This window comes from Hymenobacter montanus (assembly GCF_014699115.1).
In the GTDB taxonomy this organism is placed as follows: Bacteria; Bacteroidota; Bacteroidia; order Cytophagales; family Hymenobacteraceae; genus Hymenobacter; species Hymenobacter montanus.
Genome location: NZ_JACXAD010000025.1, coordinates 1 through 87,241 on the forward strand (window position 1 = coordinate 1; position 87,241 = coordinate 87,241).

Consider the following 87,241-nt stretch of genomic DNA (forward strand, 5'->3'; position numbering starts at 1 on the left):
CCAACGCCGCCCATGCCCGGTCACTGATTTCATCCAGATTGCTCACGAACCCAAAGATAATTGTCCGTACAGCCTAGTCTATCGGTGAAATCGCGAGAAATAATTCAACCACGCAGTGCTGGTAAGGTTTGGCCTTCTGCTAAGCCCATTATCCACCTGAAGGAGTGGCAAACGTCAAAACTGCTTAAAACTGCCGCCAACGCTCGGGGGCTTGTTGTGGAATATAACAGCTCATTAGCACATAGCCATTGACCGTGAACGTCGAGCTCAGCCCGCGGCCTGAGCTGTGACTGGTGCCGTCGGGTACAAGACTGCCCGGTTAGTGGCGGGCCGCGCCGGCTTCTGGGCTTGGAAGTACGTAGGTTTGTGGCTTTACAAACAGCCTGTTTCATTGCCAATGACTCCCATTTTGCGGGTGGCCCGGCCCACCGATAACCTGCCAGCGTTGCTGAAATTTTACTGTGATGGGTTGGGCCTACAGCAACTGGCCTCATTTAGCAATCACAATGAGTTTGATGGCGTCATGCTGGGCCACCCCCGCGCGCCTTATCACTTGGAGTTCACCCGCCATGCCCGTCACGTTGCCGGGCGGGCACCGACAACCGATAACCTCCTGGTTTTTTACCTGCCTGATGCCGACGAGTGGCAGATGGCCGTAGAGCGTATGCAGGCAGCGGGCTTCGCGCCAGTGGTGTCCTACAACCCTTACTGGGACCAGCAGGGCCGTACTTTTGAGGACCCCGACGGCTACCGCGTGGTGCTGCAACAGGCCGCGTGGTCCTGGTAGTATATCAGCTTTCCCCACCCCGGATGCTTGACGGCAAGCCACCCGTTGTTGCGCGCCTCGCGCCCACGCCCAGCGGCTACCTGCACCTGGGCAATGCCGTGAACTTCGTGCTCACCTGGCTGCTCACGCGCCAGGCTGGGGGCACGCTGCATTTGCGCATCGACGACCTGGACCGCGCCCGCCTGCGGCCGGCCTACCTCGACAACATCTTCCGCGTGATTGATTGGCTGGGGATCGACTACGACCGTGGGCCCAGCGGCCCCGATGATTTTCTGCGCCACCACTCGCAGCTCCTGCACTTACCCGCTTATAATGCGGTGCTGCGCCGCCTGGCCCAGCGGCCGGGGCTCGTGTACGCCAGCCACCGCACCCGCACCGGAGGCCCCGAGGTGGCAGTACCGCTCGACACGCCCGGCCCGGCCTGGCGCGCCCGGGTGCCGGCTAGCACCACGGTGGTGTTCACAGACGGCTGGCAGGGCGAAACTACCGTGCCGCTCGGAAAAGGGATGCCCGATTTCGTCCTGCGCAAAAAGGACGCCGTAGCCGCCTACCAGGTAGCCTCGGTGGTAGATGATTTGCGCCTGGGCACCACCCTGATTGTGCGCGGCCTGGACCTACAGCCCAGCACGGCCGCGCAACTGTGGCTGGCCAGCCAACTGTCCGAAACGAGCCCCTTCAACGGCTCCCGCATCAGCTTTTATCATCACTCGTTGCTGATTGATGTCGCCGGACACAAGTTGTCGAAATCTCAGCAGCGGCCCCTGGATACTGGCGTGCTGGGCCAGGCACCAGGCAAGCAAGCCGTGTTCCAGGCCGTCGCTGAGCTGCTGAAACTGCCTGCCGAAGCAGCCGAGAGTTTGGCAGCGCTGAGGGATCTTTTGAATTAAAAATGAAGAATTAAAAATTAAAAATGACCCGAGAAAAAGTGCTCATGGCCCCGTTGTCAATTTTTAATTTTTAATTCATTTTAATCCTCCATTCAGCGCACGTCCTTTTTGAACTGCTCGGCCCAATGGTCGGCCAGTCGGGTGGGCTCGGGTAGCTTGTAGCCGCGCAAGCAAGCCAGGGTTAGTCGCGTGGCGGTGGCTTGGTCGCAGCGGTGGCCAGGGCTCACGAACAGGGGCAGCACCTTGTCTTTGCTGCGAACGACCTGGCCAATCAGCTCGCCGGTTTTGGCGTCGGTCAGGGGACTGATGCTGCCGCGCTCCGGGCCGGGCTCGGCGAACGTGCCCGTCAGCTTTTGCTTGGCTACGCCGAACGTGGGCCGGTCGAGCAACACGCCCAGGTGCGCGGCAATGCCCATGCGGCGCGGGTGCGCGATGCCGTGGCCGTCGACCATGATGACGTCGGGCTTGTTTTCGAGCTTGGCGAAGGTGTGAATGACGTTGGGCGCCTCGCGGAAGGAGAGAAAGCCCGGCACGTAGGGCATATCCACGGGCCCGTAGTTATAAACCTTCTCCACCAGCTCCAGGGAGGGGAATTTCAACACCACAAACACCGACAGAATGGTGTCGGGCGTTGGGAAAGAGGAGTCACAGCCGGCAATCAGGCGGGGCTCCTGCGGCAGCGGCTCGGCGCGTACCCGTTGGCGCATTTCCTGCTGCTGCTGGGTAAGCGTTTGCACCAAAACGGGGTCGGGTGGGGGACCGGGCGGGCGGTAGTAAGCCATGAGGAATTAAAAATTAAAAATGAGGAATTAAAAATATGTTACTGCTGAACTGCTAAGCAGGCATCACCTAAGGGAAGTGTATAGCGTATACGCGGAAAAGGATTTAAACCAGCGAATTTTTAATTTTTAATTCTTCATTTTTAATTCCCAAATGGCTAATCCTAACCATTCCGAACAGCCTGCTGCCACTGGTTCCGGTCCGTGGCTGGAACGCCGCTACTTTATTGACGTGGCCCGGCCGCGCCTCTCGTCAGCCCAGCTCATGGCCGAGGTACAGGCCGACGTAGCGCGCTTCGCCCCGGAGCTGCTGGCGGACTTTAAGAAGAAATCTGGGACGAATGACGGGCTGCGGGTGGGCGAGGAGTTTGAAATCAGTATTCTGGGGCCCTGGAATGGCTGCGTGCGGGTAACGGCGGTTGCCGACACCTTCTTCGAGTTCATCACCCTCGAAGGCCACCCCGAGGCGGGCCGCATTCATTTCGAAGCGCATTACCTCGATGAGCGCCCCGATGTGCTCCGGTTTGAGATTCGTTCGTGGGCCCGCTCGCGCGACGGGCTGGTGGCCTTCGCCTACGGCACGCTCGGCGTGGGCAAGCGCGTGCAGGAAGCCACCTGGACTGAGTTCTGCCGACGGGTGGCGGCGGCCAGCGGCGGCCAGGCCCTGAGCGACGTAGTGGTAGAAACCCTTACCCAAACCGAAACCGGCTCCAATGACCATGAGCGCCACGCCTGAACGGCCCGCGGCCCGCCGCTTAGCAGATACCGCCTTGCCGGGTACGACCCTGCCGGGTACGACCCCGCGCGCTGCCAGTCCACCCCTCTGGGAACAGTACCGCGCCCGGCTCGACGCTTACGCCAACGCGAAAGTCAACTACGACTTCAGCCGCCAGAACGAATACACCAGCGCCACCGGCTGGCGCCTCGATGACTACGAAACCGACTTGCCCACCGAACCCCCCGGGCCGCCTGCCGCGGCGGGGGCTTTCGCCGCTGCCCAGGAAGTGCTGCGCCGTTACGCCTTTCCCCCGCCCGACCTTATTACTGGCATCTTCGTGCCGGACTCGCCCCTGGAAAACCGCATCATGGTGCTGCGGGCGCAGTTTTTGTGCTTCAGGTTTTACTTCGGCGTGCGGGTGAGCGGGCTGACCGACGAGGCCGCTCGCGCCACCCCCGGGGGGCCGGAGCGGGTGTGGGGCTACGGCTACCGCACCCTCGAAGGGCACTTTGAACGCGGCCAGATTGATTTTACCATTCACAAAAACCTGGAGTCGGGCGCGGTGCAGTTTCGCATTCACGCCGTGTCGCAGCTGGGGCAGATCCGCAATCCATTCTACTGGCTCGGGTTTAAGCTGTTCGGCCGGATGTTGCAGCGCCGGTTTGCCCGCGAATCGTTGCGGCGCATGCGCGAATTGGTGGGGGCCACGCTGGCCCCGGGAGCGTTGCCGACCCCTGGGGTTTCCCCAAGCGAGGGGGCGCTACCGCAGTAGCGAGGGGCGGGGCTCCCGGGGCCTTTCCTGCCCCGCGGGCCGGCTCGGAGCGAACGATTTCGGGGCTGGTTCCGCCAATGGGAGCATTAGTCAACGTGTCGGATTTCGCCGGCCCCGTAATGGCGCACGTCGAGCAGCCGGGCGGTGCCGGCGTAGTGCACAAATCCTTGTCCCAGGTGCTGGAGGTGAATGGTTTCCTGCGCCCGCACCCGCACGTTGCCGGCGCCCAGGTTGCGCAGCCGCAGGTGCTGCGCGGTCAGCGCGTCGCAGTCCAGGTCGCCTTCCGCCAGGTTGGTGAGCTTGACTTCGCGGGCTGTACCGGCTACTTCCACGCGGCCCTCGCAGGCGCTGTGCAGGTTCAGAACGTCGGCCTGAACTTGGAGCTGGGTATTGCCGACCGACCGAATCTTGATTTCCAGCGGCTCTACGGCCACTAGGGGTGCGCCGCAGGTTACGTGGCCTTCGCTGGCAATGTCGAGGTGCTGAAGCTGGCGCAGGTACACCGTAACGTGAAGCTGCGAGTAGGCCGGACGCCGCAGCTTGTCTTCGGTCGTGATGAAGAGGGTGCGGCCCGCGTTGGTTACCCCGACGTGGTCGAGCAGGTTATCATCGGCCTCGATTATCACTTTTTCTTCGGTGCTTTGGCGGAGCTCCACGGTGCCGTGCACGCTCAGGTGCAGGCGGGTAAACGAGCTGACAGATTGGATGCGCGCCGCGAGGGTGCCGCTGCCTTGGACTTGCATAAGTTGACGGAGTTGTTTGAAAGAAAACATGAGAGTTGAGAATGCAGATCAGTCGGGGAGAGGGGTGCAGGCGTAGCCCCGGGCGTGGAGCAGCGCCGCTACCGCGGGGCTGTCGGGCGGGCCGGTGGGGTTTTCCACCCGCAGCACCCGGTCGCAATCGCTTAGGTCGAAGGTGATGCGCCAGGTGGGGAAGCACGCCTGCAGGCAGCGCCGTAGCGCGGCAGCGGAGCGGTGATCGGGCACGTTGGTTCGAAAAACTTCTACTTCGGGCATAGTGGAGCGGCCTGGCAGCGCAGTGTGCCTAAGCCGTTGCAAAAGTCCCAAACCTTGTGGGGCGAGCCGTTATAGCTGCCGGAGTCAGATGTATAAAAGGCGGAGCCGACCCGGCGCTTAGGTAAAAAAATCCGGCAGGTGTAAGTAGAAGTCCGTTTTGTATAAAGACCCCGGCGGCTCAGGGCCAGACCTTTGCCTCATCACCTAGTAGATTCTCTTGCCAATGATTGAGCCTGCCCAGCATGCCCGCCAGCAAATTCAGCGCTTACTCGACCAGCTGAACGCCGCCTGGAAACTTGGTAATGGCGAACAGTACGCCGCTAGCTTCACTGAAGATGCCGATTACGTGGTCTTCGACGGAACTCATCTTCGGGGCCGGGCCGCCATCGGGCGGGCTCATCAGGAGTTATTTGATGGGGTGCTGCGCGGTTCCGAGCTGGTGAGCGGCGATATTACCGATTTCCGGCTCCTGGCTCCCACCGTAGCGGTGTTGCATACCACCGGAGCCGTAAAATTGCGCTGGCAAAAAAAAGCTCCTCCAGGTCGAAGCTCCATTCAAGCCCTGGTAGCCGTCGAGGAAAGCGGCACTTGGCAATTCGCTGCTTTTCAGAACACCCGGATTGCGCCGCCCGGTATTTTCACGAAGCTGCTCCGGCGGCTGATGAAATAATGTGTCCTAAATTTCCCCGGCCATGCCTCTTCAAGTGCGCCACCAGGGCGACCAGTCCCTTATTCACCGCAACGACTACGTGGCGGACGACTTCCACACCCCCGACCTCGTGGAGCAGGCGCGCGAGCTCGACCTGCCAGTTGGCAAGGGCTACATGGCCCACTGGTATTTCGAGGGCATTCGCATGGCCTACTCGCGCTGGCACTACCGCGAGCCTTTCACGGCCGAGTGGCGCGCCGACCTCGAAGTAGTGCACCTGCACTTTAACCTGCGCGGCCGGGTACTAATCGAGAACCGCCGGGCCAATACCGTGGTCCACCTGGCCGGCTACCGGCATAACCTGTTCTACTACCCGGGTTTCGAGGGTACGATGCGCAATGAAGAGCTGGAGTCGGAAACCTTCATTCTGCAATTCACCAAGCCGGCTTTCCTGGCCCTGGCCCAGCAAGCCAACGAGCCCTTACGCCGCTTTTGCGCCGCCGTGCTCGAGGGCGAGCAGCTGCAGCTAAGCGCGCCGAGCCTACACCTCAACCTGGCGCTGCACACGGCTATTCGCGAGGTGTTGAACTGCCGCTTCGCGGGCCCGCTGAAAAAGCTTTTTCTGTATTCCAAGGCCTTGGAAATACTCGTGCTGCAGGCCGATGCTTTTGAGCAGGCCCAGGCCCCGCGCCGCTACGCCCGCACCGACTACGACCAGGAGCGCCTGCTTTTTGCCCGCGACTACCTCATTCAGCACCTCGCCCTGCCGCCCAGCCTGCCCGAGCTGGCGCGGGTAGCCGGCCTCAACGAGTTCAAGCTAAAAAAAGGCTTCAAGGAGCTGTTCGGCCAAACCGTGTTCGGCTATCTCAGCGACTACCGCCTGGCCGATGCCAAAGCCCAACTCCAGAACCGTCAGAAAACGGCCAGCGAGCTGGCCTTCGAGCTGGGCTACTCGTCGGTACAGCATTTTAGCGCGGCGTTTAAAAAGAAATTTGGCCTGAGCCCAACCAGCCTGAGGCAGTAGTTGTCGGCTTGGAGTAGTCCGGGGCAGTGGCTTTTTTGGTGGGCTAGCCCAACCATCCCCCCGCCAACGGAGTTTAACACCCGGCCCTGACCATCCATCTTCACTCGTTTTAAACTTACTCATGCTTCCTACCAAAGCCTACGCGGCTCCGGCCGCGAATGTGCCCTTGGCACCTTTTAACTTCGAACGCCGCGAAGTCGGCCCCCACGATGTCCTGATTGACATTCACTTCTGTGGCGTATGCCACTCGGACTTGCACCAGGTGCGCGACGAGTGGGGCGGGTCCATCTTCCCGATGGTGCCGGGCCACGAAATCGTGGGGCGCGTGAGCAGCGTGGGTGCCCAGGTACAGAACTTCAAAGTCGGCGACTTGGCCGGGGTGGGCTGCATGGTCGACTCCTGCCGCACCTGCTCTAGCTGCCAGGACGGCCTGGAGCAGTACTGCGAAACCACCGGCATGGTGGGTACCTACAACGGCCGCGAAATTGGCAGCGGCGCGCCCACCTACGGCGGCTATTCCAGCCGGATTGTGGTGGACGAGAAGTACACGCTGAAAGTATCGGATAAGCTCGAGCTGGCCCGGGTGGCCCCGCTGCTTTGCGCCGGCATCACCACCTACTCGCCCTTACGGCAGTGGCAGGTGGGCCCCGGCCACCGGGTGGGCGTAATGGGCCTCGGCGGCCTGGGCCACATGGCGGTGAAGCTGGCCGCCGCCATGGGCGCTGAGGTAACCGTGCTCAGCACCTCGCCCAACAAGGAGGCCGACGCCAAAGAGCTGGGCGCCCACAAATTTGTGGTTACCAAAGACAAAGAGCAGCTAAAAAGCGTCAGCAACTACTTCGACTTCATCCTCAATACCGTGTCGGCCCCGCTCGACCTGGCCGCTTACCTGAACCTGCTGCGGCGCGACGGGACCATGATTCTACTCGGCGTGCCACCCGAAGCGCCCCAGGTGCACGCCTTCAACCTCATCGGCAAGCGTCGCCGCATTGCCGGCTCGCTCATCGGCGGCATTGCCGAAACCCAGGAGATGCTGGACTTCTGCGCCGAGCACAACATCGTGTCCGACATCGAACTCATCAACATCGCCGACATCAACGAGGCTTACGAGCGCATGCTGAAAGGCGACGTGAAGTACCGCTTCGTAATCGATTTGGCAACCTTGGGATAGGCTATCAGGCCCGTAAGCTAGGTTTATAGTCCCAAGCTGCCGCCGAGCCGCAACGCGGTCGTACCCGGTAGGGCGACAGATTGGTAGAATATAGCGTCATCACCTGAACAAAGCCGCGTAGCGGCGAGAGGTTGGTAGCAATATCGTCACCATCATCTGCATCAGAGCCGCGTAGCGGCGACAGGTTGGTAGGAATAGCGTCACCATCATCTGAACCAAAGCCGCGTAGCGGTGACAGAAGCCCTGGCGCCTCTGTCACCGCTACGCGGCTTTGCTGTTCTTGCTCACCTGGAGTACTACCAACCTGTCGCCGCTACGCGGCTCGGCGGCAGCTGGGGCTAGTCGGCGAAAGCAGGTTAGGCCAAGCGGGGTACTGCGCTCGGCATTACCGGGGCGGGAGCGCTTGCTGAGCTGGTATGGGGACAAGCTACGCATCACGCACATGGTCGTCGAACCAAGGGGTTGCTTGGATGCCCCTTTGTTTAGGGCAGGCTACGCCATTACGCGCATGGTAGGTACGGCCGGCCACGGTGTGTGGGTGACTTGTACTTCCGGCCAGAGGGCTTTCTGGCCGGTGTAGTGCAGGAAAATGCGCGCCGTGGTGATGACGTCCTTCTCGCAGTAGGTAACAATGCGCCGGAGGTTGCGCTCGGCCCAGTAGGTATGAGCTACCTGGGAGCCATCGATGTCGTCTTTGGGACTGGGAATACCAAAAATACCGGCCAGCAGGGGCAGCGAGATGTATCCTTTGTTGTCGCCGAACCGCCACAGGTCCATGGTGTCGAGCAGGTGGGGGAGGTCCCAGGGCTTGTGGCCGGCAATGTCGAGCATGGGCGGAATTGGCTGGCCGCAGATGAGCATGCGCCGCCCCAGGTAGCCGTAGTCGAACTCGCGGCCATTATGGGCGCACAGGTAGTAGCCGTCCTTGCTGGCCGATTCGAGCTTAGGGCGGTATTCGTAGCTGCACGGGGGGTGGCGAGCCAGCAGGCTGGCGAAGCCCCGGAGGACTTCGCACTCATCGTCGTCGGCAAATGACTTGATGCGGAACTCCAGCGTCTCGTCTTTCAGGGGGCGGAAAAACCCCACCGAGATGCACACGACCTTGCCGAATTCGGCGTAGAGCCCCGCTTTTTCATATAGCTCGGGGTGGGTGCGGCCATCGGCCACTTCTTTGGCGTGGCGCTTGGTGCTGAATCTTTCCCACAGCGGCCGGTGGGTTTCGGGCAAGTCATCGTGGCTACCATGGGCCGGTACCGTTTCGATGTCAACGAAAAAAACTTTGGTGAGGTCGACGTGGCGAAGAATGTGCATGGCAGACGGCAAAATGAGCGGGCGCGCTACGGCGTACTACTAAGGTAGCGGTTGCTAGGGCATCAGCGCACCGTTAATCCAGGAATTTGCGCCCTCAATGACTGATTTTCTAATTATTACTACCTGCCTGTAACGAATCGAGCCAACGCTAGTACTCTCGGGGTTGATGGTGGGAGCCGGCCCAAATCATGATATGGGACGGTCCACATCATGCATTGGGGCGCCCTGCGTGCCGCCGGCCCGGACCTTTGGGCCATTCTTTTCTCCTCAACTCAGCAAACGCATGCCTTTACGTTTTTCCGCCCTTAACCTTAGAGGTAGTTACTTATTCAAGGCAACCGCAACCAACCGGGTCCGTCCCGCATCCTTGGGGCCCCGTCCTACATACGCTTATGCTCTGATGCAACATTACCGTTTGCTGGGGTTCCTGCTGGCCCTGGGCACTGGGTGGAGCCCGGTTGTTCACGCCCAAACGGCGGCTGGGCCGGCTAGCGGCCCAGGCTCACTCACGGGCCTGGTGGTCGACTCGCTGAAAAACGAGCCCGTGCCTTACGCCACCGTGGTGCTGCTGCCGCCCGCCCAGCCGGGGACGCCGCCCAACGACCGGCCGATAACCGGCGTGGCCGCCGACGACCAGGGCCGTTTCTCCCTTACCAAGCTGGCCCCCGGCCCGGCCCGCCTGCGCGTGAGCTACGTGGGCTACGGCTCCCAGACCCGCGCCGTGACTATCTCGGCTGGAGCAACCAATGCGGGCACGTTCCGGCTACCCCCGGCCGGCACGGCGCTGGCCGAAGCCGTCGTGGTCGGCACGAAGCCGGTGGTGGAAGTGCGCCCCGACCGCCTCGTGTACAACGCCGACCAGGACGTGACCAATGCCGGCGGCACCGCCGCCGACGTGCTGCGCAAAGCCCCGCTGCTGGCCGTGGACGGCGACGGCAACGTGCAGATGCGCGGCTCCAGCAACTTCAAGGTGCTGGTGAACAACAAGCCTTCGCCCACCCTGGCCCAGAACCTGGCCGAGGCCCTGAAAGGCATTCCGGCCGAGCAGATCAAATCGGTCGAGGTCATCACCACGCCGCCCGCCAAATACGATGGCGAAGGCACGGCCGGCATTATCAACATCGTACTGAAAAAGGGCGTAAATCAGGGCCTGAACGGCCGGGTGGGGGCCTCGGCGGGCAACCGCAACTCCAACGTCACGGCCGCGCTTAACTTCAAGCAGAACAAGCTGGGGTTTACGTCGTCGGGTGGCACGGGTGGCTGGTACGGGCCGAGTGAGTTTGAGCTCACCCGCGTTGGCCAGCGCGACAATTCGACGCTGACGCAGCGCGGGGCCGGCAGCTACGGGGGCCGCTGGTACTACGGCACGGTGGGCCTCGACTACGATCTGAGCGAGCACCAGAGCCTGTCGCTGACGGGCTCGCTTAACCACTACAACGGCCACAACTACAGCAACTTGCTCAATAACTTCGTGGGGGCCAGCAACCAGCTCTTTACCCGTACCACCAACACCCTATTCAGCGGCCTCAACGGGGAGCTTACGGGGACCTACACGAAGACCTTCGCGCAGGCCCGTCGCGAGTGGAGCGTGCTCGGCCAGTACGCCCGCAACGACGGCACGTTCGGCTACGATTTCGACGAGTACCGCAACTCCTACGTCAACCTCGAAACCAGCCGGGCTGACTACCGCGAGCGCAGCCGGGGCCGGACGCCCGGCGACGAAATCACCTTCCAAACCGACCTGGTGCAGCCCTTCGGCGAAAAACAAACCTTGGAAGTGGGCCTGAAATCCATCTGGCGCCACACCGGCTCGGTGGCCGATGTCGACGGCTTACCCCTGGGCCAGGCCAACTTCGAGCGCCTGCCCGACCGGGCCACCAACTTCAGCTACGACCAGAACGTGCAGGCCGCTTACGCCACCTACTCCTTTGCGGCCAGCAAGCAGCTCAAGTTTAGCTTAGGCAGCCGCCTGGAGCGCACCACCCTCACGGCCGACTTCCGCGCTACCGAAACCGGGTTCAGCCGCCACTACCTGTCGCTGCTGCCCAATGGCAACGCCCAATACACCCTCAGCGAAGCCAACAGCCTGCGCCTAGCCTACAGCCGCCGCATCACCCGGCCCTCCATCGATTACCTGAACCCCTTCGTGAATCGCGGCGACCCCCAGAGTATCACCTACGGCAACCCCGGCCTCGACCCTGAGCTAACCGATGCGTATGAGTTGAGCTTTAATACGAACGGCAAGGCTGGCTCGCTCAACATTTCGGGCTCGGTGCGGCGCACGGGCAACGCCATTGAGGCGATTCGCCTGCCCACCAGTACCGCGAACGTGACCGAGCAGACCTACGCCAACGTGGCTTCCAACACCTTTTATCAGCTCAACTTCTACGGCTCGGCCAAGCCCGCCAAGGGCTGGGATATCAGCGGCGGGCCGGATGTGCAGTATATCGTACGCCGCAACCCGACGCTGGGGATTGAGCGGCGCGGTTTCACCGCCGGGCTCAATTTTAATACTTCCTACAAGCTGCCGAAGAAGTTTACGGTGCAGGCGTTCCTGTACAGCTCACTGCCCTCGCCGGAGCTGCAGGGCTGGGGCGCGGCCAATCTCTATTATCAGATGGGAGCGAAAAAGACCCTTCTCAACGACAAGGCCGACCTCGTCCTGAACTTTGGCTCGCCCTTTAACAATTACTGGCCCTACCGCAGTACCACGGCCACGCCCGATTTCAGCGAAACCAGCGAATACCGGGCCTTCCAACGGTCTTTCCGCTTGAGCTTCACGTACCGCTTTGGCCAGGAGCAGCAGGGCAAGCAGCGGAAGTCCATTTCGAACGACGACAAAAAAGGCGGCGGCAACAAGCAGGGTGGACAGTAAGACTGGTTTGGTCGGTTGCTTGTTCGACGGCAGGCCATCACCCAAAGCGGGTTAACTGATGAGATGAGCAGCTAATGATTTGCGGAATAGCAGCGGGTCGGCAACCGAACGCCGAGGGGCCGAAGCTCCTGCTGTTGCGGACTCATAAGCTCAGTAACTCCTTGAATCGCACGGCCTGCCGGGTCGAAACGTCGACGCGGCGGCCCCCGCGCACTTCCAGCAGCAGGCCCCCTTTGTAGTAGGCGTGTACCTTTTCGATGGTGGTCAGGTTGAGAATCTGCTGGCGGTTGACCCGGAAGAACAAGTCGGGGGGCAGCTTTTCCTCTAGCTGCTGTAACGACCGGTGGTGCAGCGGGGCGTGCGCGCCGAAGTATACCCGCACGTAGTTACCCACGGCCTCGAACAAGTCGATGTCGGCCAGGCGTACGAAGTAGCATTGCTCGCCGTCCTTCAGGAATACCTGGCTTTGAGGCGTCAGGCGCGCGCCCGGGTAAGGGATGCTGGTGGTCTCAGCCCGAGCGGGGGCCGCCGCGCCCAGGGCCAGGCGCACGCGGGCCAGGGCCTGGGCCAGGCGCTCGGGGTGTACGGGCTTGAGCACGTAGTCGAGGGCCGATACCTGGAAGGCGCGGGTGGCATACTGGTCGTAAGCGGTGATGAACACCACCAAGGGTACCTCATCCAGGCTTTCGAGCAGCTCGAAGCCGGTTTCGCCGGGCAGGGAGATATCGAGCAGCAGCAGGTCGGGGCGCAGCTCGGCAATGAGCCGCCGGGCGGTGTCGGCGTCGGCCGCTTCGCCCACGATGTCGACTTCGGGATGAGCTTCCCGCAGCAGGTAGTGCAGCTCCTGGCGGGCCAGGTATTCGTCCTCGATGAGCAGGGCCCGGGTACGCGGGAGGAGGGGAGCGGTCGTCATGGGAGGGGATTGGCGGGTACGTCGAGGCGAGCTATAACGGTGCCAATGGGGTTTTCCTGGAGTGTGAGACTGGCGGCATCGCCGTAGAGGGAGCGCAGGCGTTGGCGGGTGTTGAGCAGGCCCAGGCCGCCGCGCTGGCCCGCCGGGCGGGCCAGCGGCGTCAGGGGCAAGTGGCCGGGTTGGCTTACTTCCAGGCTCAGGTATGCGGCCGCCCCGGTCTCCGTGGGCATGGGCTGGGCCACGAGGCGCAGCACCCCGCCGTTCGGCGTGGCACTGATGCCGTGCTTCACCGCGTTCTCAACCAGCGTGAGCAGCGTGGCGGGCGGCACGGGCCAGCTCAGCAGCTCCGAAGGTACGGCGACGTCGAGGCGCAGGCGCTCGGGCCCGAAGCGGGTTTGCTCCAGGGCCAGGTAGTCGTGTACAGCCGTCAGCTCTTCCCGCAATGAGATAAGCTGGTGCTGTTCGTAATTGAGCGTATAGCGCAGCAGGTCGGCGAGCTGCGTTACGGCAGTGCGGGCGCGGTGCGGGTCGGAGAGCGTGAGCGCCCGTACCGAGTTGAGGGCGTTAAACAGAAAGTGCGGGTTGATCTGGGAGCGCAGCAGGTCGAGCTCAGCCTGGCGGCGGGCCGCGGCCGCGTGCAACTCGCGCACCTGAACCTGGGCCAGCCGCTCGCCCACCACGAAGAAGTGGTAAGCCAACACCCACACGATCAAGTAGCGGCCCATGCCTATCACGCCAAAGGTAAATGTGGCCCACCCCCCTGAGTAAGGCCATTTCCACTTACCGAGCAGCGCCATGTATAGCAGCGGGCTCAGCAGGTGCATGCTCACCGATAAGCCCAGCAGGCCCAATACGGCGACGCCCGCCTGCCAGGGCAAAGGCATGCGTAGCACCTGGCGGCGGAGCAGCAGCGCCCGGTAGCAGTGGGTGAGCAGCAGGCCCAGCATGGCGGCCACCGTAAGCCAGACCAAGGTGTCCGGGTCATACCGATCGAGCATGAAGTTGGCCTGCACTTGGGTGGCCCAAAACCCGCCCCAGCCCAACAGCTGAAAAATCCAGTACCAGCGCTTTGCGTGTAAATACTGCCGCATCGAAATAATAGAGGAAGATTATAGCGTCAAAGTACGTAGCCCCCGCCTGGCCGAGACCACCGCCCGGATCCTCCGGAACGGACTATAATGGTCTGCTAGGCCAAGGCAGAATCACCTTTGGCAAAAGATTATTTTAAATAAAGCCAAGCCCGCCGCGCGACCTTATCGGTTGCTGGCAACTAATGTCGAAAGTATCAAGCACTATCATAGCGCCCGTGTTTTTTTCCGGCAACGCGGAAAGAGTGGGGCCCAACGCGGGCGTCCCTGTAGTTGCGGCGGGGCAGGCATGAAAAGACGCTGACTTCAGGCTCTCGTTTCACTATCGTCCATCTGCCGAAGCTTCCTGGCCGCTTAGTAGCTCCACGACGGCAACCCACGGGGCTTCCGGGCCCACTACGAAAGCATGCCGGTCCTGTTGTTTATCAGCCATAGGTGCAGCAGCTTGCCCCTTTCTATCAAGAGCTCACCGGCAGCCGGTAGCTGTCAACGAGCCGCCTCCTGCCTGGCTGCCCGCTACTCCGACCTATCTTACCTAAGCCGCAACTGGCGTAGTACTTCCTGCCGGTACGTGCTGCCCACCGGTACCTCCCGAACTCCCACCAGCAATACGTTCCCGCTGAGCCGCTCCACGCTGGCCAGGTTGACCAGATACGACTTATGGGTGCGCATAAACTGGCTGGGCGGGAGCTGGCTTTCCATCTGCTTCATGGTTTCGGCCGTAAGCAGCACCCGGCCCGATGCCAGGTGGCACTTGACGAAGTTGCCGTAACCCTCCACGAACAACAGCTCCGTAAAGCGCACCCGCTCGGTGCCGGCGTCGGTTTTGAGGAAGATGGAATCGACTACTGCCGTCCGCGGGTTCACCGGCGGCGCCGCGGGCACAACGGAAGGGGCGTGCGGGGCCGCCGGCTTGTGCAAGCGGCTGATGGTTTTAACGAACCGCTCAAAGCGAATCGGCTTCAAGAGGTAGTCGACTACTCCCAGGTCGAAGGCATCGAGGGCATGAGCCGCGTGGGCCGTGCACAAAACGACTGCCGGCGGCTGGGGCAAGGCGCGCAGCAACTCCAGGCCGGTGAGCCCGGGCATGTCTACGTCCAGAAACAGCACGTCGACCGGCGTGGTGCGCAAAAAGGTAAGGGCCTCTACGGCGCCGTAGCAGCTGCCGGCCCAGGCGGCGAGGCCGGGCAGGCGGTCCAGGTAAGCGCGCATTACGGTGTGGGCCAGCGGCTCATCATCGACCAGCAAACAGCGCAGCGGGGCAGGAGTGGAATCAGGTATCAAAGCATGAGCTGGAGAGTGGCGGCGTAATGGGTGGCCGTGGCTTCGACGGCGAACTGGTGGCGCCCCCCGGGGTAAAGCTGGGCCAGCCGGGCGCGCAAGTTAGGCAGGCCCAAGCCCGAAGGCGTGGGGTGGAAGTGCGGCGGAATGCTGTTGTCGGTGCGCAGGGTCAGGCCTGCGTCGGTTTGGCACAGGCTAATGCGAATGGTGTTGGGGCCGCCCGAGCCGACCGCGTGCTTGAAGCAGTTTTCGACCAGCGGCAGCAGGAGCAGCGGGGCCACTGGCTGCTCCGGGTGCGGCAGATCGGCCAGGAACTCCACTTGCGTGTTGTGGTGCAGACGCAGCTTTTCCAGGCCGATGTAGTTGGCCAGGTATTCGGCCTCGGTACCCACCGTAACCACGCTTTGGCGCGAGCTGTCGAGCTGATACCGCATCAGGCCGGCTAGTTGTAGCAGGGCTTCGGGCATCTGGTCGGGAGCGGCCAGGCTCAGGCCGTACAGGTTGTTGAGGGTGTTGAACAGAAAGTGCTGGTTGACCTGCGCTTTCAGCAGGCTGAGCTCGGTTTCCAACTGTCGGGCCCGCAGCTCCTGGATCTGAAATTGCGCGACGATGCCCCGGCTGAAATACGGCACGGCCGCGCTAATAATGAGGATAAAGGTGATGTTACTGATGCTTTGCCAAAACGACGTTGGGCTCCCCAACAGCGGAAATACATAGCAGGACAGGCTCGCGGCGGTGAGGATCAGGCTCACGGTAAGCAGGCCGTATATCCCGTAGCGCCGATGCTCAAAAAAATGCCGCAACAGCCAGTTATGCACGTACCCACTGCCAACAAAGAGGCTGGTAATAGCAGCTGCGAGCTTCAGCGCCCGCTCTATCGGCAGCGGGGAAACTCCCTGGTACCTCATCACCAGGAACAGGAAGCTCAGCAGGCCGCTCCACACGACCAGATACCGCATGCCCCGCCGTCGCCAAAAGATGGATAATATCATGGGGCAAAATTACGCGACGCGGCCAGGTTATTCACCGGAACATGACAAATAGGGATAGCCCAGCTTTTGTATGCGTTCATCATGGCCGGCAGGCAGTTGGTCACAAAAAAGAGAGGAACCAGCCTCGACCGGGGGAGCTTTGGGACATGCTTTCCCTCAACCATATGGTTCCCTTTTTTATGATGACGTTTCGCTTGCTTTTGCTCACGGGGTATGGGGCGCTCGCCCTGTTCGCCCGGCCCGCCCTTGCTCAGGATACCACGCGGTTTTCGAAGGCGCCTGGCACCGCGGGGTGTCCGCCGAAATATAATTATACCTTTCTCTGGGGGCTGTGGAGCAACCAGGCTAAACGGGGGACCGGCCCCCAGATCCTCAAACCATCGACCAACGTGAATTTTGCCGCCGGTAGCCAGCAGTTCCGGCCGGCGGCGAAAGCTGATTCTGCCTACCAAACCCACCGCATTTTGGGTGGGGCCGTGCAGTGGACCGAAAAACGCTCAACTCTCACCCGCTAACCGCTGCCACTATGCGCGCTTCCTGGCAAAAAACGCACTTGTACCTGTTTACCTTCAGCCGGTACTTCCTGGCCACCATCATCCTGATGTATGCGTTCGGAAAAATCGTGGGTACGCAGTTCTCCTCGCAACCAAGCGTGTATGACCGCCCCGTGAGCAGCTTGTCGGGCTTTGAGCTGACGTGGTTTTACTACGGCTACTCCTACTGGTACGGCATGTTTCTGGCGGGCTCCCAGATTACGGCCGCCCTGCTGCTGTTCTTCCGGCGCACCACCCGTCTGGGAGTGATGCTGTACCTGGCCATCATCGGCAACATTGTGGTGCTCGACTTCGCGTATGACATCGAAGGGGCCAAGGGCATGGCGGTGCTGCTGACGGTACTGGCGCTGTTCGTATTCCTGTCCGAATGGCGGGTGTTTTATCAGTACTTCCTCGCCGAGCCGGCCGCGTTCGAGGGCATGGAGCAGCCCATCTGGTTCAACCGCACCCGCCGGGTGAAGCTAGTGTACATCGCGGCCGTGTTCTTGGGGTTTTGGGCGTTGACGACGACCTTGAAAACCAAGTATATGGCGCAGAATCAATTCTATGGTACCTGGCAGGTGCAGGGCCGCGAGCCCGCGTGGAACCGGCTGCATTTTGAGGCGGCCAACACATTTAGCCTGTACGAGCCCGGCCAGGCCAAGCCCAGCCGCCAAGGCTTCTACCGGTTCAACGACGCCCGCCACGAACTCACGTTGCAAGTGGAGCCGCCGTCCTCGCGTCCGCAGCGAGAATCCAACGAGGTGCTTTATCCCGATTCGACTCAGCTCGAAACGTTCTTCACTGGTCGGTACGAACTGAAGCCGCGGCAACTGCGCCTGCGCGGGGCCAACGGGCAGTTCCTGACTTTTACTCGCATCCGTTGACCGTAAAAAACAGCGGAACGACCGCATAGCGCCAGATAAACACCGAACTAAACACGGCCCATAGGCTCCTAGCGGCAAGCTACCACTCTTTTTTTGACAGCCCGACTCGCTTGCGCAGGTTGGCGCCATCCCCTCTTTTCCTTTTTATCTGCATGAATAAGCTTCTCATTGCCCTAGGATTTAGCCTCTTGGCAACGCCGTTATTAGCTCAGTCGGGGCCCGGCTACCGCGTACATCTGGACCTAACCCAGCCCACCAACGACCAAGTGCGCGTAGTAGTAAACACACCCAAGGTGAAGGAAAGCCAGGCCACTTACGTGGTTCCGGCGATGGCGCCGGGCACCTACGACCGCCAGAACTTTGGCCGCTTCGTGCGGGATTTTCGCGCTTTCGACCGCAAAGGCAAGCCGCTGGCTACCCGTCGGGATGGCACCAACCTGTTTGTTATTGAGCAAGCCCAGAAGCTGGCTCGGCTGGAGTACTTGGTCGACGATACTTGGGATGTCACGCAGGACAGCATGTTTATCTTTCAGCCCGGTGGCACCAACTTCGAGGCCGGCCGCAGCTTCGTCCTCAATCAGTTCGGTCTCTACGGCTACCTCGAGGGCTATAAGATGCTGCGCTACGAGGTGACGGTGGATAAACCCACTGATCTGCACGGCGCCACGGCCTTGCCCGTGCGCCGGGTTTCGCCCACCCAGGACGTGTTCACGGCCCCCGACTACGTGACCATTGCCGACGGCCCAGTGCTTTACAGTAAGCCCGACACCATAAGCTACCGTGCGGGCGGGGCCCGCATTCAGTTTGCGGTGTTTTCGGAAACGGGCAAAATAAAGGCCCGGCAAGTGGCGGCTACTCTGCGGCCGACGGCGGATGCGCTGGCAGGCTTTTTCGGCCAGATGCCCGTGCCTCGGTACCAGTTTCTGCTATATTTCGTGGCTGAGAAGTCGCCGCTAGTGCCCAAAGACGGTCGGTTTGGTGCCCTGGAACATTCCTATTCCTCGCTCTACTTCTTACCCGAGGCCGACTCTGCTGTGCTGCGCAACCTGCTGCTGGACGCGGCGCCGCACGAATTTCTGCACATGCTGGCCCCGCTCAACGTGCACAGCCGCGAAATTGGCGATTTCGATTTCCGGGACCCTAAAATGTCGCAGCACCTGTGGTTTTACGAAGGCGTGACCGAGTACTTCTCGCAACTGATAGCCGCCCAGAGCGGTCAAGTTTCGCCCGACGACTTCCGGCGGAAGATGCGGGAAAAGATTGTGGGCGCCGGGCGGTACCCAGCGGTTTCCTTCACCAAAATGAGCAGCGAGGTGCTCGACCCTCCGTACAAAGACATGTACCCGAACGTGTACGAGAAAGGAGCACTCATTGGCCTGCTGCTCGATATTCGCATCCGGGAGCTTAGCCAGGGGCGCCAAACCCTGCGCGACGTGGTGCTGAAGCTGCGGGAGAAGTACGGCCCGACGCGCTCTTTCGAAGATGCTCGGTTTATTCCCGAAATTGTGGCCCTCACGCACCCCGACGTGCAGCAGTTTTTCGACCAGTACGTGGTGGGCAGCCAGCCGCTGCCGTACGCGGAATATTTCAGCAAAATAGGGTGGCGTTACCTGGCCGCCGAAACCGAAGTGAAGCGGGGCTTCGGCAAGCTGGGAATTCAGTATAATCCCGAAAAAGAACAATTTATTTCAATGGGCACCAAGCCAGAACTTAACGCTTTTGGTCTGCAAAGCGGCGACGCCATTTTAGCTGTTAATGGTACGGCACTAGACCTGAGCAATGCCCGCAAGCTGCTCGGCCCGCTCTCGAACGCCCCCACCGGCGCCCTGACGCTGCGGGTGCAGCCAGCTGGGGCAACTACACCCCAGGAACGCAAAGCCGTACCCCGCGACTTTCGCATTGAGTCGAAGCACGTGGTGCGGCCCATCGAAAATCCTACGCCTGCCCAGCGGTCTTTGCAAGATCAACTGCTTCGCCCCCAGGGTTGATGGTTGGATTGCCCGCCCGACGCCAAAGAGTATACTTGCCGGGTAGTTAACCTGACGATTTTTCGGAAGGAAACAGGATACGTGATTACCTCGGGCCCCGGTCCGGTGGGCGAGCTTGCCCATTGGACCGGGGGGTATCGGGGCCACGCCCTGCTCCTTGCCAAGGGCGAAATTATTCGTTTTGGCAGTGGCAGCGCGATTTTCTGACTGGGGCCAGAGCTGGCAGACCAGCACCGTGGACCACCACCTCAACTAACATTTGGCTGCCTCCCGGGCCAGACAACCTTTTCCAATGAGACGCCATCTGGCTTGCTGAACCCGGCCGCAGCGGCTACTAATCTTTTTTACCATCCCATGAAAAACCTCTTGTTCGCGTGCCGCTTTGGGCGGCGCCTGGCCACGCTTTGCCTACTGAGCAGCCTCAGTAATACGGTTTACGCCCAGTCGGAATCCATTGCCGGGCAAGCCCTCAACCAGAGCACGCAGGCACCCTTGCCGTACGCCAGTGTGGGCGTGCTGGGCCGCCCGGTGGGCACCGTCGCCGATGAGCAGGGTCGTTTCAGCCTGCGCATCCCCCCCGAATACGATGCCGACTCCCTGCGCATCTCACTCGTGGGCTACCGCCCCCTGACCATGACGGTCCGCGCCTTCCGGCAGCGGACCTGCCCGGCCGGTCCGCCCTGCCCGGTACTGCTGGTAGCCGCGGCGCAAACGGCCCTGAGCGAGGTAGTGGTGCGCCCCAAAGGCCGGGCGGTACGCCGCGTACTCGGCAATTCGAGCAACTCCAAGTATGCCTCAATGACGTTCGACAACAATGACTTAGGTAATCAGGTAGGGCAGCTGATCCGCATCAAGCGCCCCACCATGCTGGAGCAGGTGTCGTTTCATATCAATAAGTGTACCTACGACAGCCTGTTTTATCGCGTCAATGTGTACCGGCTCGGACCGAATGGGATGCCCGACGAACGGCGCAATATCCTGCCCGAAGCGGTGTACGTGCGCCTGGCCAAAGCCCAGACCGCCGACCGTATCCGGCTGGATCTGAGCCGCTACCAACTGTGGCTGGAACCGGACGAACACGTGGCCGTGTGCCTGGAGCTGGTGCGCGACCTTGGGCCGGGCAAGCTGCACCTCACTGCCACGATCCTGGGCGGCCCGGTGTTCGTAAAAGAGGGCGGAGTAGGCGAGGGCTGGCAGAAAGTGGGAGCTTTCGGTATGGGTATTGATGCTACCGTGACCGAGATTCGGTAAAAACCCTGGCTTTTAGCAAGCTGTGCTGTAAGCGCCTGACTTAATCAGGGAGGTAACGAGTTCTTAGCTGCGGGCCTGCTTTGCCTTAATCACTTTTACTCGGGTAAGAAGAGGAGTTGTGGTCCGTCGTAATCAATAGGCGACGCGCTACTGAATTGAGCGTTTTTGCACTATAGCAACCAATAAATTATCCGTATCGCCTACTCACCCGCACTGCTCAAAACGCAGCATCTGCGCGCATAAAAGCCTATAGGACCCGGAATCTAAAAAAGCTGAATCGGATAAATAACAGTCTTTTAAATAGCTGCTCGTAAACAATTAGAGGGCATAAAATAAAAAAAGTTAGGGTAGGTGGATCATAATCCACCCACCCTAACTAACAATACAGCTTAGCTAAATACTAAAACCGCTGTGCTATTTCTCTTAGCGGCTGCTGACTTTCGGCATCCGCCGTAGCTTTGTCGTTGCTGAGCTTTACGATAACGATGTTCTTACTAGGCGAAATATAGATGAACTGACCTAAGGAACCATCCGCAGTAAAGTCTGTCGTGGGATCATCGGCTGCTGTTTTAGGGAACCACCACTGGTAATTATAGAGAAAAGAGTAAGGGTAAGTATTGGCGGGATCAGGCCTACTGGAGGCCGCCACCCAACTGGCCGGTACAATCTGCTGGCCTTGCCAGCTGCCCCGGTGCAAAAACAGCCGGCCAAACTTGGCATAATCCCGCGCCCGGGCATTGAGGCAGCACATCGCCTTTTCCATGCCACCGACCCGGTCTAGGCTCCAGGAGGCATCAAACTCCATTCCTAGGGGCGTCCATATTTTATCCTGCAGGTACTGCGTTACGGAGGTCTGCGTAGCCCGAGTCAGAATAATGCCGAGTAGTTGCGTGTTGATACTCTGGTAATTCAGCTGCTGCCCCGGCGCGGTTTCAACATCCAACCCCCTGACGAAGGCCAGGATATCGGAGGTAGTGTACAGACGGCCCAGATCGGAAGTGATGTTAAACGTCTCGTCAAACCGTATTCCGGAAGTCATGTTAAGCAAATGCTTGATTGTGATTAGTTCAAACCCTTTGCCGTTGCGTAACTCGGGGAGGTAATTCGTGATGGGCTCATCTACGCTTTTGATTTTCCCCTCTCCAATGGCAATGCCGATCAAGGCCGAAACCCAGGATTTAGCCACGGAAAAGGAGGTGCCAACGGAACTGGCCTCGTAGTTGTTTCCTTCATTCGGATAGTATTTCTCCACAATGATCTTGTCATTCTTGATAACCAGGAAAGCAATGGTAGCCGTCGAGCGCAGATAATCTTCGACTCGAACGTTGGCTCCGTTTACTGGAATCTGAGTGTTCAATAAGTTATCCTGATTATCCGTGTTCCGGGAAAAGACAAAAGGAGTAGGTGCTGCTTTGAGGTTCCTCAACGGAAACTGCTTGTAGTTGGTCAGATCTGGCCCGATAACAGGAGTATTAATCTGCGGGGGCGTATCCTGAACCTTTACCGAAGCGATATCTATCGTGTCTGGATCCTTATCCTTGCTGCACGAAGCCAAAGCCACGGCGGCAAAAAGAGCTGGTGCGAAGAACCATTTGTTCGTTTTAGCCAGAAATGCTTTTTCTGAAGTTACCGATTTGGTTATTGTTCGTGACTGTTGGTACATCTTTTCGGGATTAAAAGGTTGAGGGTTTCGGCAGGTACGCCTGACCGAAACCCCCAATTTTTAGGCTAAAACCGCTGCGCTATTTCTCTCAATGGAATCTGACTATCGTCATTTCGTTTGTTGTTACTGAGCTTTACAATGACGATGTTTTTGCTGGGCGAAACGTAAATAAACTGGCCCAGGATACCATCCGCAGTAAAGTCTGTCGTGGGGTCATTGGCCGACATTTTAGGGAACCACCACTGGTAATTATAAAGAAAAGCGTAAGGGTAGGTATTGGTGGGGTCGGGCGCACTGGAAGCGGCTACCCAACTGGCGGGTACAATCTGCTGACCTTGCCAGCTCCCGTGGTGCAAAAACAGCCGGCCAAACTTGGCGTAATCCCGCGCCCGGGCATTAAGGCAGCAAAAAGACTTTTCAATGCCGCCGACCCGGTCCAGGCTCCAGGAAGCATCGAACTCCATGCCCAGGGGAGTCCATATTTTATCCTGCAGGTACTGGGTCACGGATGTCTGCGTGGCCCGGGCCAGAATGATGCCCAGCAACTGCGTATTAATGCTCTGGTAGTTCAACTGCTGCCCCGGCGCGGATTCAACCTCCAACGCCCTGACGAAGGCCAGGATATCGGAGGCAGTGTACAGACGGCCCAGATCGGAGTCCACGTCATCTCGCTCCTGAAATCTTATTCCGGAGGTCATGTTAAGCAAATGCTTGATCGTGATTCTTTCAAACCCTTTGCCGTTGCGTAGTTCGGGAAGATAGTTGGTGATGGGCTCGTCGACGCTCCTGATTTTTCCTTCGCCGATGGCAATGCCAATCAATGCCGAAATCCAGGATTTACCCACGGACCACGACGTTGCGATGGAGCTGGCTTCGTAATTATTTCCTTCATTAGGATAATATTTCTCTACGATGATTCTGTCATTCTTGATAACCAGGAAGGCGACGGTAGCCGTAGAACGCAGGTAATCCTCGACTCTAACGCTGGCATCGCCCACCGGAATCTGAATATTTAATAAGTTATCCTGATCCGCCGTATTTCGGGAAAAGACGAAAGGAGTAGGCGACGATTTGAGGTTTCGTAAGGCAAACTGCTTATAGTTGGTGAGATCCGGCCCAGCAACAGGCGCGTTAATCTGCGGGGGCGTGTCCTGTACCTTGGTCGAAGTAGTCTCTGGCTTAGTAGTATCTGGCTTGTCGCTATCCTTGCTGCAAGAGCCCAAGGCCACGGCGGCGAAAAGGGCTGGAGCGAGGAGCCATTTAGGTGTTCTGGTCAGAAATCCTTGGCCATGACTTACCGTGTTGGTTCTTGTCTTTGACTGGTACATCTTTTCGGAAATAATAAAGTTGAGGCTTGTTTTCGGGTGGTGATTCACATCATCTGTAGGGCTTCAGGCATATCGCAGAGGAGTCTTCCGGCTGGTACAGCCCATGGTTGCCGCGCTCTATACCAAGTTCTGGCTAGCCGCTACCTGCTAGTTTGTCCGGCATATTCATGGGTCCAGGTCTGACAAAAATTTGCTTATTCTAAGCGGCAACGAAATTTTGCCTCCTGTTTTTTACCTTTATTCATGGGATAATGAAATATTATCCGGATTAAACGAATACTCGGCCTGAGGGTTACGGCCTATTTTGAAATAGTAATCCCGCAGTTAGCCCCGCGATGGGTTGAGTAGAGGACTAAAGAAGAGAGGGTGGAGTAGGGGCTGGAGAAGGTAAGTCCTTGGGCCAGGGCCGAGGCCCTGATCAGGGAGATTTGCTAGAAGCCTTGGCTTTTTGCGCATTGCGCAGTAATAACCTGACTGAGCCAGCGATATAGCTCGTGTTCTTCCACGGAGCTGGCCCGCGCTCAGCCCATCTTTTACCGCACTCGTGTAAAAATCAGGAAATCCATGACTACCCGGCCCCTAGGTTTAGGCTGCCTAAGCCTAGGCTCATTTCCTTTCTTCCTCAAACAATTCCTTATGATAATGCAGCAGGTATACTGTCGGCTCGTAGCCGCGTTTCTCTTAGTTATGATTGGGCTACCGGGCTCGCTCCGGGCCCAGCAGTGGCAGGCCCTGGCCGGGGCCCCACAGAATGGGCAGAAACAGGATGACGTATTTTTCCTGAACCCAAGTCTGGGCTGGGCCGTGAATGGCTCGGGGCAGATCCACAAGACCACCAACGGCGGCCTCAACTGGGAACGTCAACTCACCCAGCCGGGTACTTATTTTCGCTGCATCGGCTTCACCGATGCGCTCAATGGCTTCGCGGGCAACATCGGGCCCGACTATTTTCCGGGGGTGACCGATGCCGTGCCGCTCTACCGTACCCAGAACGGCGGTACTACCTGGACCCCCGTTACGCAAATCAGCGGCCCGGCCCCTAAGGGGCTATGCGCTATTGAGGTAGTGTCGGCGCAAGTAATTTACGCGGCCGGGCGGGTAGGGGGGCCCTGCCACCTGCTTAAGTCCACCGATGGCGGCCAGAACTGGACGTCGATTGCCCTCGACCCTAATCAGGTGCAGATGGTAACCGACGTGCATTTCGTTTCGGCTACCGAAGGCTACATCTTTGGCGGTACCAATGCCAACGCCCAGCTATCAAAAGCCGTGGTGCTGCGCACCACCGATGGCGGGCAATCGTTTCGGCCGGTATACGAGTCGGCGCGGCCGTTTGAGCTGTGCTGGAAAGCCTCGTTCCCAACCCGGCAGGTGGGCTACCTCACCGTTTTAAGCTACGCGCCCGCCGACCCGGCCCGCTACGTGGCCAAAACCATCGATGGCGGCCTTACCTGGCAGGAGTTGCCATTCGTTAACAACGGCTGCAAAGAGTTTGGTGTCGGCTTCCTGGACGCCTCTACGGGCTGGGTGGGCACCGACTTCGGTACGGGCTACGAGACCCGCGATGGGGGCCAGAGCTGGCAGCCCAGCAACGTGGGCCGGTACATCAACAAGATTCGGCTGCTGCGCGGCCCCAGCAATGAAGTTACAGGCTACGCCATTGGCCTGAATCTGACCAAGCTGCAGTCCACCGTAACCGCTCTGACGCCGGCCACTGAAGCATTTGCCTTCGCGGCTTTCCCCAACCCCACCAGCCGGCAGGTGACGCTCCGCTACAACCTGCCGGCCCGGCAGCAGGTACGGTTGGTGCTCACGGATATGCTGGGGCGCCAGGTAGCCACCGTTTTCGACGAAACCCAGGCCGCGGGCCCGCACGAGCGGGTGTACACGCTGCCGGGGGGCTTCAGCAACAACCTGGTGCGGTTTACGCTGTCGGCGGCTAAAGAACAAACCACCTTGCCCGTGAGCGTGCAGCCCTAGGTGTTTTGCTTTTTCGGTCCGGGTTCTGGAATTCCACTCTTAGCCCATCCCGCCGGATGCATAAGGGAGCAGCGGATACAGCAGCGGAGGCAACCTTTTCCAGCAGGACGTCATCTGGCCCCCAAACTTGGCTGCTACGGTGGCAGCTAAACCTTTTTATCATGAAAATTTCCAGCTTTGGACTCCGCAGTAAGTACTTCCACCTGAAGATGCCGAAATTGAAAACCATTTGCCTGGCTGTTGGTCTGGCTCTTGTACCGGCACTGAGTATGGCCCAGGCTCCAACTCTGCTCCGTGGTACCGTGGTAGATGCCCGCACCAGGGCGGCGCTACCGTATGCGTCGTTGGGCCTGCGCCACACCGGCATCGGGACGGTGTCTAACGCCGAGGGGACGTTCCGGCTGCAAGTGCCCGCCGGGCACGCCTCCGACACGGTAGAAGTGCAGTGCCTGGGCTATGCTCCGTTGCGCCTGCGCCTGCAGCCCGCGCTGCTCGCGGCGGCCCAAACGCTGGCGCTCACGCCGCAGGAGTACCAGCTGAATGAGGTGCGGGTGACGGCGTATACGCCCACCAGCCTGCTAGCCAAAGCCGTGCGTACGACTAGGGCCCGCATGGCCAGCCCGGTGGTGCTTAACTGCTACTATCGCGAGTTTGCCCGCCTCAATGGGCGTTACAACAAGTTTGCTGATGGCCTGGTCGACTACTATATTAAAGCCAATCCGCGCCGCCCGCAAGCGCCCGAAGTGCAGGTGCGCGTGCGGGAGTCGCGGGTGGGCGAGCTGCCCACGGCCCCCGACGACGCCAACAAGGCCATCCCTTCGCCTATCGACGTGGAGAAGGCCGGCAGCTATTACGACGTCACGGAACGCGCCCGTTTTCTGGACAGCACGTCATTCCGCTTCTATAGCTATGAAGTGCGCGAAGCCGTAAGCCCGAACGGCGCCGAAGATCCCTTCTACGTGGTCACCTGCACGCCCATCACGCAAGAATACCCATATCTGCAGCAGGCCACGGTGCGGATCGACCGCCGGAGCTTCACCATTCGCAGCGTAGAAAGTGAGGTGCCCGGAGCGCTGCAACAGTATATGAAAGGAATCAACCTGCTGATTATAAAAGCCAAAGTTAATTCTAGTCGCAAGCGCATCGAGTACCACGAACTGAACGGACAGGTTTATCCCAGTTTCGTCCGCCTGGACGTAGGTATGGAAATTACTACGGGCAATAAACCCCCGCTACAGTATGTATTTTCCAGCGGAATGCTGGTGCGCGATGTAGCCCTCGGCGCCCAGGTGGCTCCTTTTCCGAAGGCGGAGCGGCACAGTGGCTCGCTGTATAAAAAAGGCACCAGCTATCAGCATCCGTACTGGCTCGAGGGCAACGTGGTACCCGCCACGGCCGAAGAGGAAGCGGTGATCAAAGAGCTGGAGAAAGCTACTGCTTCCGCGGCGAAGCCTAGTCGATAGGCGCTATAGTTAGTCGGCCGTGGCTGCTGAGCAAGGTTATGCTCTATTACCAGTCTACTACCAAGTGATTCGCCATCCGAACGAAGCAACGATGACATTCATTCCTGGTCCTTAGTCGGCAAGCTCGGTTAGGCCGGTTGCTTGCCGCTGCTCCCAGGCTTGACGGGAAGTGTTCATTCGCCATGTGAGCCTCCGGGATGTTTGGCACTTTTTGATTAAATTTTTTCTAATAGTACCTTGCTTTGCAAGGTACCTTTTAATATCTTTGTCGCGTTCGTAGCTTGTAAGCCACCTCAATCGGCGAAGAGGAGTAAGCCCGAATCGGCGGCGAGAAATTTTTAGATCAACAAAAACGACCGGGTGCTTAGCGCACTCCCTCACCTCATGAGAAACCTCTTTTATTCCTTTTTGCTGCTCCTGCCGCTGTTCAGCCACGCCCAGACTTGGCAGAAGCAATCCACTGACCCTTACCGCGGCAAGCAGGACGACATCTGCTTCATCACGCCTAACCAGGGCTGGTACGTGAACGGCGCGGGCAAAATATACGGCACCCGCGACGGGGGGCAGCATTGGCAAAAGCTCTTCGAAAAGCCGGGTACATTCTTCCGTTGCGTGGCTTTCATCGACAGCCTGCGTGGTTTTGCCGGCAACATCGGCACCCAGTATTTCCCGGGCGTCACGGATACCATTCCGCTTTATGGCACCCGCGACGGGGGCCGCAGCTGGCAGCCGGTTAAGTACAGCGGCCCCACCGTAACCGGCCTCTGCGCCCTCGACGTGGTGAAGGAGCAGTTCATCAACGCCGGCAACATCGATTACCGCTACCACATTTTTGGGGGGGGCCGGGTAGGCGGGCCGGGCTTCTTGCTGCACTCGCCCGACAACGGCACCACCTGGACTTCGCGCGACCTGCGCCCTTTTGGAGCCCAATACATCTTGGATATCAAGATGTTCAGCGCCCGCGAAGGGTTTATCTGCGCCAGCTCCAGCCCGGAAGTAGAGAAGTCGAACGCGCTGATTCTTTCTACCAAAGACGGCGGCCAGACCTGGCAGAAGCGCTACCAAAGCAACCGGCCCTTCGAAATTACCTGGAAGCAAAGCTGGCCCAGCCGCAAAGTGGGCTACGTTACCGTCCAGAGCTACAACCCCGATACGCTGGTAGCCCAGCGCTACGTGGCCAAAACGACCAATGGCGGCAAAACCTGGAAGGAGATTCCACTCGTCAAAAATGCTAAGGTGCGCGAGTTTGGGGTGGGCTTCGCCGACGAAAAAACCGGGTGGGTTGGAGCCGCGCCCCACGGCTTCGGTACCCGCGACGGCGGCAAAACCTGGGAAAAGGTCGACTTCGGCAACGCGGTGAATAAAATCCGCCTCGTAAAAACGCCCGATGGTGGCTACGTGGCTTATGCCATCGGGGTCGGGGTGTACAAGCTGATTGCACGCACCCCCAAGTAAGCGCCAGGGTCGCCGGCAAGCACGTTTTTACCTAACCCCATCTACTGCCAGATACCAGGCGACTGCCTCACTAATCCCGGCAGCGAGGCCACTAATAACCAGATACCACACTTTTTTAATCGCCCGACGCCCTTGCGCCACTGGGCTTTTTCCCTCTTTTCTGTATGAATAAGCTGCTGACCATCCTGCTTTTTGGCCTCTTGGCAACGCCACCAGTATTCGCTCAGTCGGGCGACGGCTACCGCGTGCACCTGGACCTGACCCAACCGACCAACGACCAAGTGCGCATAGTAGTCAACACGCCCAAAGTGAAGGAAAGCCAAGCCACCTACGTGGTTCCGGCGATGGCGCCGGGCACCTACGCCTACCAGAACTTCGGCCGCTTCGTGCACGATTTTCGCGCCTTCGACCGTAAAGGCAAGCCGTTGGCTACCCGTCGGGATGGCACCAACCTGTTCATCATTGATCAAGCCCAAAAGCTGGCCCGGCTCGAGTACGCGATCGACGATACCTGGGATGTCGCGCAGGACAGCACGTTTATCTTCCAGCCGACCGGTACCAACTTTGAGGCCGGCCGCTGCTTTGTCCTGAACCAGTTCGGCCTCTACGGTTACCTGGAAGGCTACAAGATGCTACGTTACGAGGTAACGGTGGATAAACCCGCCGCCCTGTACGGTGCTACGGCCTTGCCCGGCCGCCGGGTCACGCCTACCCAGGATGTATTCACTGCTCCCGACTACGTGACCCTTGCCGATGGCCCCATACTTTATAGCCAGCCCGATACCATTAGTTACCTCGCAGGTGGGGCCCGCATTCAGTTTGCGGTGTTTTCGGAAATGGGTAAAATAAAAGCCCGGCAGGTGGCGGCTACTTTACGACCGACGGCAGATGCGCTAGCGAGCTTTTTTGGCCAGATGCCCGTGCCTCGGTACCAGTTTCTGCTGTATTTCGTGGGTCTGCAGTCGCCACTGATGCCCAAGAGTAATAAAATTGGCGCCCTGGAACACTCCTATTCATCGCTCTACTTCCTACCCGAGCTAGCGGATTCCACCGTGTTGCGCAACTTGCTGTTGAACATGGCGTCGCACGAGTTTCTGCACATGCTGGCCCCGCTCAACGTGCACAGCCGCGAAATTGGTGAATTTGATTTCCGAAACCCGAAAATGTCGCGGCACCTGTGGTTTTATGAGGGCGTGACCGAGTATTTCTCGCAGTTGATATCAGCCCAGAGCAGCCTGATTTCGCCCGACGACTTTCGGCGGAGGATACAGGAAAAAATTGTTGGCGCCGAGAAGTACCCTGCGGTTTCCTTCACCGAGATGAGCAGCAAGATTCTCGATCCCCCCTACATAGACATGTATATGAACGTGTACCAGAAGGGGGCGCTCATTGGCCTGCTGCTCGACATTCGCATCCGTGAACTTAGCCAAGGCCGCCAAACCCTGCGCGACGTGGTGCTGAAGCTGCGGGATAAATACGGCCCGACGCGCTCTTTCGAAGATGCCCGGTTCATTCCCGAAATTGTGGCCCTCACGCACCCCGACATCCAGCAGTTTTTCGACCAGTACGTAATAGGCAGCCAGCCGCTGCCGTACGCGGAATATTTCGATAAAATAGGGTGGCGTTACCGGGCGGAAGACTCAGAGGTGAAACGGGGCTTCGGCAAGCTGGCGGTTCAATATAATCTCGCGAAGGAGCAATTCGTGCTGATGGACACCAAGCCCGAACTCAATGCCTTCGGGCTGCAAAACGGCGATGCTATTCTAGCCGTTAACGGGACGACGGTAGAGATGACCAATGCCCGCAAGCTATTCGGCTTGCTCTCAAACGCTCCGACCAAACCCGTGACGCTCCGGGTGCAGCCAGTGGGGACAACTACCCCCCAGGAACGCAAAGGTATCCCCCGCGATTTTCGCATTGAGTCGAAGCACGTATTGCGGCCCGTCGATAATCCTACGCCTGCCCAGCGGGCTCTGCAAGACCAGCTGCTACGCCCCAAGGGTTGATGCTCTGCCTGATCGCCACTGGCCAGCAACTTTCAGTGGCAGTTGAGGTAACGGGGCCGGCGGATGCAGGCTGCATGCCCCAGCAGCTAACCAGCAGCACCCGCAGGGCATTGTCGCGGTAGTGCTGACGGTATGGCTACTTGCTGCCCTTGCGTACCCGCACGGAGCTGAGCCTAGCCCAGCGCTGGCAGTTCACGGTCTCGCCGCAGCGCGTCCGAACCGCTGCCTGACCCTGATACGGTGCTTGAAGTGAACCAGGCCCCGGTGACCAATGCGCCGTGGAACCCGGGGCGAGTGCTCTGGCAAGCCGGCTTTGTGCTGCGGGTGAATTAGAGACGCAACCTAGATAGACCAGTGCCCAAACCGAGAAACACAGCAGCAGTAGCCGCGCCTAGAAATAGGCCGGCCCTAAAACCAGTGATGACCAGCCTCGTCCACCTGCAAAATGTACAGCCACTCTAATTAACCATGAGTAACCGCGTTCGTCTGCGCCAGCTCCTCGTTGGTCAGCAAAGCGGTTTGGTTGGTCATGATGAGATGGAAGCCCCGGCCTTCGAAACCGACATTTGAACTATTAACCCTACTGTAATGCAAGAGTATGCCAGTGCCACAGGATTTTGCCCGCCCCGGCAACGGTGGCTGGCTCGTGCCTACTGGCCAGTGGTAAAAATAACTGCTTATCTCAGGCAACTGCGTTGGTCGCCCGGCATCGGTGACGAATTAGTGTAATGCCTTTGATAAGAGCGCGATTTACACATTCACTACTTGACTGTTCCCGGCGACTCCCGCATCTCAACGCTTTTTCTTACTCACTTTTTTCCTGCTCCCACTATGGCCCTCACCATCAGCAACCTCTCGAAGACGTACCCCAACGGGACGCATGCCTTGAAAAACGTTAGTCTCGACATTCCCACAGGCATGTTTGGCCTGCTGGGGCCCAACGGGGCGGGCAAAAGCAGCCTCATGCGCACCATTGCCACCTTGCAGGACGCCGACACGGGCTCGATTCGGCTCGACGATATTGACGTGCTGCGCAACAAGGAGGCCGTGCGGCGGGTGCTGGGCTACCTGCCCCAGGAATTCGGTGTGTACCCCAGCGTGAGCGCCGAGGAATTACTCGACCATTTTGCCACCCTCAAAGGCATCGCTAATAGCCGGGAACGCAAGGAACTGGTGGCGGCCCTGCTCCACCAGACCAACCTGTACGAAGTGCGCAAAAAGCACGTGGGCGGCTATTCGGGCGGAATGAAGCAGCGCTTCGGCATTGCCCAGGCCCTGCTGGGCAACCCCCGTCTCATCATCGTCGATGAGCCCACCGCCGGCCTGGACCCGGCCGAGCGCAATCGCTTTCACAACCTGCTCAGCGAGATTGGCGAAAACCTGGTGGTCATCCTCAGCACCCATATCGTGTCCGACGTGGCGGACCTCTGCCGCCACATGGCCATCATCAACAAGGGCGAGGTGCTGCTCACCGGCGACCCGTTCACGGTGATGAATAACCTGAAGGGAAAAATCTGGCGCAAGCTCGTCGAGAAGGCCGAGCTGCCGGCGTTGCAAGCGGCTACCCAGGTCATCAGCTCGCGCCTGTTTGCCGGCAAAACTGTGGTCCACGTCCTGGCCGATTCCGCGCCGGACAGTGGGTTTGAAATCGTGAATCCGGATTTGGAGGACGTGTATTTCTCGGAAATTAAAAATTACGAATTAAAAATTAAAAATGGGCCGGCCCTGGCATGATCGGCCGGTTGGGGTACCGATGAACCGACCTGCTTTGCCGGGCGCTGACCGACGGCCAGCGCATAACCACCCGGCTTTTTAATTTTTAATTCTCAATTTTTAATTGCCAACATGTTTCTCCCTATTCTTCTTTTCGAATTAAAATACCGGCTCAAGCGGCCGGCCACCTGGATTTACTTTTTCCTGTTGCTGCTCATGGCTTTCCTGCTCGTGACGGCCGCCGGCGGCGGCTTCGGCACGGGAGTTCACATCAGTCTGGGCGGCGACGGGCAGGCGGTGAAAATCAATAGTCCCTTTTCAATCAGCCTGACTCTGGGAGTGCTGAGTGTGTTTGGGATTATCATCGCTTCCTCGCTCATGGGCAACCCGGTGTACCGCGATTTTGAATACCGCACCCACGCCCTCTTTTACACCACGCCCATCAGCAAACCCGGGTATCTGGGCGGGCGCTTCCTGGGCTCCTACCTGGTGTCCGCGTTCGTCTTCAGCGGCATTGCCATCGGAGCGGCTTTGGCCAGTGTGATGCCCTGGGTCGAGGCCGACCGGTTTCTAGCCGTGATCCCCGCCGGCAGCTACGTGTGGCCCTACCTGCTGCTGCTGCTGCCCAACCTGCTGTTTACGGGAGCTATCTTCTTTACGATGGCCACGCTCACGCGCAACATCCTGAGCACCTACATTGGGGCCGTGCTGCTGCTGGTGGCGTATCTGGTGTCCTCAGCCTTGCTGCAGGATCTTAAGAATGAGCACCTGGTGGCCGCCCTCGATGCCTTCGGCCTGGCAGCCGTCGACCTCACGACCCGCTACTGGACGCCGGCCGAGAAAAACTCCCTGCTGCTGCCCTTGTCCAGCTACGTGCTGCTGAACCGGGCCGTGTGGCTGGCCCTGGGGCTCGGCCTGCTGGGGCTCTGCTACGCCCGGTTCCGGTTTTCGGCCTTCGCCTCCGAGAAACCCGCTAAAAAGTCCCGTAAAGCGCGGGCCGCGGCTACCGACGAGGCAGGTTCTTTGGCGGGCTCAGGGGCCGGGCTGGCCGCGGGGTTGCCCGGCGGCCTACGCTTGCCGCGCGTGGCGCAGGTGTTTTCCGGGGGCATGAGCCTGCGCCAGTGGTGGAGCCTGACCAAGCTGGAGTTTCGGGGCATCGTCCGCAGCCGCTACTTCGCGGCTATTGCCGGGGCCGGCGTCATTTTCCTGTTGACCTCGTCCTGGCAGGCGGGCAAAACCTTCGACACGCCCACCTTCCCCGTCACCAACGAGCTGCTGCGCATCGCCCTGGGCTCGTTTTTCTTCTTCTTCCTCGCCATCATCATTTTCTACAGCGGCGAGCTGGTGTGGCGCGAGCGGCAAGCCGGCGTGGCCCAGATTGCCGACGCCGTGCCCGTGCCGAGCTGGGTGCCCTTTCTGAGCAAGCTGGCCGCGCTGGGCCTGGTGCAAGTAGTGCTGCTGGCCGTGGTAATGGCCTGTGGGCTGCTGGTGCAGACGCTTAAAGGCTACTTCAACTACGAAATTGGCCTTTACCTGCGGTCCCTGTTCCTGTACCAACTGCCGTTTCTGCTCTTGTGGTGCGTGCTGGCCATGGTTACGCAGGTGGTAGTGAACAACAAGTACCTGGGCTTCTTCGTGGTAATCGCGTACTACGTGGCTAACTTCTTCCGCGGCCAGATGGGCCTCACGCACCGCCTGCTCGATTACGGCGGCAGCGCCAGCCCCGGCCGGTATTCGGCCATGAACGGGTACGGCCATTTTCTGCCTGCGTTTTGGTGGACCAAGCTGCTCTGGGCGGGGGTGGCCTTGCTGATGGTGCTGGCCGCGAACCTGCTGTGGGTGCGGGGCACCGACGCCACCGGCCGCCTGCGGGAGGCACGCCGCCGCTGGACCCCCGGCAGTACCGCCACCCTCGCCCTGGGCCTGCTGGTGAGCCTGAGCGCCGGCGCTTTCATCTTCTACAACACCAACGTGCTGAACCAGTACCGTACTCCCAAGCAGCAGGAGCAGCTACAGGTCACCTACGAAAAGCAGTACCGGCGCCTTAAAGACGTGGCCCAGCCGCGCATTACGGCCGTGGATATGAACACCGACATCTACCCCAGCACCCGCGCGGTGCGGTTCCGGGGGCAGTTTACGCTCGTCAACAAGCACCAGCGGGCCCTGGATACGGTTATCGTGAGTGTGCCTATGGAACAGCATCCCCGGCTGCGGGCCTTGGCCTTGGGCAAGCCCGGCCAGGCCACCCTGGCCCTGAACGACTCTACGCTTGGCCTGCGCCTGTATCGCCTGGCCCGGCCCCTGGCCCCCGGCGACTCGCTACCGCTCACCCTTGACCTGTTTTATCAGGAGCGCGGCTTCCCTAATTCAGGTTCCAATACCGACATCGTGTACAACGGTACCTTTATCAGCAGTGACTACCTGCCCCGCCTGGGCTACCAGGAGGGCGAGGAGCTAAGCGACGACCAGGACCGCAAGAACTACGGCCTCAAGCCCAAGCCGCGCATGGCCCCCGTGAACGACCTGAAAGGCCGCCAGAACACCTACATCAGGAACGACTCGGACTGGATCCGGTTCCGCACTACCGTCAGCACCGAGGCCGACCAGACGGCGATGGCCCCCGGCTACCTGAAAAAGGAATGGGTGCAGGATGGACGCCGCTACTTCACCTACGTGATGGACCGGCCCATGCTCAACTTCTACACCTACCTCTCGGCCCGCTACAAAACCTACACCGACAAGTGGGTGGATACGGCGGGAGGGCGCACCATTCCCATCACCATCTACTACCACCCGGGGCACGAGTACAACCTCAAGCGCATGGCCGAGGGGGCCAAGGCGTCGCTAGCCTACTGCTCGCGTAACTTTTCGCCCTACCAGCACCAGCAGCTGCGCATTCTGGAGTTTCCGCAGTACCAGCAGTTTGCTCAGAGCTTCGCCAACACGGTGCCGTTCTCCGAAGCTATTGGCTTCGTGGCCGACGTGAACGACAAGGACCCCGAAGATCTGAACTACCCGTACTACATAACGGCCCACGAAGTAGCCCATCAGTGGTGGGCCCACCAGGTTATTGGGGGCAACGTGCAGGGCAGCACGCTTATGGTCGAAAGCCTGGCCGAATACTCGGCCCTCATGGTGCTCAGCCACCACAACGGCCCCAGCACTATGCAGCGCTTCCTCAAAGTCGACCAGAACCGCTACCTAATGGGGCGGGCCTTCGAGAAGAAAAAAGAAGTGCCGCTGGCGCTGGTTGAGAACCAGCAGTACCTCCACTACGGCAAAGGCTCGGTGGTGATGTACGCCTTGCAGGACTACCTGGGCGAGGCTCGTCTGAACGGTGCCCTCAAGCAGTACGTTGCGGCTGTGGCCTTCCAGCCGCCGCCCTTCACAAACTCTACGGAGTTTATCGGCTACCTGCGCCGGGCCGCGCCCGACTCGCTCCAGCCCCTTGTGACTGACTTCTTCGAGCGCATCACGCTGTACGATAACCGCGTGACGGCCGCCACCAGCAAGAAGCTGCCCGATGGCCGCTATCAGGTCGATTTTACGGTGAAGAGTGCCAAGTTCTACGCCGACAGCCTCGGTAACGAACACCCCGCCGACCAAACCCGCGACGCCCTGCCCGTAGCCATCTTCCCGGAGCTGGGTCCCGATAAAAAGCCGGTGCCCCCGCTGCTGCTCAGCAAGCGCCACCTACGGGTCGGCGACAACCAGCTCCGCTTCGTGGTGGATAAAAAGCCTGCCACGGTGGCCGTCGACCCTTACAACTTCCTCATCGACCGCCAACTCGACGACAATACCAAAAAGCTGTAGCCTAACGCGGTTTCCAGCACAAGCAAAATCCCCGGTCAGTCTAATCTGGCCGGGGATTTTGCTTGTGCTGAAAGCTCAGCATTGTATTTATGCTGGTATTGGGATACGAGTCCGAGAGCGGTTGCCAGGCCGTGTGAGGAGGGCTTCTGCTGCTAGGTGCACGGACTGGAAGTGGCTGATAATTGCTAGATGAATAGGTAATAACATATTGAAAATATGCTGGTAGCCTGCTGGGGTTTCGCTTCGATGGCGAAATAGGCAGTGCCAGCCAGGTTCTTCACTATGGGCACCATGAGCGACGGAGTGTGGTCCTAGCTGCCCCACCAACAAGGAAATTGCGTGGGTCGATGGCAACGGCGACGGGCAGATGCAGAGCAACGAGTACGACGCGAAAGTTGCCGACAATAACTATGGCCGCGGCTGGTGGGGCCTTAGCCAGCTACAGGGCCTTGCGCAAGCGCTCTTCCTGTTGGAACACCACGTAAGAATACGCGTAGCAAAACACCACCGTGCCCAGCATCAGGCCCAACTGCATCGCTGGCAGCCAGGCCCGCGGCAGCAGCAGGGCCAGCGCTGCTGTGAGCAGGCCCGTAGCGCAGAAAGTAATGCCGCCTATTCGATTGGTGCGTGTCCATACCGCGGGGCTCTCCAATGTCCAGGGTGTGCGAATGCCCACGAAGTAGTTGGGTTGCACAGTGGTGATGTAGTTTCCCACTAAGGCTAGAAACAGGCCCAGCAGCACCGCGATGCCCCGGCCTGGAGCCATGCCCGGCTGAAGCGCTGTATGGAGTGCATAGCAAGCCACCCCGCCTAGCAAGGCCACTACGGCCAAGCGCAGCTTCTGAAAGTTGACGCTGTTACCGTCGAGCCGCTGCTTGGGATCGAAGCGGGGCAGGATGGTGAACAGTAAAGCCACGCCCAATGGCAGGCCCAGGGTGAGCAGCCAGATGTGGTCGCGGTTGGTGTACCCGTTGGCCTGGCCATTCAAGCCAAAGTGGGTAGGAATTTGCGGAGGCAAACGGCTCCACACCGAAAGCAAATACCCCGACGGCACCACTAGCGCTGCTACAGTGAGAAGTTGCCAGGGCAGCAGGTTCTTTTTCATGGTAAGGAAGTTGGGCTGAACCGAAAAAGAGTTAGAATTTGAATTGATAAAGCCATCCCAGCAACTCATCAAACACGGTCATGTTGAGGGTGTAAACCACGAACTGACCCTGTTTCTGGCTGGTAACCAAGTCGGCTTGGCGCAGCAAGTCGAGGTGGTGGCTAATGGTGGGAGCCGAGAACTGAAACTGCTCGGCAATGGCCCCGGCCGTGGCGGGCCCGGCCCGCAACCGCTCCAGAATGGCGCGCCGGGTGGGGTCGTTCAGGGCTTTGAAAATGGCATTCATGACAAGGCTTCAATGTTTAGGAAAATATCTAAATTTAGAGTGAAGCTCTACTAAAAATGCGCTCCTGCAGAGGGGGACCGCCCTAGATGCCCTTGATGGAATGACCGAATTAGTTACTATTCGCAGCCTTAATATTAGCTAACATCTGTTATATTCTTGAATACGATTTGATGAAAGATCCGTCAAAAACATAAATGCTGGTTGTTAAAAGCAAGCCCGCAATAACACCTGCCCATCCAGCAATAGAGCTAAACAATTCATTCGCATGGACTACATACAGGGTAAGAATACTACCACTTGCGTTGATCATGCCATGCAGCATACACGGCCCTACAATAGATTTCATTTTCAGCCTCACGTAAGCAAATACCGGACTGATGGCAACCGTAAATATGCACATCATCAAGATGCCAGTATACGAATGGTGCGGATAATTATGCCCCGCTATAATAATAGGTAGGTGCCACACTCCCCAGGTAATGCCGATGAGCAGATTCGATCTCACAAACCCTAAGGTTTGTGTCTCTTTTAGCATCAGGCCGCGCCAGCCAAGCTCCTCCCCAAGCATAATAGGCAGGTTTACCGATACTCCAGCAGCCATAGCCTGTAGCAGGAAGATAAATAACAAAGTGAGCGATGATGCATCAGGGATTTTGATAGCTCTAGTGTCAAGCCTGTTACCCAGCAGATTTCTGAGATTACTCTCAACACTTTCATGCGAGAAGTTTAACTGCCCAAACTCGGGGATTATGTCTGAGTTACCTAATAGCCCGACCACGCTAAAAGCCAGAGCAAGGAATGCCAAGAATATTATCGGGGTGATTAGTGCCCATCTGATGCTTTGCTTGGTGAAACCCCACCCATATTCTTTGAAACTACCCTTATAAATAAGTTTCTGAACAATAAACGCCGCCAAGCTTGGCCCAGGCATGTAGAGCCCCGCCACGATAATTGTTCCGGCGGTACTGGCATACTCAACGCGCAGCAGTTTCGAAATGATGAACACAGTCCAACTGATGCTAAAGGAAAAGGCCAGATAAAGAAGTATTTTTTTCCAATTCATCGCAGTAAGGGATTAGGATAGGGAAGCAGTTCGACAGATACTAGTCGTGAGCTCCTGTCGGTATTGGCTGTAGCTATAGTCGCCAGTTCAGCAATTGGTCCATTACAGCCTATGTTCAGGGTGTAGGTCACGAACTAGTCTTAAGTCTTTAGCTGGTGATTAAGTCGGCTGGTGGGGGCGGAGAACGGGAACTGCTCGGCAATGGCCCAAGCCGTAGCGGGTCCGCCCGCAACCCCTCCAGAATGGTGCGCTGGGTGAGGTCATTCAAGGTTTTGAAGAGGGCGCTCATGATGCTATTTCTGTATTTAGACAAATGTCTAAATAAAATCCGAATAAAAAGTGAGGCTTCGATGGAAACCACATTTAAATAGCTGCTAGTGTTCTCCCCTGGGCTCAGGCAAGCCAGCAAGGGCTACGCCGACTGTTGGGCTGTCGAACGTAACTCCGGTTTGGCATATCCGACTCAGCCGGCAAGGCTGCTGCGTTTGCGGGCATAATTCACAATAAGAGAACATTGACACTTGAATAAATCGGTTTATTTTTAGAATTATTCCTAATTATTGAATTGCTAGAGCTGATTTTTAGAGAATCCTTTACTTTTGATAAACTGCTGATAGCCAGTACTTTTTTGGTGATCAGCGCCCCACCGTGGCCGCTGTGCTGGTTAAGGTTGCGCCAAGCCGCAACCAACCAGCGGGAGAGCGAAGGCGCTCACCGGCATTAGCTCAATTTGGACAAACTCATTGGCTTTTTGTACCTAAGGGTAAGCAAGGCGCCTTGAGGGCAATGAACCGCCTTGCTGGGTAGAAGCAGGTAAGCCTAAACCAACGAGTACGTTGAATGCAGTGGGGCATACCTTCGTCAGTTCGCCCGCCAGAATCGGCCCTAAACCGACGATTACCTGAGTGCGATCGGAATAATCGGAATAAAAGGGGAGGTCCTGAAAAAGAAGCTCCGCTCCGGTGCTTTACTGCCGTGGGTCGCACTGCTGTGAGCCGCGAAGCTAGGCTGGTCGTTGGATTGGGGCCTCGGCCGCCGCTTCGCGTTGGCGCATCCGGCTCATGCTGCAGCGCTGCAGCATTTGTTGGCGGAATTTTTCGCGCTCTTCGGGGCTGAGGTGCTCCAGGCGGCGGGCCATACGCTGTTGCCAGGCCTTACGCCGCTGGGCCCATTTGCCGGGCTGCCCGCCCCGGAAGCCCCCAAACAGAAGCCGGGTGAGCAGCAACAAGCCAAACGTCTGCCCCAGGGTAATTGATGGCCCGTGGAACAGCTCGGGTACCAGCCAGTTCCACAGGTATTGCGTGATGAAAATGGCCGCCGTGATAAATAGCGCCGCGAAAAGAAAGAAGCGGAGGCCGCTCAGTAGCCAGAATTTACGGTCCATGATTGGTAATGAAATAATGAGGTGAAGAGTGACGTGGTTTTGATGGCAGCGCGACCAAGCCGATGAGCGAACGCTTCATCACCTTGATGCCCGCCACCTCGTCGCCTCGGTTAATCAGTAAACAATTCGGTGTACAGCTTTTGCAGGCGCTTGCGCAGGTGCAGCACGGCGTAATGCTTGCGCGAAATGAGGGTTTTCAGCGGCACGCCCGTTTCTTCTTCCATCTCGCGGAAAGATTTGTCTTCCAGCTCGTGCCACACAAACACTTGGCGCTGCACGGCGGGCAGCTCGGCCAGAGCCTCGGTGAGCGCTTCCATGAGGGTTTCGCGTAGGAGGCGGTTTTCGGGTAGGTCGTCGTGGGCGGGCAGCAGGTCGGCCAGCAGCAGGCCTTCGCCGTCGTCGGAGGCCTCGGCTGCTCCAAAGGCCGCCTCCAGGCTCACGGGGCGTTTGCGGCGGTAGAGGTCGGTAATCCGGTTGCGGGCCACGCGGAAGAGCCAGGCGGCTGCTTGCTCCACCGGCTTCAGCAGCCGGTAGCTTTCCACGAGCTCGGCGAAGACGTCCTGGAGAATATCTTCGGCTTCGGCCTCGTCGGGAATGCGGCGGCGGATGAACTGCAGCAGCCGGGGCCGCTGCTGGCGCACGGCTTCGGCAATCTGGCGGTCTTGCTGCGTAGCCGTCATCGGAGCAAGAGAAGAAGGAAGTGAGAGCGCCATGGTTTTCATTCTGAACAAGCAGACGCCCGTTCCCCGAAATTACTTTAAGTTTTTGAGGAATGCGCCGTGGGCCGACGTACGGGCTGTATAGCGGGCATTGCCCCGACGCCGGAACCCGGCTCGGGCGGCGCGCCCAGGCGGCCGGCTAAGGTCGCGCGCCGCTAAATTCGGTCCGGCTTTTTCGTTTTTCAGGATACCTTTGCCGGCCGGCTGGCTGCCCCGCCCTTTTGCCGTTCCTTTCGCATGGACCCAAGCATTTCTCAAACCGTTCCCGAAGTTATCCGCACCGTTCCGTTGCAGTACTACGTCTTTTTCGCCTCGGCTCTGTTTGCCATTGGCGTTACGGGCGTGCTGGTGCGCCGCAACGCCATCATTATTTTCATGTGCGTCGAGCTGATGCTCAACGCCGTGAACATTCTGCTAACGGCATTTTCAGCCTACCGCGCCGACGCCAACGGCCAGATTTTCGTGTTCTTCATCATGGCCGTCGCCGCCGCCGAGGTCTCGGTAGGGCTGGGCATCATCGTCATGATTTACCGCAACTTCCAAACGACCGACGTCAATCTGCTCAGCCGGTTGAAGTGGTAATTAGTTGGTTGTTGGTGCTTGGTGCCTAGTGCTTGGTGCTTGGTAAAAAGAATCCAATACCGCATTAAGCATTAACTACCAAGCATCAACAACTAGGCACCAAGCACCAAGCACCAACTACCAAGCACCAGGTACTACTCGCAATGCAAGAAACCGTTCTTCCCGGCGCTGTCGCCCCTTATCCCACGTTGCTCTACGTGCTGATTCCGCTGCTGCCTTTCCTGGGCTTTCTGCTGAATGGCTTGCTGAACCGAAAGCTATCCGGCACCGTGGCCGGGCTCATTGGCAGCGCCACCGTGCTCGGCTCGTTCCTGATTTCGGTGATGCTGTTCCTGAACTTCCAGTACCAGTACACCGTGCAGCTTTTCGACTGGATTTCCGTCGGCTCGCTGCAAATTCCTTTTCAGTACCAGATTGATCAGCTCAGCCTGATTATGCTGCTGCTGGTGACGGGCGTGGGCTTCCTGATTCACGTGTATAGTATCGGCTACATGCACCACGACGAAAACGTGGGCAAGTTCTTTAGCTTCCTGAACCTGTTCATCTTCAGCATGCTGCTGCTGGTAATGGGTGCCAACTTCGTCATCCTCTTCATCGGTTGGGAAGGCGTGGGCTTGTGCTCCTACCTGCTCATCGGCTTTTGGAACAAGAACACCGCGTACAACAACGCCGCCAAAAAAGCCTTCATCATCAACCGCATTGGCGATCTGGGCTTCCTGCTCGGGATATTTCTTATCTACCTTACCTTCAACTCAGTGCAGTACGCGGAGGTATTCCAGAAGGCCAGCCTGGGGCAGTTTGGAACCTACGGCGCGGGCATCTGCACGGCCATTACCCTGCTGCTGTTTGTTGGGGCCATGGGTAAGTCGGCACAGCTGCCGCTCTACACCTGGCTGCCCGATGCCATGGCCGGTCCTACGCCCGTTTCGGCGCTCATCCACGCTGCTACCATGGTTACGGCCGGTATCTACATGGTGCTGCGGGCTAACGTGCTATTCACCCTGGCGCCCGAAACGCTGGAAGTAGTGGCCATCGTGGGCGCAGCCACAGCCTTGTTTGCCGCTACCATCGGCCTGGCGCAGAACGACATCAAGAAGGTATTAGCGTATTCCACCGTGTCGCAGCTTGGCTACATGTTCCTGGCTTTGGGCGTAATGGGCTACTCCTCCGCCCTGTTCCACGTCCTTACCCACGCGTTTTTCAAGGCGCTGATGTTCCTCGGTGCCGGCTCGGTTATTCACGCCATGAGCAACGAGCAGGACCTACGTCGCATGGGTGGCCTGCGTAAGGCCCTGCCCATCACGTTCCTGACCTTTCTTATTGGCTGCCTGGCCATCTCGGGCATTCCGCCGTTCTCCGGCTTTTTCTCGAAGGACGAAATTCTGAGCCACGCTTATGAGCACAACAAAGCATTGTGGGCCATGGGATTACTCACGGCCTTCCTGACGGCGTTTTACATGTTCCGTCTGCTGTTCCTGGCCTTTTTTGGCGAGTTCCGCGGCACGGCCGAGCAGAAAAACCACTTGCACGAGTCGCCCGCTTCGATGACGCTGCCACTGGTTGTGCTGGCCCTGCTGGCCGCCGCCGGCGGGTTTATGGGGGCCCCCATGTTCACGGGTGGTCGCCACTACCTGGCCGACTACCTGGCTCCGATTTTTACCTACTCGCGGCGCCTCCTGCCGGCGGCCTTCTCCGCCGAGCCCGACCATAACACCGAATTGATGCTAATGGGCTTGTCGGTAGCGGCGGGCTTGTTGGGCATCGTTCTAGCCTACGTATTTTACGTAGCCCGCGCCCAGCGCCCAGTCGAAGAGGATGCCCAGCGCTCGGCTCCTGAGCGCTTGGTGTACCATAAATACTATATTGATGAGCTATACAATGCTTTGTTTACGCGGCCCATCATGGCCCTATCCAACGGCTTGTACAAGTTTGTGGAGAATGGCATCATCAACCCGGTTGTCGGCAGCTTTGGCCGCATCGTAAATGGGGGCGGGCAGCTGCTGCGCTACGTGCAAACCGGTGCCGTAGAAACCTATTTGATTCTGATGGTAATCGGCATCGTGCTGATTCTTGGTTTGAATTTTGGGCGGCTTTAGGCCGGCTTACTCATCGCCTATCAGTTTTTAGATTAGCTCTGGCGGATGAGATACCATTCTGCTGGCATGATGGCCACTGCTGAAACCAACGCCTCATGAAGCTTCGAGGGGTATGTCTATCCTGGCTGGCCGCCAGCATTCTGCGGCGGTATTAAGTGCTGGCTCGGCAAATACCAGCACGACAATATGGCACTAATTCAGGTGTTGATATTACGCTGATCTTATATTTGGGTAGGCCTTGAAGCAGGGCCACCACTGGCAGGCACGGCTTTGGGATGGCGAATGGAGCATGAATGAGCTCTTGCTAGCCCAGCCCGTCGGCTTTGGTACATGAGGCATTGAGGTGCTGATGATTAAGGTTGGCCTAGCTACTCGACGGTTACTGTCGTAAGTGCCGATCACAGGCTCAATTTTAGTGATAAGGTGTGAAGCGCGACAATTAAATAAATAACGCGCACTTATTGAGTGACTTGTAGCGCATTTGGTTGCGTGGCACGCCGATATAACAACTTTTTTAATTAGAAAAAGTATAGCTCCTTGTTCGTGCTGGCTCAATTGTTGGTAGCGGATTTATACACCAATTCCCCTAACACTTTTTTATGCGCTTAAAACCTCAACTCCTACGTGGACTTGCGCTGGGTACGGTCATGCTTGGCATGGCTGCCTCCCCGTCACAGGCTCAAACCCCTGATAGAAAAACCGCCCTCAGCGCCAACGTTGGCCTGCTGCAATACCGCGGTAACATGGGTAGTGATTTCTGGGACCGCTCCGGGCCCGACCTCGAGGTAGGCGGTGGCGGATCCATCACCCGGTACTTGTCGCCGTCGTTCGATCTCAGCTTGCTGGGATATTACGAGTTGTATAAATTCAGCAGCAGAGTACGGGCCGGCGATAACTTCGATGCCAATATGGGCATGGTAGATCTGGGCATCAAGCTCAAGCTTAACAATGGCAAGATTCTAAAGGAAGAAGCTCTCATCCAGCCCTACCTGATGGGTGGTGGCGGCGCTATTTTCGCCAATAGCCGGGGCCGTGCCAATGGCCGGGATTTCTTCAACCAAATTCGCCGGCCCGAAGTCTTCGGCCTGGCGGGCATCCGGATTCGCCTCGGCGGCGCGGTAGGCCTGGACCTGACCACCAGCCAGCACTACCCCCTCACGGATCGGATCGACAACCTGTACGGGAGCCCGGATGATAAGCTGTACGACCGGTTCTTGCTGCACCAGGCTGGTATCACCGTGGCCCTGGGCCAGACTAAGGACACTGATGGTGATGGCGTGTCCGACAAAAAAGACAAATGCCCCGGCACCCCCAAAGGCGTGGCTGTGGACCCCAACGGCTGCCCACTGGATAAAGACGCCGATGGTGTACCCGACTACCAGGATAAGTGCCCCGATGAGAAAGGCGTGGCCGCGCTCGAAGGCTGCCCCGACCGTGATGGCGACGGCATTCGCGACAGCGACGACAAATGCCCCGACACCCCCGGCAAAGCTGAACTCGGCGGTTGCCCCGACGCGGACAGCGATGGCGTAATTGACCAGAATGACAAGTGCCCCAACACTCCGGCTGGGGTGCAGGTAGATGCCAACGGTTGCCCCTTGGATAAAGACGGCGACGGTGTGCCTGACTATCAGGATCGTTGCCCCGAGCGTGCCGGTCCGGCTTCGAACAAAGGCTGCCCCGAGGTGAAAGCTGAAACCAAGAAGCGCCTGCAAGAGGCTACGAAGTTCATCAACTTCGAATTCAACAAGGCCGTGCTGCTGCCCAGCTCGTACCCGACGCTGAAAGACCTGGCTGCTGTCATGGCTGAGTACCCCGACTACACGCTGAGCATCTCGGGCCACACCGACAGCAAGGGTGCCGATAACTACAACCTGCGCCTCTCCGATGACCGTGCGGCTTCAGCCCGTACCTACATGCTGAGCCAGGCTGTACCGGCCGACCGTATCGTGTCGCATGGCTACGGTGAAACCAAGCCGATTGCGGACAACGCTACTGCAAAAGGCCAGGCCATCAACCGCCGCGTCGAGTTCGACCTCTACCTCACTGGCGACCCCAACGCTGCCGAAGTGAAGTACGGCCCAGCCCCGACCATCGCCCCTGAGCCGGTGAAAGCCGCTCCGGTGAAGAAGGCTCCCGCCAAAAAGGCTCCTGCCAAAAAGGCCCCGGCCAAAAAGGCCCCAGCCAAGCGCAAGTAAGCCGCCCACGCGGTAAGCGCTAAGTAGAAAAAAGGCCCGCTCGATAAGAGCGGGCCTTTTTGTGTTAGAGCGTATAGGGAAGTTGGAAGACTGAGGGTAGCTCGGCGCACGTCTGAGACGCGCGGCCCAATTAACCTTCTCTCATCTCGCCTAAACTAACGCCAGGTTCCCCCTCTCTCCCAGAGAGGGAGCAGGGGGGTGGGGCCCCACCTACACCAGAGCCAGCATCTGCCGGGCATTGCCAATGGCGGAGGCGTCGATGTCGTTGTTGAAATACAGGTAAGCTTCCCGCACCCCCGGCTGAGCCTGAATTTCACCGGCCACGCGGCGTAAAAACCCTTCGTCGTAAGGAGAGCGGTAAAGGTCCGGTACGCCGTGGAAGCGGTAGTAGAGCACCGGCGCGGTGCCCACTACCGCATCGGGCAATTGCGGATGGCTCTGGCCACAGAAGCTAATGCGGCGACTGGTTAGCTCATCGTATACCGCCGGCTGCCACCAGCTAGGATGCCGGAACTCAAGTACGTTGGCGAAGGCCGGATCGAGGCAATCAGCGATGCGGGCGAGGCGGTCGGGGGCGTAGGTAAGGCGGGGCGGCAGCTGGAACAGCACGGGCCCCAGCTTGTCGAGCAGGCCCCGGGCGGTGGTGTGGTAGAAGTCGCCCAGTAGCTGCTGTACGTTATTGAACTGCTTGTAGTGCGTGATGAGCTGCGGCGCTTTCACGGCAAACAAGAAGCCCGGTGGGCTCAGGGCGTACCAGTTTTCCAGCGACGAAAGCTTGGGAAACTGGTAGAAAGTGACGTTCAGCTCCAGGGAGCGGAAGTGCTGGCTATAGTAATCAAACCAGAGCCGCATGGGCATTTTTTCGGGATAAAAAGCGCCGCGCCAGTGGCGGTAGTGGTAGCCCGAACAACCGATGTGAAATGTCACCATGCTTTCCCAAACGACGGAAGCCTTCTCTGCGTTGGCGGCAGGACCCTGATTTGTGGCACGTACCGCCCGTTTTCGACACTTCCGGCACCGATACGTGGAGCCACTTACCTTATCAACGTGCGTATCTGGGTGGCGACTCGAGCGGAATCCTCGAAGCCCGGCACAATAGCGTAAGGACCACTCGTATTGGCTGGGAGCATTGAGCGCCGCGGCTCAACAGCGGCTGGGGAAACAAGCATCGGCTGGTTACTGCTTGCCGTTGAGTGGTACGGGAGTCGCGGCCAGCAAGCACAACCCCGCTACCACAAGACTATGGCGCTTCGTAGAAGGATGCAAAAATAAAGACGAAGTAATGGCCTTTCGCTCGGCTTTTTGGTAATTTGGCGCAGCCAACCCTCCCGGCAATTATTGTCTTAAGCCAGGTCAAGCAGGCTATTGCTAACTAAAGAACAACTATTCGACGGTGGTAAGTAGCCTGGGCCCGGCATCGCGGCCCATGCTATCAGCTTAGCCAAGCCGCTAGTAGCAAAGCAGGGGAATGTCTGGCTGCTATTATTTTGCCCCGGCGGAGGGCAAGAGTCTTTCAGCGCTTGCGCTAAACAAAGAAATATTGGGCTGTGGCAGCCGACTTTTTTGGATAATTTTCACCTCATCTTTATTTTTCATCAACCCCTCTTTCATGAGAATCTCCTATGCCTACCTGGCGGCATTGCTGATAAGCTCGCCCGCCTTTGCCCAAGCACCGGTCAAGAATCTGCCGTACCCGCAAACGAAGAAGGTAGATACGGTTGCGACTTATTTTGGCACTAAGGTAGCCGACCCCTTCCGCTGGCTGGAAAACGACCAGGCCCCCGATACCAAGGGCTGGGTGCAGGAAGAAAACAAGGTCACCCAAGGCTACCTGGCTCAGATTCCCTTCCGCGAAGCCATCCGCAAGCGCCTCGAAACTCTGTGGAACTACGAGAAGTACAGCGCCCCGTTCAAGGAGGGTCCGTACACGTACTTTTCGAAAAATACCGGCCTGCAAAATCAGTCGGTACTCTATCGTCAGCAGGGCACCGGCGCGCCGGAGGTGTTTCTCGACCCCAATAACTTTTCGAAGGATGGCACCACTTCGCTGGCCGGTATCAACTTCACCAAAGACGGCAGCCTGGCCGCCTACCAACTCTCGGAAGGCGGCTCCGACTGGCGCAAGGTGGTGGTGCTGCGCACGACTAACAAGTCCATTGTGGGTGATACGCTGAAGGACGTGAAGTTCTCGGGCCTGGCCTGGAAGGGCAACGACGGCTTTTACTACAGCAGCTACGACAAGCCCAAGGCAGGCAGCCAACTGGCGGGCCTGACCCAGCTTCACAAGCTGTTTTACCACCAACTGGGCACCCCACAAACGGCCGATAAGCTGATTTTTGGCGGTGAGAAAACCCCTCGCCGCTACATCGGCGCTTCCGTAACGGAGGACCAGCGCTTCCTGATCATTACGGCGGCCAACACCACTACCGGCAATGAGCTGTACATCCAGGACCTGAGCAAGCCCGGCAGCCCCATTGTGCAGGTGGTCGACCACGAGAAGAACGAAGCTGAGGTTATCGATAACGTGGGCAGCAAGCTCTACATCTTCACCAACCTGAATGCGCCCAATAACCGGGTGGTGACCGTAGACGCCGCCAACCCCAAGCCCGCCAATTGGAAAGACCTGATTCCGGAAACCAAGAACGTGCTGAGCGCCTCGACGGCCGGCGGTAAAATCTTCGCCAACTACCTGAAAGACGCCACTTCGCTGATCGAGCAGTACGATATGGCCGGCAAAAAGGAGCGCGCCATTACGTTGCCCTCGGTGGGCACGGCCGGGGGCTTCAACGCCAAGAAAACGGAAAAGGAAACCTACTACACCTTCACCTCCTACACTTACCCGCCCACTATTTTCAAGTACGACATTGCCACTGGCAAATCAACCGTGTTCAAGAAAGCCGGCGTCCAGTTCGACCCCACCCAGTTTGAGTCGAAGCAGGTGTTTTACACTTCGAAAGACGGCACCCGCATCCCCATGATTATCACTCATAAAAAGGGGGTGGTGCTCAATGGTAAAAACCCCACGCTGCTCTATGCCTACGGCGGCTTCAACGTCAGCCTGACGCCCAGCTTCAGCACCTCCAACATTGTGCTGCTGGAAAATGGCGGCATCTACGCCGTGCCCAACCTGCGCGGGGGCGGCGAGTACGGCGAGAAGTGGCACCTGGCCGGCACTAAGCTGCAAAAGCAAAACGTGTTCGACGACTTTATTGCCGCGGCCGACTACCTCAAAGCCAACAAGTACACCGACGCCGACCACTTAGCCATCGCCGGCGGCTCGAATGGTGGCCTGCTGGTTGGGGCCACCATGGCCCAGCGGCCCGATCTCTGCAAAGTGGCCTTCCCGGCCGTGGGCGTGATGGACATGCTGCGCTACCACAAGTTCACGTCCGGGGCTGGCTGGGCCTACGATTACGGCACGGCCGAGGATTCCAAGCAGATGTTTGAGTACCTCTACAAGTATTCGCCCTACCATGCCCTGAAGCCCGCCAGCTACCCCGCTACCCTCGTCACCACCGCCGACCACGACGACCGGGTCGTGCCCGCGCACTCGTTCAAGTTTGCCGCGCGCCTGCAAGAAGCGCAGAAGGGCCCCGCCCCGGTGCTCATCCGTATCGAAACGAAAGCCGGCCACGGCGCCGGCCGCTCCACCGCGCAGATTATTGGGGAGCAGACTGATAAATGGGCTTTTATGTTCCAGAACATGGGGCTGGCGCCTTATCAGAATAACTAGGCGCGAGTAGGATTATGGTCCTCTCCGGAAGCGCAGCAAGTAGAGGCATTGAACCTAAAAAGGAGGGACTGGTTAGTCCCTCCTTTTTAGGTTTAGAGGATATTTGGAAAATGTCTGTCCTAAAAAAAGAACGTCCTGCTCCTCTGGCGTCGAGCAGGATGTTCTGGTGATTTTCCGGATAGCCTCCTAAATAGCGCGACAATATCGACTTAAAGAGGCAGGCCCAACGTTTCGGGTAACGCTATGGTTGGGTGAATTGGGCAAGCCGAGTGGCTTGATGCTACATGCAACCTCACAAGTCGGGCCACGACCTTGCTATCGAATAACGTCCATGAACTCGGTACAATGTACCATTTGGGGCTGACATGGCTTGGCATTTGTCGGGGTATAACTGCCGGATGTGGCTCCCTGACGGTACTACCCTTAAATCTTATCTCACTGTCGAAGCCTTCAGTTTTCTAATTTAATCAAACCTCCATTTTATGAACAGAAGTAGTTCGGCAAATCTGATTAACTGGCTTTACGCCTGCTTGGTTGCGGGGATGAGCCTGCATGCTGCATATGGACAAGCTCAACCGCCCGGCTCTCCTAAAAGCACTAGGATCCCCTTTGAACAAGTCGGGGGGCTCATCTTCGTGCAGGCAGAATTGAACGGCAAGCCGGCTACTTTTATTCTCGATTCCGGGGCACCAGGATTGATTCTAAACGCCAAGGCCGACACCTCACTTACGTCTGCGAGCTCGGCTGGGGTTAATGGCGCTTTGACTAAGCAGCGAGTTCAAATTAAAAGCTTCCGGTGGGCCGACATAACGCTGACTGACACGCCTGTTACGAGCATCGACTTAAGTCATCTGGAGCAGGCTACGGGCCGCTCGTTTGCCGGGCTGATTGGGTATGCACAACTCAAAACCTATGTATTGCTGCTCGATTATAAAGCAAATCAGCTGATGCTAACAACAGAACGGGCTTTAATTGTCAAAGAATTAGGGACACCTAAATACATACTTGCACTGGAACAGACAAAACACATCCCAATACTTACCGGCACAATTCAAGGCACTACGTTCCGTTTTGGGCTGGACACCGGCGCACAACTTAATGTGTTTAGCCAGCCTTTGAGGCCGAAATTACCAGCCGGGAGCTACCGTGTTACGAGCAGTAGCTTGCTTAAAGGGGCCGACAAAATAACATCGTCGACAGAGCAGGGAGAGATAAAAACCATCTCAGTCGCGGGGGTTAAGTATCGGCACATGGGGGTTGTTTTTTCGGACATTTCTCATCTCAATGCTGGCTATAAGCTAGGAATCGATGGGTTGCTGGGCTACCCATTCTTGAGCCAATATCTAACAGTTATTGATTTTCCCCAAAAGAGCCTGTTGCTATGGAAACCACGTTCTAAATAATGACCATCCATTTAGTCGGAAACCGCCTCCTGTCCCGTAAGTCCTAAAATGAGCAGTTTGTAATTTGTGTTTATTAATAATAGAATAAAAAATTATTTATTCCATAATTTCGTAGGCAATAGGCTTGAAGGCATAGTTGTTCGACATCTCGGCCGAACAGGCGGTCATGCCCACAATCAGGTCCATCCGGGCTTCGAGCACGACGAAGTCGCCGGCCCGGCTTTTGGGTGGCAGTACGCCGACCTTACCCGTCTCGCCATCCACGGTAACGTGCATGAAGATGTTAAAGCAAATCGGAATCTGGTCGGGGCTGATGCCGTACGGAGCCAGCACCTCGCTCAGGTTGCCGAAGCAGCCGCGGTGCGGGTGCTGATGGCCGTAAATAATGCGAAAGGTATCTGCGCTGCACGGTGTAAGCAGGAAATCGTGCCGGCCCACAGTGTCTTCCCGCAGCTCGAACATGACATTGCTGCGGTTGGAGTAGAACGGGTGGCCGGCCGTGAGAAAGATGGTTTCGGCGTAGTCGATGGTGCGCCCCGAGGACAGGTATTCCGCCGGATCGTGCAGATTGAAGCACACGAAGTCCGACACCTGTTCGCCCTGGGGGTCGGTTACCTTGAGGCGCTGGCCCTGGCGCAGCACGAAGGCCGTGCCGCTACGCGGCGGTATTAATTGGGGAGTGGGCATGGGGGCTGAGGAAGGGGCATTGCCAGGAGTTGTCGTAGACTTTGCCGGAGTATTGGTAGACTTCGGAGGCCGCGCCGTAGTTCTGCAGCATGGGGTTCACCGAGCCGGAGTACGCCACGTCGCGGGTCCGGATGGTGTCGCGCAGGTGGTCGTAGCGGCCATTGGTGCGGATTTGCTCGAACTGGGCGTGCGGGTTGAAGACGAGCGTGGGGTAGCTAAACTGCCGGGCCGCCCGGCTGCTGCCGGGGTGCAGGCCCACCACGAAAAAGGCTTCTTCCTTCAGGCTGAAGCTGAACTCCGGCGAAGCAGGGTCGGCCACCACGCGCGGGTCGTAGCCATACTGCCGGGCGTCGAGGTTGGCCAGCGACTGGAGCCGCTGCCAGAATAGCTCTTCGAACAGGGCCTCGTCGGGCGCGGTGGGGCCGCGGAAGATAACCGCGGCGCTGTGGTAGAGCTTGTCGGACTGCCGGTACTTATCGACAAAGCCGTAGATAAAATCCAGGATGGCCGCGTCATCTTTGGGGCAAGCCAGATGATCAACGACCAGGCAGTTAAGCTGCTGCCAGGTAAGAGCCGTTTTGGCGGCAACGCACGGGAATTCTTTCTTGCTGATGAACTCAAAATATTCCTGTACTTCCGCCTGTTCTTTTAAATCAGTCATGTCATTACAGGGATTAGCCGCCCGCTAAGGAGAAATAATGGAACATTAGTTATGAGGGATTACGGGCGGGTACATTTTTTTGTTGAATAAAGTTTGTGGCAATCATAAACAAAGGCTTCATCGGTTGGGCTTACCGAACTCAACGTCAGCGGTGGGAGGCCGATGGAACGGTTCAGCTTTTATTTCTAGCTAGGAGAGTCATTCGGTGAGCCTCGCCCAGCTTAACAGTCGAGTGGTAGCGTAAAAAATTGGGCGATGGTCTAAAGTAGGGTGGTGCCACGAATTGCCCGCAGGGCTTCGTGGCACCACTACTAGCTGACACAACGGACCGAACGACTAGTGGTGCCACGACGGCAAGTCGTGGCACCACCCCATTGTAGACCACCGCCAAAAAATGCCTCGTTAGGGCCTCTGGTGTTCACCCCGGCCAATAGCTGCCGTACACGCCGGGGGTGGGCTGGCCACATTCAGCCCGACTACTGGTTATGGTATCGCCATTCGTAGAAGAGTTTTTTCGCAATCCGGCCATCGTGGGCTCGCTGGTGCCCAGCTCCCGGGAGCTAACCGACCAGGTGATGGCGCCCATCGACTTTGCCACGGCGCGCTGCATCGTGGAGTACGGGCCGGGCACGGGTGTCTTTACCGACGTCATCATCAAGCGGCGCCGGGCCGAAACAGTGGTGGTGCTGGTGGAGTCGAACGAGCGTTTTTGCGAGCTGTTGCGCGAACGGTACTCCGGCCAGCCTCACGTGCACGTCGTGCACGGCTCGGCCGATAAAACGGGGCAGTACTTGCAAGAGGTCGGCGCCCCCCCGGTCGACTACGTGGTGTGCGGCCTGCCTTTCACGTCCCTGCCGCTGCGCCTGGACTGGCGCATTCTCGAGCACACGCGGGACCTGCTGCTGCCCGCCGGTAAGCTCACGCTGTTTCAGTACTCACTCCGCAACACCAAGCTATTCGAGCGGTTTTTCCGCTTGCTCGACCACACGCACGTGCTGCTGAACGTGCCGCCCGCTCACGTGCTGGTGTACGCGCCCAAGGCAGCTTAGCCCGGCCTGAGCGCTAGGATAGCGCTTGGGGTGGGGGCGAGCCGGCGGGCCGCGACTTATCCTGCGGCAGGGGCACAAACTCCGCGTTGTCGTTGGGGGGCAGGGCAATGCGGCCCGCTTGCCAGTCGGCCTTGGCCTGGTCGATGCGCTCGCGGCGCGACGATACGAAGTTCCACCAGATAAACCGCTCGCCCAGCGGCTCACCGCCCAACAGCATCAGGGTGCTCGGCTCGCGGGCCATGAGCACCGGGTCGAGGCCGGGCGTGAACACCAGCAGTTGCCCCGGCGTATAGGCACGGCCGTTCACTTCGACGCAGCCCTTGGCTACGTAGGCGCCGCGCTCGGGGTAGCCGCGGGGCAGGCCGAACCGGGCCCCGGCCTGCAGCACCACGTGCAGGTAAAACAGGGGCGAGTGCGTTGCTACGGCGTTGCGCAGGCCAAAGGCATCCCCGGCAATCAACCGCATCCACACGCCCGAATCGGTGAAAACGGGCAGTTCCCGCGGCTGGTAGTTGGCGAAAGCAGGGGCCTGTTCCTCGGCGGCTTCGGGCAGGGCAACCCAAGTCTGAATCATTTCCAGGGCCCCGCCGACGAGGGTGGCCGGGTCCTCGAACCGCTCGGAGTGGGCAATGCCGCGGCCCGCCGTCATCCAGTTCACCTCCCCCGGCCGGATAATTTGTTCTACGCCCAGGCTGTCGCGGTGAGTCACCTGCCCGCCAAACAAGTAGCTGACGGTACTCAGGCCAATATGGGGGTGGGGCAGCACATCCATGCCCGGCAGCTGCTCCGGCGTCACGCGCACGGGCCCGGCGTGGTCCATGAAAATAAACGGGCCGAGCATGCGCCGCAGCCGGTAGGGCAGAATCCGCCGCACATCGAACCCGTGGCCAATGGCTGCCTGGCGTGCTTCAATGACGAGGTCGAGCATGAGAAAAGCAGTTGGGACGACGAAAGATAAACTCGGCCCGGAGTAGTAGGGCTTACCCGTGTTCGACTGCTGCACGACGACACCAGCACCCAGCCGCAACTGCTGAGGCCGGGCATTACACGACACCGGGCCTTTGGGCTGCTGATCCCCGTCCGCTTCAAAACTGTCACCGCGGCCTTTGCTACTGCCACCAAAAGCCTGCAAAATCCGTTATCACTGGAAGCCGACCCCGTCGCGTGGTGCCCTGTGTAGATGCGCCGACGGGTTGGCCCGCCAACGCCTTAACTACCTTGCTTTATGGAAACTGCAGAAGTTAACACCCTCACCCAGCCTGCGTACGACGTTGCCCAAATCATGGGCGGGCTGTACGGCGACGGCATCATTGGCCTTAAAGGTGCCTTCAGCCGCGAATGGGTGCAGCGGCTCGGCGAAGACATTGCCGGGCTCTACGCCGCCGCCCTTCAACGCCCCGGGGGCGCCCTGGGTCGCGGGCCCAAGCGACACTACGTCGAAATTCACCCGGAAAGCATCCGCGGCTTCGTGGACCTGGCCACCCACCCCTGGGTAACGGCCGTGTGCGAGGCAGTGCTCGGCCCCGACTACCAAATCGTGGAAATCGGCTTCGACGTGCCCAACCCGGGCGCCATGAACCAGCCCTGGCACCGCGACTTTCCCGCTCCCGACGATACCCTCACCGGCCGCCGGCTCAATTCCCTGGCCTTCAACCTGACCACCGTGGACGTGAGCGAGGATATGGGGCCCTTCGAGATTGCCGTCGGCACCCAGTGGGACCGACCCACCAACTTCGAGCATGGCATGTTTCCGCCCAAAGCCAACAGTCCCCGCTACGAGCAGCGGGCTCAACGCAAAATGCCGCAGATGGGCGACATCTCGGCCCGCTCGGCCCTTACCATTCACCGCGGCACCGCTAATTATTCCGATAAATCCCGCCCCGCCCTGGTGCTCGGCGTAGACGCGCCCACGGCCAACAACGCCGAGCGCCACGACCTGCAACTCACCCGGGCGTTTTACGAAACCTTGCCCGATAGCCTCAAGCGCCACCTCACCTGCCGCCTGGTGGATGAGCTGGAGCCCATCGTGCAAGGCCACACCATCGAGGGCCTGATGATGGGTGAGGCATAAGAAGCCCAGCCCCGTTGCCGTTGGACCAGGTCTCGTTACATGCCCGACTCGTCCTGCCGGGCTCGAAACTCATTAGGCCAGGGACGTAGCCTATCCATGCCGAAGTAATCTTTACTGACCTACTGCCGAGCCGGTATACTGAGCCCCCGGCTCGGCAGAACGGTTTTTAGTCTGATTATCACTCGCGCCCGCCGCTCTACTGCCCATGCACATCCCCAACGACCACATCTACCAGGAGGCTCACCTCTCGCCCATGACGGTGGCCGAAATCAACGAGCTGACCAAAGCTGCCCGCGCTCGGCCGCCCAGCGGCGACCAGACCTACGTGCTGGTTGCCGACGGCGAAGACCCCTGGGTGGTTGCTCATCAAGGCCACTTGTACTACTGCACCGTCGACCGGCTCAAGCGGAAAATCCTGGTTGCCAAGTTTACCAGCTTATCGGAAATGGCCACCGCTGAGCTGGTGCAGGTATGGCCCGATAAGCGAGGAACCACCCGGGAATTCGTAGAAATCTGGTCCCCGGAATTGCAATTCATCGACGGCAGGTGGTACATCTACTTCGCGCTCTACAATGTCCGAAACGGCGCCGAGCGGCTCTTCGTCCTGGAAGGGCTGGCCGACCATCCCCAGGGCGCCTACGAATTTCAGGGCCAGCTGCAGATTCCGACGGACCGCTGGGCCATCGACGGCTCGGTGTTGCGGACTGATAACGGCGAGCTGTATTTCATCTGGTCGGGGTGGGAGGGGCTTACCAACACCAGCCAGAACATCTACATCGCCCGGATGCGCGACCCCGTCACCATTGCTTCCGACCGAGTGTGCATTTCCCGGCCCGAATACGACTGGGAAAAGCAGGGCTACCCGCACGTGAACGAAGGCCCGCAAGCCCTGGCGCGCCACGGGCGCCTCTTCATTATCTACTCGGCCAGCGGCAGTTGGACCGACGACTACTGCCTTGGCCAGCTCACCTATCTGGGCGGCGACGTGCTCGACTCCGCCTCCTGGCGCAAGGAGCCCGCGCCCGTGTTCTCAAAGACCGCCACTATTTTCGGACCCGGCCACGCCTCGTTCGTTGAAATTGATGGCCAAGATTATATCATTTACCACGCCACCCGCAGCAGCCGGGCTGGGTGGGCCCGGCAAATCCGCGCCAAGCCTTTCAGCTGGCACGCGGATGGCTCGCCCAATTTTGGGGAGCCGGCGTAGTTGGTAGGCCCCGGATGCCTTACAACTACTTGAGTTGTTATAGCAGTCATTGGGTAGGAGTGCGCTGAGAGCCAACGAACCTCGAAGACCGCGGCAAGAGCATTCGCCCAACCACCTTTTAAACCGTCAATTTTGGTAGTCCCTCAACCAGTTAATCAACTCAGCGCCGCGCCGGAGCCCACCACCATTGGGCTGGCTGGTGCCACCGGCGACCTCGGATTTCGCATTGCGCAAGCCCTGTTGAAGCGGGGAGCCGTTGTGCGGGCGCTGGTCCGCCCGGGCAGCACCAAGCCGGAAATTGCCGCGCTGCGTGAGCAGGGAGCCACCATTGTGGAGGTCGACTTCAACAGCGTGGCGCAGCTCACTGCTGCTTGCGCGGGCACTGCCTGCGTGGTGTCGGCCCTATCGGGGTTGCGCGACGTGATTGTGGAGGCGCAAACGCGGCTGCTCCAAGCCGCCGTGGCTGCCGGCGTGCCCCGTTTTATTCCCTCCGACTATTCCATTGATTTCACGAAGCTCCCCGACGGTACCAACCGCAACCTCGACCTGCGCCGGGAGTTTGGCCAACGGCTCGCCCAAGCTCCCATCATGGCTACCTCGGTCCTCAACGGCATGTTTACCGACTTGTTGATCGGGCCGGCGCCGGTGGTGCTGTTCGGCCTCAGTCGGGTGATGTATTACGGCAGTGCCGACCAGCCGCTGGATTTCACCACCACCGCCAATACGGCCGAGTTTACGGCCGCCGCCGCGCTCGACCCCACCACACCCCGGTACCTGCGCATTGCCGGCGAAGTGCTCACTATCCGCGGCTTGCAACGGGCGGCCGGTGAAGCCGCCGGCCGCCGGTTTAAGCTGCTCCGGGTGGGGGGATTGTGGGTGCTGGGCGCCATGATTAAGGTAACCCGAGCCCTGATGCCGAACAGCGACAACGTATTTCCGCCCTGGCAGGGCATGCAGTACCTGCACAACATGTTCGGCGGGCTCCCTAAGCTCGCGCCGCTGGATAATACCCGCTACCCGGAAATTCGGTGGACTTCGGTGCGGGAGGTGCTGGCAACCAGGAAGTAGTACACCCGCCCGGGCCAGTCAATTTGAGGGCCGCTTGGGCAAAATAGAGCGGTTCTCCAGTCAGGATACGGTTTTTTAGGAATTAAAAATTAAGAATGAAAAATTAAAAAAAATGACCAGTAGATTCTTCATTCCTTTCTCCTGTGCGAAAACTGCTCTGGAAGCTGCGATACCGGGCCTTCGTCGTGGTTTTCCACGGCGTGTATTTCCTGGTTCCGCTATCCGCAGGGCAAACCAGGCAGGACGGTATCTGTAAGTTAAGGAGTGGAGTGTCGGGCTGGCCACAAACATCGCTGTGCTAGCCGCCTTGCTGCTCCCGGATGCGCACTGCGTACTCTGCCACGGCGGCCCCATTTCGGGCCCGCCCCGGTTCCGTCGCTGACGTAGCGCTCTGCTCTGCGGTTCGTATTTACCTGCCCCTGAGTTGGGAAAACGCCCCTGATTCATTAGAGACTGCTTCTCTTCAGCTTGCTCATCCCACCAAGCCTGGCAGGGGAGGGGATAAAATTTTCGATTTGACTTTGTAATACAAAGTTCTTTTGCTTGTTTTGCATTATCCCAGCTCGGGTTACCAGGGCTCCGGCAGTTGCTGGCAACAGCGGCCAGTCCGCCGGGCTTGGTGCTTGGCGTTTGCCCGATTTAAGGTCTGGTTACTGCTGCCACCGGAACCCGCGCCGGCTGGCATTACTCATTTCTAGAAATTTCTCTTATTATTTCACCCCCAAGCCCTGTTATCATGAACCTCACCAAAAGCATTATTCGGGTGGCGCTCGCCACCGGGTTTCTACTGCTGCTACTCTTGGTGGCGAAGCAGTTCACTACTGAAATGATGTGGACCTTGTCTGACTTCCTTGCTGCGGGCATTCTGCTATTCGGCTCGGGCCTCGCGTATGTGCTGCTTGCGCAGATGGGGAGCAATACCGCCTATCGAGCGGCGGCCGGCGTTGCGGTGGGAGTGGCATTGTTCCTCGTCTGGGCAAATCTGGCCGTGGGGCTCATCGGGAGCGAGAACAACCCCGCCAACCGGCTGTACGGCGGGGTGCTCGCCATCTTATTCATCGGGGCCCTCGTGGCGCGCTTCCGGCCGCGGGGAATGGCCAACGCCTTGTTCGTGACGGCGCTCGCGCAAATGATAGTCCCCGCGATTGCGCTGCTGGTTTGGAAGACTCAAATTATCTCCGAAGCAGCAGCCCCCGGAGGCGTCGGGCATATACTAGGGGTGAATGCTTTCTTCGCCGCGCTGTGGGGTGGAGCGGCTTTGCTGTTCCGGCGCGCCAGCACCACTAGCGCAAACCCGGACCGGCAACTGGGGTAGCGGTTGAGGAGACCTGGTACGCGCCGCCAGCACTAATTCAGCGAGCCGCGTTGCCTTTGGGGCTTCTCAGATCCTGCAATCCGCCCGGCCCGTTGCGCCCGCCAGTAGAAACGGGGGCTTCTATAGCAGGCGAGCCAGCGAAGCGGTGTCTTCGTTGCAGTCCAGTTAACGGTTGTCGATTAAACCATCAGAATTCAGTTATGGCCCGTAAAATAAACTTCGAGCTTTCCCAAGCTGGCCTTAAGCGCATGCTGAAAAACGCTTCTAGCCGGGTGGTGAGCGAAAACCTGAATCGGGAGGGCGCTATTACGGTAATTGAGAGAGGCCAAATCGTAGAGGTACGCCCAGACAAGTCGCGACGGGTAGTACGCAAAACCGTTGCTCAACCAGTGCATATCACCGAACGGACACTGTACCTTGACTGAACACATTCCACGCTAACGCATGCTTGCCGGTCCCAATGGGTCCGGCAAGTCTTTTTTAGTGCCTTCGTTAGCCACCGAAATCAGCCTGGGCGTTATCGTTAACGCCGATGAAATCGAGACACTCCTCAAGGTGCAATACCGGCAGCACACGCGGATACTCAATCTGCAGCAGTGGCAGCTTACGCTCACCGAGCAAGAGGCTTTTCGCCAGTCGAGCGCCCAAAACAGCCAGCCTAACTGGTACAGGAGCAATTCTCTCGGTTGCGAATTGAGCAAAACGTATTGCTTTTTTCCCGCATTAAAATTGATTCTTATCTGGCTTCGCGCGTTGCGGAGTTTCTGCGCTACGCTTTGCTGGCGGCCAGGCAGTCATTCACATTCGAAATGGTGATGTCGCACCCTTCCAAACTGGAATTTCTGCGCGATGCCCAAGCGGCTGGCTACCGCACCTATTTGTATTTCGTGTCGACTGAAGACCCTGAAATTAACATTGCCAGGGTTAGGGCGCGGGTGAAGAAGGAAGGCCATCATGTCGACCGCGCCAAAATGGTGTCGCGCTATGCTCGTACACTCGAGTCGTTGTTTGAGGCCGTTCGGCTTGTAAACCGCGCCTTCTTGTTTGACTACTCTTCTGATGCGCCGCAACTGATTGCGGAAGTGGAAGAGGGAAAGCGCATAGAGTTCCAAACGACAACCATTCCCGCTTGGGTAGATACCCATTTCCGGCAGAAGGTCCTACGGAGGAAATAAGCTGCCGCAACTGTATCCCCACTGCTCCCGCCCGCGGCGCCCGCCGCTGAAGAAACGGGAGTTCTGCATAGCTTGCTCACTAACCTCATGCTCTCTTCGCCGATGCGCTTTCTATTTCTGGCCTTTCTGATTTTACAATCACTGCTGAGCTCGGCTCAGCAGTGGAACACAGCGCATGAAATAAACGGCAGCATTATTAAGACTGCCACGGGTACCGCAGCTGTGTTCAACAACTACAAGGGCATGGGCCTGAGTTTTCAACTCAATTTTGGCAAAGCGAAAGCGACTGCGACTGAGCGCCCCGCTCTGTTTGAAGTAAACGGGTTGCCGTTGCAAATAATAGTCGTGCAAGCGGCGCCACAGGCAACGTCCTCCGCCGAAGCGACTTTAACTAGCTACATATCCTCCGAGGTTGAATACACCAACCAATCGATGCCTGCCCCAATAAACCCTCACGTTGCCTCTATTCAGATTAAGCCTCATCAGCCCGGCAAGCTGTGGAGTTACGCCCTTCCCGTCGGCATGAGTAATGAAGTAGAGCAGCAAGTGTTTCTGAACTTTGTACATGGCAACTTTATCATCGGGCTTGGCTCTGCGCAGTTCAAAGGGCAAAGTATGAAGGTGGTAGAGGCATTGCTGCTGCGCATTGCGCGCGACATGCAATTCCTGCCAACTAAGATTACCACTCAAGTCAAGAAGTAAACGCTGGGTTGTTAAACTGTCCATTGCAATAGCCGGCTACCCACCACCGCCCGCCCACCTGCCCCCGCCGCTGAAACAACAACAGTCTCTTCGCTACTTTAGCCGGCGCCAATTCCGCCATCTCCACGCTTCGCTTCCATGCCTTTCCACCAACGCTACGCTCAATTGCAGGCCGCTTCTTTCGTGAAGCGCAAGAGGCTGCGCTCCGTGTACGGCACCACGGCGTTGGAAAGCTAGCCTTGCCCCTGGAGCGGCTGGAAGCCCTCTACGAGAAAGTAGAAGCTGAGCGCGCGGCAAAAGCTATTCGCTAAACCAGCGAACTGATTCCCAAAGCGGGGCGTATCTTACAGCGGTTTCTTATTTCATCTCTGTTGTCTGTCAATCATGCCTACTACCCTAGTCTTAGAGCCTACCAATGAGTCTGACTTGCACCTGCTGCTGAGCCTGGCGCAGCGGTTAGGCGTGAAAGCTACAGCTTCGCCCCCCGTTACGACTATTTCCGCCGAAGAGAGGCGGCAACGCTTTTTGGCACTGGCCGGCTCCTGGCAGTCCGACGAAAGCGGAGATGAAATCAACAAGATGCTGATGGAATCGCGGCATTTCCGTGACCGCGACGTAGAGCTATGAGCCTCTACTTGCTGGATACCAACATCTGCATTCATTTCACTAAGAACGAATACGGCATTGTCGAAAAACTAGATCACGTCGGTTTCGGTAATTGCTTTATCAGTGAGCTAACCATTGCCGAAATGCTGTACGGCGTGGCCAACAGCGTCCCCACCAAACAGGCCGCCAACCGCCACGCGCTGAACCAGCTCCGCATCGCCTTTGAAGGCCACATCCTGCCCATTGCGGACTGCTTCGAGCACTACGCTGCCGAGAAAACCCGCCTGCGCCGAGCCGGCCGCCCCGTCGATGACTTCGACTTGATGATAGGCTGCACCGCCCTCCGGCATGGTCTCACGCTGGTCACGCGCAACACCCGCCACTTTGCCGGTTTGGCCAACCTGCCGCTGGAAAACTGGATTGACAAGCTGTAAAGTCCCCATCCGCCCCGCCCGCTGCTGACGAAACAGCAGCTTCTCCGTATCTTAAGCATATGAAAATTGCTCTTGAATTAGAATTTCCTGATGAGCAGGCTGCTTTGGTTATGCGGCAGTTGCAAGGCTTGCCGGAAATAACGGTGCGCTTTTTAGGCCCGGAGGCAATTGAACAGCGGAGTGTGAGCGCTGCTCGTTCGCTGCGCGGCCCTGCCCAGCCAACTGAGCACTTATCGGAACAGCAGCAAAACGAGCTGCTTGACCAGGTATTTGGCTCGTGGCAGTCGGATGAAACCGATGAGGAGCTAGTACGCCAGATTTATGCGGCCCGACAAGACAACCCCCGCGACGTAACGCTGTAATGCCGTACTTATTGGACACCAATATCTGCATTCACCTGATTAATGGCGACTTCGATTTAGCCGCTAAACTGAAGGTGGTAAAGGTTGAAAACTGTTTCTTATCGGAGCTTTCCCTGGCTGAGCTACTTTTTGGAGTAGAGAACAGTGCCCTGACCCGGCGGGAGATAAACCGCTTCAACGTGCGGCGTTTTCAGCAGCTATTTGAGGAAAGAATATTGCCGGTGTCGGGCGCAATCGAGACGTATGCCGTGCAGAAAGCCCATCTACGGCGAATTGGTCGTCCGCAAGGCGAGTTTGATATGCTGATTGGCACTACCGCCATTGCTTACCGTCTCACCCTGGTCACTCGCAATACGCGCCATTTTGAATATATGGCCCCTTTGGCTGTGGAAAACTGGATTGACAAGCCATGAAGCAACTTCCCGCCCGCCGCTGCCGAAACGGGCGCTTTGGAAGAGCCCCTAGCTTGAATTTAGCGCAACTCGCCCTGCAAAATAGGTCGTTGGGCCTCCAACGGTTGTGGAACCTAATGTTCCGCTGTAATTTGCCGACGTGCGCTAATGGAAGTGCATGCTCCACTGCAAGAGCTAGGGCACGCGGTATATGCCTGCATGTTCAAGGCCCAGCAATAGTCCTTAACCTCTCTTTCTACTCCTTCTATGCTAAGGAATCTGCTATCTATCGGCCTTGCCATTACCGATTGCCATAACGACGAGTTCGAGCCCACTAAGGCAGCAGGTGCTTCCCATCGCGCTCGCGCTGGAAATATTCGCCGACCAGAAAGTAGTGTTGTGGCGGAGCGACCGGCCAGTTGATGATTTATCATCGGTAGCATGGCGATGGCCAACGGCCTCATGCTCGTCACGCGCAACTCCCGCCACTTCGCTGGCTTGTCCAACTCGTAAAGGGCCCCCATTCCATCGTAGTCGGGCCACTCGTTGCGGGTATTGCTTGAGGAAACGCGAGCTTAACATTAATAGTTGCCCTGATGCGAGTTTAAAGCTTCGGAAATATGCCTATGTAAATATTATGCTTGGAAAATATGATATTCTGTCGTAACTTGCTACTACTCGTCATTGGAGGCTTAACCATAATGGCAAGAAGAGCTACGAGCTCGCGCCAGTTGTGTTACCACGATCAAAGAGGTAGCTGCCAGTATCAATGTAGTTATTGTCTTAACACTCACACCTGCTTCTAAAAAAACATTAATAAATAATAATATAATTCTATATGAATGAAATAGTTACTGGAATAGGTTTTCCTATCGTAGTTGGAGTTGTGAATTTTGTTGCAAACAAAGTATATACCCAATTTACCGGTGATGAAAGGAGTTTCTTCTGGAAAAAGAAAATTCATTTGATAGATCATTTTGACAGTAGAACAGATCTGGAGGAACTTAAAAAACGTCTCAAGATTGTTGTCATAGATGATCATGATATTTTTCCTGTACAACCTTTCACTGATGCTGGATATAGTATCGAAAGGTGGAATACCGTCAAGGATTATTCTAAACTTGAGTCAGGGGCATATGATATAATAGTCTTGGATATATTTGATGTTGCCCAACATCTTTCGGAAGATGATGGCCTTGGTGTTTTGGATAGCCTTAAAAAGAAAAATCCTGCACAAATAATAATTGCTTATTCCGGCCATAGTTTTGACTTGTCTAAGCAGCGATTTTGGGATTTGGCAGATGAGAAGATCGTGAAGCCGTCAAGCTTCTTGAGAATAAAGGATGTAATGGATAATGTTGTGAATCAAAGATTTACTCTTAAACGCTATTGGGAGGTTGTGCTTGATACTCTCGAGGAGTATAATGTGGACGAAAAAGCAATCGGCAAAATAGAAACTCTTTTTGTTAATGCTCTTTCGACAGGGAGAGAATTAAACTGGGGCAAGGTTGCCGAAATTGTCCATAATCAGCAATTAATTATCAAGCTAATGCCAGTTGGCAATCTTATCACTAAGAATTTTAGGAAAAAATGAAAAAAGAGGTATTTCAAACCGTGTGTGATTTTCCTTATATATTCAAAAGTGAATTGTTTGATTCTGATACTCTTGTACAGAATAAGACATGTTTTAAATGTAAAATCAGAACTTGTATTGAGCTATTTAATAGTAATGTTCAATTTGATGAGCACATTTGTCATCAAAAATTTAATAGCGTACTTTTGTATCTGAATGATTCAAAATTTATTATAAATGGTCTCGTATTAAATGATAATAAATTTATTTCTAAAGAGCGTAAGAATTCAAGATTGGAATATTGTTTGACTCGTGATAAACTAAATTTATTTATAGCGAAGATTTTAAAAATTAATGAGTACATGACTGTAAAAATTAATGATAATATAGAGCAAAATTTTTCTATATTTCATGATGTTAAGACTTCGGTTGGCTTGGTATACAACTGTATTGAAACTTTTGTAAGTAAACAACCTGGCGGAGACTTTTCCTCAAAGCTTTCTGCTTCTGACCAGTCAATTAAGGATTTATATGATAGTCTTGAGCTAGTTACATCTCAATTGACAATGATAGATATTTTTGTAAATCCACAAAGTATTAGCTATGGCAATAAAAAAAGTATAGACATCTTTAGAATGTTTGATAAGATTTCTAAGCTTTTTAAACATAAAGCTGGCAAAACATCTAAGTACATTGAATTGAGAAAAGAAGGTGGATATGTGCCGAATAGCTTATGTTATCAGTCAATAGAATTAATAGCAATAATATTGATTGATAACGCAATTAAATACTCATTAAGAGGTACTAAGATTACCATCACTTTGTCCTCAAGTGCAGGGGTCACGAAGGTCAATATCACATCAAATGGATGGCCTGTACCCATTGCTGAGAGGCCACAGCTATTTAAGAAGTTCTTTCGAGGCACTAACGCCACAAGAAGTAGTTCTAGCGGATTAGGGGTAGGGCTTTGGATTGTTAGGAAAATACTTGAAGCACATAATTCTAAGATAACTTATACAACAAATGTCACAGATGGTGTAAATGGGTTGAATTCATTTGAGTTCTGTATACCAGCTCTTGATGTTCGGTACTCAAGGAGATGAGCTTTGCTATTACTGAAAATCAGTCAGTTTTTATTTTTATACGTTTTTCAACAAAAGTTCTGGTAAAGCTATTTTACACTCCGTTTGCTAATTTCTTCGTGGAACTTCTACCTTGAGGCAATTATCCAAGAGACTATGGCTAGTGAACTTTAAAAACTTTACCATCAAGGCTCAAGAGGCCGTGCAGAAGGCCATTGACACCGACCACCTGCTGGATGTTTTCTAGTATCTTCGCAACAATAGGGGCAATCCTAACATAGTAGTACAGTCGAACTCATGGGTACCACTGATAACAACAAGCCGAACGCGGCCTCAACTGCTAAACTGACCAAAGAGGAGCGGCTGGCCCAGGCGCGGGAGTACGCCAAGCAGTTCAAGTTTGAAACGCTCTCGGCGGAGGAATTGAAAAAGATACGTCGCAGTGCCTACGCCTATCTTCTCTGAAACGCGGCAGCCGGGCGAAGGCTACCCGTTCACGTATCGCAAAGGGCCGTCCCAGCAGGGCGGTCCTTTGGTTTGTACGCACTACTACACGTTTCGTACCCGCAAGAACTGGCGCTATGTGTAGAGCCCGAGCAATACAGCCACCACGTTTACGTGTTGAAATTCTACCCGTTGGCGCTTAAAAATTCACCTAATCGCTTTAAGCTGTTGGTAAACGATGGAGATGCATTTCGCATTCTTAGCACCTGCCTGCGGGTATTTGCCGATATCTGCCGCCGTGACCCGTTGGCTTCGGCCGGGTTTATTGGCGAAGCCCTGGTCGGCGAAAGCAAAGTGACGACCAATGCGGTTTCGGGTGTATTTTCAGTCGGTTGCCACGTTTATCGATGCCATCAATTTTACCCACCACGCGCTACCCGCCATCAGCGCCTATTTCCTGGCAAACAACGCCAACAAGGAGCCGGACTTAATGAATAGCGTCGAGCAGATGTTCCGCGAGCTATACATCGTGCCGGAGGCAATGGAACCGAATAAGCCCTCTACCTTGAGCAGCGGGAATGGCGGCTGAAATTTTGGCGCAACGGAATCAGCTTAAACTATAATTTCCCGCCAAAAAGTCCGAAAAACCCTTCTCGCACCCCGTTTGCTAGTCCACTCGTACAAACTTCCTAACCCGAAGCACCTAACTGAGACTACGCAACATGGACTTTAAAAACTTCACCATCAAGGCGCAGGAGGCCGTGCAGAAGGCCACCGAAATCGCCGGGGGCAACCAGCAGCAAGCCGTGGAAACCGGCCACCTGCTGAAGGGCCTCTTCCAGAGCGACGAAAACGTGTTCTCGTTTCTGGCTAGCAAGCTGGGGGTGAACCTCAACATCCTCAACCCCCGGCTCGACGCCATTGTGGCCGCTTACCCCAAGGTGAGCGGCGGCTCGCCCTACTTCGCCAACGAGGCCGCCGCCGCCGTGCAGCGCGCCAACGCCGCCATGAAGGAACTGGGCGACGAATTTGTATCGGTGGAACACCTGCTGCTGGGCATCCTCGGCGGCAAGGACAGTGTGGCCAACCTGCTCAAAGATACCGGCTTCAACGACAAGGACCTGAAAGCCGCCATCAAGGAGCTGCGCGGGGGCCGCAAAGTGACGAGCCAGACCGCCGAAGACCAGTACCAGAGCCTGAACCGCTACGCCCGCAACCTCAACGAGCAGGTGCGCAGCGGCAAGATGGACCCCGTGATTGGCCGCGACGAGGAAATCCGCCGCGTGCTGCAAATCCTCTCGCGCCGCACTAAAAATAACCCCGTGCTGCTCGGCGAGCCCGGCGTGGGCAAAACCGCTATCGTGGAGGGCCTGGCCCAGCGCATCGTAGCCGGCGACGTGCCCGAAAACCTGCGCGACAAAACCATCATGAGCCTCGACATGGGCCTGTTGGTGGCCGGCGCCAAGTACAAGGGCGAGTTTGAGGAGCGCCTCAAAGCCGTCATCAAAGAAGTGACCGACTCGGAGGGCCAGATCGTGCTCTTCATCGACGAGATGCACACCCTCATCGGGGCCGGCGGTGGGGGAGAGGGTGCCATGGACGCCGCCAACCTGCTCAAGCCCGCGCTGGCGCGCGGCGAGCTGCACGCCATCGGGGCCACCACCCTCAAGGAGTACCAGAAGTACATCGAGAAAGACAAGGCCCTGGAGCGCCGCTTCCAGGCCGTGATGGTGGACGAGCCCTCGCAGGAAGACGCCATCAGCATCATGCGCGGCATCAAGGAGAAGTACGAGCTGCACCACGGCGTGCGCATCACCGACGACGCCGTGATTGCGGCCGTGGAGCTGAGCTCACGCTACATCACCGACCGCTTCCTGCCCGACAAGGCCATCGACCTGATGGACGAAGCCGCCGCCAAGCTCCGCATCGAGCTGAACTCCATGCCCGCGGAGCTCGACGAAGTGCAGCGCCGCATCATGCAGCTCGAAATTGAGCGCGAGGCCATTCGCCGCGAAGACAACAAGGACCGCGAAACCGTGCTGAGCAAGGAGCTGGCCGAGCTCGGCGAGAAGCGCGACAGCCTCAAAGCCCGGTGGGAAAGCGAAAAAGGCGTGCTCACCGGCATTCAGGAGCAGAAGGAAGCCATCGAGCGCTTCAAGGTCGAAGCCGAGCAGGCCGAGCGCCAGGGCGACTACGCCCGGGTCGCGGAGCTGCGCTACGGTAAAATCCAGGAAGCCGAAGCCAAGCTGAAGGGCCTGCAGGAGCAAGCCAATGCCCTGAAAAACGGCGACGGCGGCTCGATGCTGCAGGAAGTGGTGACTTCCGAAGACATCGCCGAAGTAGTAGCCAAGTGGACCGGCATCCCGGTAAGCAAGATGCTGCAGTCGGATCGGGAGAAGCTGCTCAACCTCGAAACCGAGCTGGGCAAGCGCGTAGCCGGTCAGACGGAAGCCATCGCGGCCATTTCCGATGCCGTGCGCCGCTCCCGCGCCGGCCTGCAGGACCCCAAGCGGCCGATTGGCTCGTTCATTTTCCTGGGTACCACGGGGGTGGGCAAGACCGAGCTGGCTAAAGCTCTGGCCGAGTACCTGTTCAACGACGAGAACGCCATGGTACGCATCGACATGAGCGAGTACCAGGAGCGCCACGCCGTATCGCGCCTCATCGGGGCGCCGCCCGGCTACGTGGGCTACGACGAGGGCGGCCAGCTCACCGAGGCCGTGCGCCGCAAGCCGTACTCGGTGGTCCTGCTCGACGAAATCGAGAAGGCGCACCCGGATGTGTTCAACATCCTGCTGCAGGTGCTCGACGATGGCCGCCTCACCGACAACAAAGGCCGGGTGGCGAACTTCAAGAACACCATCATCATCATGACCTCCAACAGTGGGGCCGACCTCATTCAGAAGAACTTCAAAGAGCTGAACGAGTACAACCACGACGAAGTGGTGGACCGCACCCGCGAGGAAGTTATCGAGCGCCTGAAGCAGCACATGCGGCCCGAGTTCCTGAACCGCATCGACGAAATCGTGATGTTCCAGCCCCTCAAGCGCAAGGAAATCCGCCGCATCGTCGACATCCAGTTCCGGCAGATCCAGCAGCGCCTGCACGAGGCCGGTATCAGCCTCGAAGCCACCGATGAGGTGCTCGACTTCCTGGGCGAACAAGGCTTCGACCCGCAGTTCGGCGCCCGTCCGCTCAAGCGCGTGCTGCAGCGCGTGATTCTGAACGAGCTGTCGAAGGACATCCTCGCCGGCCGCGTGAGCAAGGACGCCGTGGTAGAAGCCGTGCTGGAGGACGGCGCGGTGAAGTTCGAGAACGTGGAGCTACCGACGGTGTAATTTGTTGGATTGAGTTATGAATGGGAAAGCCCCGTCAGCATTGTGCTGGCGGGGCTTTTTTACTATAAATGCCTAGTGCCGAATAGCGGATGCTTCAATGGGCCCTTCTTCTTGTTGTATTCTCTGCCAAGCTTATAAATTCTCATATAATCTTTGTCATAAAGTAATTCAAGAATGTGATGCAACATCTCTAATCCATTGATGATGTCTGCTTTTGTTAGAGAATTATTGACGTGACTACTTGAATTACCTATCCATTTAATTGCCATCAAAAGGCCATATGCTTTCTGTTCTCTCTCTCCTTTCTTGAGTTTGCCAAAAAAATCAATACGGGTATGTAATGAGTATTCCTTTCGCTTGCCATTCTTATCGATATAAGTCTTAACAATCTTTTTGTCATTCATAATAAGCTCACATACCTTCCTGATCTTGTTTCCTGCGGTAGATAGGTCTTGCCAAAAGGCGCTAAATGTTTCTAATATTGCGTCTTTTATTGCAATTGGGATATTGTTTCCAATATTGAATAATTTTATTGCGGGTACAAAAAAAAGTGGCGTTAAAATTTCTTCATAGCTTGAAAAGTATTCGCCTTCATCACACCAGCCACGCTCTTCAACTTCCATTAAGCCAGAAACCACTACTTGTTCGCCACAGTTTTCGTCTGAACATATCAGCGTTCCGCAAAAAGTACCTGTTATCCGGAACGGCTCCCATTCTGGATGCGAGTGCTGTGATTTCGATTGTACAGATTCAATTATTCTGAAATCATCCTTCTTGCCGGAGACAGCGGATTTATCGCACCACGGGCATGTCCACCCAGGAACTTTATCGAGAGAAAAGCTACTGCTAAGTATTTGGCGACTAAATTTCATTTCGAAGGCAGCTTATAAGTTACTAAAGTTGCCAAGTTAGCTGTTATTCACCTACACCCCTGCTGCCCAATCCCAACTCAAGCCCCCAGCCGCTTTTCCAGCCTACCCAGTTCCTAGGTAAGCCCAAAAGGACTTTTATGCCCTGCCTGCGACGCAGGTGAGCCCCCAACTGGCGCGAGTTTAGCATAACGTAACTCGTGACCAATGTTGGTGTGGAGCTTGAAGCTCCACTGGCGCGCAGCGGCAAGGCGGGACTGCGAACGTGCGGGTAAATGTTCTGTTGCGAGGACAACCTCGCCTGAATAGTAGGCCCGAATTAGTCTGCGCTAAACTCGCGACAGCAAAACGACCTAAGAAACTCCCATTAACCTGGCCGCCTCAGCCCCGGCGGTGGGGCGCGAAGAAATAGCAGAAAGTCCCCCAGAACGCAGCTGATGGAGTTTTCTGCTTCAAAAAGCAGGCTATTGAAAACGACTCAGAAACTCTTGCAGGCTGATGACGGGCATCCGTGGAAACTCCAACTGCTTGAGAACCTCAAAGTGGCGGTCGTTGGTGACCAGGTAATCGGCGTTGGCGGCAATGGCCACGTCAACGAATTTGTTATCGTCCGGGTCAGCTTCAATGAGCTGCCACTTATAGTAGGCTTCCTGTAAATAGGTGTTGGGGGCAGTAATCAGTACTTCGTGCACTTGCTGCGCCGTACTGGCCGAGTAGCGGCGCGTAACCTGCTCCTCATACTCCGTCAGAATTTCGTTGCTGATTACCCATTCGAAAGCCTTCGCAATGAACAGTTCGTAAAGCTGGAAATAAGCGCCGCGTGGGTTAATCGATGCCAACAAACAATTGGTATCTACGACCAAGCGCTGCATCAGGACGGGTCGTTAAGCATGGCCTCGACATCGGCCGCTGTATAGCCGCGCTCTTCATTCACGCGCTCCACTTCCACCAATAATTTCTTCGACATGTGGGCGACCAGCAACTCGCGAATCTCCAGAATCTCTTCGTCGCTCATGCCGCGCTCAAAGAGCCGAAGTAGGCTGATTTGTAGGCTATTGAGCTTAGTCGGCTGAGTGGAAGCAGTAGAAGCCATAGCAGTAAGACGGTTGGTGTTGTAGCAAGATAACGCTGCTCCCTCAAATAATGGTGCCCGCCGCATCGTCGCCGTTCAGTTCCGGCAGATTCAGCAGCGTCTGCCCAAGGCCGGTATCAGCCTCGAAGCCACCGACGAGGTACTCGACTTCCTAAGCGAGCAAGGCTTCGACCCGCAGTTCGTTGCCCGTCCGCTCAAACGCGTGCTGCAGCGCGTGACTCTGAACGAGCTGTCGAAGGACATTCTTTCGGGCGCGTGTCGAAAGACGCCGTGGTGGAAGCCGTGCTGGAGGATGGCGCGGTGAAGTTCGAGAACGTGGAATTACAATTACCCACGGTGTAATAGTCGGGTGGTTTTAAATGGAAAAGCCCCGTCAGCATTGTGCTGACGGGGCTTTTTGTTTGCACCCAATGGCTTATTTCTGCAGGGCCTTTATGACCCGAGTTAACGTGATTTCCAGCTTAGACTCCAATTGCTGGAAGTCGCCCGGCAGGTGCAGGCTCCCTTCTAGTGCGAAGCGTATAAACTGATATAGCGGCGCGAAAGCAATAGCCCAGTAGACCTCGACCGGCAAGTCGGCTATTTGCTCGTTCTGAATGGCGCGGGCATAAAAATCACGGCGTTGTTGGCGGGCATTGGGGTCTTCCTGGTCCAGGACTGCTGCCACGAGGGGTGAATTAATGAACTGTTCCGTGAACCGAAACTCAATTGGGTGGGCTACAAAGTACCTGAATGTATTGTGCCAGAGCACCCGTAAACCGGCCGCAAAGTCCATAGTGGCGCTGAATCCGTCGAGCATAGCTTGGTCGCTGCGCTGCCGCACCTCCAGGTAAAGCTGGTGGAGCATGTCCAGGCGGTTTTCGAAATACAGGTAGATAGTGCCCGGCGATACCCCGGCTTTGGCGGCTAAACGTTGCATGCTAAGGCCATGCAGTCCTTCATCCACAATCATAGTGAGGGCGGCCTGCCGGATGGCCGCTCCTTTATCGATAATTTTTTCCTTGGCCATAGTAAAAATGAATGAACGTTCATTCATTTGATGTATCTTTGTGAAGTCAATCACTAGCAAAGGTGCCCGTGAGTTGCTCAGCCTTTTACTCGCACAACAACCATGCAGATTAAACATTTAAACCTGGTCGTTCCCGATGTACCGCAAGCCCAAACGTTTTTCGAGACGTTTTTCGATTTTCGTTGCGAGCAAAGGAAAGGCAGCAACACGTTGGCTATTCTCCGGGGGCCTAATGACTTTGTGCTGGTGATAAGCCGCTTGGCTGCCGACGACCCTGCTACTTATCCACGCGATTTTCATTTTGGCTTTGTTACGGATAGCCCAGAGCAAGTTCAGGGTAAATATGAGCAGTTGCGGGCCGGTGGCGTAGCGTTAGAGCATCAGCCCCGCGTTTTACATGGCAGCCTTGTCTTTTACGTTTATGCCTTTGGCTACTTGCTTACAGAAGTAAGCTGCCCGCTCCCCAGCCCACAGATAAATTAGCAGCTGCCTGTAGTTCCAGGCTGGTTCCGTTGAAGGAAGACAACGCTTCGGCCAAGTTGCCAGCCGGTACGGCTGTGCGTACATGCAACAGGCCAGCGTAGCACATTGGGAAAAGAGCTAGCCCACCTACCTGTGCCGGTCCGATAGATAGTGCCAGCCCTGAGCCCCACCTGGCACGAGTTACGCTGCGTTAAACTTGCGCCAGCGGTAGGGCCTGACGAATCGTAGAGAAGCTCCGTTGGCAGTATGCTGGCGGGGTCTTTCTATTCAAAATCCTTCTTTTTCAATCTATGCCTAATTCTTTTAGGTAGTGGTTGGCCTGCGCGGTAGGCGCGGTCTACTTCATCCTCATGTTCTTCGCTGTAGACCAGAAGGTTTCCAAGACTGGCGGCGGCGGGAACACCTACGAAAGCACCTGCAATAATTGCTGCACCACCAGCATTGAGGCTACTCCCATCACTGCGGGTGCTGGTCAGCGCACGGACCATAGCCAATACTCCAACCACCCCAACGTATGTCCACCTTTTACCACTCTTACGGCGGCGTTCGAATAAGTTTCCAATAGCGCGTAACGTGTCACGCTTTCCTGCGGATAGTTCTGCTGGGGATGCTGATAGAGGAGTATTCTGAGCCATTACCTGCTGGGCAGAGCAGGCTAATACCAGTAAAACAAGTAAAATTCTGCGCATGTGATTTCTTGAAAAATGGGTAATTCAAGTAAATATAATTGATTTGTTACAATGGAACATGCTTTCTTGATAAAAGTAAAGCTAAAGCCGAATGAACTGCCGCAATTACCTGGATTCCCCGTTGGCTTAGCGGCGGCGGGCAGCTCTACGCTCCAGACGCTCGCGGTAAGCGCGGCCCGAAGCAATGTGTTTGATTTTAAGCTGTGTCCGGATCGCGGTGGGCAGTGGCGCACCAGCCAAGTAGCTCGTGCGCAGGGCTTCGAACTTACTATTAGAATACGGCGCGTTGTGAATGAACATATAGGCCACGCCGCCCGTCATCAAGGCTAGGCCGAGGGCTACCTGCCCGCCGGACGGGTCATTGTTCGGCGATTGAAGGTAGGGCGAAGCAGGGGTATTAGTTTTGCTGGCCCCGGTCATGAGGCGAAGTCCCGGCAGCGCCAGCAGAATGGGCAGTTGCCCTGCCAACCGCTTCGCCAGAAACAAACCCAGCACCGCATCCAGGGTATCTTGCCGAGCATCGGCCAGCGCTTGGAGCGGGGGGGCAGAGGGCACGCTGACCACCGGATTTTCAGTGTTTGGAGGCGCTGGCGCACTCGCGGCTGGCGTAGTGGGAGCAATGTTTAGGGCCAGTAATGGGTTGGGGGCCGAGGCGGTGCCGTGCAGCGGGGCAAAGTTGCCGTGCAGGCGACGCTTCACGTCGGCCGGCAGGTGGCCCGTGGCTGCCAGGTCGCGCAGTACACGGTACTCGCGCCCCCAGCCAAACTGGATAACCTTTTTGGTGCCCAGTAGCGCCAGCCCCGAGCCGATAATTACACCTGGCGTCCAGACGCCAGCACTGGTGGACTGCTGCGCGGGGATGATGGAAGCCGCCATGCCCGCCCCGCCAAACGCCAGCCAGCCGAATCCGCCGCCGCGCCGGCTCTTGAAAAGCTCATGCACGGCGCGGGCGGTGTCAAGCCGAGTAAGGATAGGAGTGGCTGCCTCAGGAGTAGTGGCCGGATGCTGGGCACAGACTGGGGCCGCAGCTAAAAGGCATAGAACCAGAAGCAGATAGACCTTGGACATAAAAAGCTGTTACTGAGAAACGAGCACAAGGTACTATATACCATCCGAGTGCGCCCAGCATAGACTTTGCGCCATGTCCGTTGCTTAAATTTAAATAAAGAAAAGCCCTGCTGGCAGCATGCTGGCGAGACTTTTTTTTATTTAGTTACTCGACATTCTTCTTATTTTAGCGATATACCTGATTACCAGGCTAAATCAAGCTGGTGGAATGGCAACAGGGTTGACAAAGTGCCCGCCAGGAAATTAACTATCCGCCATGCTTTGGTTTGGAAGTTGTCTTAGAACTGTAACTGGTTAAATACGTATCCGTTTCCGCTCACTGAATATATACTTCATAGAATGCGTCCTTAGAAACAGGTGGTGACAGTAGGGCGGCTAGCGAACCACTAGCAAACTGACTAAATAGATATGAGAACAGAGGTTTATCAACTTTCGGATGGTACAGGCATGTTTGATATGAAAGGGAATGGAGAAAATATTCTGTATTACAATCATCAGCCTTTTGCCATTGAATGGTTTAACAACCAAGGTTCCATAGAAAAATACCTGGCAAGAGCGAATAAGCCTATCCAAGCCAATAGCCAGTTAGAGAGCATGCGATTCTTTGCCGAAGAAGGTATCCCAGATTATGTAGAACTAAGTAGTGCCACTTATCCTCTGATAACGTTATGCACCAATGGTACTTATGAGTTAATCTATCCGTTTGAGGATAGCTCATTCGGTTTGGACTTGATTGAATATGGCGAAAGATCAATAGAAGAGTTTTATCCTACTGCTATGACGTTAATATGTCTTCAAAAGAGGGAAACTTTACAAGAAGAACGAATCAATTATTTTGAAGAGCGCATCGCGAAGGGGAGGCGGCCAGTTATATTCGTTATTGGCTTTTACGAGGGGGGCGACAAGTATATTATAGATGGGCATCATAAAGCGATGGCGTATTGGAGGGCAGGAATCACACCGAGGGTTTTGTTTATCAAAAAGCAGCTAACCGTCAGGGATAAGCTTAGCTCGGAAGCGTTCAAGGAGGCAATCGATAAGGTAGTCACCCGTAAATAAGAGCACGCACAAAAGACGCAACCATACGATATACCCACAGCAGGCCAAAAGCTACCCCCTAAGTAGCGCGGGTTTAGTATAGCGTACCTCATGACCAACTCGCCGACAGTGCGCCAATTAATTTCCTGAAGTTTAGTGTAGCGTACCTTTGAGGTAGAAGCTGCGCCTCCACTGCCGCGTTAGCGGCAAGCCCGGCCGGTAGTATTCTCCAATATATTCAAGAAAACCGTTCTGTTATGAGACTCAGCCTCGTCCAATGGTTCGGCACAAGTCACGCTGCGCTAAACTCGCGTCAGCGGTGCCGGGGGCACTCTTCAGAAATTTACGTTACTGTTGCTACGTAAATCCTGTCAGTAGGCGCGTCGTGTAAACAAATGTGGTTATTCAAGCAGTTGAGGTAGATTCAGTAGGGGCTTCACCTAAGTTGTGACCGGCCGGGCCGTACACGAATGGCAAACAATTTCTCCGTTCTACTTACACACAAAGCCCTGCGGGCGACAACGGAACTCACTTTTGAATACATAAGCGGATGTGCCCGTAGCTACCGAACTGTGGGCCATCGCCATAAGGTAGTGGCCTATAACTTAATCATAAGAGAATGGCTTGATGGTGACGGCTATAGGTAATATTATATTTTGCGAGCGTCTTCTACTGACCGATTTCACTCGGCATTAGCGGCGGGGGAGGGCTCTATATTTATGCTCTGTTCGAGCAGGTAACGGCGATATCACCGCTCCGGAATGAGCCCTGAAAAGCATCCCCGCCCTGTCTCCCGATAAGTCAGCTCTGCTCGTTCACGAACAGCTGCACTTTACAGCGATCGAGTTCGCTGATTTTTACACAGACTAACTCCGAATTCTACTAGATTTATAGCGCTTAAATTCAGCATATTATGATGATATTGGACCCGAGAAATGCAAATTTGTGCTACTATTTCCATGACGATAGCAGAAGAGTTTAAAAATCGACGCATATTTACCAGCGACTAGCTCCGACCGCTCTATCGGCCTTTCAGGTTTCCCCGAGAGCCGTCTGTTTCCCCTCTTCGGCGTCCTACCCTCTATTCTACCCCGGCTTACACTAGCTGCTATCGGCAGCTGGTACAGTCTGCATCACCATTCCTAGTAGATGTTTCCCTTATTAATTACAATTTTTTCTGCATGCTCCAAAACTTACTTTCCCGCAACACGCCGTACTTGCCCGTGGTGGACCGGTCGGCTCAACGGTGCCGCTGGCAGCCATTGGTCGCTGCCGCCTTCGGGCTCCTGGCCCTCACCCCCGGCGCTTACGCCCAGCACCTGACGCTGCCGCCCCCGATGGCAGAGCGCATCGTGGTTCCTGCAGCGGCCGTGGCCGCTCCCCTGGTTACGGCGGCGCCCGCCGCACTCATCATGGCCCATCGGGGCCTGGCCAGCATCAGCTCGACGGCCACGGGAGGCAACTGGAGCGACCCCACCACCTGGGTGGGGGGTGTAGTGCCCACCAGTAGCGACGACGTCACAATTGCCGCCGGGGCCACGGTGACACTGGACCAGGCGGGCAGCTGTAGCTCGCTGACAGTGGCCAGCACGGGGTCGCTGTTGACCTCGGCCACCACGAGCTACTCCTTACAAGTGGCCGGCAGCGTGCTCAACAACGGCACGCTGGACCTGAGCGCCAGCGCCAGCATTGGGTCGGGCCTGCGCTTTACGGGGGCGGGCAATGCCAGCTTCGCCGGCACGGGCACCACCGACCTGCACGCACTCTCCCTCGCCAAATCCGTACGGGCCGACATCGTAGAGATGAATCTGCCCAGTATCTCGGTGAAGGGCAGCAGCGCATCCGGCGACGGCTTCCTATTCACGCGCACTACGGGTGCTACGCCAGCGGACGACATGACGGGCACGCTGCGCATTTCGGGGACGGCCCCCATTACCAATCAGGTGTTTGGCAATGGCGCGGCGTACGTGATTCCGGCCACGGGGGGCTTGTGGCTGAACAATGCGCGCTTCACGGTGGTGGGGCAGAACGGGTCGGCCAGCGTCAATGGGCTGTTGCGCATCTCGGCGGGCACGTACAACGTGGGCACGGCGTCGGGCAATTCGCTCAGCTTTGGTTCGGGGGCGCTCTTCACCATGGAAGGGGGCACCCTGAATGGAGCCGGACGTATTACCTCCTATACGAGTGCGACGGCGACGACGTCTATCACCTTCAGCATGAGTGGCGGTACCATTAACGTGAGTACGGTAGGTAATGCTTCCGCCGCTCCCTCATTCGGCTTTAGTGGGACCTCTACGATGTCGGGCGGCACCATTAACTTGGTGCAGCGCAGCACCGCTGCTACGCCGCTCGATTACAATATGAATGCAACTAGCTCTTTTTTCTTTACGGGCGGCACGCTCAACGTGGGAACAGGGGCGACAACCACCAACTTCGACTTCCGCATCCGTGGCAACGTCCCGAACCTGACCATCGACAATACCACCAGCAACAAGTCCGTGCTGCTGACCGCGCAGATAAACTGTTACGGCACGGTGCTGGTTCCGGTGGGAACTACGTTAAATCTAAACGGCTTCTCTCTGCTTGTAGCTGGTGCAACGGTTACCAACAACGGGACCCTCGCAGGTACTACGGTCAGCAGCACGCTGTACTTCGCCGGCGCGACCGCTCAGACTCTGGTCGGCACCGGTACTTTCACCACGGTTCGTAGCCTCACCATTGATAATGCCGCGGGGGTCACGTTGACCGTGCCGCTGGTCGTTACGCGCCTGAACATGTTTACCGGTAACCTCAACGGGGTCAATAACCTGACCATCGGCGATGGATCAACTTTATTGTTTACCATCCAGATCGGAGTCGGGAACAACCCGGGTAGCAGCGGCTCAATCACCTCGGCGCCCACCTTCAACCTGGGTACCGGGGCCCTGCAGCTGCTCTACGCCCCGGAAACGACGGCCCGCACCACGGGCTTTGAGATTCCGCCCACCCGGGTAGTCGATGCCATCACGGTGAATAACCCCGCGGGCGTAATTCTGGCGGGCGGTAATCTGACTTTAAATGCCAGTGGCGTCACTAATGGGTCACTGACTCTCACGGCCGGGATCCTGACCACTTCGGCAACGAACAAGCTCACGATCGGCACGGCAGCGGCCACCATTCCTCCGGGGTTGGCTAACTCCTACGTGAAAGGCCCCCTGGGCATCACGGTGAACAGCACTACGGCCGTGAGCCGCACCTTCGCCGTCGGCGACGCGGGCGGGTGGCGGCCGGTGGTCGTGACCGGAATCACGACCAGCACCCCGCAGGTGTTTACGGTCACGGTCGTAAACGGCCCGACTGGCGGCACCCCCGTGCTGCCCCTGACTACCCTCAACCCCACCCGCTACGTGCGGCTCGAAAACTCGGTCGCGTTGCCGGCCACGGCTCGAGTTCAGCTGAGCTATGGCGCTGGTGAGATTAGCAACGCGACGACGGCGGTGGTGGCCCAGGCCGCCACGGCGGCTGGGACCTACGTTTCGCTCGGGCGGGCCGCTTTCACGGCGCCCACTACGGGGCTGGCCTCCACGCTGAACCTGACGCCCGGCAACGACTTCTTTGTCTTGGCCAACAACGAGGGCGGCGTACTGAGTACGTCGGTTACCAGCGTGTGCGGCGGCACTAACTCGGGCACGCTCACGCTGACCGGCAACGCGAGCGGGAGCACCATCACGGGCTATGAAGCAGACGCGGGCAGTGGCTTTGTGGCCGTACCCGGTAGCAATACAACGGCGACACTGGCCTTTACGAACCTGCTGGCCACCACCACATTCCGGGCTGTAATTCTAACGACCGACAATCGCACGGTATACTCCACGCCCATTACGGTGACGGTGAACTCAATACCCACGGCCACGCTCACGGCTACCACGCCCGTAAGCTTCTGCGGCTCGGGAACTCTAACGCTGACGGCTACTCCGGTTGCGGGGGCTACTTACCAGTACCAGCTCAACGGCAGCAACATTGCCGGAGCGACCAGTGCTAGCTACACGACGACGGTGACGGCCAGCGGCTCATATTCCGTAGTCGTTACCAGCGCGGCAAGCTGCTCCGCCACTTCGGCTCCCGTAGCCGTAACGGTGAACCCGTCTACAACGGCCACGTTCGCCTACAGCGGGGCGAGCTTCTGCCAGGGTGGTACCAACCCGACGCCTACCATAACGGGCACGGCCGGCGGCACGTTCTCCTCCACCGCCGGTCTGAGCCTGAACACCTCCACCGGCACGATCGACCTGATTGCCAGCACTCCGGGCACGTACACCATCACGTATAGCGTGGCGGGTGCTTGCCCTTCGTCGGCTACGGCTGTCGTAACCATCACCAGCCTGCCAGTGGCAACTTTCTCGTACGCCAGCACGGCTTACTGTACTTCCGGCTCGAATCCGGCGCCGGTGATTCCAGCCACTAGCACGGCTGGCACGTTCTCCTCCACGGCGGGCCTGACGATTAATGCGGCAACCGGAGTTATTACGCTGGCCTCCAGCACACCGGGCACGTACGTGGTAACCAACACGGTTGGTGCTGCGGGGGGCTGCCCAGCAATCACGGCAACTTTCTCGGTAACCATCACCAGTCCCCCGGTAGCGACTTTCTCGTACGCCAGCGCAGCTTATTGCACCTCCGGCTCGAACCCGGCACCGGTAATTCCGGCCCCCAGTACGGCTGGCACGTTCTCCTCCACGGCGGGCCTGACGATTAACGCGACGACCGGGGTTATTACGCTGGCCTCCAGTACGCCCGGCACGTACGTGGTGACTAACACGGTTGGCGCTGCCGGGGGCTGTGCGGCAGCGACGGCCACCTTCTCCGTGACCATCACCAGCCCGCAGGCGGCCACCTTCTCGTACGCCAGCACGGCTTACTGTACTTCCGGTACGAATCCGGCACCAGTAATTCCAGCCCCCAGCACGGCCGGCACATTCTCTTCTACAGCGGGCCTGATAATTAATGCGACGACCGGGGTTATTACGTTGGCCTCCAGTACGCCCGGCACGTACGTAGTGACCAACACGGTAGGCGCTTCGGGGGGGTGCCCAGCAGCGACCGCTACTTTCTCAGTAACTATCACCAGGCCACTGGTAGCGACCTTCTCGTACGCCAGCGCAGCTTATTGCACCTCTGGTACCAACCCAGCACCGGTGATCCCAGCCCTCAGTACGGCCGGCACGTTCTCTTCTACGGCGGGCCTGACAATTAACGCGACGACCGGGGTTATTACGCTGGCCTCCAGCACGCCCGGCACGTATGTGGTGACCAACACGGTTGGTGCTTCGGGAGGCTGCGCGGGAGCGACAGCAACCTTCTCGGTAACCATCACCAGCCCGCAGGTGGCCACCTTCTCGTACGCCAGCGCGGCTTATTGCACCTCCGGTACGAATCCGGCACCGGTAATTCCAGCTCCTAGCACGGCCGGCACGTTCTCCTCCACGGCGGGCCTGACAATTAACCCTACGACTGGGGTCATTACCCTGGCCAGCAGCACGCCGGGCACGTACGTGGTGACTAACACGGTTGGTGCTGCCGGGGGCTGTGCGGCAGTGACGGCCACCTTCTCCGTGACCATCACCAGGCCACCAGTGGCGACTTTCTCGTATGCCAGCGCGGCTTATTGCACCTCCGGTACGAACCCGGCGCCGGTGATCCCAGCCCCCAGTACGGCTGGCACGTTCTCCTCCACAGTGGGTCTAACGATTAACGCGACGACCGGGGTCATTACCCTGGGCAGCAGCACGCCCGGCACGTACGTGGTGACTAACACGGTTGGTGCTGCCGGGGGCTGTGCGGCAGTGACGGCCACCTTCTCGGTAACCATTAACCCCGTGCCGGCCACCCCAACGATCAGCGTGGCGTACAACGGCCCCACGGTAAGGTTGACTTCCAGCGCTGCGAGTGGCAACCAGTGGTTCCTCAATGGCGTGGCTGTGGCCGGGGCCACCAACCAAGTGTACGTGGTGAACTCCGCCGCCCAATTTGGGGGCTACACCGTGACCACGACCAACGCCAGCGGCTGCACCTCGGCTCCTTCCGCGCCGTTGGTAGTGAGCTCAAGTGTGAAGCCCTTGGCCGGCTCTTCGCTCAACGTGTATCCCAACCCAACCCACGACGGCAAGCTCCACGTGGAATTGACCGGCTACCGGAAAGCCGTGGAGTTGACTTTGTTCAATGCCCTTGGCCAGCCGGTGCAGACCAGGACCGTCCCCGCTTCGGCGGGCAGCACGACTACCACGCTGGACCTGACGCCACTGCCGACAGGGGTCTACATCCTGCGTACCCGTACCGAGGGTGGACTCGATACGCGCCGCATCGTGAAGCAATAGCTCGCGGATATTCCGTGTGGTTCAGTTAAAAAAGCCTTGGCCAATTTGGCCAAGGCTTTTTTATTAGCCTACTGCTTATGCTTAGTCTGGGCCCTATTCAGGTCTTCCGGCGATACGTCATGGCGGATCTGAGAATGATGGCTATGAGCAATGTTCCATTCTCACGTAAGCCGATTCTGGCGGCTGATTTTGCGCGGCGGTAGCGGCGGAAGGCCGGTAGTCATCCGCGGTTTTGGCCGCTACCGCGCCGCCCCGTTCCGGAATGAGTCGTCAAAACATAACTCGAGCGCTACGGTTCTGTTTGCCAACCTTTCGGTTTAGCTCGCGGCTGGAAAGCACCTTGCACCTATCGAAGTCGCCAATATTTTATGGAGACTGGTTCGCGAGCTTACTAAGTGGTTCTGGCTCTTATTCAGCCTGCTACTTAACTGATAGGACGGCGTCTGAAGGTGAATAATGAAGTTTAATGAAAACATAATAATAGTTAAGAAATTATGTCCTCATTGATTATAGTATAAAGATTTAAAACGAGAACGCATATTTGCCGACCAATGGTCAGCTTGCTCCTCGGTCTTAGAAGCTTCTGCGGAGTAAGGTCGCGTTGCTCCTCCTCGGTGTCCTTTCCTACCTTCTACTCATTTTCTACCCATATGTTTCCAAACTTATTTTTCGGCAGCCCGCCGTGCTTGCCCGTGCCGTACCGGCCGGCCCAACGGCGGGGCTGGCAGCCCCTGGTTGCTGCCGCCTTCGGGCTCCTGACCCTCACCCCCAGCGCCCAGGCCCAACACCTGAAGCTGGCGCCTCCTCCCACGACGGAACGCACCGTGGTTGCTACCACAGCGGCGCCTCCGCCCGTGGCGGCGCCCGCGACTCCTATTGTCATCGGGGCCCATCGGGGCCTGGCCAGCATCAGCTCGACGGCCACGGGAGGCAACTGGAGCAACCCAACTACCTGGGTGGGGGGCGTAGTACCCACCAGTAGCGACGACGTCACAATTGCCGCCGGGGCCACGGTGAGGCTGGACGTGACCGGCCGCTGCGGTTCGCTGACAGTGGCCAGCACGGGGTCGCTGTTGACATCGGCCACGACGAGCTACTCCTTACAAGTGGCCGGCAGCGTGCTCAACAACGGCACGCTGGACCTGAGCGCCAGCGCCAGCATTGGGTCGGGCCTGCGCTTTACGGGGGCGGGCAATGCCAGCTTCGCCGGCACGGGCACCACCGACCTGCACGCGCTCTCCCTCGCCAAATCCGTACGGGCCGACATCGTAGAGATGAATCTGCCCAGTATCTCGGTGAAGGGCAGCAGCACATCCGGTGCCGGCTTCCTGTTCACGCGCACCACGGGCGCCACGCCAGCGGACGACATGACGGGCACGCTGCGCATTTCGGGAACGGCATCTATTACTAACCAAGTGTTTGGCAACGGCGCGGCGTACGCGATTCCGGCCACGGGGGGCTTGTGGCTGAACAATGCCCGCTTCACGGTGGTGGGGCAGAACGGGTCGGCCAGCGTCAATGGGCTGTTGCGCATCTCGGCGGGCACGTACAACGTGGGCACGGCGGCGGGCAATTCGCTCAGCTTTGGTTCGGGGGCGACCTTCACCATGGAAGGGGGCACCCTCAACGGTGCCGGGCGCATTACCTCCTTTGTTAGCGCCACGGCGGCGGCGGCTATTGCCTTCAGCATGAGTGGTGGTACCATTAACGCGAGCACGGTAGGCCATGCCTCGGATACGCCTTCGTTTGGCTTTACCGGGACCGTGACTATTTCGGGTGGCACGATCAACCTGGTGCAGCGCAGCACCGCCACCACGCCGCTTGATTATTACATGGGGGGGCAGTTTAGCTTTACGGGAGGTACGTTACGCGCGGGGACGGGGGCGACGAGTACTAACTTCGACTTTTACATCCGGGGCAGCGTCCCGAACCTGACCATCGACAATACCAGTAGCAGCAAGACCCTGCTGCTCGCCGCGCCAACAGAATGTTACGGCGCGGTACTGGTTCCGACAGGTGCCACGTTGAACCTGAACGGATTCCTGCTCCGGATGCGTGGTTCGGGGCTTACCAACAACGGGACCCTGATCGGGACCCAGGTGGGGGCGACGAGTACCAGTACCAGCACGCTGTACTTCGCCGGAGCGAACCTTCAGATGCTGGCCGGCAGCGGTACTTTTACCACGGTGCGTACGCTCACTATTGAAAACCCCGTGGGGGCCACATTGACCGCGCCGCTGGTCGTCACGCGCCTGAACCTGTTTGCCGGTAACCTGAACGGGGCCAACAACCTGACCATCGGCGACGGAACAGCAACCTCTTTTACCATCCAAACTGGACTGATAAACAACCCTGGCAGCAGTGGTTCGATCACGTCGCGGCCCAACTTCAACCTGGGCGCCGGGGCCTTGCAGCTGATCTACGCCCCGGAAACAACGGCCCGCACCACGGGCTTTGAGATTCCGACCACGCGCACCGTCGACGCCATCCTCATGCTTAACCCGGCGGGCGTAACGCTGGCTGGCGGCGACCTGACTGTCAATGCCAGGGGCGTCTCGGCGGGGTCATTAATACTCACGGATGGCATCCTGACCACTTCCGCCCCCAACAAGCTTATTCTAGGCACGGCTGCGGCCGTGATCCCACCTGGGTCGGCTAATTCCTACGTGAAAGGCCCCCTGGGCATTACGGTGAACAGTACCACGCCCGTGAGCCGCACCTTTCCGGTCGGCGACGCGGGCGGGTGGCGGCCGGTCGTCGTGACCGGGATCACGACCACCAGCCCCCAGGTGTTTACGGCCACGGTCATAAACGGCCCGACCGGCGGCACGAGGGCTTCACCGGTGCTGACCAACCTGAATCCCCGGCGCCACGTGCGGGTGGAAAATACGGCTAGTCTGCCCGCCACGGCCCGGGTGCAGCTGAGCTATGGAACCGATGACGTGCTGGGCAACGCGGCGACGGCGGTGGTGGCCCAGGCTGCTACGGCAACTGGAGCCTACGTCTCGCTCGGGCGGGCCGCTGCCACGCCTCTTACCACCGCCCTGGCCTCCTCGCTGGATCTGACACCCGGCCACGACTTCTTTGTGTTGAGCAGCACTAGCCTGCCCCTGCCGGTGACGCTAAGCGTGTTCACGGCCGAGCGGCAGGGGCGGGGCGCGCGGCTGCGCTGGCGCACGGCCAGCGAGCAGCACAGCGCGTTCTTCGCCGTGGAGCGCAGCCTCGACGGGCGCCGGTTTGCGCCCCTGGGCCGGGTGGCGGCCCAGGGCCAGAGCACCCAGCCCAGGGCCTATGAGTTTACGGACCCAGAGCTACCTGCTGAAGGGGCGGCCGTGGTGTACTACCGCCTGCAGCAGGTCGACCTCAACGGTACGGCTAGCTACTCGCCCGTGCGTGCGGTGGCGGGCGAAACGGGCCAGTTGGCGCTCTTTCCCAACCCGGCCCCCAGTGGAGCCTTGTCCGTGCGCCTGACTGGAGTTGCCCCTCAAGTGCTGGTGACCGTGCTGGACCAGGCGGGCCGGGTGCGCTGCAGAGCCTATACCAATGCCCACGGACAAGCCTTGCTGGAACCAACGACGGGCAGCTTGTCCACGGGGCTGTACGTGGTACGGGCGGGGGCGCAGGCCACGAAGCTGGTGGTGGAATAATTGGCCTGGCCATCGGTGGTAGCTTCCCCGATGGCCAGGATGCACCCGCTCGCCCCGCCAAGTGGCCGTTTCGCAGCGCTAGTTCCGGGGCTATGTCCCCCGCACGGCGTTGGAATATGGTTTGGTACTTTGGCGGTGGCGTGGAGGTCGTTTGCTTCGCTACCGCTCTATACCAACGAAACCAAGATGCCCTTCGCTAGCTGCATAGTCCCGGAGTGTTAAACATGTTTTAGCAGCAGCTATAGTTAAGAAACGTCCCGCTTTTTTGCTGACTTTGAAAGACCCGGGCTGACCCTCATCGCCGGGATGGTGCCCACCGTTGGATTCAGGACCCGAAGCGGCGGATTAGCGGCAAGTGGGATGGTGCGGCTGGGCCCGCGGCGAAACTACGGCCGCGGGCCCGGCCGGTTATTCCACCACCAGCTTCGTGGCCTGCGCCCCCGCCCGTACTACGTACAGCCCCGTGGGCAAGTCGCCCGTTGCGGGTTCGAGCAGGGCCTGTCCGCTGGCAGTGGTATAGGTCGTGCCGCGCACCCGGCCTGCCAGGTCCAGCACGGTCACCGGCACCTGGGGGGCTGCGCCGCTCAGGCGCACGGGGTCTCCGTTGCGGGCCGGGTTGGGGAAGAGCGTCAGCTCGTCGGTTTCGCCCGCCACCGCGCGCACGGGCGAGTAGGTGGCCGTGCCGTCGAGGTCGATCTGCCGCAGGCGGTAGTAGAGAACCCGCGCCGGAGCAGCTGGCAGGTCCGAGTCTGTGAACTCATAGGTAACTGCCTGCGGGCTGTGGCCCTGCGCGGCCACCCGTCCAATACTGGCGAAGGTGCGCCCGTCGGGGCTGCGTTCTACCGCAAAAAAGTCGCTGTTCTGCTCGCTGGCCGTGGTCCAGCGCAGCCGGACGCCGCGGCCCCGGCGCTCGGCCGTGAAGGCCGTCAGCGTAACCGGCAGCGGCGTAGCCGGGCCGCTGCTCTGGCCCAACTGCTGAGCACCGACGTAGCGCCAGGGGCCATAGCGGGCCCGCCCGCTCACTCCCCCCGTACCGGCGGGGGGGGTGGTGGTGCCGGCGACCAGCGGGGAGGTCGTGGCGTATTCTACCCGCACCCGCACCCGGGTGACGTGGCCTACTTTATTCACCAGCACTTTTAGCTCCGGTGGGGCGCCGGTAGCGGGCAGGTTGGTCCAGGGCCCGCGGGCGGTATACTGGGTGGAGTTGGGAATGGCTGAGCTGCTGGAAAAGGGCACGCCGTTGGCCTTGGTCTCCCACACCAGGCGGGCCCGCACCCGGCCGTAGGGCGAGGCGGCCCGCAGGCCCAGGCCGAAGGTGGCCTGCGCTCGGTTAGCTGCTGAGAGCAGGGTGGTCTGGTTAGCATTATAGAGGCGCAGGCGGGTATCGCGGTTGCTACTACCCGTGCTGCCGCCGTAGTAGACGAACACGGCCCCTGCCTGGGACTGCCCGCCTGTGTACTGGGGAGCCCCGATGGCCAGGTCGGCGTAGCCATCGCCATTGAGGTCGCTGGCCCCCGCCAGGCTGTTGGCCATTCGGGCGGTGGGCGTGTTAGATTCCAGGCGCAGGGCGGCTGCGGCCGGGTTGGCGGGCACGGTTTGCAGGCCAGTGGCTCCGCCGTAGTACACGAACGCCGCCCCTTCTTGAGACTGCCCGTTGGCATACAAGGGAGCCCCAGCAGCCAGGTCGGCGTAGCCGTCGCCGTTGAGGTCACCTACCCCGGCCACGCTAGCGCCGAAAGCAGCGTTGGCCTGGTTGCTCTCCAGGCGCAGGGCGGCTGCAGCCGGGTTGGCCGGCACGGTTTGCAGGCCAGTGGCCCCGCCGTAATATACGAACACGGCCCCCTCACTCGCTTGGCCATTGGTGTACAGATAGGCTCCGGCGGCCAGGTCGGCGTAGCCGTCGCCATTCAGGTCGCC

At 57.8% G+C, this 87,241-nt stretch carries 69 protein-coding genes and 1 pseudogene; 44 read left to right on the top strand and 26 right to left on the bottom strand.

Annotated features, from left to right (window positions below; genetic code table 11):
* Positions 1-397 precede the first annotated feature (397 nt).
* Both IC235_RS18470 and IC235_RS18475 read left to right on the top strand, forming a co-directional pair.
* Positions 398-787 carry a VOC family protein gene (locus IC235_RS18470; RefSeq protein ID WP_191006688.1) on the top strand — a complete coding sequence of 130 codons (390 nt, stop codon included), beginning with the start codon at positions 398-400 and terminating at the stop codon, positions 785-787.
* Positions 788-810: 23 nt separating this feature from the next.
* Positions 811-1,674 carry a glutamate--tRNA ligase family protein gene (locus tag IC235_RS18475; protein WP_191006689.1) on the top strand — a complete coding sequence of 288 codons (864 nt, stop codon included), beginning with the start codon at positions 811-813 and terminating at the stop codon, positions 1,672-1,674.
* A gap of 92 nt (positions 1,675-1,766) precedes the next feature.
* On the opposite strand, the gene nfi is transcribed toward IC235_RS18475, so the two are convergent.
* The gene (nfi, locus tag IC235_RS18480; protein WP_191006690.1) at positions 1,767-2,456 is read right to left on the bottom strand and encodes a deoxyribonuclease V; all 690 of its coding nucleotides are present in this window, start codon (positions 2,454-2,456) and stop codon (positions 1,767-1,769) included.
* Positions 2,457-2,607: 151 nt separating this feature from the next.
* Here nfi and IC235_RS18485 point away from each other — a divergent pair, with 151 nt between their 5' ends.
* Complete coding sequence (locus tag IC235_RS18485; protein ID WP_191006691.1) at positions 2,608-3,189, top strand: DUF1990 family protein; 582 nt, start codon at positions 2,608-2,610, stop codon at positions 3,187-3,189.
* Entirely contained in the window at positions 3,173-3,943 is a 771-nt protein-coding gene (locus IC235_RS18490) for a DUF1990 family protein (protein ID WP_191006692.1), read from the top strand. Before IC235_RS18485 ends, IC235_RS18490 begins: the two co-directional genes overlap by 17 nt.
* Positions 3,944-4,029: 86 nt before the next feature.
* On the opposite strand, the gene IC235_RS18495 is transcribed toward IC235_RS18490, so the two are convergent.
* Positions 4,030-4,686 carry a head GIN domain-containing protein gene (locus IC235_RS18495; protein WP_191006693.1) on the bottom strand — a complete coding sequence of 219 codons (657 nt, stop codon included), beginning with the start codon at positions 4,684-4,686 and terminating at the stop codon, positions 4,030-4,032.
* 48 nt (positions 4,687-4,734) lie between these two features.
* A complete protein-coding gene (locus tag IC235_RS18500; RefSeq protein ID WP_191006694.1) occupies positions 4,735-4,959 on the bottom strand; it encodes a hypothetical protein in 225 nt (74 codons plus the stop codon).
* 223 nt (positions 4,960-5,182) lie between these two features.
* On the opposite strand from IC235_RS18500, the gene IC235_RS18505 reads away from it, so the two are divergent.
* From IC235_RS18505 to IC235_RS18515, 3 genes are all read left to right on the top strand, one after another.
* Positions 5,183-5,629: an SgcJ/EcaC family oxidoreductase gene (locus tag IC235_RS18505; protein WP_191006695.1), complete on the top strand. Its 447-nt coding sequence runs from the start codon at positions 5,183-5,185 to the stop codon at positions 5,627-5,629.
* A gap of 22 nt (positions 5,630-5,651) precedes the next feature.
* Positions 5,652-6,632, top strand: coding sequence for a helix-turn-helix transcriptional regulator (locus tag IC235_RS18510; protein ID WP_191006696.1), 981 nt, complete (start codon positions 5,652-5,654; stop codon positions 6,630-6,632).
* A 121-nt stretch (positions 6,633-6,753) separates the two neighbouring features.
* Positions 6,754-7,803 carry an NAD(P)-dependent alcohol dehydrogenase gene (locus IC235_RS18515; RefSeq protein WP_191006697.1) on the top strand — a complete coding sequence of 350 codons (1,050 nt, stop codon included), beginning with the start codon at positions 6,754-6,756 and terminating at the stop codon, positions 7,801-7,803.
* 492 nt (positions 7,804-8,295) lie between these two features.
* Here IC235_RS18515 and IC235_RS18520 read toward each other — a convergent pair whose 3' ends face one another.
* On the bottom strand, positions 8,296-9,114 hold the full coding sequence (locus tag IC235_RS18520; protein ID WP_223847404.1) for a ribonuclease H-like domain-containing protein: 819 nt from the start codon (positions 9,112-9,114) through the stop codon (positions 8,296-8,298).
* A gap of 400 nt (positions 9,115-9,514) precedes the next feature.
* Here IC235_RS18520 and IC235_RS18525 point away from each other — a divergent pair, with 400 nt between their 5' ends.
* Complete coding sequence (locus IC235_RS18525; RefSeq protein ID WP_191006698.1) at positions 9,515-11,989, top strand: TonB-dependent receptor domain-containing protein; 2,475 nt, start codon at positions 9,515-9,517, stop codon at positions 11,987-11,989.
* Positions 11,990-12,131: 142 nt separating this feature from the next.
* On the opposite strand, the gene IC235_RS18530 is transcribed toward IC235_RS18525, so the two are convergent.
* From IC235_RS18530 to IC235_RS18545, 4 genes are all read right to left on the bottom strand, one after another.
* Positions 12,132-12,902, bottom strand: a complete 771-nt coding sequence (locus IC235_RS18530; protein ID WP_191006699.1) for a LytR/AlgR family response regulator transcription factor — start codon at positions 12,900-12,902, stop codon at positions 12,132-12,134.
* Entirely contained in the window at positions 12,899-13,993 is a 1,095-nt protein-coding gene (locus IC235_RS18535) for a sensor histidine kinase (protein WP_191006700.1), read from the bottom strand. Before IC235_RS18535 ends, IC235_RS18530 begins: the two co-directional genes overlap by 4 nt.
* A 528-nt stretch (positions 13,994-14,521) precedes the next feature.
* Positions 14,522-15,274 carry a LytR/AlgR family response regulator transcription factor gene (locus IC235_RS18540; RefSeq protein ID WP_191006701.1) on the bottom strand — a complete coding sequence of 251 codons (753 nt, stop codon included), beginning with the start codon at positions 15,272-15,274 and terminating at the stop codon, positions 14,522-14,524.
* A complete protein-coding gene (locus IC235_RS18545) occupies positions 15,271-16,263 on the bottom strand; it encodes a sensor histidine kinase (protein ID WP_191006702.1) in 993 nt (330 codons plus the stop codon). Before IC235_RS18545 ends, IC235_RS18540 begins: the two co-directional genes overlap by 4 nt.
* Positions 16,264-16,427: 164 nt before the next feature.
* Here IC235_RS18545 and IC235_RS18550 point away from each other — a divergent pair, with 164 nt between their 5' ends.
* From IC235_RS18550 to IC235_RS18565, 4 genes are all read left to right on the top strand, one after another.
* Positions 16,428-16,778 carry a hypothetical protein gene (locus IC235_RS18550; protein ID WP_191006703.1) on the top strand — a complete coding sequence of 117 codons (351 nt, stop codon included), beginning with the start codon at positions 16,428-16,430 and terminating at the stop codon, positions 16,776-16,778.
* 11 nt (positions 16,779-16,789) lie between these two features.
* On the top strand, positions 16,790-17,683 hold the full coding sequence (locus IC235_RS18555; RefSeq protein ID WP_191006704.1) for a hypothetical protein: 894 nt from the start codon (positions 16,790-16,792) through the stop codon (positions 17,681-17,683).
* Positions 17,684-17,835: 152 nt separating this feature from the next.
* Positions 17,836-19,671, top strand: coding sequence for a M61 family metallopeptidase (locus tag IC235_RS18560; protein ID WP_191006705.1), 1,836 nt, complete (start codon positions 17,836-17,838; stop codon positions 19,669-19,671).
* A 354-nt stretch (positions 19,672-20,025) separates the two neighbouring features.
* Entirely contained in the window at positions 20,026-20,922 is an 897-nt protein-coding gene (locus IC235_RS18565; protein WP_191006706.1) for a carboxypeptidase-like regulatory domain-containing protein, read from the top strand.
* A 400-nt stretch (positions 20,923-21,322) separates the two neighbouring features.
* Here the strand turns inward: IC235_RS18565 and IC235_RS18570 are convergent, their stop codons facing one another.
* Both IC235_RS18570 and IC235_RS18575 read right to left on the bottom strand, forming a co-directional pair.
* On the bottom strand, positions 21,323-22,585 hold the full coding sequence (locus IC235_RS18570; protein WP_191006707.1) for a serine hydrolase domain-containing protein: 1,263 nt from the start codon (positions 22,583-22,585) through the stop codon (positions 21,323-21,325).
* A 65-nt stretch (positions 22,586-22,650) separates the two neighbouring features.
* Entirely contained in the window at positions 22,651-23,913 is a 1,263-nt protein-coding gene (locus tag IC235_RS18575; protein WP_191006708.1) for a serine hydrolase domain-containing protein, read from the bottom strand.
* A gap of 687 nt (positions 23,914-24,600) precedes the next feature.
* On the opposite strand from IC235_RS18575, the gene IC235_RS18580 reads away from it, so the two are divergent.
* The 6 genes from IC235_RS18580 (at position 24,601) to IC235_RS18605 (ending at position 36,340) form a co-directional block, all read left to right on the top strand.
* Positions 24,601-25,890 (top strand): WD40/YVTN/BNR-like repeat-containing protein, encoded by a 1,290-nt coding sequence (locus IC235_RS18580; RefSeq protein WP_191006709.1) that lies wholly within the window; start codon positions 24,601-24,603, stop codon positions 25,888-25,890.
* 161 nt (positions 25,891-26,051) lie between these two features.
* On the top strand, positions 26,052-27,353 hold the full coding sequence (locus IC235_RS18585) for a carboxypeptidase-like regulatory domain-containing protein (RefSeq protein WP_191006710.1): 1,302 nt from the start codon (positions 26,052-26,054) through the stop codon (positions 27,351-27,353).
* Between the two features lie 384 nt (positions 27,354-27,737).
* A complete protein-coding gene (locus tag IC235_RS18590) occupies positions 27,738-28,808 on the top strand; it encodes a WD40/YVTN/BNR-like repeat-containing protein (RefSeq protein WP_191006711.1) in 1,071 nt (356 codons plus the stop codon).
* Positions 28,809-28,972: 164 nt separating this feature from the next.
* On the top strand, positions 28,973-30,814 hold the full coding sequence (locus IC235_RS18595; protein WP_191006712.1) for a M61 family metallopeptidase: 1,842 nt from the start codon (positions 28,973-28,975) through the stop codon (positions 30,812-30,814).
* Between the two features lie 831 nt (positions 30,815-31,645).
* Positions 31,646-32,548, top strand: a complete 903-nt coding sequence (locus tag IC235_RS18600; protein ID WP_191006713.1) for an ABC transporter ATP-binding protein — start codon at positions 31,646-31,648, stop codon at positions 32,546-32,548.
* Between the two features lie 111 nt (positions 32,549-32,659).
* Positions 32,660-36,340 carry an ABC transporter permease/M1 family aminopeptidase gene (locus IC235_RS18605; RefSeq protein ID WP_191006714.1) on the top strand — a complete coding sequence of 1,227 codons (3,681 nt, stop codon included), beginning with the start codon at positions 32,660-32,662 and terminating at the stop codon, positions 36,338-36,340.
* 439 nt (positions 36,341-36,779) lie between these two features.
* Here the strand turns inward: IC235_RS18605 and IC235_RS18610 are convergent, their stop codons facing one another.
* From IC235_RS18610 to IC235_RS18630, 5 genes are all read right to left on the bottom strand, one after another.
* Entirely contained in the window at positions 36,780-37,445 is a 666-nt protein-coding gene (locus IC235_RS18610; protein ID WP_191006715.1) for an SdpI family protein, read from the bottom strand.
* A gap of 31 nt (positions 37,446-37,476) precedes the next feature.
* Positions 37,477-37,731: an autorepressor SdpR family transcription factor gene (locus tag IC235_RS18615; protein ID WP_191006716.1), complete on the bottom strand. Its 255-nt coding sequence runs from the start codon at positions 37,729-37,731 to the stop codon at positions 37,477-37,479.
* A gap of 148 nt (positions 37,732-37,879) precedes the next feature.
* A complete protein-coding gene (locus IC235_RS18620; protein ID WP_191006717.1) occupies positions 37,880-38,794 on the bottom strand; it encodes a CPBP family intramembrane glutamic endopeptidase in 915 nt (304 codons plus the stop codon).
* Positions 38,795-39,797: 1,003 nt separating this feature from the next.
* Positions 39,798-40,178, bottom strand: coding sequence for a hypothetical protein (locus tag IC235_RS18625; protein ID WP_191006718.1), 381 nt, complete (start codon positions 40,176-40,178; stop codon positions 39,798-39,800).
* A gap of 110 nt (positions 40,179-40,288) precedes the next feature.
* The gene (locus IC235_RS18630; protein ID WP_223847405.1) at positions 40,289-40,858 is read right to left on the bottom strand and encodes an RNA polymerase sigma factor; all 570 of its coding nucleotides are present in this window, start codon (positions 40,856-40,858) and stop codon (positions 40,289-40,291) included.
* A gap of 276 nt (positions 40,859-41,134) precedes the next feature.
* On the opposite strand from IC235_RS18630, the gene nuoK reads away from it, so the two are divergent.
* The 3 genes from nuoK (at position 41,135) to IC235_RS22690 (ending at position 45,773) form a co-directional block, all read left to right on the top strand.
* A complete protein-coding gene (gene nuoK / locus IC235_RS18635) occupies positions 41,135-41,479 on the top strand; it encodes an NADH-quinone oxidoreductase subunit NuoK (protein ID WP_191006720.1) in 345 nt (114 codons plus the stop codon).
* A 143-nt stretch (positions 41,480-41,622) separates the two neighbouring features.
* On the top strand, positions 41,623-43,575 hold the full coding sequence (gene nuoL, locus IC235_RS18640) for an NADH-quinone oxidoreductase subunit L (RefSeq protein ID WP_191006721.1): 1,953 nt from the start codon (positions 41,623-41,625) through the stop codon (positions 43,573-43,575).
* Positions 43,576-44,174: 599 nt separating this feature from the next.
* Positions 44,175-45,773, top strand: a complete 1,599-nt coding sequence (locus tag IC235_RS22690) for an OmpA family protein (protein ID WP_191006722.1) — start codon at positions 44,175-44,177, stop codon at positions 45,771-45,773.
* Between the two features lie 210 nt (positions 45,774-45,983).
* On the opposite strand, the gene IC235_RS18650 is transcribed toward IC235_RS22690, so the two are convergent.
* The gene (locus IC235_RS18650) at positions 45,984-46,703 is read right to left on the bottom strand and encodes a DUF72 domain-containing protein (RefSeq protein ID WP_191006723.1); all 720 of its coding nucleotides are present in this window, start codon (positions 46,701-46,703) and stop codon (positions 45,984-45,986) included.
* 679 nt (positions 46,704-47,382) lie between these two features.
* Here IC235_RS18650 and IC235_RS18655 point away from each other — a divergent pair.
* On the top strand, positions 47,383-49,506 hold the full coding sequence (locus IC235_RS18655) for a prolyl oligopeptidase family serine peptidase (RefSeq protein WP_191006724.1): 2,124 nt from the start codon (positions 47,383-47,385) through the stop codon (positions 49,504-49,506).
* A gap of 482 nt (positions 49,507-49,988) precedes the next feature.
* Positions 49,989-50,909 carry a retroviral-like aspartic protease family protein gene (locus tag IC235_RS18660; protein ID WP_191006725.1) on the top strand — a complete coding sequence of 307 codons (921 nt, stop codon included), beginning with the start codon at positions 49,989-49,991 and terminating at the stop codon, positions 50,907-50,909.
* Positions 50,910-51,005: 96 nt separating this feature from the next.
* Here the strand turns inward: IC235_RS18660 and IC235_RS18665 are convergent, their stop codons facing one another.
* Positions 51,006-51,596, bottom strand: a complete 591-nt coding sequence (locus IC235_RS18665) for a DUF1989 domain-containing protein (RefSeq protein ID WP_191006726.1) — start codon at positions 51,594-51,596, stop codon at positions 51,006-51,008.
* Positions 51,565-52,257, bottom strand: coding sequence for a guanitoxin biosynthesis heme-dependent pre-guanitoxin N-hydroxylase GntA (gene gntA / locus IC235_RS18670; protein WP_191006727.1), 693 nt, complete (start codon positions 52,255-52,257; stop codon positions 51,565-51,567). Before gntA ends, IC235_RS18665 begins: the two co-directional genes overlap by 32 nt.
* 485 nt (positions 52,258-52,742) lie before the next feature.
* Here gntA and IC235_RS18675 point away from each other — a divergent pair, with 485 nt between their 5' ends.
* Positions 52,743-53,306, top strand: coding sequence for a class I SAM-dependent methyltransferase (locus IC235_RS18675; protein WP_191006728.1), 564 nt, complete (start codon positions 52,743-52,745; stop codon positions 53,304-53,306).
* Between the two features lie 13 nt (positions 53,307-53,319).
* On the opposite strand, the gene IC235_RS18680 is transcribed toward IC235_RS18675, so the two are convergent.
* Positions 53,320-54,234: a pirin family protein gene (locus IC235_RS18680; protein WP_191006729.1), complete on the bottom strand. Its 915-nt coding sequence runs from the start codon at positions 54,232-54,234 to the stop codon at positions 53,320-53,322.
* A gap of 297 nt (positions 54,235-54,531) precedes the next feature.
* On the opposite strand from IC235_RS18680, the gene IC235_RS18685 reads away from it, so the two are divergent.
* From IC235_RS18685 to clpB, 15 genes are all read left to right on the top strand, one after another.
* A complete protein-coding gene (locus IC235_RS18685) occupies positions 54,532-55,377 on the top strand; it encodes a phytanoyl-CoA dioxygenase family protein (RefSeq protein ID WP_191006730.1) in 846 nt (281 codons plus the stop codon).
* 205 nt (positions 55,378-55,582) lie between these two features.
* Positions 55,583-56,584 (top strand): glycoside hydrolase family 43 protein, encoded by a 1,002-nt coding sequence (locus IC235_RS18690; RefSeq protein ID WP_191006731.1) that lies wholly within the window; start codon positions 55,583-55,585, stop codon positions 56,582-56,584.
* 132 nt (positions 56,585-56,716) lie between these two features.
* Positions 56,717-57,652: an NmrA family NAD(P)-binding protein gene (locus IC235_RS18695; RefSeq protein ID WP_223847406.1), complete on the top strand. Its 936-nt coding sequence runs from the start codon at positions 56,717-56,719 to the stop codon at positions 57,650-57,652.
* A gap of 736 nt (positions 57,653-58,388) precedes the next feature.
* Complete coding sequence (locus IC235_RS18700; RefSeq protein WP_223847407.1) at positions 58,389-58,967, top strand: hypothetical protein; 579 nt, start codon at positions 58,389-58,391, stop codon at positions 58,965-58,967.
* 707 nt (positions 58,968-59,674) lie between these two features.
* Positions 59,675-60,142, top strand: coding sequence for a zeta toxin family protein (locus tag IC235_RS18705; protein ID WP_223847408.1), 468 nt, complete (start codon positions 59,675-59,677; stop codon positions 60,140-60,142).
* 102 nt (positions 60,143-60,244) lie between these two features.
* Positions 60,245-60,844, top strand: a complete 600-nt coding sequence (locus tag IC235_RS18710) for a hypothetical protein (RefSeq protein WP_191006732.1) — start codon at positions 60,245-60,247, stop codon at positions 60,842-60,844.
* A 384-nt stretch (positions 60,845-61,228) separates the two neighbouring features.
* The gene (locus tag IC235_RS18715; RefSeq protein ID WP_191006733.1) at positions 61,229-61,471 is read left to right on the top strand and encodes a hypothetical protein; all 243 of its coding nucleotides are present in this window, start codon (positions 61,229-61,231) and stop codon (positions 61,469-61,471) included.
* A complete protein-coding gene (locus IC235_RS18720) occupies positions 61,468-61,884 on the top strand; it encodes a type II toxin-antitoxin system VapC family toxin (RefSeq protein ID WP_191006734.1) in 417 nt (138 codons plus the stop codon). The genes IC235_RS18715 and IC235_RS18720 overlap by 4 nt, the downstream gene beginning before the upstream one ends.
* 59 nt (positions 61,885-61,943) lie before the next feature.
* The gene (locus tag IC235_RS18725; RefSeq protein WP_191006735.1) at positions 61,944-62,246 is read left to right on the top strand and encodes a hypothetical protein; all 303 of its coding nucleotides are present in this window, start codon (positions 61,944-61,946) and stop codon (positions 62,244-62,246) included.
* Complete coding sequence (locus IC235_RS18730) at positions 62,246-62,659, top strand: PIN domain-containing protein (RefSeq protein WP_191006736.1); 414 nt, start codon at positions 62,246-62,248, stop codon at positions 62,657-62,659. Before IC235_RS18725 ends, IC235_RS18730 begins: the two co-directional genes overlap by 1 nt.
* Positions 62,660-63,476: 817 nt before the next feature.
* Positions 63,477-64,232 (top strand): DNA-binding transcriptional response regulator, encoded by a 756-nt coding sequence (locus tag IC235_RS18735; protein WP_191006737.1) that lies wholly within the window; start codon positions 63,477-63,479, stop codon positions 64,230-64,232.
* Entirely contained in the window at positions 64,229-65,314 is a 1,086-nt protein-coding gene (locus IC235_RS18740) for a sensor histidine kinase (RefSeq protein WP_191006738.1), read from the top strand. The genes IC235_RS18735 and IC235_RS18740 overlap by 4 nt, the downstream gene beginning before the upstream one ends.
* 276 nt (positions 65,315-65,590) lie before the next feature.
* On the top strand, positions 65,591-65,758 hold the full coding sequence (locus IC235_RS18745) for a hypothetical protein (RefSeq protein ID WP_191006739.1): 168 nt from the start codon (positions 65,591-65,593) through the stop codon (positions 65,756-65,758).
* Positions 65,759-66,101: 343 nt separating this feature from the next.
* The gene (locus IC235_RS18750) at positions 66,102-66,326 is read left to right on the top strand and encodes a hypothetical protein (RefSeq protein ID WP_191006740.1); all 225 of its coding nucleotides are present in this window, start codon (positions 66,102-66,104) and stop codon (positions 66,324-66,326) included.
* Between the two features lie 133 nt (positions 66,327-66,459).
* Positions 66,460-69,075 (top strand): ATP-dependent chaperone ClpB, encoded by a 2,616-nt coding sequence (gene clpB, locus IC235_RS18755; protein ID WP_191006741.1) that lies wholly within the window; start codon positions 66,460-66,462, stop codon positions 69,073-69,075.
* Between the two features lie 62 nt (positions 69,076-69,137).
* Here the strand turns inward: clpB and IC235_RS18760 are convergent, their stop codons facing one another.
* The 3 genes from IC235_RS18760 to IC235_RS18770 all read right to left on the bottom strand — a co-directional run bounded on the left by IC235_RS18760 (position 69,138) and on the right by IC235_RS18770 (position 71,037).
* Positions 69,138-69,947 carry a DUF4145 domain-containing protein gene (locus tag IC235_RS18760; RefSeq protein WP_191006742.1) on the bottom strand — a complete coding sequence of 270 codons (810 nt, stop codon included), beginning with the start codon at positions 69,945-69,947 and terminating at the stop codon, positions 69,138-69,140.
* A gap of 461 nt (positions 69,948-70,408) precedes the next feature.
* Entirely contained in the window at positions 70,409-70,816 is a 408-nt protein-coding gene (locus IC235_RS18765; protein WP_191006743.1) for a putative toxin-antitoxin system toxin component, PIN family, read from the bottom strand.
* Positions 70,816-71,037 (bottom strand): hypothetical protein, encoded by a 222-nt coding sequence (locus IC235_RS18770; RefSeq protein ID WP_191006744.1) that lies wholly within the window; start codon positions 71,035-71,037, stop codon positions 70,816-70,818. The genes IC235_RS18765 and IC235_RS18770 overlap by 1 nt, the downstream gene beginning before the upstream one ends.
* Before the next feature lie 115 nt (positions 71,038-71,152).
* Here IC235_RS18770 and IC235_RS18775 point away from each other — a divergent pair, with 115 nt between their 5' ends.
* Positions 71,153-71,341, top strand: coding sequence for a hypothetical protein (locus IC235_RS18775; RefSeq protein ID WP_317173609.1), 189 nt, complete (start codon positions 71,153-71,155; stop codon positions 71,339-71,341).
* A 111-nt stretch (positions 71,342-71,452) separates the two neighbouring features.
* Here IC235_RS18775 and IC235_RS18780 read toward each other — a convergent pair whose 3' ends face one another.
* Positions 71,453-72,046: a TetR/AcrR family transcriptional regulator gene (locus IC235_RS18780; protein ID WP_191006745.1), complete on the bottom strand. Its 594-nt coding sequence runs from the start codon at positions 72,044-72,046 to the stop codon at positions 71,453-71,455.
* Positions 72,047-72,148: 102 nt separating this feature from the next.
* On the opposite strand from IC235_RS18780, the gene IC235_RS18785 reads away from it, so the two are divergent.
* Positions 72,149-72,529 carry a VOC family protein gene (locus tag IC235_RS18785; protein WP_191006746.1) on the top strand — a complete coding sequence of 127 codons (381 nt, stop codon included), beginning with the start codon at positions 72,149-72,151 and terminating at the stop codon, positions 72,527-72,529.
* Between the two features lie 263 nt (positions 72,530-72,792).
* On the opposite strand, the gene IC235_RS18790 is transcribed toward IC235_RS18785, so the two are convergent.
* Together IC235_RS18790 and IC235_RS18795 are read right to left on the bottom strand one after the other, a co-directional pair.
* On the bottom strand, positions 72,793-73,218 hold the full coding sequence (locus IC235_RS18790) for a hypothetical protein (RefSeq protein WP_191006747.1): 426 nt from the start codon (positions 73,216-73,218) through the stop codon (positions 72,793-72,795).
* Positions 73,219-73,344: 126 nt separating this feature from the next.
* Complete coding sequence (locus IC235_RS18795; protein WP_191006748.1) at positions 73,345-74,160, bottom strand: hypothetical protein; 816 nt, start codon at positions 74,158-74,160, stop codon at positions 73,345-73,347.
* A gap of 534 nt (positions 74,161-74,694) precedes the next feature.
* On the opposite strand from IC235_RS18795, the gene IC235_RS18800 reads away from it, so the two are divergent.
* From IC235_RS18800 to IC235_RS18810, 3 genes are all read left to right on the top strand, one after another.
* Positions 74,695-75,345: a hypothetical protein gene (locus tag IC235_RS18800; RefSeq protein ID WP_191006749.1), complete on the top strand. Its 651-nt coding sequence runs from the start codon at positions 74,695-74,697 to the stop codon at positions 75,343-75,345.
* Positions 75,346-76,505: 1,160 nt separating this feature from the next.
* Positions 76,506-81,677: a T9SS type A sorting domain-containing protein gene (locus IC235_RS18805; RefSeq protein WP_191006750.1), complete on the top strand. Its 5,172-nt coding sequence runs from the start codon at positions 76,506-76,508 to the stop codon at positions 81,675-81,677.
* A gap of 650 nt (positions 81,678-82,327) precedes the next feature.
* Complete coding sequence (locus IC235_RS18810) at positions 82,328-85,324, top strand: G8 domain-containing protein (protein ID WP_191006751.1); 2,997 nt, start codon at positions 82,328-82,330, stop codon at positions 85,322-85,324.
* Positions 85,325-85,732: 408 nt separating this feature from the next.
* Here the strand turns inward: IC235_RS18810 and IC235_RS18815 are convergent.
* Positions 85,733-87,241: pseudogene (locus tag IC235_RS18815) on the bottom strand (FG-GAP-like repeat-containing protein); the annotation flags it as partial.

Bases quoted from the DNA above. Each gene is read 5' to 3' on its own strand.
- IC235_RS18590 (WP_191006711.1), top strand. From the start codon at position 27,738: ATGAGAAACCTCTTTTATTCCTTTTTGCTGCTCCTGCCGCTGTTCAGC.
- IC235_RS18610 (WP_191006715.1), bottom strand. From the start codon at position 37,445: ATGAAAAAGAACCTGCTGCCCTGGCAACTTCTCACTGTAGCAGCGCTA.
- IC235_RS18620 (WP_191006717.1), bottom strand. From the start codon at position 38,794: ATGAATTGGAAAAAAATACTTCTTTATCTGGCCTTTTCCTTTAGCATC.
- IC235_RS18550 (WP_191006703.1), top strand. From the start codon at position 16,428: ATGGTTCCCTTTTTTATGATGACGTTTCGCTTGCTTTTGCTCACGGGG.
- IC235_RS18780 (WP_191006745.1), bottom strand. From the start codon at position 72,046: ATGGCCAAGGAAAAAATTATCGATAAAGGAGCGGCCATCCGGCAGGCC.
- IC235_RS18750 (WP_191006740.1), top strand. From the start codon at position 66,102: ATGCGGTTTCGGGTGTATTTTCAGTCGGTTGCCACGTTTATCGATGCC.
- IC235_RS18770 (WP_191006744.1), bottom strand. From the start codon at position 71,037: ATGGCTTCTACTGCTTCCACTCAGCCGACTAAGCTCAATAGCCTACAA.
- IC235_RS18660 (WP_191006725.1), top strand. From the start codon at position 49,989: ATGAACAGAAGTAGTTCGGCAAATCTGATTAACTGGCTTTACGCCTGC.
- IC235_RS18605 (WP_191006714.1), top strand. From the start codon at position 32,660: ATGTTTCTCCCTATTCTTCTTTTCGAATTAAAATACCGGCTCAAGCGG.
- IC235_RS18615 (WP_191006716.1), bottom strand. From the start codon at position 37,731: ATGAATGCCATTTTCAAAGCCCTGAACGACCCCACCCGGCGCGCCATT.
- IC235_RS18630 (WP_223847405.1), bottom strand. From the start codon at position 40,858: ATGACGGCTACGCAGCAAGACCGCCAGATTGCCGAAGCCGTGCGCCAG.
- nfi (WP_191006690.1), bottom strand. From the start codon at position 2,456: ATGGCTTACTACCGCCCGCCCGGTCCCCCACCCGACCCCGTTTTGGTG.
- IC235_RS18560 (WP_191006705.1), top strand. From the start codon at position 17,836: ATGAATAAGCTTCTCATTGCCCTAGGATTTAGCCTCTTGGCAACGCCG.
- IC235_RS18700 (WP_223847407.1), top strand. From the start codon at position 58,389: ATGAACCTCACCAAAAGCATTATTCGGGTGGCGCTCGCCACCGGGTTT.
- IC235_RS18720 (WP_191006734.1), top strand. From the start codon at position 61,468: ATGAGCCTCTACTTGCTGGATACCAACATCTGCATTCATTTCACTAAG.
- IC235_RS18565 (WP_191006706.1), top strand. From the start codon at position 20,026: ATGAAAAACCTCTTGTTCGCGTGCCGCTTTGGGCGGCGCCTGGCCACG.
- IC235_RS18470 (WP_191006688.1), top strand. From the start codon at position 398: ATGACTCCCATTTTGCGGGTGGCCCGGCCCACCGATAACCTGCCAGCG.
- IC235_RS18595 (WP_191006712.1), top strand. From the start codon at position 28,973: ATGAATAAGCTGCTGACCATCCTGCTTTTTGGCCTCTTGGCAACGCCA.
- IC235_RS18730 (WP_191006736.1), top strand. From the start codon at position 62,246: ATGCCGTACTTATTGGACACCAATATCTGCATTCACCTGATTAATGGC.
- IC235_RS18805 (WP_191006750.1), top strand. From the start codon at position 76,506: ATGCTCCAAAACTTACTTTCCCGCAACACGCCGTACTTGCCCGTGGTG.
- IC235_RS18625 (WP_191006718.1), bottom strand. From the start codon at position 40,178: ATGGACCGTAAATTCTGGCTACTGAGCGGCCTCCGCTTCTTTCTTTTC.
- IC235_RS18690 (WP_191006731.1), top strand. From the start codon at position 55,583: ATGCACATCCCCAACGACCACATCTACCAGGAGGCTCACCTCTCGCCC.
- IC235_RS18555 (WP_191006704.1), top strand. From the start codon at position 16,790: ATGCGCGCTTCCTGGCAAAAAACGCACTTGTACCTGTTTACCTTCAGC.
- IC235_RS18505 (WP_191006695.1), top strand. From the start codon at position 5,183: ATGATTGAGCCTGCCCAGCATGCCCGCCAGCAAATTCAGCGCTTACTC.
- IC235_RS18520 (WP_223847404.1), bottom strand. From the start codon at position 9,114: ATGCACATTCTTCGCCACGTCGACCTCACCAAAGTTTTTTTCGTTGAC.
- IC235_RS18570 (WP_191006707.1), bottom strand. From the start codon at position 22,585: ATGTACCAACAGTCACGAACAATAACCAAATCGGTAACTTCAGAAAAA.
- nuoK (WP_191006720.1), top strand. From the start codon at position 41,135: ATGGACCCAAGCATTTCTCAAACCGTTCCCGAAGTTATCCGCACCGTT.
- IC235_RS18735 (WP_191006737.1), top strand. From the start codon at position 63,477: ATGAATGAAATAGTTACTGGAATAGGTTTTCCTATCGTAGTTGGAGTT.
- IC235_RS18510 (WP_191006696.1), top strand. From the start codon at position 5,652: ATGCCTCTTCAAGTGCGCCACCAGGGCGACCAGTCCCTTATTCACCGC.
- IC235_RS18655 (WP_191006724.1), top strand. From the start codon at position 47,383: ATGAGAATCTCCTATGCCTACCTGGCGGCATTGCTGATAAGCTCGCCC.
- IC235_RS18785 (WP_191006746.1), top strand. From the start codon at position 72,149: ATGCAGATTAAACATTTAAACCTGGTCGTTCCCGATGTACCGCAAGCC.
- IC235_RS18800 (WP_191006749.1), top strand. From the start codon at position 74,695: ATGAGAACAGAGGTTTATCAACTTTCGGATGGTACAGGCATGTTTGAT.
- IC235_RS18710 (WP_191006732.1), top strand. From the start codon at position 60,245: ATGCGCTTTCTATTTCTGGCCTTTCTGATTTTACAATCACTGCTGAGC.
- IC235_RS18490 (WP_191006692.1), top strand. From the start codon at position 3,173: ATGAGCGCCACGCCTGAACGGCCCGCGGCCCGCCGCTTAGCAGATACC.
- IC235_RS22690 (WP_191006722.1), top strand. From the start codon at position 44,175: ATGCGCTTAAAACCTCAACTCCTACGTGGACTTGCGCTGGGTACGGTC.
- IC235_RS18675 (WP_191006728.1), top strand. From the start codon at position 52,743: ATGGTATCGCCATTCGTAGAAGAGTTTTTTCGCAATCCGGCCATCGTG.
- IC235_RS18515 (WP_191006697.1), top strand. From the start codon at position 6,754: ATGCTTCCTACCAAAGCCTACGCGGCTCCGGCCGCGAATGTGCCCTTG.
- IC235_RS18745 (WP_191006739.1), top strand. From the start codon at position 65,591: ATGGGTACCACTGATAACAACAAGCCGAACGCGGCCTCAACTGCTAAA.
- IC235_RS18585 (WP_191006710.1), top strand. From the start codon at position 26,052: ATGAAAATTTCCAGCTTTGGACTCCGCAGTAAGTACTTCCACCTGAAG.
- IC235_RS18535 (WP_191006700.1), bottom strand. From the start codon at position 13,993: ATGCGGCAGTATTTACACGCAAAGCGCTGGTACTGGATTTTTCAGCTG.
- IC235_RS18725 (WP_191006735.1), top strand. From the start codon at position 61,944: ATGAAAATTGCTCTTGAATTAGAATTTCCTGATGAGCAGGCTGCTTTG.
- IC235_RS18765 (WP_191006743.1), bottom strand. From the start codon at position 70,816: ATGCAGCGCTTGGTCGTAGATACCAATTGTTTGTTGGCATCGATTAAC.
- IC235_RS18580 (WP_191006709.1), top strand. From the start codon at position 24,601: ATGATTGGGCTACCGGGCTCGCTCCGGGCCCAGCAGTGGCAGGCCCTG.
- IC235_RS18600 (WP_191006713.1), top strand. From the start codon at position 31,646: ATGGCCCTCACCATCAGCAACCTCTCGAAGACGTACCCCAACGGGACG.
- IC235_RS18810 (WP_191006751.1), top strand. From the start codon at position 82,328: ATGTTTCCAAACTTATTTTTCGGCAGCCCGCCGTGCTTGCCCGTGCCG.
- IC235_RS18525 (WP_191006698.1), top strand. From the start codon at position 9,515: ATGCAACATTACCGTTTGCTGGGGTTCCTGCTGGCCCTGGGCACTGGG.
- IC235_RS18740 (WP_191006738.1), top strand. From the start codon at position 64,229: ATGAAAAAAGAGGTATTTCAAACCGTGTGTGATTTTCCTTATATATTC.
- nuoL (WP_191006721.1), top strand. From the start codon at position 41,623: ATGCAAGAAACCGTTCTTCCCGGCGCTGTCGCCCCTTATCCCACGTTG.
- IC235_RS18545 (WP_191006702.1), bottom strand. From the start codon at position 16,263: ATGATATTATCCATCTTTTGGCGACGGCGGGGCATGCGGTATCTGGTC.
- IC235_RS18715 (WP_191006733.1), top strand. From the start codon at position 61,229: ATGCCTACTACCCTAGTCTTAGAGCCTACCAATGAGTCTGACTTGCAC.
- IC235_RS18575 (WP_191006708.1), bottom strand. From the start codon at position 23,913: ATGTACCAGTCAAAGACAAGAACCAACACGGTAAGTCATGGCCAAGGA.
- IC235_RS18685 (WP_191006730.1), top strand. From the start codon at position 54,532: ATGGAAACTGCAGAAGTTAACACCCTCACCCAGCCTGCGTACGACGTT.
- IC235_RS18665 (WP_191006726.1), bottom strand. From the start codon at position 51,596: ATGCCCACTCCCCAATTAATACCGCCGCGTAGCGGCACGGCCTTCGTG.
- IC235_RS18495 (WP_191006693.1), bottom strand. From the start codon at position 4,686: ATGCAAGTCCAAGGCAGCGGCACCCTCGCGGCGCGCATCCAATCTGTC.
- IC235_RS18500 (WP_191006694.1), bottom strand. From the start codon at position 4,959: ATGCCCGAAGTAGAAGTTTTTCGAACCAACGTGCCCGATCACCGCTCC.
- IC235_RS18475 (WP_191006689.1), top strand. From the start codon at position 811: ATGCTTGACGGCAAGCCACCCGTTGTTGCGCGCCTCGCGCCCACGCCC.
- gntA (WP_191006727.1), bottom strand. From the start codon at position 52,257: ATGACTGATTTAAAAGAACAGGCGGAAGTACAGGAATATTTTGAGTTC.
- IC235_RS18650 (WP_191006723.1), bottom strand. From the start codon at position 46,703: ATGGTGACATTTCACATCGGTTGTTCGGGCTACCACTACCGCCACTGG.
- IC235_RS18790 (WP_191006747.1), bottom strand. From the start codon at position 73,218: ATGCGCAGAATTTTACTTGTTTTACTGGTATTAGCCTGCTCTGCCCAG.
- IC235_RS18760 (WP_191006742.1), bottom strand. From the start codon at position 69,947: ATGAAATTTAGTCGCCAAATACTTAGCAGTAGCTTTTCTCTCGATAAA.
- IC235_RS18680 (WP_191006729.1), bottom strand. From the start codon at position 54,234: ATGCTCGACCTCGTCATTGAAGCACGCCAGGCAGCCATTGGCCACGGG.
- clpB (WP_191006741.1), top strand. From the start codon at position 66,460: ATGGACTTTAAAAACTTCACCATCAAGGCGCAGGAGGCCGTGCAGAAG.
- IC235_RS18485 (WP_191006691.1), top strand. From the start codon at position 2,608: ATGGCTAATCCTAACCATTCCGAACAGCCTGCTGCCACTGGTTCCGGT.
- IC235_RS18530 (WP_191006699.1), bottom strand. From the start codon at position 12,902: ATGACGACCGCTCCCCTCCTCCCGCGTACCCGGGCCCTGCTCATCGAG.